104 protein-coding genes, 1 tRNA gene and 1 pseudogene (1 of these 106 running past the window's edge) are annotated in these 115,343 nt (G+C 31.4%); 49 read left to right on the top strand and 57 right to left on the bottom strand.

All coding sequences use genetic code 11. The annotated features are described in order from the left end of the window. The 4 genes from ACKTSW_RS14180 to ACKTSW_RS14165 all read right to left on the bottom strand — a co-directional run. Window positions 1–382: the beginning of a DUF3108 domain-containing protein gene (locus ACKTSW_RS14180; protein WP_408025906.1), read on the bottom strand. Its footprint begins 392 nt before the window's first position; 382 of the gene's 774 nt are visible here — the first part of the coding sequence; the start codon lies at window positions 380–382; the stop codon falls past the left edge of the window. A 102-nt stretch (window positions 383–484) separates the two neighbouring features. Beyond that, entirely contained in the window at window positions 485–1,402 is a 918-nt protein-coding gene (locus ACKTSW_RS14175; protein ID WP_408025905.1) for a tryptophan 2,3-dioxygenase family protein, read from the bottom strand. A gap of 188 nt (window positions 1,403–1,590) precedes the next feature. After that, window positions 1,591–2,751 carry a 4-hydroxyphenylpyruvate dioxygenase gene (gene hppD / locus ACKTSW_RS14170; RefSeq protein WP_408025904.1) on the bottom strand — a complete coding sequence of 387 codons (1,161 nt, stop codon included), beginning with the start codon at window positions 2,749–2,751 and terminating at the stop codon, window positions 1,591–1,593. A gap of 20 nt (window positions 2,752–2,771) precedes the next feature. Further along, a complete protein-coding gene (locus ACKTSW_RS14165; protein WP_408025903.1) occupies window positions 2,772–3,929 on the bottom strand; it encodes a homogentisate 1,2-dioxygenase in 1,158 nt (385 codons plus the stop codon). A gap of 365 nt (window positions 3,930–4,294) precedes the next feature. Between ACKTSW_RS14165 and ACKTSW_RS14160 the strand changes: the two genes are divergently transcribed. Next, window positions 4,295–6,703, top strand: a complete 2,409-nt coding sequence (locus ACKTSW_RS14160; protein WP_408025902.1) for a TonB-dependent siderophore receptor — start codon at window positions 4,295–4,297, stop codon at window positions 6,701–6,703. A gap of 192 nt (window positions 6,704–6,895) precedes the next feature. On the opposite strand, the gene ACKTSW_RS14155 is transcribed toward ACKTSW_RS14160, so the two are convergent. Continuing rightward, window positions 6,896–7,036 (bottom strand): hypothetical protein, encoded by a 141-nt coding sequence (locus ACKTSW_RS14155; RefSeq protein ID WP_408025901.1) that lies wholly within the window; start codon window positions 7,034–7,036, stop codon window positions 6,896–6,898. Window positions 7,037–7,122: 86 nt separating this feature from the next. Here ACKTSW_RS14155 and ACKTSW_RS14150 point away from each other — a divergent pair, with 86 nt between their 5' ends. From ACKTSW_RS14150 to ACKTSW_RS14140, 3 genes are read left to right on the top strand one after another with little or no spacing between them, the layout of a single operon-like run. Further along, window positions 7,123–7,425 carry a hypothetical protein gene (locus ACKTSW_RS14150; RefSeq protein ID WP_408025900.1) on the top strand — a complete coding sequence of 101 codons (303 nt, stop codon included), beginning with the start codon at window positions 7,123–7,125 and terminating at the stop codon, window positions 7,423–7,425. After that, window positions 7,425–9,503 (top strand): PepSY-associated TM helix domain-containing protein, encoded by a 2,079-nt coding sequence (locus ACKTSW_RS14145; protein ID WP_408025899.1) that lies wholly within the window; start codon window positions 7,425–7,427, stop codon window positions 9,501–9,503. The genes ACKTSW_RS14150 and ACKTSW_RS14145 overlap by 1 nt, the downstream gene beginning before the upstream one ends. 40 nt (window positions 9,504–9,543) lie before the next feature. Continuing rightward, window positions 9,544–10,584 carry a helix-turn-helix domain-containing protein gene (locus ACKTSW_RS14140; RefSeq protein WP_408025898.1) on the top strand — a complete coding sequence of 347 codons (1,041 nt, stop codon included), beginning with the start codon at window positions 9,544–9,546 and terminating at the stop codon, window positions 10,582–10,584. A gap of 15 nt (window positions 10,585–10,599) precedes the next feature. Here the strand turns inward: ACKTSW_RS14140 and ACKTSW_RS14135 are convergent, their stop codons facing one another. From ACKTSW_RS14135 to ACKTSW_RS14055, 17 genes are all read right to left on the bottom strand, one after another. Next, the gene (locus ACKTSW_RS14135) at window positions 10,600–11,484 is read right to left on the bottom strand and encodes a sterol desaturase family protein (protein ID WP_408025897.1); all 885 of its coding nucleotides are present in this window, start codon (window positions 11,482–11,484) and stop codon (window positions 10,600–10,602) included. A gap of 47 nt (window positions 11,485–11,531) precedes the next feature. Next, window positions 11,532–12,560, bottom strand: a complete 1,029-nt coding sequence (locus ACKTSW_RS14130; RefSeq protein ID WP_408025896.1) for an alpha/beta hydrolase — start codon at window positions 12,558–12,560, stop codon at window positions 11,532–11,534. Between the two features lie 2 nt (window positions 12,561–12,562). Beyond that, window positions 12,563–13,663, bottom strand: a complete 1,101-nt coding sequence (locus ACKTSW_RS14125) for a heparan-alpha-glucosaminide N-acetyltransferase domain-containing protein (RefSeq protein WP_408025895.1) — start codon at window positions 13,661–13,663, stop codon at window positions 12,563–12,565. A gap of 16 nt (window positions 13,664–13,679) precedes the next feature. Further along, the gene (locus tag ACKTSW_RS14120; protein ID WP_408025894.1) at window positions 13,680–15,503 is read right to left on the bottom strand and encodes an IucA/IucC family protein; all 1,824 of its coding nucleotides are present in this window, start codon (window positions 15,501–15,503) and stop codon (window positions 13,680–13,682) included. A gap of 105 nt (window positions 15,504–15,608) precedes the next feature. Further along, on the bottom strand, window positions 15,609–16,184 hold the full coding sequence (locus ACKTSW_RS14115; RefSeq protein ID WP_408025893.1) for a GNAT family N-acetyltransferase: 576 nt from the start codon (window positions 16,182–16,184) through the stop codon (window positions 15,609–15,611). 2 nt (window positions 16,185–16,186) lie between these two features. Beyond that, window positions 16,187–18,604, bottom strand: coding sequence for a GNAT family N-acetyltransferase (locus ACKTSW_RS14110; protein ID WP_408025892.1), 2,418 nt, complete (start codon window positions 18,602–18,604; stop codon window positions 16,187–16,189). Between the two features lie 3 nt (window positions 18,605–18,607). Then, the gene (locus ACKTSW_RS14105) at window positions 18,608–19,756 is read right to left on the bottom strand and encodes an MFS transporter (RefSeq protein ID WP_408025891.1); all 1,149 of its coding nucleotides are present in this window, start codon (window positions 19,754–19,756) and stop codon (window positions 18,608–18,610) included. Between the two features lie 31 nt (window positions 19,757–19,787). Next, window positions 19,788–21,110: a lysine N(6)-hydroxylase/L-ornithine N(5)-oxygenase family protein gene (locus ACKTSW_RS14100; protein ID WP_408025890.1), complete on the bottom strand. Its 1,323-nt coding sequence runs from the start codon at window positions 21,108–21,110 to the stop codon at window positions 19,788–19,790. 5 nt (window positions 21,111–21,115) lie between these two features. Continuing rightward, window positions 21,116–22,624 (bottom strand): pyridoxal phosphate-dependent decarboxylase family protein, encoded by a 1,509-nt coding sequence (locus ACKTSW_RS14095; protein ID WP_408025889.1) that lies wholly within the window; start codon window positions 22,622–22,624, stop codon window positions 21,116–21,118. A gap of 169 nt (window positions 22,625–22,793) precedes the next feature. Next, window positions 22,794–23,126 carry a 2Fe-2S iron-sulfur cluster-binding family protein gene (locus ACKTSW_RS14090; RefSeq protein ID WP_133535310.1) on the bottom strand — a complete coding sequence of 111 codons (333 nt, stop codon included), beginning with the start codon at window positions 23,124–23,126 and terminating at the stop codon, window positions 22,794–22,796. A 2-nt stretch (window positions 23,127–23,128) separates the two neighbouring features. Further along, window positions 23,129–24,025, bottom strand: coding sequence for a sterol desaturase family protein (locus tag ACKTSW_RS14085; RefSeq protein WP_408025888.1), 897 nt, complete (start codon window positions 24,023–24,025; stop codon window positions 23,129–23,131). A 2-nt stretch (window positions 24,026–24,027) separates the two neighbouring features. Next, complete coding sequence (locus ACKTSW_RS14080) at window positions 24,028–25,083, bottom strand: NAD(P)/FAD-dependent oxidoreductase (protein WP_408025887.1); 1,056 nt, start codon at window positions 25,081–25,083, stop codon at window positions 24,028–24,030. 192 nt (window positions 25,084–25,275) lie between these two features. Beyond that, window positions 25,276–25,512 carry a NifU family protein gene (locus ACKTSW_RS14075; protein ID WP_408025886.1) on the bottom strand — a complete coding sequence of 79 codons (237 nt, stop codon included), beginning with the start codon at window positions 25,510–25,512 and terminating at the stop codon, window positions 25,276–25,278. Window positions 25,513–25,518: 6 nt separating this feature from the next. Continuing rightward, window positions 25,519–26,649 (bottom strand): Mrp/NBP35 family ATP-binding protein, encoded by a 1,131-nt coding sequence (locus ACKTSW_RS14070; RefSeq protein WP_408025885.1) that lies wholly within the window; start codon window positions 26,647–26,649, stop codon window positions 25,519–25,521. A gap of 229 nt (window positions 26,650–26,878) precedes the next feature. Continuing rightward, window positions 26,879–27,205 (bottom strand): MGMT family protein, encoded by a 327-nt coding sequence (locus tag ACKTSW_RS14065; RefSeq protein ID WP_408025884.1) that lies wholly within the window; start codon window positions 27,203–27,205, stop codon window positions 26,879–26,881. A gap of 181 nt (window positions 27,206–27,386) precedes the next feature. Next, window positions 27,387–28,058, bottom strand: coding sequence for a tRNA (guanosine(46)-N7)-methyltransferase TrmB (gene trmB, locus ACKTSW_RS14060; protein WP_408025883.1), 672 nt, complete (start codon window positions 28,056–28,058; stop codon window positions 27,387–27,389). A gap of 12 nt (window positions 28,059–28,070) precedes the next feature. Further along, the gene (locus ACKTSW_RS14055) at window positions 28,071–28,292 is read right to left on the bottom strand and encodes a DUF6341 family protein (protein ID WP_408025882.1); all 222 of its coding nucleotides are present in this window, start codon (window positions 28,290–28,292) and stop codon (window positions 28,071–28,073) included. Between the two features lie 42 nt (window positions 28,293–28,334). Here ACKTSW_RS14055 and ACKTSW_RS14050 point away from each other — a divergent pair, with 42 nt between their 5' ends. Then, entirely contained in the window at window positions 28,335–29,240 is a 906-nt protein-coding gene (locus ACKTSW_RS14050; RefSeq protein ID WP_408025881.1) for a DUF6427 family protein, read from the top strand. A gap of 2 nt (window positions 29,241–29,242) precedes the next feature. Here ACKTSW_RS14050 and upp read toward each other — a convergent pair whose 3' ends face one another. Then, a complete protein-coding gene (upp, locus tag ACKTSW_RS14045) occupies window positions 29,243–29,896 on the bottom strand; it encodes a uracil phosphoribosyltransferase (RefSeq protein ID WP_408025880.1) in 654 nt (217 codons plus the stop codon). A 40-nt stretch (window positions 29,897–29,936) separates the two neighbouring features. After that, on the bottom strand, window positions 29,937–30,716 hold the full coding sequence (locus ACKTSW_RS14040) for an alpha/beta fold hydrolase (protein ID WP_408025879.1): 780 nt from the start codon (window positions 30,714–30,716) through the stop codon (window positions 29,937–29,939). Between the two features lie 571 nt (window positions 30,717–31,287). On the opposite strand from ACKTSW_RS14040, the gene brnQ reads away from it, so the two are divergent. Further along, window positions 31,288–32,574 carry a branched-chain amino acid transport system II carrier protein gene (brnQ, locus tag ACKTSW_RS14035; RefSeq protein WP_408025878.1) on the top strand — a complete coding sequence of 429 codons (1,287 nt, stop codon included), beginning with the start codon at window positions 31,288–31,290 and terminating at the stop codon, window positions 32,572–32,574. Window positions 32,575–32,688: 114 nt separating this feature from the next. Here brnQ and ACKTSW_RS14030 read toward each other — a convergent pair whose 3' ends face one another. The 3 genes from ACKTSW_RS14030 to ACKTSW_RS14020 all read right to left on the bottom strand — a co-directional run bounded on the left by ACKTSW_RS14030 (window position 32,689) and on the right by ACKTSW_RS14020 (window position 35,726). Then, a complete protein-coding gene (locus ACKTSW_RS14030; RefSeq protein ID WP_408025877.1) occupies window positions 32,689–33,189 on the bottom strand; it encodes a DUF3575 domain-containing protein in 501 nt (166 codons plus the stop codon). A gap of 203 nt (window positions 33,190–33,392) precedes the next feature. Further along, window positions 33,393–35,498: a ferrous iron transport protein B gene (feoB, locus tag ACKTSW_RS14025; protein ID WP_408025876.1), complete on the bottom strand. Its 2,106-nt coding sequence runs from the start codon at window positions 35,496–35,498 to the stop codon at window positions 33,393–33,395. A 3-nt stretch (window positions 35,499–35,501) separates the two neighbouring features. Further along, window positions 35,502–35,726, bottom strand: coding sequence for a FeoA family protein (locus ACKTSW_RS14020; RefSeq protein WP_408025875.1), 225 nt, complete (start codon window positions 35,724–35,726; stop codon window positions 35,502–35,504). A gap of 122 nt (window positions 35,727–35,848) precedes the next feature. Between ACKTSW_RS14020 and ACKTSW_RS14015 the strand changes: the two genes are divergently transcribed. From ACKTSW_RS14015 to ACKTSW_RS14000, 4 genes are read left to right on the top strand one after another with little or no spacing between them, the layout of a single operon-like run. Then, on the top strand, window positions 35,849–36,994 hold the full coding sequence (locus ACKTSW_RS14015) for a DNA polymerase III subunit (protein ID WP_408025874.1): 1,146 nt from the start codon (window positions 35,849–35,851) through the stop codon (window positions 36,992–36,994). A 5-nt stretch (window positions 36,995–36,999) separates the two neighbouring features. Further along, window positions 37,000–37,491: a hypothetical protein gene (locus ACKTSW_RS14010; RefSeq protein WP_408025873.1), complete on the top strand. Its 492-nt coding sequence runs from the start codon at window positions 37,000–37,002 to the stop codon at window positions 37,489–37,491. Window positions 37,492–37,541: 50 nt separating this feature from the next. Then, the gene (locus tag ACKTSW_RS14005; RefSeq protein ID WP_408025872.1) at window positions 37,542–38,954 is read left to right on the top strand and encodes a sensor histidine kinase; all 1,413 of its coding nucleotides are present in this window, start codon (window positions 37,542–37,544) and stop codon (window positions 38,952–38,954) included. A gap of 7 nt (window positions 38,955–38,961) precedes the next feature. Beyond that, window positions 38,962–39,744 (top strand): enoyl-CoA hydratase/isomerase family protein, encoded by a 783-nt coding sequence (locus ACKTSW_RS14000; RefSeq protein ID WP_408025871.1) that lies wholly within the window; start codon window positions 38,962–38,964, stop codon window positions 39,742–39,744. A gap of 197 nt (window positions 39,745–39,941) precedes the next feature. On the opposite strand, the gene ACKTSW_RS13995 is transcribed toward ACKTSW_RS14000, so the two are convergent. Together ACKTSW_RS13995 and ACKTSW_RS13990 are read right to left on the bottom strand one after the other, a co-directional pair. Further along, a complete protein-coding gene (locus tag ACKTSW_RS13995; RefSeq protein ID WP_408025870.1) occupies window positions 39,942–40,595 on the bottom strand; it encodes an HD domain-containing protein in 654 nt (217 codons plus the stop codon). A 64-nt stretch (window positions 40,596–40,659) separates the two neighbouring features. Next, the gene (locus ACKTSW_RS13990; protein ID WP_408025869.1) at window positions 40,660–41,667 is read right to left on the bottom strand and encodes an aspartate-semialdehyde dehydrogenase; all 1,008 of its coding nucleotides are present in this window, start codon (window positions 41,665–41,667) and stop codon (window positions 40,660–40,662) included. 225 nt (window positions 41,668–41,892) lie between these two features. On the opposite strand from ACKTSW_RS13990, the gene trhO reads away from it, so the two are divergent. From trhO to dinB, 4 genes are all read left to right on the top strand, one after another. Then, complete coding sequence (trhO, locus tag ACKTSW_RS13985) at window positions 41,893–42,924, top strand: oxygen-dependent tRNA uridine(34) hydroxylase TrhO (protein ID WP_408025868.1); 1,032 nt, start codon at window positions 41,893–41,895, stop codon at window positions 42,922–42,924. After that, window positions 42,924–44,171, top strand: coding sequence for a peptidase U32 family protein (locus tag ACKTSW_RS13980; protein WP_408025867.1), 1,248 nt, complete (start codon window positions 42,924–42,926; stop codon window positions 44,169–44,171). The genes trhO and ACKTSW_RS13980 overlap by 1 nt, the downstream gene beginning before the upstream one ends. Beyond that, entirely contained in the window at window positions 44,171–44,401 is a 231-nt protein-coding gene (locus tag ACKTSW_RS13975; RefSeq protein WP_408025866.1) for a ferredoxin, read from the top strand. The genes ACKTSW_RS13980 and ACKTSW_RS13975 overlap by 1 nt, the downstream gene beginning before the upstream one ends. Before the next feature lie 62 nt (window positions 44,402–44,463). Beyond that, entirely contained in the window at window positions 44,464–45,546 is a 1,083-nt protein-coding gene (dinB, locus tag ACKTSW_RS13970) for a DNA polymerase IV (protein WP_408025865.1), read from the top strand. On the opposite strand, the gene ACKTSW_RS13965 is transcribed toward dinB, so the two are convergent. The 4 genes from ACKTSW_RS13965 to rplU all read right to left on the bottom strand — a co-directional run bounded on the left by ACKTSW_RS13965 (window position 45,543) and on the right by rplU (window position 49,345). Next, window positions 45,543–47,462 (bottom strand): tetratricopeptide repeat-containing sensor histidine kinase, encoded by a 1,920-nt coding sequence (locus ACKTSW_RS13965; protein WP_408025864.1) that lies wholly within the window; start codon window positions 47,460–47,462, stop codon window positions 45,543–45,545. The two genes, dinB and ACKTSW_RS13965, sit on opposite strands and share 4 nt — an antisense overlap. Then, window positions 47,463–48,200 carry a LytR/AlgR family response regulator transcription factor gene (locus tag ACKTSW_RS13960; RefSeq protein WP_408025863.1) on the bottom strand — a complete coding sequence of 246 codons (738 nt, stop codon included), beginning with the start codon at window positions 48,198–48,200 and terminating at the stop codon, window positions 47,463–47,465. Between the two features lie 375 nt (window positions 48,201–48,575). Continuing rightward, entirely contained in the window at window positions 48,576–48,836 is a 261-nt protein-coding gene (rpmA, locus tag ACKTSW_RS13955) for a 50S ribosomal protein L27 (RefSeq protein WP_408025862.1), read from the bottom strand. Window positions 48,837–48,859: 23 nt separating this feature from the next. Then, window positions 48,860–49,345 (bottom strand): 50S ribosomal protein L21, encoded by a 486-nt coding sequence (gene rplU / locus ACKTSW_RS13950; protein ID WP_408025861.1) that lies wholly within the window; start codon window positions 49,343–49,345, stop codon window positions 48,860–48,862. A gap of 207 nt (window positions 49,346–49,552) precedes the next feature. Here rplU and ACKTSW_RS13945 point away from each other — a divergent pair, with 207 nt between their 5' ends. Continuing rightward, on the top strand, window positions 49,553–50,869 hold the full coding sequence (locus ACKTSW_RS13945; RefSeq protein ID WP_408025860.1) for a M16 family metallopeptidase: 1,317 nt from the start codon (window positions 49,553–49,555) through the stop codon (window positions 50,867–50,869). 19 nt (window positions 50,870–50,888) lie between these two features. Beyond that, window positions 50,889–52,937, top strand: coding sequence for a M16 family metallopeptidase (locus tag ACKTSW_RS13940; RefSeq protein ID WP_408025859.1), 2,049 nt, complete (start codon window positions 50,889–50,891; stop codon window positions 52,935–52,937). Between the two features lie 81 nt (window positions 52,938–53,018). Here ACKTSW_RS13940 and ACKTSW_RS13935 read toward each other — a convergent pair whose 3' ends face one another. Next, window positions 53,019–53,891 carry a DMT family transporter gene (locus ACKTSW_RS13935; RefSeq protein WP_408025858.1) on the bottom strand — a complete coding sequence of 291 codons (873 nt, stop codon included), beginning with the start codon at window positions 53,889–53,891 and terminating at the stop codon, window positions 53,019–53,021. A 92-nt stretch (window positions 53,892–53,983) separates the two neighbouring features. On the opposite strand from ACKTSW_RS13935, the gene ACKTSW_RS13930 reads away from it, so the two are divergent. Further along, entirely contained in the window at window positions 53,984–54,541 is a 558-nt protein-coding gene (locus ACKTSW_RS13930; RefSeq protein WP_408025857.1) for a cation transporter, read from the top strand. An 87-nt stretch (window positions 54,542–54,628) separates the two neighbouring features. Beyond that, a complete protein-coding gene (locus ACKTSW_RS13925) occupies window positions 54,629–55,663 on the top strand; it encodes a COX15/CtaA family protein (RefSeq protein WP_408025856.1) in 1,035 nt (344 codons plus the stop codon). On the opposite strand, the gene ACKTSW_RS13920 is transcribed toward ACKTSW_RS13925, so the two are convergent. From ACKTSW_RS13920 to mutY, 5 genes are read right to left on the bottom strand one after another with little or no spacing between them, the layout of a single operon-like run. Further along, on the bottom strand, window positions 55,649–56,161 hold the full coding sequence (locus ACKTSW_RS13920) for a hypothetical protein (protein WP_408025855.1): 513 nt from the start codon (window positions 56,159–56,161) through the stop codon (window positions 55,649–55,651). The genes ACKTSW_RS13925 and ACKTSW_RS13920 overlap by 15 nt on opposite strands. 16 nt (window positions 56,162–56,177) lie before the next feature. Next, entirely contained in the window at window positions 56,178–56,732 is a 555-nt protein-coding gene (gene gldD, locus ACKTSW_RS13915) for a gliding motility lipoprotein GldD (protein ID WP_408025854.1), read from the bottom strand. Continuing rightward, window positions 56,725–58,053, bottom strand: a complete 1,329-nt coding sequence (gene gldE, locus ACKTSW_RS13910; protein ID WP_408025853.1) for a gliding motility-associated protein GldE — start codon at window positions 58,051–58,053, stop codon at window positions 56,725–56,727. Before gldE ends, gldD begins: the two co-directional genes overlap by 8 nt. 19 nt (window positions 58,054–58,072) lie before the next feature. Continuing rightward, window positions 58,073–58,504 (bottom strand): single-stranded DNA-binding protein, encoded by a 432-nt coding sequence (locus ACKTSW_RS13905; RefSeq protein WP_408025852.1) that lies wholly within the window; start codon window positions 58,502–58,504, stop codon window positions 58,073–58,075. A 41-nt stretch (window positions 58,505–58,545) separates the two neighbouring features. Further along, on the bottom strand, window positions 58,546–59,592 hold the full coding sequence (gene mutY, locus ACKTSW_RS13900; RefSeq protein WP_408025851.1) for an A/G-specific adenine glycosylase: 1,047 nt from the start codon (window positions 59,590–59,592) through the stop codon (window positions 58,546–58,548). A gap of 133 nt (window positions 59,593–59,725) precedes the next feature. Here mutY and ACKTSW_RS13895 point away from each other — a divergent pair, with 133 nt between their 5' ends. Both ACKTSW_RS13895 and ACKTSW_RS13890 read left to right on the top strand, forming a co-directional pair. Then, entirely contained in the window at window positions 59,726–60,016 is a 291-nt protein-coding gene (locus ACKTSW_RS13895; protein ID WP_028891679.1) for an HU family DNA-binding protein, read from the top strand. A 289-nt stretch (window positions 60,017–60,305) separates the two neighbouring features. Further along, complete coding sequence (locus tag ACKTSW_RS13890) at window positions 60,306–61,841, top strand: Rne/Rng family ribonuclease (protein WP_408025850.1); 1,536 nt, start codon at window positions 60,306–60,308, stop codon at window positions 61,839–61,841. Window positions 61,842–61,900: 59 nt separating this feature from the next. On the opposite strand, the gene ACKTSW_RS13885 is transcribed toward ACKTSW_RS13890, so the two are convergent. Then, on the bottom strand, window positions 61,901–64,090 hold the full coding sequence (locus ACKTSW_RS13885; protein WP_408025849.1) for a patatin-like phospholipase family protein: 2,190 nt from the start codon (window positions 64,088–64,090) through the stop codon (window positions 61,901–61,903). Window positions 64,091–64,092: 2 nt separating this feature from the next. Next, complete coding sequence (uvrC, locus tag ACKTSW_RS13880) at window positions 64,093–65,883, bottom strand: excinuclease ABC subunit UvrC (protein ID WP_408025848.1); 1,791 nt, start codon at window positions 65,881–65,883, stop codon at window positions 64,093–64,095. 71 nt (window positions 65,884–65,954) lie between these two features. Here uvrC and ACKTSW_RS13875 point away from each other — a divergent pair, with 71 nt between their 5' ends. The 6 genes from ACKTSW_RS13875 to ACKTSW_RS13850 all read left to right on the top strand — a co-directional run bounded on the left by ACKTSW_RS13875 (window position 65,955) and on the right by ACKTSW_RS13850 (window position 71,868). Next, window positions 65,955–67,724 (top strand): MutS-related protein, encoded by a 1,770-nt coding sequence (locus ACKTSW_RS13875; RefSeq protein ID WP_408025847.1) that lies wholly within the window; start codon window positions 65,955–65,957, stop codon window positions 67,722–67,724. Window positions 67,725–67,791: 67 nt separating this feature from the next. After that, the gene (gene moaA, locus ACKTSW_RS13870) at window positions 67,792–68,781 is read left to right on the top strand and encodes a GTP 3',8-cyclase MoaA (RefSeq protein WP_408025846.1); all 990 of its coding nucleotides are present in this window, start codon (window positions 67,792–67,794) and stop codon (window positions 68,779–68,781) included. A gap of 76 nt (window positions 68,782–68,857) precedes the next feature. After that, window positions 68,858–70,054 carry a molybdopterin molybdotransferase MoeA gene (locus ACKTSW_RS13865; RefSeq protein WP_408025845.1) on the top strand — a complete coding sequence of 399 codons (1,197 nt, stop codon included), beginning with the start codon at window positions 68,858–68,860 and terminating at the stop codon, window positions 70,052–70,054. Between the two features lie 23 nt (window positions 70,055–70,077). Next, entirely contained in the window at window positions 70,078–70,218 is a 141-nt protein-coding gene (locus ACKTSW_RS13860) for a four helix bundle protein (RefSeq protein ID WP_408025844.1), read from the top strand. A 65-nt stretch (window positions 70,219–70,283) separates the two neighbouring features. Beyond that, a complete protein-coding gene (gene moaC, locus ACKTSW_RS13855) occupies window positions 70,284–70,760 on the top strand; it encodes a cyclic pyranopterin monophosphate synthase MoaC (protein ID WP_408025843.1) in 477 nt (158 codons plus the stop codon). After that, entirely contained in the window at window positions 70,753–71,868 is a 1,116-nt protein-coding gene (locus tag ACKTSW_RS13850; RefSeq protein ID WP_408025842.1) for an NTP transferase domain-containing protein, read from the top strand. The genes moaC and ACKTSW_RS13850 overlap by 8 nt, the downstream gene beginning before the upstream one ends. Before the next feature lie 67 nt (window positions 71,869–71,935). On the opposite strand, the gene katG is transcribed toward ACKTSW_RS13850, so the two are convergent. Continuing rightward, on the bottom strand, window positions 71,936–74,218 hold the full coding sequence (katG, locus tag ACKTSW_RS13845; protein WP_408025841.1) for a catalase/peroxidase HPI: 2,283 nt from the start codon (window positions 74,216–74,218) through the stop codon (window positions 71,936–71,938). Window positions 74,219–74,644: 426 nt separating this feature from the next. On the opposite strand from katG, the gene ACKTSW_RS13840 reads away from it, so the two are divergent. Continuing rightward, window positions 74,645–75,349: a CPBP family intramembrane glutamic endopeptidase gene (locus ACKTSW_RS13840; RefSeq protein ID WP_408025840.1), complete on the top strand. Its 705-nt coding sequence runs from the start codon at window positions 74,645–74,647 to the stop codon at window positions 75,347–75,349. Window positions 75,350–75,614: 265 nt separating this feature from the next. Beyond that, window positions 75,615–76,961: a hypothetical protein gene (locus tag ACKTSW_RS13835; RefSeq protein WP_408025839.1), complete on the top strand. Its 1,347-nt coding sequence runs from the start codon at window positions 75,615–75,617 to the stop codon at window positions 76,959–76,961. A gap of 513 nt (window positions 76,962–77,474) precedes the next feature. Here ACKTSW_RS13835 and ACKTSW_RS13830 read toward each other — a convergent pair. Beyond that, window positions 77,475–77,558: transfer RNA gene (locus ACKTSW_RS13830), tRNA-Leu, on the bottom strand. 110 nt (window positions 77,559–77,668) lie between these two features. On the opposite strand from ACKTSW_RS13830, the gene ACKTSW_RS13825 reads away from it, so the two are divergent. The 4 genes from ACKTSW_RS13825 to ACKTSW_RS13810 all read left to right on the top strand — a co-directional run bounded on the left by ACKTSW_RS13825 (window position 77,669) and on the right by ACKTSW_RS13810 (window position 80,869). Beyond that, a complete protein-coding gene (locus ACKTSW_RS13825) occupies window positions 77,669–78,610 on the top strand; it encodes a ribose-phosphate pyrophosphokinase (RefSeq protein ID WP_408025838.1) in 942 nt (313 codons plus the stop codon). Between the two features lie 21 nt (window positions 78,611–78,631). Further along, window positions 78,632–79,207 (top strand): 50S ribosomal protein L25/general stress protein Ctc, encoded by a 576-nt coding sequence (locus tag ACKTSW_RS13820; protein ID WP_408025837.1) that lies wholly within the window; start codon window positions 78,632–78,634, stop codon window positions 79,205–79,207. Between the two features lie 139 nt (window positions 79,208–79,346). Continuing rightward, window positions 79,347–79,913 carry an aminoacyl-tRNA hydrolase gene (gene pth / locus ACKTSW_RS13815; protein WP_408025836.1) on the top strand — a complete coding sequence of 189 codons (567 nt, stop codon included), beginning with the start codon at window positions 79,347–79,349 and terminating at the stop codon, window positions 79,911–79,913. Between the two features lie 452 nt (window positions 79,914–80,365). Continuing rightward, window positions 80,366–80,869: a hypothetical protein gene (locus tag ACKTSW_RS13810; RefSeq protein ID WP_408025835.1), complete on the top strand. Its 504-nt coding sequence runs from the start codon at window positions 80,366–80,368 to the stop codon at window positions 80,867–80,869. Window positions 80,870–80,941: 72 nt separating this feature from the next. Here the strand turns inward: ACKTSW_RS13810 and ACKTSW_RS13805 are convergent, their stop codons facing one another. From ACKTSW_RS13805 to ACKTSW_RS13795, 3 genes are all read right to left on the bottom strand, one after another. Beyond that, a complete protein-coding gene (locus ACKTSW_RS13805; RefSeq protein WP_408025834.1) occupies window positions 80,942–81,394 on the bottom strand; it encodes a 6-pyruvoyl trahydropterin synthase family protein in 453 nt (150 codons plus the stop codon). 251 nt (window positions 81,395–81,645) lie between these two features. Beyond that, window positions 81,646–82,194, bottom strand: coding sequence for a hypothetical protein (locus tag ACKTSW_RS13800; RefSeq protein ID WP_408025833.1), 549 nt, complete (start codon window positions 82,192–82,194; stop codon window positions 81,646–81,648). Window positions 82,195–82,196: 2 nt separating this feature from the next. After that, window positions 82,197–82,571, bottom strand: a complete 375-nt coding sequence (locus ACKTSW_RS13795; RefSeq protein WP_408025832.1) for a lipocalin family protein — start codon at window positions 82,569–82,571, stop codon at window positions 82,197–82,199. A 154-nt stretch (window positions 82,572–82,725) separates the two neighbouring features. On the opposite strand from ACKTSW_RS13795, the gene ACKTSW_RS13790 reads away from it, so the two are divergent. The 3 genes from ACKTSW_RS13790 (at window position 82,726) to ACKTSW_RS13780 (ending at window position 84,791) form a co-directional block, all read left to right on the top strand. After that, the gene (locus tag ACKTSW_RS13790) at window positions 82,726–83,595 is read left to right on the top strand and encodes an AraC family transcriptional regulator (protein ID WP_408025831.1); all 870 of its coding nucleotides are present in this window, start codon (window positions 82,726–82,728) and stop codon (window positions 83,593–83,595) included. A 132-nt stretch (window positions 83,596–83,727) separates the two neighbouring features. Beyond that, window positions 83,728–83,913: a hypothetical protein gene (locus tag ACKTSW_RS13785; RefSeq protein WP_408025830.1), complete on the top strand. Its 186-nt coding sequence runs from the start codon at window positions 83,728–83,730 to the stop codon at window positions 83,911–83,913. 2 nt (window positions 83,914–83,915) lie between these two features. Then, the gene (locus ACKTSW_RS13780; RefSeq protein WP_408025829.1) at window positions 83,916–84,791 is read left to right on the top strand and encodes a sterol desaturase family protein; all 876 of its coding nucleotides are present in this window, start codon (window positions 83,916–83,918) and stop codon (window positions 84,789–84,791) included. Between the two features lie 4 nt (window positions 84,792–84,795). Here the strand turns inward: ACKTSW_RS13780 and ACKTSW_RS13775 are convergent, their stop codons facing one another. Next, a complete protein-coding gene (locus tag ACKTSW_RS13775) occupies window positions 84,796–85,566 on the bottom strand; it encodes an enoyl-CoA hydratase/isomerase family protein (RefSeq protein WP_408025828.1) in 771 nt (256 codons plus the stop codon). A 24-nt stretch (window positions 85,567–85,590) separates the two neighbouring features. Beyond that, window positions 85,591–86,925 carry an MATE family efflux transporter gene (locus tag ACKTSW_RS13770; protein WP_408025827.1) on the bottom strand — a complete coding sequence of 445 codons (1,335 nt, stop codon included), beginning with the start codon at window positions 86,923–86,925 and terminating at the stop codon, window positions 85,591–85,593. Between the two features lie 83 nt (window positions 86,926–87,008). Here ACKTSW_RS13770 and ACKTSW_RS13765 point away from each other — a divergent pair, with 83 nt between their 5' ends. Next, window positions 87,009–87,464: a hypothetical protein gene (locus tag ACKTSW_RS13765; protein WP_408025826.1), complete on the top strand. Its 456-nt coding sequence runs from the start codon at window positions 87,009–87,011 to the stop codon at window positions 87,462–87,464. Window positions 87,465–87,466: 2 nt separating this feature from the next. Here the strand turns inward: ACKTSW_RS13765 and mutS are convergent, their stop codons facing one another. Continuing rightward, window positions 87,467–90,076 carry a DNA mismatch repair protein MutS gene (mutS, locus tag ACKTSW_RS13760; protein WP_408025825.1) on the bottom strand — a complete coding sequence of 870 codons (2,610 nt, stop codon included), beginning with the start codon at window positions 90,074–90,076 and terminating at the stop codon, window positions 87,467–87,469. A 236-nt stretch (window positions 90,077–90,312) separates the two neighbouring features. Between mutS and ACKTSW_RS13755 the strand changes: the two genes are divergently transcribed. The 6 genes from ACKTSW_RS13755 (at window position 90,313) to ACKTSW_RS13730 (ending at window position 96,820) form a co-directional block, all read left to right on the top strand. Then, window positions 90,313–90,843, top strand: a complete 531-nt coding sequence (locus ACKTSW_RS13755) for an RNA methyltransferase (RefSeq protein WP_408025824.1) — start codon at window positions 90,313–90,315, stop codon at window positions 90,841–90,843. Between the two features lie 237 nt (window positions 90,844–91,080). Continuing rightward, window positions 91,081–91,266: a hypothetical protein gene (locus tag ACKTSW_RS13750; protein WP_408025823.1), complete on the top strand. Its 186-nt coding sequence runs from the start codon at window positions 91,081–91,083 to the stop codon at window positions 91,264–91,266. Window positions 91,267–91,436: 170 nt separating this feature from the next. After that, window positions 91,437–93,203 (top strand): tetratricopeptide repeat-containing sensor histidine kinase, encoded by a 1,767-nt coding sequence (locus tag ACKTSW_RS13745; protein ID WP_408025822.1) that lies wholly within the window; start codon window positions 91,437–91,439, stop codon window positions 93,201–93,203. Continuing rightward, entirely contained in the window at window positions 93,172–93,849 is a 678-nt protein-coding gene (locus tag ACKTSW_RS13740; RefSeq protein WP_408025821.1) for a response regulator, read from the top strand. The genes ACKTSW_RS13745 and ACKTSW_RS13740 overlap by 32 nt, the downstream gene beginning before the upstream one ends. A gap of 923 nt (window positions 93,850–94,772) precedes the next feature. After that, entirely contained in the window at window positions 94,773–96,257 is a 1,485-nt protein-coding gene (glpK, locus tag ACKTSW_RS13735) for a glycerol kinase GlpK (protein WP_408025820.1), read from the top strand. An 11-nt stretch (window positions 96,258–96,268) separates the two neighbouring features. Then, window positions 96,269–96,820 (top strand): pyridoxamine 5'-phosphate oxidase family protein, encoded by a 552-nt coding sequence (locus tag ACKTSW_RS13730; protein ID WP_408025819.1) that lies wholly within the window; start codon window positions 96,269–96,271, stop codon window positions 96,818–96,820. Between the two features lie 308 nt (window positions 96,821–97,128). Here the strand turns inward: ACKTSW_RS13730 and ACKTSW_RS13725 are convergent, their stop codons facing one another. Then, window positions 97,129–98,307 carry an acyl-CoA dehydrogenase family protein gene (locus ACKTSW_RS13725; RefSeq protein WP_408025818.1) on the bottom strand — a complete coding sequence of 393 codons (1,179 nt, stop codon included), beginning with the start codon at window positions 98,305–98,307 and terminating at the stop codon, window positions 97,129–97,131. A gap of 145 nt (window positions 98,308–98,452) precedes the next feature. Between ACKTSW_RS13725 and rnpA the strand changes: the two genes are divergently transcribed. The 4 genes from rnpA (at window position 98,453) to purD (ending at window position 103,612) form a co-directional block, all read left to right on the top strand. Then, a complete protein-coding gene (rnpA, locus tag ACKTSW_RS13720; protein WP_408025817.1) occupies window positions 98,453–98,836 on the top strand; it encodes a ribonuclease P protein component in 384 nt (127 codons plus the stop codon). Continuing rightward, on the top strand, window positions 98,826–100,451 hold the full coding sequence (locus ACKTSW_RS13715) for a S41 family peptidase (protein ID WP_408025816.1): 1,626 nt from the start codon (window positions 98,826–98,828) through the stop codon (window positions 100,449–100,451). Before rnpA ends, ACKTSW_RS13715 begins: the two co-directional genes overlap by 11 nt. A gap of 40 nt (window positions 100,452–100,491) precedes the next feature. After that, window positions 100,492–102,171, top strand: coding sequence for a DUF6909 family protein (locus tag ACKTSW_RS13710; protein WP_408025815.1), 1,680 nt, complete (start codon window positions 100,492–100,494; stop codon window positions 102,169–102,171). Window positions 102,172–102,337: 166 nt separating this feature from the next. Next, complete coding sequence (gene purD, locus ACKTSW_RS13705; RefSeq protein WP_408025814.1) at window positions 102,338–103,612, top strand: phosphoribosylamine--glycine ligase; 1,275 nt, start codon at window positions 102,338–102,340, stop codon at window positions 103,610–103,612. A 37-nt stretch (window positions 103,613–103,649) separates the two neighbouring features. On the opposite strand, the gene ACKTSW_RS13700 is transcribed toward purD, so the two are convergent. Both ACKTSW_RS13700 and ACKTSW_RS13695 read right to left on the bottom strand, forming a co-directional pair. Then, a complete protein-coding gene (locus ACKTSW_RS13700; protein ID WP_408025813.1) occupies window positions 103,650–104,696 on the bottom strand; it encodes a sensor histidine kinase in 1,047 nt (348 codons plus the stop codon). Window positions 104,697–104,841: 145 nt separating this feature from the next. After that, on the bottom strand, window positions 104,842–105,540 hold the full coding sequence (locus ACKTSW_RS13695; RefSeq protein WP_408025926.1) for a response regulator transcription factor: 699 nt from the start codon (window positions 105,538–105,540) through the stop codon (window positions 104,842–104,844). A gap of 174 nt (window positions 105,541–105,714) precedes the next feature. Here ACKTSW_RS13695 and ACKTSW_RS13690 point away from each other — a divergent pair, with 174 nt between their 5' ends. Continuing rightward, window positions 105,715–107,493: a DUF4153 domain-containing protein gene (locus ACKTSW_RS13690; protein ID WP_408025812.1), complete on the top strand. Its 1,779-nt coding sequence runs from the start codon at window positions 105,715–105,717 to the stop codon at window positions 107,491–107,493. Continuing rightward, entirely contained in the window at window positions 107,483–108,199 is a 717-nt protein-coding gene (locus ACKTSW_RS13685; protein ID WP_408025811.1) for a 3'-5' exonuclease, read from the top strand. The genes ACKTSW_RS13690 and ACKTSW_RS13685 overlap by 11 nt, the downstream gene beginning before the upstream one ends. 8 nt (window positions 108,200–108,207) lie before the next feature. Here the strand turns inward: ACKTSW_RS13685 and ACKTSW_RS13680 are convergent, their stop codons facing one another. The 4 genes from ACKTSW_RS13680 to ACKTSW_RS13665 all read right to left on the bottom strand — a co-directional run bounded on the left by ACKTSW_RS13680 (window position 108,208) and on the right by ACKTSW_RS13665 (window position 114,023). Then, window positions 108,208–110,070 (bottom strand): ABC-F family ATP-binding cassette domain-containing protein, encoded by a 1,863-nt coding sequence (locus tag ACKTSW_RS13680; RefSeq protein WP_408025810.1) that lies wholly within the window; start codon window positions 110,068–110,070, stop codon window positions 108,208–108,210. A 75-nt stretch (window positions 110,071–110,145) separates the two neighbouring features. Beyond that, window positions 110,146–113,118 (bottom strand): GEVED domain-containing protein, encoded by a 2,973-nt coding sequence (locus tag ACKTSW_RS13675; RefSeq protein WP_408025809.1) that lies wholly within the window; start codon window positions 113,116–113,118, stop codon window positions 110,146–110,148. A gap of 49 nt (window positions 113,119–113,167) precedes the next feature. Continuing rightward, on the bottom strand, window positions 113,168–113,665 hold the full coding sequence (locus ACKTSW_RS13670; RefSeq protein ID WP_408025808.1) for a hypothetical protein: 498 nt from the start codon (window positions 113,663–113,665) through the stop codon (window positions 113,168–113,170). A 199-nt stretch (window positions 113,666–113,864) separates the two neighbouring features. Next, window positions 113,865–114,023: a T9SS type A sorting domain-containing protein gene (locus ACKTSW_RS13665; RefSeq protein WP_408025807.1), complete on the bottom strand. Its 159-nt coding sequence runs from the start codon at window positions 114,021–114,023 to the stop codon at window positions 113,865–113,867. A gap of 415 nt (window positions 114,024–114,438) precedes the next feature. On the opposite strand from ACKTSW_RS13665, the pseudogene ACKTSW_RS13660 reads away from it, so the two are divergent. Next, window positions 114,439–114,665 (top strand): annotated as a pseudogene (locus tag ACKTSW_RS13660) (transposase); the annotation flags it as partial. A 187-nt stretch (window positions 114,666–114,852) separates the two neighbouring features. On the opposite strand, the gene ACKTSW_RS13655 reads toward ACKTSW_RS13660, so the two are convergent. Beyond that, the coding region (locus tag ACKTSW_RS13655; protein ID WP_408025806.1) for a GEVED domain-containing protein at window positions 114,853–115,343 on the bottom strand (491 nt) is incomplete at its 5' end.

The raw sequence follows: 115,343 nt of genomic DNA, 5'->3' as shown, positions 1-115,343 counted from the left end.
TTCTAAAATCTTGAACATATGCGGTATTCTTCTGATGATTAAAAGTAATATGACGGTTTTTTTTATACCCACCTTCATTAATTTTTCTTTTGAAAAGATAGGGTTCTACTCTATCAATTCCAAAATAACTTTCGTACTTGTCTTCAACTTTAAAAAACCAACTGATTACCCCCGTTGTTTTACCTTTTCCTATAGCATGCAACACTTTTTTATCATCTAGCTTTTTTTCTTTAAGCTCTAAAACGGCTGTTCCTGCTTTTAAAAAGCCGCTATAACTCATATCAAATCGTAGCCATTCACCACTTTTGTAAGCTGTTTTACAACATTGAGCAAAAAAGCTTTGCGAGATTACTAAAAATATAAAAAACAATATTTTTCTCATAATATTCAAACTTATGAAAATTCATAGACAATTACCATTCCAAAAATTAAAAAAAGCTGTTTAACAGAACATTAAACAGCTTTTACCTTATTGTTATTGTAGTTAAAAAGTTCCCCAGGTTTTTAATTCTTCTTCACTCCATAAATATGGGAAGAAGATTCTTCTCTGATACTTTGGATGCAAATATTTACGCCAGTTACTTCCTCCTGTTGCTTCCAAATCTCCATCACTACCTCCAAGATATTTCCCAGCAGCATTATAGTGAGCCATTACCCATTTTACATTTACTGTATAATCATAATGACGCATTGCTTTAATTAGCTCTTCTTCTTCTTGAACTTCTTTTGGTAATTGTTTAAATTTTCTAGAAAGATTACAATCATTATAATCTTCCATAAAATCTATAAAATCACCCATATATTTTTTTTCAAACAAATTTAATAAAGTTGTTTTTTGACCTGTGGTATAATTTTTCCCTGCTGCTTGCCAGTATAAATGATCGTAGGCATTTTTAAATGATGAATTTCTATCAATTGTATCTCGATAACGTGCATCTATCAAATTAATAAGGTCTGTTGATGCAAATTCTATCTTACGATATTGTGCGCTCTGAAAACCACTTGCAGGGGTAAGTGTATTTCTAAATTTTAAATATTGGTCTACATCCATTCCATCTCCCATTACTGTAAACGAACTGCATAGCATATCGAAATAACGACTAATACGCATTAAGTGTTTTGAGAATTTTTCAGCTGAAATTTCTATTGCTTTTGCTACTTGCTCTATTTCCCATAATATCATTTTAAACAGTAATTCATTTACTTGATGATACATGATAAACACCATTTCATCTGGCAGGGTTGTTCTTGGAATTTGTAATCCTAAAAGCGCATCTGTTTGTATATAATCCCAATAGGTTATAGGTTCGCTCCAAAGTAGCCCTTCTAGCATTGCTTCAACAGGAACTCCTAATTTATCATATTTTTCTTCTATTGCTTTTAATATTTCTTCTTTGCTCATTTGTTTGTTCTTTTATAATTACTCTAAATTCTTACTCTTAACATAAAGTAAGATTTATGAGAAAGGAGATTTTATATTCAAATACCTATTTTGATCCATTATATAAATAATAAAGAAACCAAGAAACAAGACAATTATACTGTCTTGAATCTTGGTGTTTTAGTTGCTTTATCTTATAAAATAAGTTTTTACAGAGTTCCTCTTAATTCTTGTTCTCTTTCAATTGACTCGAACAAGGCTTTAAAGTTTCCTGCTCCAAATCCACGAGCTCCCATACGTTGAATGATTTCAAAGAATAATGTAGGACGATCTTCTACTGGTTTTGTAAAGATTTGTAATAAATATCCTTCTTCATCAGCATCAATCATAATTCCTAAAGATTTTAGCTTTTCAATATCTTCTCTTAACTCGTGGCTAAATTCTTCTAATCTTCCTGGAACTGCTTTGTAATATTCTTCTGGTGGAGTTGATAAAAACTCTACTCCTTGAGATCTTAATTGACTTACTGTTTTTATAATATCATCAGTAGCTACAGCAATATGTTGTACTCCTGCTCCTTCATAAAAATCTAAATATTCTTCAATTTGAGAACGTTTTTTTCCTTCAGCTGGCTCATTAATTGGAAATTTAATTCTTCCGTTTCCGTTAGACATTACCTTACTCATTAAAGCGGAATATTCTGTATGAATTTGTTTATCATCGAATGACAAGAAGTTCTCAAACCCCATTACATCTTCATACCATTTTACCCAAACATCCATCTGATTCCAACCAACATTACCAACCATGTGATCGATATATTTTAATCCTGCTGTTGGTGGGTTATAATCTGATTCCCATTTTTGGAAACCTGGTAAAAATGTTCCATTGTAATTTTTACGCTCTACAAACACATGAACTGTTTCTCCGTATGTGTAAATCCCTGCTCTTACAACCTCTCCGTGCTCATCTGTTTCAACAGTTGGTTCCATATATGACTTCGCTCCTCTTGAAGTTGTTTCTTCATATGCTTTTCTTGCATCTTCTACCCAAAGCGCTACCACTTTAACTCCATCACCATGTTTTACAATATGATCATTAATTGGAGATTTACTATTTAATGGTGTTGTTAAAACTAATTTGATTTTATCTTGCTTTAACACATAACTCACTTCTTCTGTAGAACCTGTTTCTAAACCTTTATATGCATGTGATTGGAAACCAAAAGCTGTTTTATAAAAGTGAGCTGCTTGTTTTGCATTACCTACATAAAACTCTACATAATCTGTTCCTAAAAGTGGTAAGAAGTCTTGTGCTCCTTCAAATATTTTTTCTAAACCGTAGTTTACTGATTTTATCTCTTTACTCATGATGTTGTTTGTTTATGTTGTTATTCTAACCAAGATTTGTAATAATCTTCATCTGCTATTTTCATAGCCTCTTCAGTTACTTTTAATGGTTTAAAAGTATCTACCATTACCGCTAATTCTTCGGTTACTGTTTCTCCAATACTTCTTTCCGCTGCCCCCGGATGTGGTCCATGAGGAATTCCCGCTGGGTGCAATGATATATGCCCAGGAGCAATATCATTTCTGCTCATGAAATCTCCATCAACATAATACAACACCTCATCAGAATCTATATTACTATGATTGTATGGTGCTGGAATAGCTTCTGGATGATAGTCGTATAAACGAGGTACAAAACTACAGATTACAAATGCATCTGTTTCAAATGTTTGATGTACTGGTGGTGGCTGATGAATACGCCCTGTTATTGGCTCGAAATCGTGAATTGAAAAAGCATACGGATAGTTATACCCATCATAACCAACAACATCAAATGGATGTGTTGCGTAGACCATTTCAATAATTTCGTCTTGTTTTTTTACATTGATAATGAAATCTCCTTTTTCGTTATGAGTTTCTAACTCTTCAGGTCTTCGAATATCACGCTCACAAAATGGTGAATGTTCTAATAATTGACCAAACCAGTTTCGGTATCTTTTTGGAGTATACACTGGACGATACGATTCTACAATAAACAACCTGTTATCTTCCGTATCGAAATCTAATTTGTATATAATTCCACGAGGGATTACTAAATAATCACCATACTTGAAATCTAAATTACCAAGCATGGTACGTAATTTTCCTGTTCCTTTATGGATAAAAATTACCTCATCTGCATCAGTATTCTTGTAAAAATATTCTTTGGTTGATTCTTTTGGAGCTGCTAAAATAATATTACAATCGGAATTGGTAAGTACTACTTTTCTACTTTGTAAATAATCATTTTCTGGTGCTACTTGAAATCCTCTAAAACGATACGATTTAATATTGTTTTCTTTTGCCACCTTAGGCGCTATCGAGTATTGTTTACGAATTTCTTTGACCATTGTTGGTCTATATTCATGGTAACTGTTGGTAGACATTCCGTCAAAACCAATCGTACCAAATAATTGTTCGTAATATAAACTTCCGTCTTCTTTACGAAACTGAATATGTCGCTTGTGTGGAATTTTTCCTAATTTATGATAAAAAGGCATCTTTAATTAATTTGATAGTTCAACAATGTGTTAATTATGCAATTAACTCTCTTTCTCTATTTAGTCAAATATTTCTACTTATTTATAAATAGTGACTAAATCTCAAAATCAATCAATAATAGCTACTCCGGATTCCGTTTTATCATGAATTTTAAATGCGCTAAAAGATCTTTCCAATGCATTTTAATAGATTTTAGTTGTGTTTTACAAATATACCAAAATAAAAAAGATGTTGATATCTCATTAAATTTCAAATTTTTAGTTTTTTTTATTTAAAATTAATCTAAATAAATTTTGATACTTAAACCCTCTGAGATACATTTGCGCAATTAAAACAATATTTATTTAATCTAAATAAAACAAAAATGAAAAGAATAATTACAACTTTTCTAATTCTATTCACAATAAATTTAATCGCTCAAAAAAAGCAGTTAACAGGTGTTGTACAAGACAATAATGGGCTTCCTTTAGTTGGAGTCACTGTTGTATTCAAAAACACAAACAAAGGAACTCAAACAAATATTGATGGTTATTTTGAGGTTACCAAACCTTCAAAAGTAGCTCAACAAACTTTAGTTTTTTCTTATGTTGGTTATAAAACCAAAACAATTACTATTAATGAAACTTCAAGCAATTTAAAAATTATCCTTTTCGAAGGAAATGAACTTCTTAGTGAAGTAATTGTTGACACAAACAGGAAGAATAAATTTTCTAGAAAAGAAAGTGCTTATGTAGCTAAGTTGCCTCTAAAAAACATTGAAAATGCGCAAGTATATAGCACAGTAACCAATCAGTTACTAGTTTCACAGTCTGTTACTAGCTTTGAGGAAGCCTTAAAAAATACAACTGGAGTTGAAAAGTTATGGTCATCAACTGGTAGAAGTGGAGATGGAGCTGGCTACTATTCTATTCGTGGTTTTTCTGTTCAACCTCAATTGGTAAATGGTGTTCCTGGAATTACAAATGGTTTTATAAACCCTGATAATGTAGAAAGAATTGAGGTTATAAAAGGACCTTCTGCTACTTTATACGGAAGCACCGTAACATCATATGGAGGTTTAATTAATATTGTTACTAAGAAACCATATAAAGGAACTGGTGGAAACATTACTGTTGGCGGCGGTTCTTTTGGTTTTAAAAAATTAACTGTTGACCTTAATACTAACCTTGAAGAAAATGAAAACATCTCATTACGATTAAACGCAGGTTATCAAATACAAGATAGTTTTCAAGATGCTGGTTTTAGAAAGGCTTTATTCTTAGCTCCTGCTATTTCTTATAAAGTAAATAATAGATTGACATTAAATTTTAATTATGAATTATCATCTACAGATCAAACAAATCAAACTTTTCTGTTTTTAAATAGAGGTGCTCCTCTTACTTTTAAAAACTTAGAAGAACTAAATTACGACAGAAATAAATCGTTAACAAACGACGATATTTCTATTAAAAACCCTAACCAAAACTATAGAGGTGAGATTTCTTATAAAATTACCGATAACTGGTCTTCTCAAACAATTGTAGCTGGTAGTAACACAAAATCAAAAGGGTATTATACTTACTTATATAATGTTCAAAATAATTTATTTGGATTATATGCTCAAAAAACAGACGCTTCAACTAACACCCTAAGTTTACAACAAAACTTTATAGGGGATTTTAAACTAGGTTCAGTTAGAAACAGAGTAGTGGTTGGTATCGACTATTTAGATTCACAAATTATAGATAATGGTTCTGGTTATCGTGGAATTAATGTTGTGAATCCACAAGGACAACTAATCCCAGTGCCTCCAGCATTGGGTTTTGCTAATTTACCTACAACAAGAGCAAGTCTTGATAGCGTTTTAGCTAATGTTGATAGATCAAATTCTGATATAAATCAAAATGTTCTTAGTGGTTATATTTCTGATGTTGTAAACATCTTGCCTCAACTATCTGTAATGGCAGGAGTTCGTTATGATAGATTTAATTATAAAGGTGATACAAACGACCCAAGTGATGACGATAAAGAATATACAAAATCTACCTTCTCTCCTAAGTTTGGAATTGTTTACCAACCAATTGTAGACCAACTATCTGTTTTTGCTAATTATCAAAATGGATTTTCTTACGTAAACCCTGAAAGAGTTCCTGTTGACATTTCAAACCCTAATGGAGCTACTAAAATCCAATCATATGACCTAGAACAAGCAAACCAACTAGAGTTTGGTATAAAAACCAATCTATTCAACAATAAACTAGAAACTTCTTTAAGCTATTATAGTATAACTGTAGAAGATAAAGTTATGGGCTTTGGAGCCAGTAAACAACAAGATGCTACAGTAAAAAGTAAAGGTTTTGAGTTAGAAGTAAACGCAAATCCTATTAACGGACTAAACTTACGTGGTGGTATTAGTTATAATGACGCTAAAGTAACACAATCAAAATCTAGACCTGATTTCGTTAATGAACGTTTAGCTGAAGCAGGGCCTGAAACTTCTTATAATTTCTGGGCCGATTATAAGTTTCAAGATGGTATTGTTAAAAACCTAGGGTTAGGTTTTGGACTTAATGGTGCTAGTAAATACAACACTATGGTAGGGTACCCATCAGTAGGAGATTTTTACTTACCTGCCTATACTATTTTTAACGCTTCAATTTATTATGAAGTTGATAAATTTAGAATTAGTGTAAAAGGAAACAACTTAACAGACAAAGAATACTATACAGGGTGGAGTACGATAACACCTCAAGCTCCAAGAGCCTTTTTAGGTACTGTTAGTTATAAGTTTTAAATATGAATAGCTATTTGAATTATTAAATGTTGCAAACACAAAACTCTGAATTTTTGTGTTCAGAGTTTTGCTATTTCAATAAACCACTATGAAAACAATCACCTTTCTTTTTATTTTTATCGGATGTTATGCCTTATATAACACCTCCGAAAAATCTTATTTATCTGATAGTTTTTCCTTGCAAAAATGGTTTCAATCTAATAAGTTTTTCACCAAAATAACTGGAGTAATCTTCTTACTTATAGGTTTATTCTTATCCATCGCATTTTTTGGACTTTCTGCAGGAATTATTGCATGGTTTGTGGCTACTTCACTTTTTTTAAGTTTTATCATTCTCATTACTCCTTTAAGAGTGATAAACTACGTCTCTTTAACTGTCTTATCTATGTTAACCTTTTTAATAGAATTCTTTTTTTAATATGCCTGCTAACTCTAAATATTTAAACCAATCACCTTGGCAACGGTTTGCAAAAATATCTGCTGGTCTTATTGGTGGATATATCATAAGTGCCTTGCTACATTTATGTTTAGTCTTATGGTTACCCAACCCTAAAGAAGTACTCATTACTTCTATCTACACCATTTTTATTATATGGGGAGCTTTGTTAATTGTTCCTTACTTGTTTAAAAATGGGTGGAAAGCTTGGATTCTATATATTATAATTTCAATAATCCTATATATAATCTACTACTTAGGAAGCCAACAAAATCCGTTTGTATAATGAGTAACAGAAATTACAATGTTTTTTTCAATACACATACAGTTAGTGGTATTGTTATAAGTGTAGCCTTGTATGTGATTTTTTTCACGGGTGCTTTTGCGCTTTTTAAAGACGAAATTGAAACATGGGAAGATGGTAAGCATTCACAAAACATTGCCAGAGAAAACATTGATTATGATTTTTTATTAGAAAAGCTCTCAGAAAATCATCATCTAACGAGTAGAGATATTCGTTTTTACTTAGGGCATAAAAGTGACAACATCTATGTTTTAACCTCAGCTGCAAAAGACACAGTAAATATTCCTGATGAAGCTAAATATCAAAACTATCAGGCAATAAATATTCATACTGGTGAAACAGCATCTTATGTAGAAAAATATGGTTTAGGCGAATTTTTATACCGTTTACATTTCTTTACACAAATCCCTACTATTGGGATTTACCTTGCTGGTTTTGTATCCTTATTCTTTTTGTTTGCCATTGTTACTGGTGTGATTGTACATTGGAAAAAAATCGTCTCAAATTTTTATCAATTCAACCCAAAAGTTTCTTTAAAAAGAGTGTGGACAGATGCTCATACTGCATTAGGGATTATTGGACTTCCTTTTCAGTTTATGTACGCAGTTACGGCAGCTTATTTCTGTTTAAGCTTGTTTGTTTTACTTCCTGCTAATTTTTTATACGGTGGTGACCAAGATAAACTAATGGACGATTTACGTCCAGACCGTACATCATATGAGTGGATTGCTAAAACAGATAAAGAAATTCCTAGTGTAAACCAGTTTGTAAAAGAAAACGCCAACCGTTGGTCTCATTTTAATTCAAACTATGTTTTAATTAAAAACTATGGCGGTACCAACATGAAATATTGCTTAATTGGTGAACTAGATTATAAAGAACGTTTTTTAAGTTCTGGAATGGTGTTTTATAATTTTGAAACTGATAAAACCTCAATTGTAAGAAATCCTAATGAAAGTAAGTATACAGATGATATTCAACTTTCTGTAAGCCGCTTACATTATGGTAATTTTGGAGGTATTGCTATAAAAGTTATTTACTTTATTCTCGCGCTTATCACTTGTTTTGTAATTATAACAGGAGTATTGATATGGATAGAAGCTCGTAACAAGAAAAGTATGAGTTTAAAACAACGTTTATACACAGCTAAAGTAGGACACATTTATCTTGCTATTTGCTTTTCTTTGTATCCTGTTATTGCTTTATTTTTCTTAGTAGTAAAACTTCTACCTGAAAACTATCAAACTCAAAAAATGAGTATTTTATATACTTGGTTTTTTGTTATTTGGTTATTAGCTACCATTTACTTTAGGTTCAAGAGAAATAATTACTTCACTAACAAAACCACTCTTCTAACAGGAGCTATTCTAGGTTTTTTAATTCCAATTGCTAGTGGTATAGTTTCCAACAACTGGATTTGGAATACTTACAAGGCTAGACAATTTGATATCCTTACAATCGATTTATTATGGATAGGCATTTCAATTACTGCACTATTCGTATACTTTAAAATTAAACCAGAAGCAAAAGCCAAAAGTGCTTTTACAAAACATCCTATAGATTACAAAAATAGTAAGCAGTTGTTAACCGAAGAAACTCAAAAAACAACTCAAGTTTTAACCACTGAAAAAAACAATCAATTATTAAAAAATAAAAACCACATACCTATGAGAACAAAAATTATAATTCTTTGGATATTTTTAGCAATTGGTTGGATAGTTCACCACATTTACGGACTGTTCAATATATACTACAATGAAACCTTAGTAATGGAGGGTGCAACAGGTGAAGCTCCTTTTTCACATCATATATACCGTATACTTTTTGAAGGAATGTGCTTACTTTTTGGTTTGCTAACCATTGAGATTTCTAAAAAATGGTTTAAGATAACCTCACTAATTTGGGCAAGTATTGCTGGGTTATACAACCTATATCATTTATTTGAAGCTATAATGCATGAAGCGAGTAACATCTCTGAGATATTTATGCTTCTTTTAGTAGCTATAGCAAGTATCTTTTTAATTATTAATATTTATAAATGGATAAAGACCACTAACTAACTCATTAAAACCTTTTAAACACCGTGACACAAGTGACAAGATGTTCAAAATAACCTTGTCACTTGTTCCATCGGCTTATCCTTTATTTCCTAGTCCCCTATATTTCATGGAAATTGCTATTGCCAACAACAAAACACCACAGTTTAAAAAAATACTGCAACTACAAACTGAAAGTTTAGATTGCGGTATAAAGACCTCTATATTTACAATTAATCCCGCCTATGGCAAGGGGTTTGTTACTAGTTATTATTTTGATGGTTTATTAATTAATGTTATTAATGCTAGATTTAAAGAGGATTTTCTTTTTATGTCAAATGATAACCTAAGTATTTTAGAATTTTCTGTTTTAATTGAAGGGGAAAAAATTATCCGTGCTTCTAATTTCAAAAATGACCTCATCCTCGAAAAAAATGAAAGCTGTCTCTTATATAATAGCAATATAGACAATAGAACATTTTTTTATAGAGATAAGCCTATAAACGAGATTAAAATTAGAATGTATGATTATTTCATACAGAAACACCAAATGCAAGCTCTTTTGTCCAATGATAAAGCTCTTGGCTTAAAAAAAAAGGGGAACTTTACTCAACAGTTAACTTCTAATATGGAGAAAATTGTCGCCGAAATACTCCTTAATTCACAAAAAGGGTTGCTTAAACGTCTTTTTTTAGAATCAAAAACTTTAGAATTGCTACACCTACAGTTGGCTGTTCGTACAGAAAAATCAAGTAATTCTAATGAAAATATTCTTAAGAAAATATATAAGGTAGAAGCTATACTTCAAACAAATCTACATGAACAAATATCCATACAGCAACTTGCTCGCAAAGTTTTATTGAATCAAAATGTTTTAAAAAACGAGTTTAAAAAATTGTTTGATGAAACTATTTTTAATTACGCTAAAAAGTTAAGAATGAATAAGGCTAAGAACTTATTAATCCATACTCAAAAACCCATTTACGAAATTGCTGATATGGTAGGGTATAAAAATCCAACTCATTTTACTGCTGCTTTTAAAAAGTACGAAAAAATGACTCCAAAAGAATTTCGAAAAAATTATAATTACACACCAAGTAGCTAATTTATATTACTTTTTTTAAGACGCTTTTAATAAATTTTTATCAGTCCTATTTAACCAAGCTTCATTTCTGTACTCTTTTGCTTTTTTCCCACCATCAATATGATTCCAACCTGGAGGCATAAAAATATACTTTATCTTATCTATCAATCTTGGTGCATTTTTAACATCAAACCATAATTCTTTCCATAATAAAAACTGTACATGCCATATATTTTCGCTATTCAACTTGTTATGCATAATTCCATATTGAATTTTTTCATTCTCTAACTCTTTTTGAAACGTTTTAAATAAACGATCCCAAATACTAAAGGTTTCGCCATAATTTCTATCTAAATAAATATGATTTTTAGCATGATGTACCCTGTGAACTGATGGAGTAATTAATATCTTACCTAACCATTTTTGCTTTCCAATAACTTTTTCATTTATATGTGTTAAAGTAGCATATAATCTTGCTATGGGCTCAATTATAAAAATCATTAATGGGTGAAATCCTATTATTGGGAGCCATATAAAATTAAACGGAGTAAAAAATACATCAAAAATTGATCCTCTTGCAACTACAGTTAAATTCATTTCTTCTGCAGTATGATGTACACCATGAATACACCATAAAACTCGAACTTTATGTCCTAATAAATGAATAAAAAACACGGTAAAATCGTACAACAAGTAAGCTGCTATCCACACATACCATTGAAAACCCAAGTTGAACAACTTATTTTCATATAACAAAAACATGGTGCCTACAATCAATACTTTTGATAATAGAAAATACGGAATGCTTTGTACTAAATAAGATACAATGCTAACCACACCTTCTTTATTTTTTTCTACATAACTTGTTACAATAAGAATTCCCCATTCAACTAGCATTAAAACAAGTACTATTATACTCATATGTTCTAGTTGACCCACAAGTGTTTTTATAAATGATAAATCCATTTTTAATTATTCTTATAAAAATTGTTTTTTAAAAAAGTACACACTTCTACTACTGCTGCTTTTGATGTTTCGGTTTCTCTCAAAGCATTTAGTACTATAAAATCATGTATTGTTCCTCCATATCTTGTTGAAATAACTGGTACTTTAGCTGTTCTTAACTTTTTAGCATATGCTTCTCCTTCATCTCTTAGCACATCATATTCTGCCGTTATTAAAAGAGTTTTAGGTAAATCTTTAAGTTCTTCTAAACTAGCTTTTAAAGGAGCTACTGTTGTTAGTGATTGTGTACTTTTATCAGGAGCGTATACTTCCCAGAACCATTTCATAGTAGCTCTAGTTAAATAATGTCCTTTTGAAAATTGTTCGTATGATTTGGTGTTTAAATTAGTATCGGTTACAGGATACAACAACACTTGTCCAAGAATTTTAGGAACCCCTTCCTCTTTTGCCTTCATTGCTACAATTGTTGCCATATTTCCTCCTACACTGTCACCACCAACTATAATTCTGTTAGAATCTAACCCATATCTTTTTCCATATTTCGATATAAATAAAGCTGCTGTATATCCTTCTTCATTTGCTACAGGATACTTTACTTCTGGAGCTCTTGAATATTCTACAAAAACCACTCCTACGTTTGCTTTTAAAGCAATGTCTCGCATTAAACGTTTGTGTGTTTCAAAGCTATTGAACACCCAACCCCCTCCATGAAAGTATATTAATGTAGGGAGTAATTTTTCTGCCTTTTTTGGCTTTATTATTACTGCGTTTATTTTCCGATTCCCTTCCTTAAAAATAGTTTTGGTAAAAGTAACTTTGTCATACGTTAAGGTTGAATCTTTTTGCATATTCTCCATCGCCAACCTTCCTACATCTAACGGTAGGTTTTGCAATGGTGGACCTTGATAAGAATGGATAACTTCTAAAAATTCTTGAACTGTGTGTTCTAATCCATAGCTCCCTGCTAGTTTTGTTTGTGCTACGGATTTAAACTGTAATAAAACAACAATAATAACTAATAACTTCCTCATACTTATGCCATTTGTTGTGCTACTCTTGTTTTTTTATTTCTCTTAGCAACCTTGTATTTGTTAAACAGATACAATAAGCTAAAAGTTCCTAAATTTACAGCTAGCATAATGGCTAAAACCATGGGCTCACTATAAGCTGAGAATTCTGCAAATGCTAACAACCAATAAATTAACACCCATTGTATCATGTAAAAAGGGGTAACATTTTTACTACAGTAAAAGAACAACCTACTTACATAATTGTTCTTAGGAAGGTTTTTTTCTATTAAATAATACACCCAGAAAAGAACTAAGATACATCCCATTAACCCCATACTTCCTCCTGGACCTAAATGATAATAATCTCCAAAATGATACTCATAATTATAATCACATAGTAACTTTCCTATTACCAGAAAAACGATTCCGATGTACAACATTGGTCTGAACAAAGATGTATCAGCATTTTCAGGTGCTTCCTGATACCTTAATCCTAGATATAACCCCATCAGAATAAAGGAAATCCACGGAAATAAAGGAAAATATACATCAAAGTTATTACCCCAAATAAGATTTAAAACATAATCTACCCCAGGAATTCCTAATTGAATACCACTTACTATTTTTGAAAGCCACATAACGACCAGTGCTATAAGTATGAGTATGTTTTTATTCTTAATTAAGAACTTGAACGACATACCTATTAAAAACAATGATATCCCTATTAGTTGAAACATATCTCCTTTTAAGAAATAGTTTAACATGCTATACGGATTACTTACCTGAAGCCCGCTTACCTCTACAAAACTTTCTGGGAAACCTCCAAAAAACAAAAGTGGTACTATAAATCTTAAGAAGTTTAAAATGTATCCTAAAGTAATAATGAATAACGCTTTTTTAAGAATTCCTTTTTTATTGGAATTTTTTGAGAATGCAAATGAAATTCCCATTACAATAAGGAAAACCGGTGATCCTCTTTCTAATATCTGAGCTATATTTCCAGTTATCGAGTTTTCCCAAGTATCCATACTTGAAAAAATCATCATCACATGCACTGGAATCATAACAAGAACACTAAACCCTCTTACAAAGTCTACAGCTCTTACTCTTTGTGTTTTTTGCATTTGTAATGTGTTTATTTTATGTATTTTGAATTATTATCTCAGTTTCTATTCCCTCTTCTTTTTTAAATTTAGCAAGCGGATTTTCTAAGGTTCCTTCCAATTGTAAGCTCTCGATTGGGTCGGCTAAACTCAACATTTGTTTTGTATTGCTTAACTGCAACCTGTTTAAACAACAGCGATCAAACTCATCAACAAACAAATCATATCTCTTGTATTTCTCTGAAAACTCAGGATGCTCTTCCTGATACTCATACACACATTCTGCCACCAATTCCCAGAAGTTTTCTTCTGAAAAGTTTGCGTAACGGTCTAATTGTTGTGCCATAAAACGGAAAAAACAATCGAAAACATCTGTAAAAATGGTTAGTACTTTCATTTTATCAGAAGTTTTAGTAAACAATCTTTCAGCGTGTTCTGGTAAGTGTATTTCTTCATTAAAAACAATTACTTCTTCGGTAATGTCTTTCATTAAAACATATACAGGAGTACTTTCTTCTAATACTAGAATAAGATTTTCTCCGTGTGGCATAAACACAAATTCGTACTTATAGAAACAATGCAATAAAGGAGCTAGATAAGCTTTTAAATAACGTTGAACCCAAGTAGTAGTAGTATAAGGTGATGCATCTATTAAAGCAGCCAACAATAATTTTTCTTGATAATCTGCATGTAATAAAGCAGCCATGGTAAGCACACGTTGATTGGAGCTAATTTTTGTAAACGGACTCTCACGCCACAAGGTCGATAACATTTTATTATGTGGATTTGTTTTTCCTAATACCTCATAATAATGGTTGTGGTATCCTACCGTTGCTACTTCACCTAACATGGTAAAACCATTATTTTGCAAATACGTATCGTCTACCAACAAATCTGTTATCCATTTTGTGATGTGTGGGGTGCTTTGCATATAATACGGAGATAATCCACGCATAAAGCCCATATTTAAAATAGACAAGGCTGTTTTAGTGTATAACTTTTCTGGATGTGATACGTTAAATAATGTTCTGACGGATTGCTGTGCTGAAAATTCATCATCGCTTTCCCCAACTAAAATGATATTCTTCTGAGCAATATCTGCCCCAAAAACGGCTACTATTTTATTTTTCCATTGCCAAGGATGTACGGGCATAAAAATGTAATTTTCTAAGGCTACATTTTGTTTCTTTACAACTTCTTTAAATGAGATTAGTTTTTCTTTTCCTAATTCACTTTCTAAAAGTTTTTCATATTCATATCCTTTAACAGCTGTGTAGGTCGCATATTTCTTATGTACCGCGATCCACACTAGTTTAAATGGATAATTGCTTTCTGGTGCATATACATGGTAATCATCAATATTGAATCCTATTCTACCATTATTTGCTACAAAACAGGGGTGACCTTCAGTCATCGCATGTTCTATTTCTTGAAAACTTTTCTCTGCTAATTCATGGGCTGAAAATTTCTCCTTTACATATTTATATGCTGCTCCTGAAAGTGTACTTGTTATTTCTTCTAAATAGGTTGCTAAAAACTCATTAGGAATACCTAATGTGTTCTGAAATTCTGTTATAAAATGCAATGCATCTAGATAAACTTCTTCTGAAGTACTGTTCTTTTTAATGATACTTTTTGCATCTACCAACCAGTGATCAAGCAAATATTTTTTTGCTTTAAATCGATAGATAAACTTATTATCATCAGAAGTTATTTGGTATGTGCATCCATCCTCTTGTTCTGAAATGAATTCGGGAGTTAAAATAAGTTCGTGTGAAAACTCACTGATGGCTTTTTTTATTAATTGACGATTTACAAACTTCCATACATCAGGTTGTAAATGTGCTATACTTTTTTTCATTATTTATTTTTCAAGGATATGTCATCTCGAGTGAAATGAAGTAATCTTTTCTTAAACTAAAGATTCTTTAGTCATCTTCTTACTCCTTCAGAATGACGGTAGTTTTTATACTTTATTTATGGCTTTTATATAGGTTTCTCTTGTACAAAAAGCTAGCGCAGCTTTTTTATGAGGTAACTCAATTTCTTTTTGGTATTCAAAGCCTGCTTTTTTATTTAGCACATGTATTTTTTCGTTGTTCACATCAGGCTCAACGACAATTCTTTCTACTTGTGGTACACTGAAAAAATAATCGATAATGGTTGAAAATACATGCCAAGTAAACTGTGGCACTCTTTTTTTCACTGGGGCTACTAAAACGTGCATTCCGTAATCGTTTTCCTGTACATCATAGTAGTTTGCTATGATATCCTTTGATGCTTTGTACTGTTCCATCAAAAACACAGGAGTATCATTTAACATCCCTATATAACTATAATGATGTGGGCTGTTTTCAATTTCTTGATATTCGGCACGTACTTCTTCTACAGATTTTTCCAACATTCCCCAATATTTTGCATACGGTTTTGTTACCCAGCTATGCAACATTGGTGTATCTGTTTCCAATTGAAACGGACGAATACTTATTACTCCCAATCCAGTTATTTCTTTGCTAAATACTTTTTGAAATGTTTGAACCATAATTATACTTCCTGAGTTTTAAATACAGCTATTGGATTGTCTAGTTTTCCCGCAAATTGTAGTAAAGCAACGGGGTCGTCTAAATCAATCATTTGCTTGTGATTGTTCAATTGCAATCTATTTAAACACGACAGTTTAAAGTCTTCAGCAAACAAATCATATTGTTCAAACTTCTTCAACAATTCTGGAAACTGCTCTTGATATTCTTGAATATTTTCTGCTACTAACTTCCAAAAACGGTTCTCGCTATAACTTGCATGTTCTTCTAAAATTGGAGCTAAAAAACGGAAGAAACCATCAAACATATCTGTAAATATGGATAGTAATTTTACGTCTTCCGGAACGGGTGCGTACATTCTTTTTAAGTCTTCTGGCAATTCAACTTCTGGATTTAAAATACATGCTTCTTCGGTAATATCTTTTAGTAAAGCATATGCTGGAATGTTATTTTCTAATACCAAAATAATGTTTTCACCATGTGGCATAAACACCAAATCGTACTCATAAAAACAGTGCAATAAAGGACTTAAGTATGCTTTTAAATAACTACGTAACCAGTCATCTATTGAAATTCCAGAGTCTTTAATAATTTCTGGCAACAATGCTTTTCCGTGATGGTCTATATGTAATAATGCTGCCATCGTTAGTGGCTTTTGATTTTGTTTAACCACTGAATATGGGCTTTCTCTCCATAACGATGCTAACATTTTATTGTAATCGTTGTGCGGACCAAATTCTTCAAAATATGGATTCACATAGCTAACCGAACCAATTTCGCTCAACATTCTAAATCCGTTTTCCTTTATATACGCATCATTATACAACAGGTTTTCTAACCAAACTGCCATTTTAGGAGCAGTTCCTAAATAATACAATGGCAATCCTCTCATAAAGCCCATGTTTAGGATAGACAATGCCGATTTTGTATAAAATTTCTGTGGATTGGTTATATTAAATAGGGTTCTTATTGATTGTTGCGCTAAGTATTGGTCTGGTCCATATCCTAAACAGATTAAATCTCCCTTGGCAACTTCTGAAGCAAAAACTGTAGCTAGTTTGTTAAACCATTGCCATGGGTGAACAGGAAGAAATAAGTACTCTTTTGGACTAAAGCCTTTTTCTTCAATTATTTTATTGAATTGTGCTATAGTATCGGCATCTAACTCCTGATGTATTAAGGTTTCATAGGGCAATGCTTCTATCGCTGAAAAAACTGCTTTTGATGTATGCCCTGCCAACCATAATAACGAAAAAGAATTTCCTGCTTCTGGTGCATACGAACGATAATCGCTACTATCAAAACCTATTCTTCCATTATTTGCTACAAACCCTGGATGTCCTTCCGTCATAGATTGCTCTACGGTTTGAAAATCAGCTACCGCTAATGCTGCTGCTGTTGGATTTCCTTTAGTCATTTTAAATGCGCTTCCGTATAATGTGTTTATAATTTCTTCTAAATACACGGGCATTTTTTCATCAGCAATTCCTAATGCTTTTCTAAATTCTTTTATAAAAGCAATCGCATCGATTTCTTCTTCAACTTCTTTTGCATATTTTTTTATAGAGTTTTCATCAATCATAAAATGATTTAAAGCCATTGGTTTTGCTTCAAACTCATATTGGATTTCAATATCATCTGCATAAACTTTATACTGATTGTATCCATCACTTAACTCTTGAATTATTTCTGGTTGAATTAATAGTTCATGAGAAAACTCGCTCAGTGCTTTTTTCACTAATAATAGGTTCGCTTTTTGCCAAACCTCTGGTTGTATATGTTGGGTTGATTGTTGTGGAGAAACCACATTATCTAGGGTGTTCATGGCACTTCTTTTTGATGGTATAAAAGATTGTATTTGTTGTTGGTAATTGGTTTTGGTTAAAAATGCTAGTTGTGCTGTTTTGTTAGGTAATTCTATTACGCTTCCTAGTTGAAAACCTATGCGTTGACATAGTGCAAACATTTTTTTGTTTCGGATATCGGGTTCTACTACTATTCTATTGATGATAGGGTTCGTAAAAACAAAATCCATAATAGACCGAAACATAAACCACGTAAAATTTGGTGTTTTACTGGTTTTTGGTGGTGCTACAATAATATGCACGCCACAGTCAGCCGTTTTAGCTTTATAAAAATTATGAATAATGTCTAGTTGCGGATTGTAACGCTCTAATACAAATGCAGGTTCATTATTAAACATTCCTACAAAAACATCATAATGTTCTGGAGCTATAAGTTGGGTATATTCTTCTTCAACTTCTTTTACCGTTGCCTTTTGCATTCCCCAAAAAACAGCATACTCTTGTGTTACCCATTTTTGTAAAAAAACACTGTCTCTTTTTACTTGAAAAGGGCGAATAGTAATTCTTCCAAAATCTTTGTATTTTTTTGAAAAAGCTATGGTTTCTGTTGTTCTCATAATTTAAGCTTTGGCTAGTTGTTTGTGTACTTTCCTTACCGATTTAAACACGATAAAATACAAGACTAGTGTGAGTATAAATCCGCCTAAAGCAATAATGAAAGGCATACGTAAACCAAAGCTGTCGACTATAATCCCTACGTTTAGCGAAGCTAATAACACACCTAGGTTTTGAAAGAAATGTATTTTACTGTAATCTAGTGAGTATGATTCTGGAGAACTCAACTCGAATAATAAAATATCGAATTTCACGACTCCTTGAAAAATTGCCCATCCGTAAATAATTCTTCCTAAAACAACAGCTGCTTCATTAGGTATTCCTTGTAACACCAATCCTATCAAACCTATACATAAAGCATTTATAATTCCTTCGTGTCCTTTTGATTTTCGTTTGTTATTAATCCATAATGCTATTAAGGCAACAAAACCTGGAATGGCATAGATAGTACCTGAAACCAATTTGCTTTTATACATTGAAAAACTTTCCCAATACAATGAAAAGAAAGGTCTGATTAAAAAATCACTGAAATACAATATCAATGTAATCAAGCCTAATTTCAAAATAAATCCTTTTGGAATATTTTTTTTATCAGTTACGGCTGACTCTTCTGAAATAATTAAATCAGTAGCATACTTTTTACTTTTTAATAAATAACCACTCATAGCCATTTGAATAAAATCGCCTGCTGCCATGATTAAAAAAATACTACTCGGGTTTATATAATCTACTGTTAAACCTCCCAACACCGCTCCTAAGATTCCTCCTAAATGCACCACTACTGAAAGTAATCCGATTATACTTGGATGTTCTTCTTTTGTTATTATTTTTAAAATGTACGGATATACCAGTAAATAGCTTCCTTTAAACAGTACCATTACAAGTGATACTATCCAGAAATTAATATATGATGTGGTATAATAACAATACAATGCTAACATACCTGCAACAGCTTGAGTGTAAACTAAAATGTTTAATTCTGAAACTTTTTTAGAAACATACGCCCAAAAAGGAAATGCAATCATTACCATAAAGCAGATGGCTGCAAAATAGTATCCGACATTTTTAGGATTCTTCATTCCAAAACGAAGCTCAAAAAACTGTGGATAAAATGGATGCAATAAATAATCGCTTACTACTGCAACCAGTGTCATTAGTATTAAAAATGTTTTTAACTTCATACCTCTATGCAAAGACATTGAGTTCTATTTCCTCTTCTTGTGTAACCTCAAATTGTTGAAACGCTATTTTTTGCTCAATAGGGTAGTGCTCAACTCCTGTTATTTCTTTAATAATGTATGAGTTTTTATATGCAGCCATCCCTAAATCAGGGGTTACAAAACCATGTGTATGTAGCTCTACATTCTGAACAAAAATTTCGCTGTGATTTTTATCTATGGTATAATTACGTTGTACATCAAAACGATCTTGATAATCCCATAAAATTCGATCTGCAATTCCTTCTATAAAATCAGGTAATTGATATTCATATCCTGTGGCAAGCACCAATCCGTCAGTTTCATGTTTAAAATATTTGTCTTGTTCTACTTGATGAAGTTCAAGTTTAATACCGGTATCTGATACTTTCGTGGTTTTCAATTCCGAATTGGTACGCAGTGAAACTTTTAAAGGTTCTTTTGATAGGATTCGTTTCGCATATAATGTATCGTGAATAGCTCCTATTAAATCTTGATTGATCCCTTTGTATAAATGCTTTTGATTTTTAATTAATGCATCTCTTTTGGATGCTGGTAAATTGTAAAAATAGTCTACGTATTCTGGAGACGTCATTTCCAGTGTTAACTTAGCATATTCTAGCGGGAAAAAGCGAGGTGAACGGGTTATCCAATTCAATTCATATCCTTTAGTATCTATTTCTTGTAATAAATCAGAAAATATTTCAGCAGCACTTTGCCCACTTCCTAATACAGTTATTCTTTTTTTATTCTGTAATTGTTCTTTATTAGGTAAATATTCTGATGAATGAACAGCAACATCTTTCAACTTTTTACAACAAGCAGGAATGTAAGGTTGTGTTCCTGTTCCTAACACTAACTTCTTCGCTTTATAAATTTTAACTTCCTGTGTTTTTGTACAAATACTTGTAACTACATAAATTTCGTCTTTTTGATCGTAGTCTACGTTCGTAACTTCTGTATTAAAATATACGTTGGATAGCTTGCTAATTACCCACTGACAATAGTGATTGTACTCATTTCTAAGCAACAAGAAATTTTCTCGTATATAAAAAGAATAAATTCTTCCTTGTTCTTTTATATAATTAAGAAAACTAAAAGGGCTTGTGGGGTCGGCTAGGGTTACCAAATCTGCCATAAAAGGTACTTGTAAAGTAGTATCTTCTAATAACATTCCTGGATGCCAATCAAATTTCTCTTTTTTATCAAGAAATACTCCATGTAAGTTTTCAATTGGTTCTGATAAACAGGCCAATCCTAAGTTAAAAGGACCTACACCTATGGCTATAAAATCTAATATAGTATTCTTCATCTTTTTTAGTTTGTAGTTTTGTATTGTTCTCCTGTAGTTTTAATCATTTCTATAATGTTTAGGAGATTGTTAATTGTGTTTTTAGGATTTAGTAGTGTAAATTTTAGATAGATGTTACCGTTTAATTTTGTACTTGCTATTGATGCTTTTCCAGCTTTGTATAAGGTGTTTTTGATATATAAATTAATTGTGTCATGAATTATATCTTCTGTTATACCTTTTGCTTTATATCGAAATACTAGGGTACTTAGTTCTGGTACATGAGCAATTTCAAAACACTCCTGATCTTTTATACCATGATATACTGCTTTTGTTAAAGAATGTACCTCTTCTAAATAATTCGCTATAGTTTTTGTCCCCATTGTTTTTAAGGTCAACCAAACTTTTAAGGCATCAAATCGACGTGTTGTTTGGATTGATTTTTCTATAAGGTTAGGGCGTTGTGGATCTTTATCTTCAACAGGATTTAAGTAATCTGCATAATACGATACATATTGAAAATGCTGTTTATTATTAACTAAAAACGCACTACAGCTTACGGGTTGAAACAACGTTTTATGAAAATCGATGGTAATAGAATCGGCTAACTCAATCCCTGTAAAATACTCTTTATGGGTATTTGTAAGTGCATAAGCTCCTCCATAAGCTCCATCTGCATGCAACCACATATTGTGTTCTCTAGTAATTTTCCCTATGGTTTGTATCGGGTCAAAACTACCATAATCGGTAGTTCCTAATGTTGCTACCACTGCAATTGGAATGTTTCCTTTCTGTTTTGTTCTTTCTATAGCCAACACCAATTCATTAACATCCATTCGCATTCTCTTATCTACTTTTACAGGAATAACTGCATCATAGCCCATCCCTAACAAAGCGGCACTTTTTTGAATACTAAAATGTGCCTTTTCAGAGCAAAAAACTCTAAACTTACTTATTTCACCACTCCAACCATGTTGCTTAATGTTAATCCCAAAATTTTTAAAGGCATAATTATCTCGAGCCATTAATAGCCCCATAAAATTAGATTGTGTACCTCCGCTTGTAAAAACACCATCTGAATTATTTGAAAGATTAAATACGCTAGTTATCCATTGAATAACTTCTTGTTCTATAAAAGTTGCTGAGGTACTTTGATCCCAGGTTTCAACTGCAGTATTTATTGTTGTTGTAATCATTTCTGCAATGACCGAAGGCAATGTAATTGGGCAATTTAAATGCGCTACATATGTTGGGTTATGAAAAGCGATTGCATTTTTTATGTACAAATCATTTAATTCTTCTAAAACACTATCAATTGTGTGTGTTTCTTCAATGTTTAGCAATTTTGCTTGTTCTTTATTTTTTAGAATTTCCTCAAGATTATCTCCTTGATAAAAAGTTCTATTGGATAAAAATTGCTGAATATAGGAGGTTGTTTTCTGAATATACTCTTCGTATAAATTTACCGATTCATCACTAAATAAATAGTTGTTTAACGATAACTCCTTTAAAGAAGGGTGTGATTTAAGAATCATTTATTTTTATTTAGTCTTAATAGTTTTAAGCAAAAATATATTCACTTCAGCCAAACTAAATGACGTAAATGGAAATTAAAATGACGCAATTAGCATTTCATTATAAAAAAGCGTAGGACCTTAAGTTAAACTTAAGGTCCTACGCTTTTTAAATTTTATTCTTGTTTTTTTAACTCTCTGGAGCTAATTCAACTTCTAAACCTTCTAAATCTGGTGTCATTTGTATTTGGCAACCTAATCGGCTATTATCTTCTACATAAAAAGCTTCTGCTAACATTGCTTCTTCATCGTCTCCCATTTCTGGTAATTCGTGATCTGATTTAACATAGCATTGACAAGAAGCACACATTGCCATTCCTCCGCAAATACCAATGGTTCCTTCTGGAGCTAGCTCATACGAGCGTACCACTTCCATTAAGTTCATTGCCATATCTGTAGGCGCTTGTACTTCGTGAGTAACTCCGTCACGGTCGGTAATTTTTATCGTAATATCTTGTTCCATTATTACAAATTCATTTTTTTTCGAAGTGTTTTCGCTCTTTTATCTTCTCCGTCATGTGTCCACCCTGGTGAATTGAATATATAATTCAGTTTATCACTCCATTTATCAGCTCTCTTTACATCATTCCAAATAGCAGTATATTCATGAGTCGCTACTTTTACGGGATTAAAAGTTTCAATATTCACCGTAAGTCCATAAACAGGCTTATCGACATCTTTTAATTCTTCAGAAAAGGTACCAAATATACGATCCCAAATAATTAAAATTCCCGCATGGTTACAATCTAAATATCGAATATTTGATGCGTGATGCACTCGGTGATGCGATGGTGTATTGAAAATTAATTCGATTGGTTTTGGCAGTTTATCAACTAGCTCTGTATGTACAAAAAACTGATAGATTAAACTAATTCCCATCATAGTAAACATCATTAACGGATCAAAACCTAACAACGGAATCCACATCCAAAAGAAAAATTTATGAATACGTTCACCAACTCCTTGACGCAATGCCGTTCCTAAATTCATATGTACTGACGAGTGATGTGGTACATGACCTGCCCAAAACAAACGCACCTCATGATTTAAACGGTGGAACCAGTAATAAGCAAAATCATCAGCTAATAATAATAGAATCCATGCCCACCATTGACGTTTCACTATGCCTTTTAACGAACTCATTTCATACAAATAGAAAAAAGCTACAAAGGCTAAAATCTTCGGAATAAATTCAATAATCGTAGAAAACACCATCATTAACATTGATACTCCTGTGTCTTTACCGTGATATTTTTCTTTGGCAAATTGGTATTCTACCAACATGGAAATGAAAAATACTGGCAAGGCGAAGTACAATAGTTTGTCTTCTGATAATTGCTGTATGTATTCGGTTAATGTCACGCTTAATTAATCGCTTTAATCACAGCTTTCGGTGCTTCTTTTCTTGTTCCATCAAATCCATCAACACCACCAACTGTTGTGTATTTCATCACATATTTCTTGCCTGGATGAATACGTTTATAAGCACTCTGGCACATTAACGTTGCTTCGTGAAATCCACATAAAATTAACTTTAACTTACCGGGATAAGTATTTACATCTCCTATTGCGTAAATTCCTTCAACATTAGTTTGATAGTCTAAAGCGTTATTTACTTTTATGGCATTTTTCTCTATTTCTAATCCCCAATTTGCAATAGGTCCTAATTTTGGAGACAGTCCAAACAACGGAATAAAATGCTCACAAGGTAACGTAAATGGTTCTTTATCTTTTTGCTCTACTAGTACACCTTCAACTTTATCATCACCAACAATTCCTTTTACTTCAGCTGGTGTAATTAACATTAACCTTCCTTCGTCTTTTAACTCTTGTACTTTATCAACAGAATCTAGGGCTCCTCTAAACTCATTTCTTCTATGAATTAAGGTTACTGATTTTGCTACTTCAGTTAAGAAAATAGACCAATCTAGAGCAGAGTCTCCACCTCCTGCAATTACTACATCTTTACCACGATAAATATCTGGTTCTTTAATCATGTATTCCACTCCCTTATCTTCAAAGTTTGCGATATTAGGGATAAGTGGTTTGCGTGGTTCGAAGCTCCCCAATCCTCCTGCTATAGCAACTACAGGTGCTTGATGTTTTGTTCCTTTGTTAGTTGTTACAATAAACGTTCCGTCCTCTTGTTTTTCAATAGTATCGGCACGTTCTCCTAAGGTAAACCCTGGCTCAAATTGTTTAATTTGTTCTAGTAATTTATCGGTTAAATCACCTGCTAAAATCTCTGGGTAAGCTGGGATATCGTAAATTGGTTTCTTTGGATAAATTTCTGAACACTGCCCACCTGGTTGTGGTAAGGCATCAATTAAATGACAACGTAATTTTAATAATCCTGCTTCAAAAACCGTAAATAATCCTGTAGGGCCTGCTCCAATAATTAATATATCTGTTTGTATCATTTTATAACAAAATTCTCTTATTTATACTGAGATTCCTGCCTTATTTTAAAAGGCAGGAATATGTATGCGTTAGTGATTGAGTGGCTTGTTTGAGCTCTCCCAATTTTTTCAATTGGGAAGCGAGTAACGAAAGCACGCCCGAACGCCCAAAATTAAGGCATAAACTTTTTTTAAAAGCTAGTTTTTGTCAGCTTATGCTACATTAATTACTTCTGTAATTTCTGGTGCGTATTTTTTAATCGTTGCTTCTACTCCATTTTTCAAGGTCATTTGATTGACTGAACAACCACTACAAGCTCCTTCTAGTTGTACTTTTACTGTACTGTCTTCTATAGATAATAGTTTAATATTACCTCCATCACTTACTAAAAAAGGTCGGATTTCTTCCAACGCTTTTTCTACGTTATTTCTTATGTCTACTGTTGCCATAACTGCTTATTTTGAGCTACAACCACTCATCGTAGTAATTCGTACTACTTCTGTGGGTGGTAAGTTTGCATTTCTTTTTAATAGTTGCGAAACCATTTCTTTGGTTACCTCTGTAAAAGCTTTTGCTAGTGGTGTATTTTCTTGTAACGCTACTGGATGACCAACGTCTCCTGCTTCACGTATGCTTTGTACTAGAGGGATTTCTCCCAAGAAACTTGTTTCAATATCTTCTGCTAAGTTTTTAGCACCCCCTTCTCCAAAAATGTAATATTTATTATTAGGGAGTTCTGCTGGTGTAAAATACGCCATATTTTCAATGATACCTAATACTGGTACGTTAATACTTTCTTGTTTAAACATTGCTACTCCTTTTTTGGCATCTGCTAAAGCAATGTTTTGTGGCGTACTTACTACTACTGCTCCATTAATTGGCACCGCTTGTACTATTGATAAATGTACGTCTCCTGTTCCTGGAGGTAAGTCTATTAACAAGAAGTCTAATTCTCCCCAATCTGCATCAAAGATTAATTGATTTAATGCTTTTGAGGCCATTGGTCCACGCCAAATTACTGCTTGATTTGGATCGGTAAAAAAACCTAGTGATAATAATTTTACCCCGTAACTTTCAATCGGTTTCATTTTCGAACGCCCATTTACATTTACAGCTAATGGTTTTTCTTTTTCTACATCAAACATTAAGTGTTGTGATGGCCCATACACATCTGCATCTAACACCCCTACTTTAAAGCCCATTTTTGCTAATGAAACTGCCATATTTGAGGTAATTGTAGATTTTCCTACACCTCCTTTACCCGAAGCAATAGCTATGATGTTTTGAATATTAGGTATTTCTTTTCCTCTAATTTGATTCGGATTTTCTTTTTGTTGAACTTCTACTTTTACATTCACCTTTACATCAATTTTTTGATTAACATGTTGGTGAATTGCTTTCATTATTTCAACTTCTACTTTCTTCTTAGCCTGAAGTGACGGGTTTGCAATAGTAACATCTACGATTACTTCATCTCCAAAAGTAACTACATTGGTTATATTCTCATTTTCAATCAAACTTTTACCTTCACCTGGTGCTGTTATCGTTTCTAATGCCTCGTATATATCTTGTTTCTTAAAACTCATGCTTTATGCTTTAAACAACAAGCGGTAAACTCGTTGCTTATTTTTATTTAATCTTAACTGCAAAGATACATTTTAGACCCAAGAAAATAAAGTCTTTAGATTGGTAATATTTATAGGTTGATAAGTTGGTTTTATAGATAGGTTCTCGATACGATTTTCTTTCAGAAAATCACTCGAACTGACAACTAGGGCTTGATATTTTTTATACGTTTTTAAAAATCAGGAAATATTAGAGTAATTCTTCGCTCGGATTCCAGAATACCTTTTTAAAGTCTTGAATTTGATTATCGACCACCTTTATTCCTTCGCTCTCTAGCAATTGTTGCATAAGGTTGGTTCCATCAAAATGATGTTTTCCTGTTAGCAATCCTTTTCTATTAACTACACGATGCGCTGGTACTTCTTTTTCTGAAGAGTTATTCATCGCCCAACCTACCATTCTTGCCGAACGAGCTGCTCCTAAATAGGTGGCAATGGCTCCGTAACTGGTTACTCTTCCGTAAGGAATTAGCCGTGCTACTTCGTATACTTTTTCGAAGAAGTTTTTATCTGTCATACAGTGTAAATATAAGAATTTACCCATACTAGAAAAGACTTAAAAAAAGAGATTTCTCGTTTCACTCGAAATGAAATTTGCTAAATATTAACTGTGTTAGCGATTGCAGCTAGTTACATTATAAAGCGTAAAGAGTAACCCGAAGGGGAAAGCTAAAAAAAAATCCTGCAAAAGAGCAGGATTAATAATTGAGTTTGAATTTTATATAGGTAATCGGCTTACCGATTTCTAAGTATTGTTTTTCGTAGAAGGTTTGTGTACTTGTAACTTCTTTTGGACTGTATACGTTTTTATATACATCATGATTTGCATGTAAAATTTCATGCCCCTCTCCATGCAATAAGCCTAAGGTATACCCATGCATAAATTCACTATCCGTCTTTAAATTAACTGTTCCTTCAGAATTTAAAATACTGTCGTATTTTTTTAGGAACTCTGTATTAGTCATACGGTGTTTAGTACGTTTGTATTTAATTTGTGGATCTGGAAAAGTTATCCAAATTTCAGAAACTTCATTTTCAGCAAAAATATAATCTACCAATTCTATTTGGGTTCTAATAAAGGCAACATTATTCATGTTATTTTCAAGTGCTGTTTTAGCTCCTCGCCAAAAACGCGCTCCTTTAATATCGATTCCAATAAAGTTTTTGTCAGGGTTTTTTTCTGCTAGAGCAATTGTATATTCACCTTTACCGCAACCCAGTTCTAAAACTATTGGGTTGTTGTTTTTAAAAAAAGTATTCCATTTTCCTTTGTAAGAAAAATTATTGGTTACTTCTTCTCGAGTTGGCTGAATAACATTAGCAAACGTTTCATTTTCTTTGAAACGTTTTAGTTTGTTTTTACTTCCCAAGGTATATAGAAATTAAACTCTATCTTCTGTTCCTTCTCTTTGAAAACGAGCAGCTTCTTTCATCCAATAAGCAAATAATACTAATAGGATTACTAAAAAGAACCAGTTTACAGCGTTTGAAGTCCACCAACCTGCATCTGATTTAGCTACTGTTAAACGTAACCAATTGAATGGTGCAAATAAAAAGTCGGTAAATAAACTACCAATCCATCTAAAAATATTGCCTGCTATCATATCTTAAGTATCTTTACAGTTGCAAAAATATAAAAAGAAACAATGTTAGCCAATTTTTTCGGTAAATCTAAACCTATTAATTTTATTGTACTGTTTGTGCTTTTTTTAGGGTATTTTGTTTTAGGTGTTTTTTCTAAGGATTTTTCTTTCAATCTTATTAAAGAACTAGGGTGGTTTTTGGTGGTTTTTTCTATTTACAATTTTATTATTACCAAGAATTTATTGACTTACGATAGTTCTTTTGCTTTTTTGTTTTTTGTAATTTTAATTGGCTTTTTTCCTGACGTTATTAGTATAAATAAAATATTTTTTTCTAATCTAACTATACTTCTTTTTTTACGAAAAGTATACAGTTTACAGTCACCTAAAAACATTTATCATAAGTTATTTGATGGTGGCTTGTGGTTAGGTATCTCATTTTTAATAGAACCTTACAGCGTCTTATTTGCTTTACTCCTATACTTGTCTATCTTTTTAAACCAGCGTTTTACTTATCAAACATTATTAATTCCAATAATAGGAGTTTTTGGTCCAGTTTTTTTATATTTTACCTATTATTTTTGGTATGATAAGACAGAAATATTTTTATCACTTTTTAATTGGAACCTTTATCCTGATTTAAGTTTTTACACTCTTCAAGAATTTTTGTTTCCTATTCTTTTTATAAGTTTTTTTATTATCATTTCTATTCTTTTAAAAACTCCAAGAGTGTTTTCTGTTAAGAATAAATTTAGAATAAATTGGATTTTAATTCTTACACATTTAGTAATTGGAACTACTATTTTACTTTTAGTTGAAGATGGTTCTGGAAGTGAATTTTTATATGTTCTCTTTCCACTTTCTGTTATTCTTGCTAACGGAATTGAGATTTTTCAAAAAAAATGGTATGCTGATGTTATTATTATACTATTTTTAATAGCCTCTTTTACAGTAAGTATTGTTGTGTAAAATTATAATTTTACTCCATATGCTAAATCTCCAGCGTCTCCTAAACCTGGTACGATATAACCCTTATTATTTAGTTTTTTATCTATATCTCCAATCCATAAAGTAGTGCTTTCTGGAAAATATTTGGCTATATATTCTACCCCTTCTTCTGAGCCAATAACTGAAGCTATTATTATTTCTTTTGGAGTTCCATATTTTTTTATTCCTTCATATACCTCAACCATTGAGCGCCCTGTTGCTAACATTGGGTCTACTAACAATAACGTCTTCCCATCAATAGATGGTGACGCAAAATACTCTACCACTATTTCAAATTCATCATCATTATTAGGGTGGTGACGATATGCTGAAATAAATGCATTTTCTACGTCATCAAAATAATTCAACATTCCGTTATGTAGAGGTAGACCTGCTCTTAGAATAGAGCATAATACTATATTATTTGTTGGTAAATTTACCTTTTTTACTCCTAAGGGTGTTGTTATTTCTTTGACTTCATAATTTAACTCTTTACTTAGTTCATATGCAAGAATTTCGCCAATTCGTTCTATATTTCTACGGAAACGCATTGAATCTTTTTGAATTAAGGTATCTCTAAGTTCGGCTAAAAATTTATTAAGAATAGAGTTTTGTTTGGCTAAATGATGAACTTTCATGAAATACTTTTTTGTGTTCTACAAAAGTAACAGAAATTTATTAGGGTTTTACAAATTCGATTAATGCCTTTAAAAGTTCATCTTTAGCTTCTATATGACTCATATGTCCGTTAGGCAGTTTAATTAGCGAAGTATTTGTTCTCTTTGCTTCATTTTCAACAATCTTATAATTCAATATTGGGTCTTGCTTTCCTACAATCATTAATCGTTTGTCTATTGTTTGTAAAACCGCTTCTCTATTTTTACGTAAGCGCATTCCTTCACTCGCTGCTATATAACCTCTTACTTGTATTTTTAGAGCTTCATTTCTTACTTTTTCGATTTCATTGAAAAGTTGCACTCGCATATTTTCAGCAAATAAATTACCTATCGACATTTTTATTAATGTTTCAAAGTTTTCTTTTGCCATCTCATTCGCTCTGATTCGTAGTTGCTTTCGTTCTTCACTATCTGCTTGGGCTGTAGAGTTCATCAAACATATTCCTTTTACATTTTTCGGATATTTTTCTACAAATGCTAAAGAAACGTAGCCTCCCATAGAATGTCCTATAAAAATGGCTCTTCGAATTCTTAGTTCTTTTAGTACTGCTTTTACAGCATCTGCCATTTCCTCCATAGAATGTATATATCCAATACATCCTGTTTTTCCGTGCCCTAACAAGTCGATAGAAACTACTCTGTGCTTTTTGGATAATTCTCTACCTATGCTATTCCACATCGTAAAATTCTCTAAAAACCCGTGAAGTAATACAATAACACTTCCTTTTCCTTCAGTAGTAAAGTGTATTTTGGTATTTTTAAATTCTATACTGTTTTGCATTCAACAAAAATATGTATCTTTCATTAGTAAACTTATCAAATAATTGCTAAAAATGTTGATTTCTCCTTTTCATAATCTTTCTAAAAAAAAGAGCAAAAGCTTACGGTTTTTCTTGTAGTTTCTACATCAATTCTTATAATTTGTATGCTTTATTTGGATAGTTTTTTAAAATTGATGTCTGCAAAAATGGCATTATAAGCTTTGGGTTAGCAAAAGATATTGCAACATCTAAGGAATATATTGATTCTTGGAACGTGGTTTCTAAAATAGCTTGCGGCATTAGTTTAGGACTCGTTTTTCTTTTTTTAATTTCTTATTCTTCCTTAATAACTATTTTTATTCATAAGCTGAATAAGATACTTTGAAGTTATACTTACATTTTCTTTGTTTTTTGCTGGTTTTTGTGATGCTATCGAAAACTTTGGTTTAATTAAGTTGCTGCTGGGAAGCATATAACAACAATGGAGTTCTATTGCTTATTTTTTGCTATACCTAAGTTTGTTTTTATTACTGTTGGAATACTTTATATTCTTTTCAATTTTGTTTATTTGTTATTTATAAAACAAAACAGATGAAATTATCAAAAGAAACTTTAATTACAGGATTTGCTTTATTTTCTATGTTTTTCGGGGCTGGAAATTTGATTTTACCTCCTTTTTTAGGAAAAAGCGCTGGCAATTTATGGTATTGGGTAGCTATTGGTTTTTTTGTTACAGCAGTTTTTATTCCTTTATTAGGAATTTTAGCACATGCTAAATTACAAGGTACTATGTACGATTTTGGGAAAAAAGTATCTCCTTCTTTTAGCCTTATATATTGTTTTGTTATTTACGCTATTAGTATTGCTCTACCTGCTCCTAGAACTGCATCGGTAACACATGAAATGGCTATTGCACCTTACTTTAGTAATAGTAGCTCATTGATTACTAGTTCAATTTATTTCGGTCTTGTTTTTATTTTTACCATGAACCGATCAAAAATTCTAAACATATTGGGCAAGTTTTTAACCCCTCTTATTATATGTATTCTATTGACTATTATTTTTGTTGGTATTTTCTCTGCTCCTGATACAATAGCGTCCACTACCCTTAAAGCTCCTTTTGTTGATGGTTTACTAGAGGGGTACCAAACTTTTGATGCAATTGCATCTATAGTTGTTGGTGGTGTTTTAGTTATTTCCATGAATTTTAACCCTAACACAACTTTTGAAGAGAAAAAAGAGCTAATTACAAAAGCGGGGTTTATTGCTGGTTTGGGATTATTAATTATTTATGCAGGTCTTATTTATAATGGTGTTTTGTTTAGTTCTACTTTTTCTGAAAGTGCTAACAGAACAGAGGTTTTAAGCTCTTTGAGCAATCAAACTTTAGGTAATATTGGAAGTGCTTTTCTTAGTGTTTTAGTTGCTTTAGCTTGTTTTACAACGGCTGTTGGAATTATTACTGGTACAGCCGATTATTTTAAAGGCATTAACAATAATTCACAAAAAGTTTTTACAGTTACTGCAATTATTGGGTGTTTTTTTGGGGTTATAGTAGGTCAATTTGATGTAAAATACATCATTAATATTGCGTTACCCTCCTTAATGTTTATTTACCCTATTACCATTGTATTAATTATCTTAAATGTTCTTTCTAAAAAATATACCTCAGCAATAGTTTTTAAAGTTGTGGTAGGAGTCACTTTTTTATTTAGTATTCCTGATTTTTTGGGTTACATTATAAATCCTGAATATTTATCTGAAATAAAAAACAATATTCCTTTTGCAAACCAAAATTTAGGGTGGGTATTACCCGCTGCTTTTAGTTTTATAACAGCCAATTTAATTCAATTGAAAAAACCTGTTTTAACTGAGTAAATAATCTACTTAAATAGGTTATTTTCTTTATCTATACATCTAGTTATCATTTTTACTATAATCTAAAAAAGCTCGCGGTTGCGAGCTTTTTTAGATTATTTAAGTTGAACTTCGTTAAAAACGATATCCTAGATTTATTCCTACTCTTGGTACAATTGAATGAGATTCAGGTGTAAATAAATTTCTACCTAACCCTCCATAAATATCTATTACAAAACCTCCAGAAGAAATATATTTTGAACCCACAGCAATACCTAAAGCACCATCAGTATACTTCTTAAAAGTATTGGGTAAACCATCAAGATCTATTTCTTTTTCTCCTATATTTATACCCATAAAAACTTCTCCAAAATAATTCCAAGTACTACTGTTGGTAAAATAATGACGAAAAAAAGGAGTAAACATTTGTTTTTCATTGTATTTGAAGTCTGCAGATCTTTTTTCAAAATTAAACAAGGCAGAAATACCTACCGATGAGCGTTCTGTTGTATAATATTCGTACGACACCTCTAAAGTTTTAAATGCCAAAGCATCTAATAAATCTACTTTAACTTCTTGTTGTGCGTGAGCAAAAGAACTGATAAAAACTACAGTTGCTAAAAGTATTTTTCTCATATAAATTTTTTATAAGTTATAATTTATTTATCATTATCAAGTTATGATACCACAAACATACAACTTTTCCTAAATAATATGAAAAAGGTATTATGAGCAATTACAATTTGTATCACAGTTACTTTTTTTAGCGTTAAATAAAAACTTCTTCACTAAAAAAGCAACAGCTCCACAAACAATTAAGTATGTTATAATTTCTTGCATTAGCTTAAAATTTGATAGGCTGTAAAAGCTGATAAATATGCTAAAACCCCCATGCTCATTAATTGAATTACTGGCCATTTCCAGCTTTTTGTTTCTCGTTTAACAATTGCCAACGTTGCCATACACTGCATTGCAAACGCATAAAATAACAGTAATGATATCCCTGTAGCAAAATTAAAACGCTTCTCTCCAGTATCTGGATTTATTTCTGATGCCATTTTTTGCTTTATCGTTGATGTATTTTCATCATCTGCTTCCACACTATAAATAGTTGCTAGTGTACCTATAAAAACTTCTCTGGCTGCAAAAGAACTAATCAACCCAATACCTATTTTCCAATCATAACCTAAAGGTTTAACTATTGGCTCTATTGTTTTACCTGCTATCCCAATGTAAGAGTTTTCTAGTTTAGCTGAAGCTATTTTTTTTGCTAATTCTGTTTCTGATAATTGTTGATTTGCTACATTTTCAAGCTCCTTTTTTTCAGTATCATTAAACGATGATGGCCCGTGAGATGCTAAGAACCATAATACAATAGATATTGCTAATATGATTTTCCCTGCTCCAAAAACAAACGCTTTTGTTTTTTCTATTACATCGTACAATACATTTTTTACTGATGGTAGCTTATAGTTAGGCATTTCAACCACAAAAAACGAGGTATTATTAATTTTTAAAGTTTTGTGTAATACATATGCTGCAATTATTGCTGCTGCAAAACCAAGAGCGTATAACACCAATAAAGTGAACCCCTGTAAACTTAATATACCAAACAGTTTTGTATCGGGTATAATAAGTGCTATTAGTATTGCGTAAACAGGTAATCGTGCTGAACAGGTTGTAAAGGGCGTTACTAAAATAGTTATTAAACGTTCTTTCCAACTCGATATAGTTCGAGTTGCCATAATTGCGGGAATAGCACAAGCAGTACCTGAAATTAAAGGAATTACACTCTTACCACTCATACCAAATCGACGCATGATTTTATCCATTAAAAACACAACTCTACTCATATATCCTGTTTCTTCGAGTATTGCAATAAACAGAAACAAAATAGCAATTTGTGGAATAAAAATCACAACTCCTCCAATTCCAGGGATAACTCCATCTGTTAATAAATCGGTAAACATTCCTGCAGGTAATTGCTCTTTGGTAAACTCAGTAATATCAGCAAACAAACCATCTATAAAATCCATTGGTGTAGATGCCCAGTCGAAGATAGATTGAAAAATCAGCAATAATAATCCGAAGAAAATGACATAGCCAAAAACCTTATGAGTAAAAACCCTGTCGAGTCTACTACGTAAATCACTAGCTTTAGAGGTGTCTACACTATATGTTTGCTTTAAAACTGCGTTTATTTTCTGATATCTATATATCGTTTCTTTATGTTGATATTTTTTCTGTTTTCCTTCTTCCCCTTCAAACAACTTCATTCGTTCTTTTTCTTCAGAAGAAAGCAGTATAGTATGTCTTTTTGTAAGCATCATCCACAAACCATAGGTTGTGAAATTTTCACCTACTTTAGATAATTTATGAAAATAATCTTTGTCTATTTTTTGTGTTAATTCGTTAAAATTTGAATGTACTTGTAACGACTCATAATCAGCTATTACACTTTTTAAGTCATCAACTCCTTCATTATTTCTTGCCGACACTAACACCACCTTTGTGTGTAACTCTTTTTCTAAAGCAGATATATCTATTGAAATACCTTTACGTTGTAATTGATCCGCCATATTCAAAGCTAAAACCGTAGGAATTTCTAAATCTTGAATTTGAGAAAACAATAATAAGTTTCGTTTTAAATTCTCAATATCGGCAACAACCACAATTACATCTGGAGTCTCTTCTCTGTGCGCTGCCATTAAAGTTTTTAAAACAATACTTTCATCTAAAGATGTAGGGTTTATACTATAGGTGCCTGGTAAGTCTATAATTGTAGCTCTTTTACCATTAGCTAGTTTTGAGACTCCTTGTTTTTTATCAACAGTTACTCCTGGATAATTCCCTACTTTTTGATTTAAGCCTGTTAACTGATTAAACAGTGAAGTTTTTCCTGTATTAGGGTTCCCAATTAACGCTACTTTAATACGATTACTCATCAGTTATAGTTTAAGAATAGAAATTTGACAAGCTGTTTCTTTTCGAATTGCTAAATGGCTACCATTTACACAAATATACATAGGGTCTTTTAACGGAGCTATTTGAAGCAACTCGACCTCTGTTCCTGGCAAACACCCCATTTCTAATAATTTTAATGGAATCTTATCTAAACAGTCTTCAGATATAATTCCTTTTTCTCCTATATGTAATGATGCAATCGTACTCAAAAAACACGTATTTTTAGCTAGCAAATATACTAAAATAGAATCGTTCTAAACAACATATCAAAGTAATATATCATTTATTTACAATCGGTTGTTCTCTTTGTTTGATGTCTTATATTTGTGGTATGACTTTCAATGAAATTATTGGGCAAGAAAACATAAAAAAACATTTACAGCAATCGGCTAAAAACAACAGGGTTCCGCATGCGCAACTTTTTGTTGGTAAGGAAGGAAGCGGTACTTTACCTATGGCTATTGCCTATGCTCAATTCTTGTTGTGTAATTTTTCTGATAATGTAGCGGCCTGTAATGTAAAATGTGATAAACTACAACATCCTGATTTACATTTTGCTTTTCCAGTAACTACAAATGATTCGGTAAAAAAGCACCCTGTTAGTAATTTGTTTTTAGAGGACTGGCGTTCTTTTATTAGAGAACAGCCTTACGGAAGTTTGTTTAATTGGTTACAACATATTGGTGTTGATAATAAACAAGGACAAATTGGTGTAGATGAAGCAGAAGATATTGTAAAAAAACTACAACTAAAATCGTATGAAGGTGGTTTTAAAGTAATGGTAATTTGGATGGCTGAGAAAATGAATATTGCTGCCTCTAACAAACTATTAAAACTGATTGAAGAACCTCCAAGTAAAACAATTTTTATTCTTGTTGCTGAAGATGAAGAACAAATTATAAACACGATAAAATCTCGATGTCAAGCCTTACATTTTCCTGTATTGAGTGAAAATGATATTGCCAATACATTAATACAACAAAAAAATATTTCAGAAAATGAAGCGATTAATATCGCCCATCAATCTGAAGGAAATTACAACAAGGCTTTACATATTTTAAATAACAATTCAAACGATATAATTTTTGAACAATGGTTTATTACTTGGATTCGTGCTGCTTTTAGAGCTAAAGGAAATGCTGCTGTTATTCAAGACTTAATTAGTTGGTCAGAAGAAATTGCTAAATCTGGTAGAGAAACTCAAAAGCAGTTTTTACAATATTGTTTACAATTTTTCAGACAAGCTTTGCTTCTTAACTACGGAACTCCCAACTTGGTGTTTTTAGAAACTAAATCTGCAAACTTTGAACTCGCTAAATTTGCTCCATTTGTTCATAGTACTAACATCTTAACTATTGAAAAAGAAGTAAGTGATGCACAGTACCATATTGAAAGAAATGGGAATGCTAAAATTATTTTATTAGATTTATCTATTAAGCTAACACGTCTTCTGCATACCAAAGAAGAAAAAATATAATTGTAATGATGAAAATAAAAAATATAATTACCATACTCGTTTTCGGAATATTTTTTGCTACTTGTAAACAAGAAAAAAAAGAAGAAGTGACCTCAACTAAACCTGTTTTAAAAAATTACTTGATTGGAACCTGGGAAACAACCTATTTAAAAATTGAATATCTAACTGCTAATGAAACCGATAGCACTTCAATTTTTGAGGACGATTTTAGTAAACCTAACTCTGGAAAAGCACAGTCTATTTATAAAAATGATGGTACTTTCAAAGCATGGTTTGTGAAAGCTGATGGAAAAAAAGTTAGTGAAACAGACGGAAAATGGAAAACTAGTGGTGATAGTTTATTTGTAGATTATCCGTATTTAGGAAAACAGGTGCAAGCTTGGTACACAATTACACAAACTAAAAAAGGTTTTAATGCTACTTCTATTTACGACTGGGACAGTGATGGAGAAAGTGATGATACTTTATTGATGAAAACTAAAAAAATTGAATTATAGAATTGCGCATCTTTAACAACATATCGCTACGAATTAGAATTTTCTTATCAATGATACTGTTAGTATTATTGGCTTCAATCTTAATAGTACTGGTTACAATTTATCAGTACGACGAACAAACTAAAGATTATAACATTTCTCGTTTTGAACGTAAAGAAGCTTCTACCAAACAAGACATTGAAATAGAACTAAAACGTAGAACTACTTACCCAGTAACTACAGATAACTTAGCTAAGATTTTTCAAGATAGAATTTATGATATTGCATATGTTCACAAGCTTACCATCTCAATGTACGACATGAAAGGAAAGCTTTTAAAGTCTTCCATTCCTTATAATTTCGACAAAAAAGAAGGTGAAAACCTTGCTAATGAAACCATACGAGATTTAGCTAATAACTCTAATCATAAAATTTTAAAAAGCAGAACCCAAAAAGGAGTAATATACCAATCTTCTTTTACCTATATAAACGATCCTCGTTTCAAACGAATAGGTATTTTAGAGTTACAAATTGCTCAAGATAATGAAGAACAGAAAGATGAACTACGAGAGTTTATCTCACGTTTGTCTTTAGTATATTTATTAATGCTTATTCTAGCTATCGTTTTAGCTTACTTTTTATCAAGTTATATTACACGTTCAATTCAAACAATTTCACAAAAAATAAATGAGACTCGCTTAAATAAACGTAATGAAAAAATTACATTAAATTCAGCAAGCTCAGAAATTAACTCTTTAGTTGCAGCATACAACAACATGATAGACCAATTAGAGGAAAGCGCAGTGAAATTAGCTCAAAGTGAACGTGAACAAGCTTGGAGGGAAATGGCAAAACAAGTTGCCCATGAGATTAAAAATCCGTTAACACCTATGCGCTTATCGGTACAAAGCTTTGACAGAAAATTTAATCCTAAAGATCCTAATATAAAAGAAAAAATGTCTGAATATAGCGAAACTCTTATTCAACAAATTGATGTAATGAGCTCTATTGCCTCTGCTTTTTCTGATTTTGCCAAAATGCCTACACAGCGCCGTGAGAAACTAAACGTTGTTGATGTAGTTAAACACTCTCTAGATATTTTCACAGAAGACTACATACATTATCTTCCTTTAGAAAAAGAGTTGTTTGCTAACTTAGACAAAACACAACTCATACGAATTGTTACCAACTTAATTAAAAACTCTATTCAAGCAATAAAAGATACTGACAAAAATCCAAAAATTGAAGTCAAAGTTGCTTCTGAAGGTAATAGTGTAAAAATTATGGTTTCTGATAATGGAAAAGGTATTAGCGATGAAAATAAAGAATTAATATTCGAACCTAAATTTACTACAAAAACAAGTGGAATGGGCTTAGGCTTATCTATGATAAAAAATATAATTGAAGCATATGACGGAACTATCTCTTTTACTTCAACTAAAGGAGTAGGAACTGTTTTTACTGTAATTTTACCTAAAACATAAACATAGTATGAATTTTGAAAATATTTTAGTTGAACAAGTTAATGCTTTGGCAACTATTACAATTAACCGACCAAAAAAATTAAACGCTTTAAACAAAGCTACTATCGAAGAGCTACACCATGCTTTTAAAACTTTAGAAAAAGACGCTTCTGTTAAAGTAATTATTATAACAGGAAGTGGAGAAAAAGCATTTGTTGCTGGTGCAGATATCTCAGAATTTGCACATTTCTCTTCTGAAGAAGGAAGAATGTTAGCTAAAAAAGGGCAAGAAATTTTGTTTGATTTCGTTGAAAACTTATCAACTCCAGTTATTGCAGTAGTGAATGGTTTTGCTTTAGGTGGAGGTTTAGAATTAGCAATGGCATGTCATTTTAGAGTCGCTTCTGAAAATGCAAAAATGGGATTACCTGAAGTATCTTTAGGAGTTATTCCTGGTTATGGTGGCACACAACGTTTACCACAATTAGTTGGCAAGGGTAAAGCCATGGAATTAATTATGACAGCAGGTATGATCTCTGCAGAGGAAGCCAAAGAGGCAGGATTAGTAAATCATATAACATCACAAGAAGAATTACTTCCACTTGCCGAAAAGATAGCTTCTAAAATTATTCGTAATTCTTCTATAGCTATTAGCGCAGCTATTAAAGCTGTAAACGATAATTTCAAAGATGGTGTAAATGGTTTCGAAAGTGAAATTACAGAATTTGGAAATTGTTTTAGTACTGAAGATTTTAAAGAAGGAACTACTGCTTTTTTAGAAAAACGTAAACCTAAATTTCCAGGAAAGTAGTTTTTCACAAAGTAATATCTATAAAAAAAATAGCATCTAAATAAAAATTTAGATGCTATTTTACAACAAAGGGATTATATTAATAAAATGGGGATTACTAACTTATACGAATATACGTTAAATTCAATGAAATTTAAGTTTTAATGTAAACTTTTTATTAAAAAAATTAAAAACTTACATTATTAACATAATAAATGCTAAATTATTCCATTCCATTCATTATAAAACTGATTTAAAAAACCTTTCATATAAGCATGTCTTTGCTCTGCAATTATTTTTCCTGTTTGCGTATTCATTTTCTCTTTTAACAATAATAGTTTTTCATAAAAATGATTAATTGTTGGTGCGGTAGACTTTTTATACTCCTCTTTAGACATCTTTAAATTTGGAGGAATCTTCGGATTGTACAACTCTCTATTTTTAAATCCTCCGTAATTAAAACAACGAGCAATTCCAATAGCTCCAATAGCATCTAATCGATCAGCATCTTGAACAACATCTAACTCAGGAGATTTAAAGTTTTGTTCAAAATTTCCTCCTTTGAAAGAAATATTAGTAATGATATTTTCAACATGAATAATAATCTCTTCAGAAACTTGCTTACTCTGGAGGAAGGCTCTCGCTTTTTTTGGTCCAATCGTTTCATCTCCATTATAAAATTTGCTGTCAGCAATATCATGAAGTAACGCTCCTAACGAAACTACAAACTCATCAACATCTTCATCTTTTGCTATGAGTAAAGCATTCTTATATACTCTTTCAATATGAAAAAAATCATGTCCTCCTTCTGCTCCTTGTAAAGTTTCTTTTACAAACTTAATAGTGTTTTGTATTATTTGTTCTTTGTTCATATTTCAAAAATAAAAAACCCTGTACTTGTAAGCACAGGGTTTTTAAAAGTATTATTATTATTTTTTATGCAGTAACCGACGGTTCGACTAAATTATTAGCTACTAAATATTCTGCTATTTGAACGGTATTTGTAGCCGCTCCTTTACGAAGGTTATCTGCTACAATCCACATATTTAAGGTATTTGGCTGAGATTCATCTCTTCGAATTCTACCTACAAAAACCTCATCTTTGTCATTAGCTAAAACAGGCATTGGGTATACATTATTTTGTACATCGTCTTGTACAACAACTCCATCAGTTTTACTTAACAACTCACGAACCTTTTCTAGCTCAAAGTCATTTTCAAACTGTACATTAACAGCTTCAGAATGCCCTCCTGCTGTAGGTATTCTAACTGCCGTGGCAGTTACTGTAAAAGAATCATCTCGTAAAATCTTCTTAGGTTCTTTTACTAACTTCATTTCTTCTTTTGTGTATCCATTCTCTAAAAACACATCGCAATGTGGTAATGCATTTCTTCCTATTGGGTGTGGGTATGCCATTTCTCCTTTAACTCCTGCCTCTTCATTATCTAATTGCTTAACCGCTTTAACACCTGTTCCTGAGACAGACTGGTATGTTGAAATTACCACACGCTTCATTGTATATTCTTTATGTAACGGAGCCAACGCCATTACTAATTGAATCGTAGAACAGTTTGGGTTTGCTATAATTTTATCTTCACTAGTTAACACATCACCGTTAATTTCTGGAACTACAAGTTTTTTTGTTGGATCCATTCTCCATGCCGAAGAGTTATCAATTACCGTTGTACCAACAGCTGCAAACTTCGGTGCCCACTCTAACGAAGTATCTCCACCTGCTGAAAACAATGCAATGTCTGGTTGCATGGCCACCGCAGTTTCTAAACCAACTACTGTATAATTTGTGCCTTTAAATTCTATTTGATTTCCTACTGAACGTTCTGATGCAACAGGAATTAACTCTGCTACTGGAAAATTACGTTCTGCTAATACTTGTAACATTACATTACCTACCATACCGGTAGCGCCTACTACTGCTACTCTCATCTTTTTTTTTTTGAGTATAAAAATTTATTGTTTTTCAGTTACAAAGGTTTAAAAAAAACAAATTGGTTGTATCTCATTTGTGTAAAAAAAACAGTTAAAGTTTAAAAATATACCACTTTAACTTAAAAAGTATTGTTTTAAACAGTAAAACGCAAAAAATCAGTACATTTGCATCGATTTTTTGTTAAAATCACAACATATTTGTTTAACTTAAAAAAGTATAGCATGCAACTGTACAACAAGTTAAGCGCAGAAGAACGCGCTAAGTTAATAGACGACGCTGGTAAAGACCGTATTACTATTTCATTCTATCAATATCATAAGATAGAAAACCCAACCTTATTTAGAAATAAATTATTCCTTGAATGGAATGAATTAGATGTATTAGGAAGAACTTATGTTTCTTACGAGGGAATTAATGCCCAAATATCTGTTCCTTCCGAAAACTTTTTAGCCTTAAAAAATCAATTAGATAGCATCGCTTTTTTAAATGGAATTCGTTTAAACGTAGCTATTGAACATGACAATAAATCTTTTTTAAAACTAAAAGTAAAAGTTCGTAACAAAATTGTTGCTGACGGATTAAATGACGATACTTTTGACGTAACTGACAAAGGTGTTCATTTAAACGCTAAAGAATTTAATGAGATGTTAGCCAATCCTGATACGGTTTGTGTAGATATGCGAAACCACTATGAAAGCGAAATAGGTCATTTCGATGGTGCATTGACTCCAGATGTTGATACGTTTAGAGATTCTTTGGATATTATTGAAGAAGATTTGAAAGACCATAAAGAAGATAAAAACTTATTGATGTATTGTACCGGTGGTATTCGATGTGAAAAAGCATCTGCTTACTACAAGCATAAAGGGTTCAAAAATGTTTTTCAATTAGAAGGTGGTATTATTGAATATACACGCCAAGTAAAAGAAGAAGGCTTAGAAAATAAATTCTTAGGTAAAAACTTCGTATTTGATCATAGAAGAGCTGAAAAAATATCTGATGATATAATTGCCAATTGTCATCAATGTGGCAAGCCTTGCGACACACATACCAACTGTGCTAACGAAGGGTGTCATTTATTATTTATTCAATGTGATGAATGTGCTGAAAAAATGGAAAACACTTGCTCTCCTGAATGTCAAGAAATTATTCATTTAACATACGAAGAGCAAAAAGAATTGCGCAAAGGTAAATACGCAAGTAATAAAATATTTAAAAAAGGACGTTCTGAAGCTTTAAAATTTAAAAAGTAATGCAACAAATTGAATTAATGGCTCCTGCTGGTAATTTCGAATCGTTACAAGCAGCTTTAGACAATGGATGTGATTCGGTATATTTTGGTGTTGAGCAATTAAATATGCGTGCTCGAGCATCTATCAACTTTACCTTAGATGATTTAGAGGAAATTTCTCGCAGATGTGCTGAGAAAAGTGTTCGCACCTACCTAACTTTAAATACCATTATTTACGATCATGATTTATCTATCGTAAAAACCTTAATCAAAAAAGCTAAAGAAGCCAACATTTCTGCGGTAATTGCTATGGATCAAGCTGTAATTGCCATGGCAAGAGCAGAAGGTATGGAAGTACATATTTCAACCCAAATCAACATTACCAATATTGAAACAGTTAAGTTTTACGCGATGTTTGCAGATACAGTAGTGTTGAGTAGAGAATTAAGTTTACGTCAAGTAAAAAAGATTACTGAACAAATTGAAAAAGAAAAAATCAAAGGGCCTTCTGGTCGTTTGTTAGAAATTGAAATTTTTGGTCATGGCGCACTATGTATGGCAGTTTCTGGAAAATGTTATATGAGTTTACATTCTCATAATTCTTCAGCAAACAGAGGTGCATGCAAGCAAAATTGTCGTAAAAAATATACGGTAATTGATCAGGAGTCTGGTTTTGAAATGGAATTAGATAATGAGTACATCATGTCTCCAAAAGATTTATGTACCATCGATTTCTTAGATCAAGTTGCCGATGCTGGAATTAAAGTTTTAAAAATTGAAGGACGTGGTCGTGCTCCTGAATATGTTGCTAAAGTAATTAAATGTTATCGTGATGCCATCGACAGTTTACATAATGGAACGTACGACAAAGAAAAAGTAATTAGCTGGATGCAAGAGCTTGAAAAAGTATACAATCGTGGTTTTTGGAATGGTTATTACTTAGGACAAAAGTTAGGAGAATGGAGTAAAGAACCTGGTTCACATGCCACCCAAAAGAAAGTATACTTAGGAAAAGGCGTACATTATTTTCCAAAAGCAGCAATTGGAGAGTTTAAAATTGAAGCATACGATTTAGCTGTGGGGGACACCATTTTAATTACAGGACCTACCACAGGTGCACAAGAAATGGAATTAAAAAGTATGTTTGTAAACGACAAAGAAGCACAAACCGCCACCAAAGGAGATGAAGTTACTATGAAACTAGATTTCAGAATTCGTCCATCAGATAAGTTATACAAAATTGTAAAAACCGAATTTGCCCAAAACTAATGGTGGTAATTACCTTACAAAGAAACAAATGTATTGGCTGTAACTATTGTGTGGAATTAGCTCCTGCACAATTTCAGATGTCAAAGAAAGATGGTAAATCGGTTTTACTACACTCCACTGAAAAAAAAGGTTTTTTTACCATAAAATCACATGATGATTCTATTTTTGAAGCCTCTTTAGAGGCTAAAAAGGCATGTCCTGTTAAAATCATTGAAGTGAAACAACTATAACTTTTAAATACATATTATAATTAGTAAAGTGCTCATTGGAGCACTTTTTCTATTTTTACATTATGGAACTGCAACCTCCTTTTCGAAAAATTATTCATGTAGATATGGATGCATTTTATGCGTCTGTAGAGCAATTAGACAACCCTGAATTAAGGGGAAAACCTGTTGCTGTTGGAGGGAGTGAAATACGAGGGGTAGTTTCTGCTGCTAGCTATGAAGCGCGTAAATTTGGTGTTCGTTCTGCAATGAGTGGTGTTTTAGCAAAACAAAAATGCCCACATATTATATTCGTTCCTCCAAGGTTTGAGCGCTATAAAGAGATATCCTCTAAAATTAGAAAAATATTTTATGATTATACCGATTTGGTGGAGCCTTTGTCTTTAGATGAGGCCTATTTAGATGTCACTGAAAACAAAAAAGGAAACCCGTCGGCAAGTATGATTGCTCAGGAAATTCGTCAGCGTATTTGGAAGGAATTAGAATTACGAGCATCTGCAGGAATATCTATTAATAAGTTTATTGCGAAAGTAGCTTCTGATATTAATAAGCCAAACGGACAAAAAACTATTAACCCAGAAGAAGTTATCGAGTTTTTAGAGCAATTACCCGTAAACAAATTTTATGGTGTAGGTAAAGTAACTGCTGCTAAAATGCACAACTTAGGAATCTTTACAGGGCTAGATTTAAAGCAAAAATCATTGGAAGAGCTTTCTGGGTTATTTGGTAAATCAGGAGTACATTATTACCATATTGTTAGAGGTATTCATAACTCTATGGTAAAACCCAATCGTACAAGAAAATCAATTGCTGCCGAAACTACTTTTAGAGAAAATTTATCTTCTGAAGTTTATATGTTAGAACGTCTTGATAAAATAGCTGATGAATTAGAGCGTCGCATGAAAAAATCGAATACTAAAGGTAAAACTGTTACATTAAAAATTAAATACAGTGATTTTACGCAACAAACTAGAAGTAAAACAACTGGCCGTTACCTACAGCTAAAAAAAGAGTTCTACCCTGTTGTAAAGGAACTACTGTATCAAAATACACTTAATAATTCAGTTCGGTTATTAGGTATTTCTTTCAGTAATTTAAATACTGAAAAGAAAGACCCTGTTTGGGTACAATTACGCTTTGACTTTTAAACTATTGGAATTTTTAATGACACTTTTGTTCCCTTAGCCTTTCCATCTTCATCAATAATATCAGTATAAACCAACGCATAATTATTCTTATATTCATTTGAAAAATTACGTAACCTTTCTTCTGTTAAATCTATCCCAATAGACTTACGATTTAAGGACTTACTTTTTCTTATTTCCATAGCAGCATCTCTGCCAATTCCGTTATCTATTATGTCTATTTGTATAAACTCATCTGAAATTTTTGTAACTAATAAAGAAACTTTTTTCTCTCCTTTTTTTGAAGAAAGTCCGTGCCATATAGAGTTTTCTAAAAAGGGTTGTAAAATTAAAGGAGGTACTTTAATTCTCTCTACATTTACATTGCTATCTAATTTCTCTATATAATTAACTTCATTAGACAACCGAATATTTTCAATACTCATATATAAATTCATTGTCTTTAACTCTTCACTTAATGTTACTTCTTTTACTGATGATGATTCTAAAATATTCCTAATTAATTTTGAAAACTTATTTAAATAATAAACGGCATTTTTCTGCTCATTATTAATTATATATAATTTAATTGAGTTTAATGCATTGAATACAAAATGAGGGTTCATTTGTATTCGTAGAGCCTCCTGTTCAAGCATTAATATCTTTTTATCATTATTCAATAAACGTTGTCTGTACATAGAGTATAATAATACCCCTAACAATGCTATAGAAACTAACGCAATAATTAATATATTTCTATTTCTTAACAACTTCAATTTTGCTATTTCATTCTCCTTTGCTAAGCTTTTTATTTTATTTCTACTTACCTCATTATCATACTTGTTAATAAGATTGTTTACGTACAGTATATTTTTATCGTTAAATGTTTTACGTTCTCCTTCAATAGCTTTTTTATAAAAATTATAAGATTTTTCATAATTCTTTTTTTTCTCATATAGCTCAGATAAATATAAGTTCGCCTGATTAACTCCTGAAGGAATTTTATGTTTCTCAGCAATTTTTAACCCTTTTTCTAAATATATTTTTGCATTCTCTAAGCTATCTAATTTTAAATGAACGTTACCCAACGTAGTATATACATTTACGGTATAAAATTGGTTCCCTATTTCTTCTGAAAGAGGTACAACTTTTTTTATATAATCATAGGCTTCGTTATGCTTTCCTTGTAACAATAAAACTTCTGAAATACTCTGATGGCAAATAACTCTTCCAACATCAGAATCGTTTTCGATATTATAATCTAACGATTTATGATAATGTTCTAAAGCTGCATCAATATCTCCAATACTTTTAAAAGCATAACCCATGTTTTGATGATTAATTGCTAATCCTCTTTTATCTCCTGTTTTTTCCTGAATTAAAATAGATTTTTTGAATTTTTCTAAAGCTAATTGATATTGCTTAAGCGCTAAGTATATATTACCTATACTGTTGTTTGATATACTTATACTTATTTTGGTATCAGTATCTGGAATCTCTATATTATCAGCAAGTTCAAATGCCATTTGATGGTAATTCAAAGCACTTCTAATCTTATCTTGTCTCCTATATACTACCCCTATTTGGTTAAGAGTAATTATTTCTGCACTAACATTTTTTAACTCTCTCGATAAATCGAGGGCTCGAGTATAATTCTCTATTGATTTATCAAAAAAAGAGTTATTTCTGTAATGTCTACCCAACAAATTATATGCAAATACCTCTCCTAGTTTATACTCTTTTTGTTTGCTTTTTTTTAAAAGGAGATCTATTTCTTCTTTCTTAAATCTACCTCTGCCAAAAAACCGGTACAAATCATGATAATTATCTATTCTGTTTTCTATTGCCAGTTGAATTAAACTGTCTTTACTTTGTTTTACCTGTTGTGCATAACAAGTAAACATTTTAATAAACAAAAAAATAATTATTAATCGCTTCATTTAAAATTTTTCTAAGAAATCTGATTTTCTTTGTCTTGATACTGGGATTTTATGGTTATTTTCTAACACCACATAACCATCAGATTTTAAAAACTCTTTAATTTTATTTAAGTTAATAATGAAAGAATTATGAATTCTAAAAAAGTGTTCTTCAGGTAATAGTAAATTAATTTCTTTTAACTTTTTTGTTACTACTATTTTTTTATTACCTCCTGTGGTATAGATTGTTGAATAATTTCCATCTGATTCTACAAATAGAATTTCATCTTCAGATAAAAAAACCAACTTTCCATCAGTATTAATTCTTATTTTTCTTCTGTTAAATTTCTTATTAAAGCTTGATAAGATTTTTTCAACTTTTTCAGAATTATTCTTCTTCTTATAATGTTGTCTAATTCTTCCAATAGTATCTTCTAAGTCATCTGAATCTATAGGCTTAAGTAGATAGTCTATTGCTTGATTCTTTAATGCTTTTATAGCATACTCATTATACGCTGTTGTTATAATGATAGCAAAATCCTTGTCCTCTAGTTTTTCTAATAATTGAAAACCACCCATCGTTGGCATCTCTATATCTAAAAAAAGACAATCTATATTGTTTTTGTTAATATACTTAATTGCTTTTTCCGCATCTGTGAACGTTTCTATTATTTCTATATCATTATCAAAGCTTGATAATTCCCAAGAGAGTCCTTGTATTGCTTTTGGTTCGTCATCAACTATAACTGCTCTTAACATTTCATATACATTTGTATCAAATGTAACGGATAATATCTTATAAATAAAATGAAAACACTGCGATTTTAGCAATAGATCAAAGCAAAACGATATGATAAAGCAAAGTTTTCACCATTTATACAAAAAAACAAACCATTTATACATATCTCACCAAGCAGAAAGTTTTTTAACCTCATATTTGCAGCGTAATACACAAGGGAAATCATATTGATAAATTGGGGGATTAATCAATGATGATATTAAGTTATAAAAACACCACTCTAGAGTGGTGTTTTTTTATGCTATAAATTTAAACTTTAGTTTGTTTTTAAAAACAAAAAAACCAAACATTAAATTAAATGTTTGGTTTTTAGTTTTATCTAATCAGTTAGTTTTCTATGCCTCAAATGGAGTTATAGAAACGTATGATTTATTATCTCTTTTCTTTTGGAATTTTACAACACCATCAACTTTAGCATGTAAAGTATGATCTTTACCCATGTAAACATTTTCACCTGGGTTGTGTTGAGTTCCTCTTTGGCGAACAATAATGTTACCTGCAATTGCAGCTTGTCCTCCAAAAATCTTTACTCCTAATCGTTTCGATTCTGATTCACGACCGTTCTTCGAACTACCGACACCTTTTTTATGAGCCATCTTTGTAAGTTTTTAAAGTTAAATTATTTACTTAATGCTTCAATTAATTCTGCTTTCTTTAAAGAAGTGTATCCTGTAATACCTTTTTCTTTAGCTAAAGCTTTTAATTCTGCTACAGTCATTGAACTTAAATCCTTCGACTCTTCTTTTACTTCAGTTTTAGGAGCTTCTTTCTTAGTAGCTGCCTTTTTAACACCTGAAGTAACAATTCCTTCGATTTGGATTTCAGTTAAATACTGTCTGTGTCCATTTTTCTTTTTGTAACCTTTTCTTCTTTTCTTCTTGAATACGATTACTTTATCACCTTTTAAGTGACCTAAAATTTTTGCAGTTACTCCTGCACCTTCTATAGCTGGGGCGCCAATAGTTACGTTTCCTTCATCTTCAATAAGCATTACATTATCAAAAGTTACTTTTGATCCTTCTGCCTCTTGTAAACGGTGTACGTATACTTTTTGGTCTTTTGCTACTTTAAATTGCTGCCCTGCTATCTCTACGATTGCGTACATACTATCTGTTTTGCGTTTATACTTTATTCACATTTTTTAATAAAAATGCGGGTGCAAATATACGTTTTTTACATCAAAAAAAAATGTATTACTCAGAAAATTACTCTTTTAACGTAAAAAACATTCTTTTTTAGTATTTCAATTGTAACAATTAGTATAATTTCACGTCCAATACACGAAAATAATTAAAAAATTAAATTTCAATCAATGAGAAAAAGAGTTATCACTCTAGCTTCAGCTTTGTTATTAGGCTTATCAGCTAATGCACAAAAAGTTGAATTTGAAGAGTACGATTTGAACAACGGAATGCACGTTATTTTGCATCAAGACAGTTCTGCTCCTGTAGTTACTATTGGTGTAATGTATCATGTAGGTTCAAAAGATGAAGAAACTGGTAAAACAGGAATGGCACATTTTTATGAGCACTTATTATTCACTGGGACTGAAAATATTGGTCGTGGTGAGTGGAATAAAATTGAAGCTGCCAATGGTGGTGCTGGAAATGCAAATACAAACTGGGACAGAACCTATTATTACGAAACATTTCCTTCAAACAATTTACAACTAGGTTTATGGATGGAATCTGAACGATTATTGCACCCAATCATCGACCAAAAAGCTGTTGATACACAAAATGAAGTTGTAAAAGAAGAAAAACGTCAACGAATGGATAATGCTCCTTATGGAAAAATTATTTATGGTGATGTTTACAACCATATTTTTGACAAGCACAACTATGGAAGACCAATGATTGGTTATATTAAAGATTTGGATGCTGCTACCTTAACAGAGTTTCAAGATTTTTACAAAAAATGGTACATGCCTAATAATGCTGTACTCGTAGTTGCAGGTGATTTTGAAAAGGCTTCAACAAAAAAATTAATTAAAGATTACTTTGAGTCAATCCCTGCAAGAACACTTCCTAAGCGTGAAAAAGTAGCAGAACCAGAAAGAGTTCAAGAAAAACGTGTTAAAGAATACGATGCTAACATTCAGCTGCCTGCTATTTTATTAGCACACAAAACTCCTTCAATGAAAGAAAGAGATTCTAAGGTGTTAGATGTAATTTCTACCATTTTAAGTAATGGGAAAAGTTCTAGATTGTTCAAAAAATTAGTTGACGATAAGAAAAAAGCATTACAGGTTTTCTCTTTCGCACGTAATTTAGAAGATTATAGTGTATACAATATTGGAGCTATTCCTTTAGGAAAAACATCTTTAGATGATTTAATTAAAGAAATGGATGAAGAAATTGAAAAATTACAAACAGAGTTAATTTCAGATAGAGACTTACAAAAAGTTCGTAATAAGTTTGAGAACCAATTTGTTGCTTCAAATTCTAGCGTGCAAGGTATTGCTAACTCGTTAGTAAGAAACTATATGTTAGTTGGAAATACAAACCAAATAAACAAAGAGTTAGAGATTATCAACTCTATTACCAAAGAAGAAATTAGAGACATAGCTAAAAAATACTTAGCTAAAAACCGTCGTGTTATTATTGAATATTTACCAAAAAAGAAATAATCATCTAAACTGAATTTTAATGAAAACGAAAATATTTTCAATTATCACAATATTATTTCTATCATTAACTGTTTCGGCACAGATTGATAGAACCCAACAACCCAAACCAGGTCCAGCTCCTAAAATTAATTTAGGAACTCCTAAAAAATTTGCTTTACCTAACGGATTGCAAGTTTTAGTGGTTGAAAACCATAAATTACCAAGAGTATCTGCTACATTAACTATTGATAACCCACCAATGTCTTATGGAAATAAAAAAGGAGTTGAGGGCTTATTAAGCGGAATGCTTGGAACAGGATCAAAAAATACTCCAAAAGAAAAGTTTGACGAAGAGGTTGACTTTTTAGGAGCTAATATCTCTTTTTGGGATGAAGGAGTAAGAGCTAGTTCATTATCAAAATACTTTCCAAAAGTATTAGGTTTAATGGCCGATGCTGCTTTTAACCCTGTATTTAATCAAGAAGAATTTGATAAACAAATGAAGCAATCTCTTGACGGAATTAAAAACAACGCTAAGAGTGTTAAAGCTATTGCGAGCAGAGTTGAAAGTGCATTAACTTATGGTAAAAATCATCCTTTTGGAGAATTTACTACAGAAGAAACATTGAAAAATGTTACTTTACAAGATGTTAAAGATTTATACAACAAAACGTATAAACCAAACAACTCTTACTTAATTATAATTGGTGATGTAAACTTTAATGAAATTAAAGTACAGGTTAAAAATTTATTTGGAACTTGGAAAAAAGGAGATTTGACTCCTCAAAAATTACCAAAAGTTGAAAACCCTTCAACTACAGAGATTAATTTTATTGACATGCCAAATGCTGTTCAATCTGAATTATCTATCATTAATGCGGTAGATTTAAGGATGAATGACAAAGATTATTATGCAGCTTTATTAGCAAACCAAATTCTTGGTGGAGGCGGTACTGGTAGATTATACAAAAACCTCCGTGAAGACAAAGGGTATACATACGGTGCTTATTCAGGAATTGGATCAAGCAGATACGCTTCTCGTTTTAAAGCTTCTGCATCAGTAAGAAACATGGTTACTGATAGTGCAATGGTTGAAACAATGAAAGAAATCAACAAAATCCGTTATCAAAAAGCAACTCAAGAAGAATTAGATATTGCAAAAGCTAAATACATTGGAAATTTTGTTCGTAATGTTGAAAAGCCTGAAACAGTAGCTTCATATGCTTTAAATATTTTAACGAATGATTTACCTGATGACTACTACAAAAACTACTTAAAAAACATTAATGCTGTGACATTAGACGATGTTCAAAATGCAGCTATTAAATATTTTAAAGGAGATAAAGCTCGTATTATCATTACAGGTAAAGGGATAGATGTTTTAAAGAATTTAGAAAAAACAGCTGACTATAAAATCAACTATTTTGATAAAAACGGAAATTCTACTGAAAAACCTGCAATGAGTTTACCTATTCCTGCTGGTGTAACAGCTACCACTGTTGTAGACAACTATTATAAAGCTATTGGTGGTAAAGATAAAGTAAACAAAGTAAAATCGTTAATAATTACTTCTGAAGCTGAAGTTCAAGGAATGAAATTAAGCGTAGTTAATAAAGTAGCCGCTCCTAATAAATTATCAGTTACAGTTTCTATGATGGGGAATGTGATGCAAAAAATGGTTTTTGATGGTACTAAAGGGTATCAAGAAGCTCGTGGACAAAACAAAGAACTATCAGGTGATGAATTAGAACAGGTAAAAAACAGTACTGCTCCTTTCATTGATGAAGCATACAAAAAAGGAACTTTAGACAGAATTGAACCTCTAGATGGTAAAAATACTTATGTTATTAAGTACCTTAATACTGAAATGTTTTACGATATGACCTCTGGGTTAAGAGTTAAAGAAATTAAAACTGCTAAAGGACCACAGGGTGAAATGAAAACCCCTACTTTATATTCAGATTACAAAGAAGTAAATGGAATTAAATTCCCTCATAAGGTAGTTCAAAAAAATGGCCCTATGGAATTAAATTTCATCGTAAAAGAAATCAAAATAAACGAAGGTGTTTCTGATACTGATTTTAAATAAGGATTAGATTTACGTTTATCAATAAAGCTGAAAGGGTCAAAATACAATATTTTGGCCCTTTTATTTTAAGTAATTTCAAAACTACTTCGCTTTATTTACCAACCAAACTCCAAACAAAATAATTCCACCAGCTAACAACTGTATTAAACTTAATCTTTCTCCATCAACAATACCCCAAGTAACAGCAACAATAGGAATTAAGTACGTTACTGATGCAGCAAAAACAGGAGAAGAAAGATGCACCATTTTATTAAACAATACTTTTGCTATTCCAGTTCCTACAACTGCTAAAACAGCAATATAACCTAATGCCGATGTAGTTTCTGTCGTTACTTCAAAAGTTGAAAAGAATCCTGAAAAAGCCAACACTATAAACGCTGGTATTATTAACAACAAAAAGTTTCCTGTAGTAATAGCCAACGCATCTAAATCATTTAAATATTTTTTAATCATATTTACATTAAACGCATAACCTATTGAAGCTATTAATATTAAAACAGCATACCAATAATTTTGACTCGGGTTTAACTCAGCTCCCTTTAAAATAAGTATCAAAGTACCTACTAAACCTATTAAAACACCAAAGAATTGTTTTCTTTTAAAAGTAAATCCAAACACCAACGCTCCAAATATAAATGTATTAAAAGGAGTTAATGAATTTAATATTGCAGATATCGAACTATCTATACCGTTTATAGCAAAGGCAAATAAAAAGGCAGGAAAAAAAGTACCTAATGCCGCTGTATAAGCAACATATTTCCAATGCTTTTTTTCTATTCTTTTCAAACTTTTAAATCCAACTAACAATAAAAAAACTGCGGTAATTAAGATACGTAAAGCGCCTACTTGAATTGGAGTTAACCCAATTAGTGCTTTTTTCATTAAAATAAAAGAGCTTCCCCAAACCAGTGAAAGCACTATTAAAAACAGCCATTTTTGTTGTTGATTATTCATTATCAGTCTATTTAATAACAAAAATCGTTTTTTTCTATTTATAAAACTGATATTATTAATAAATTTGCAGTATAACCCAATAAATAAAAATAATGAAAATCCAAAAAATATTGTTTGCTTTAACCTTAATAAGTTTTTTAGCTGTAGGATGTAAAACAGAAGCAAAAAAAGAGGAAACTCAAAAAGTTGAAGAAATAGCAGCAAATGTACAAGAAGCTAGTTTTGCTATTTCTGGTATGACTTGTGAAATTGGTTGTGCTAAAAAAATTGCATCTGATTTATCAAAAAAAGAAGGCGTAGTTGATGCGAAAGTTATTTTTGCTGATAGTATTGCAACAGTAAAATTTGATGTTAATAAAACGAATAAGGCTGAATTAATGGCTTTTGTTGAAGGAATTGGTAGCGGTGACATGTACAAAACTTTAGAAGCTTCTAAAAAAGTTTGTGAAAAAGACTGCAAGAAAGAATGTGGAGCAAAGACAGATGCCGAAGCTAAAGCTTGTAAAGAGGATTGTAAAATGGCTTGTTGTACTAACAAAGAGGTTGAGAAAAAAATGTGCAAAATGGAATGCTGTGCTGATAAAACAGACTCAGAAAAAGCAACCTGTGAAAAAGAATGTTGCACAAAAAGTGAGGTAAAAAAAGCTTAATTTATATTTATTTTAAACAAAAGGCTTCTCAAATGAGAAGCCTTTTGTTTTATAGGCTTGTTGTATCTTTGTGAAAATTTTCGTAGCATGAAAAAACATTTTCCTCTCATTGTAAAAATTTCGTTGATTGCGGTATATGTTATTTTTTTAGCTGGTGCTATTGTTCGTATGACAGGTTCTGGTATGGGGTGCCCTGATTGGCCAAAATGTTTTGGATATTACATTCCACCTACTTCCGAAGAACAAATTACTTGGCAACCTAATTCTGAATACAAAGAAGGAATGATTATCATAAAAGATGAAGCATTATTTGTAGCAGGTCATGATATAAAAACTACTGAAGAATTTAATGTAAATAACTGGGGAAAGTATACTAAACACAGCTACGCAAAATTTAACAAGTTTCATACTTGGACAGAGTATATTAACCGATTAAGTTCTGCTTTGGCGGGAATTCCTTTTTTGTTTTTAATTTTTGTTTCTGTTAAGTTTTGGAAAGAAAACAAACAAATAACTCTTTTATCATTCGGTGCTTTCTTTTTGATGTTGTTTGAGGCTTGGCTTGGTAAAACTGTAGTAGATTCTAACTTAAAACCTACAATAATTACCATTCATATGGTAGTCGGTTTGGTAATCGTAGCGTTACTTTTATGGTTGTTATATATTGTTTCTCACCGTAAAAAAACATCCTATAAATATGACTCATTATTTAGTAAACTTGTAATCTTTTCTGCAATATTTTCGTTAATTCAAATTGCTTTGGGAACTCAGGTACGCCAATTCATTGACGAACAAGTAAAACTACATGGATTTGAAAACAAAGAATACAGTTTAATGAATCCAAATATAAAATTCTACATCCATCGTTCATTTACTATAGCTATTGTATTGGTAAACCTTGGGCTATTTTACTTAAATCAGGTGAAAAATTTAGGATACAAACTAGTGAATTGGATTGTTGCTTTAATCTTTTTAGAAACGATTACGGGTATTTTAATGTACTATGCTGAATTCCCATTAGGAACACAAGCGGTACACCTATTATCTGGTGCTATTTTATTCGGGTTACAATTTTATTTATGGTTGCAGAGCAAGAAAGACATTCATCTAACAAGAGTATAAACCAGAAGACTCCAACCATTTTTTTGATTCTAAAACAATCAACTCTTTAATATTTTCAAGTGTAGCTCCTTTATAATACAATTGAGTTCCGTTCATTTCTTGCTTTATAAAATCTGATTCTAAATCTTTCCAAGCATGATGTAAACTAAAAAAAACCGTATAATCTGGATTATCACTTTCTAAATAAATTTTATAAAGCGATTCTAATTGTTTTCTTATTTCATTGCTTTGCAAAATCATTTTAACATGATAATTTACTTTCCTTTTAAAAGCATCTACCATCACCAACTCCTCAACCTTAAAATCACTCAAAACTTCTGTCACATAATCAACAATTTCTTCTTCTAAAACAGGCTTACTCATGGAAGCTATTTTTATCAAGCTTTCATGGTTATAATCATCCAATAGCATATTTACAGCCCAATCTACAACTAAGTCATAATCAAAAGGCTCTATCTGCTTATGAGCTTTCAAAACTTCTAAAAAATTAGTATCCAACTCCACAACGTTTTTTTTACTCCTTCCACTCCAACGTTTCCATCATATGAATCATGTCATTTTTGATATATTCAACTGCTGGTAAGATAGAATCGTAATTAGGTTTGGTATAAAAGAATAAAGACCCTTTTAAAAAGTGTTTAGAGCTATCTGTTGCATGAAACTGAACTTGCGAGGCTGCATTCCCAAGAATTTGATATAAACTTCCGTAGACCTTCTTATTGGGGTTTGCGTATTCTACTGGAGCTGTAATTTGATCTGCTTTTATGGCATGTTCAAATACTAGTCTTTCAGATTCTATTAATAACTCTCTTAAATTTCCTTCAATAGGACGATATGTAATATCTACCGATGCTTTTAACGCTGGATATTCAACTTTCATCCAGTTTTTAGGCAAATTTTTAGACTTGGTTATCTCTGTAATTTGAAACGTATAGGGTTTGTTTAGATTTAGTTTTTTATAGGTTTTATTAGGGTATTCTAGGCTTAAATATCCTTTGGGTTTGGGTAAAGTTTCTTCACCACAACTTATTAAAAGTATTGCTGATACCAGCAAAAAAAATCTACGCATTTCGGGTAACTTTTACTTGTTTTATACGTTTTTTAGCCAACGCTTCTATAGTAAACGTATAATTACTGAAGTTTATTTTTTCACCTTTTTTAGGAAATTTCCCTGAGACTTCTAAAATAAAACCAGCTATAGTTTCACTTTCTCCTTTAGCTTCTTCAAACTTCTCTTCATCTTCGTCTTCTAAGACTCGGCAAAAATCTTTAATGGTTATTTTTCCCTCAAAAATATAATTATTTTCATCAAGTTTTGAATACGTTAAATCTTCATCATCAAATTCATCATTAATATCTCCTACAATTTCTTCTATTACATCTTCTAGGGTTACAATTCCACTAGTACCTCCATACTCATCAACTACTATAGCTAGATGTTTTTTCATTTCTTGAAACTCTACTAATAAATCATCTAGTTTTTTATTTTCTGGAACAAAAAATGGCTCTCTTAATAGCTTTTGCCATTTAAATGTTTTTTTATTTAGATGTTCTAGTAAATCTTTAGCATATAAAACGCCTACTATATTGTCAATATTTTCATGGTATACAGGATTTCTAGAGTATCCATTCTTTAAAATTGTTCGTAATACCTCTTCATAACTAGCATCATCTGTAATGGCACATACGTCAGTTCTTGGTTTCATAATTTGCACCGTTTCGGTATTTCCAAAACTCACAATTCCTTCCAAAATTTTTTGCTCTTCTTTCGTAGTTGCATCGTCGGAAGTTAATTCTAATGCCTGTGACAAACGTTCTACTGAGAGGTTGTTATTTTTGTTTCCTAACCTATTTTCAACAATACTTGTTAATTTGATTAGAGTTAGGCTTAACGGTGTTAATAACGTGTTTAACACCTGCACAGGTTTTGCCATAAACCCTGCAAATTTTAGTGATTTTCTACTAGCATATACTTTTGGCAACACTTCACCAAACAATAAAATTAAAAAAGTGATAAGTACTATTTCAATCAAAAAGAGCACAGACACATTGAAGTAATAAAAATCTAACTCATAATCTAACCCCGCAAATAAAACCTTCCCAATACTTGCAAAAAGTAATACAATAAGAATATTTATAAAGTTATTAGTAATTAGAATAGTTCCTAATAATTTTTTAGGGTCTTCAAGTAATTTTACTATTATATTTTCTTCTTTTGAGTTTGCTGATAGTTCATCTAATTCAGTTTGTGATATAGAAAAGAAAGCTACTTCTGTTCCTGAAATTAGAGCAGAACAGGTTAATAACAACAGTAATAATAAACAGTTGATAGTTGTTAACCAGTCAAAACTTAATAATAGTAAAAATATAGGTTCGGGTTCTAGATCCAATTTTTAAAATTTAATTAAACTAAAATGGTAAGTCATCATCTTCTTCTTCGGCTACAGCTGGTGGTGTAGGGTTTCCTTGCATTGGTGCTTCATTTTGTTGTGTATTATTTGGGTCTTTTTTTGTTGATAGAAACGTCATGTCTTGCACATGAATTTCAGTTGTATATCTTTTTTGTCCATCAACTTCATACTGACGTGTTTTTATACGTCCCTCACAATATACACGATCTCCTTTGGTTAAATATTTCTCACAGATTTCAGCCAACTTATTACGTACCACTATATTATGCCATTCGACATTTGTTATTCTTTCTCCTGTTTGACGGTTCGTGTAGGTTTCGTTAGTTGCTAAGGGAAAACGACCTATTGAGTTTCCTTCTTCAAAGTAGTGCATTTTAACCTCATCTCCTAAATGTCCTATTAAAATAACTTTATTGATTGTTCCTGCCATAGCGCGTTATAGTTTTTAGTGTAAAATCAAATATACAAAATTTAAGATTTCTTATTTAGAAATTCCTCTAAAAACTTATCTATTAACACAGGTACTGGGTATTTTTTGACGGTGCCCCAACTTACCATTTTTTCGCTAACTTCTTTTGTTTTTACTACCCAAAATTTTGTAAATAGATGTTGGTGTGATAGTTTGTGAATAATATCTTTGTTATTAAAAAGGCTAATTGTAGCTTCTTTTGGAAACAGACTCGTAAACTCTTTCTTTTCGATCAACTCTTTTTCATTCATTTCTTTGGGCGTTTCTACCAAAGGAAATTGATAGAGTCCTTGCCAAATCCCTTTGCCTTTTCGCTCTTCTAAAACAGTTTTATTGTTCTCTGTAATAACAACCAAATAGTTAAAGTACCTTTTCTTTACTTTTATTTTTTTTTCTTTTACAGGAAGTTCTTTTATCTGATTCTTTGCCAAAGCTACACAGCCATTGGCTAGCGGGCAATCTGTACACAACGGATTTTGAGGTTTACAACGTATCGCTCCAAAATCCATTATAGCTTGATTGTATACCCCTGGTTGTGATGTATCTATCAAAGTTTGAGCTAATTCTTTAAACTCTTTAATTCCCTTAGTAGAGTTAATTGGAGTAGTTATACCAAAATAACGTGATAAAACCCTGTATACATTACCATCAACCACAGCTACTGGATCTGCGTAACAAATAGAAGCTATTGCAGAGGCGGTATAGTCACCCACACCTTTTAATTTTAGTAATTCTTTATATGTATTAGGAAACACACCATTAAATTCTTTAGCAAGAAACTTTGCTGTAAAATGTAAATTTCTTGCTCGTGAATAATAGCCAAGTCCTTGCCATAATTTTAATACTTCACTTTCATTAGCTTTTGCTAAATCAAATACCGTTGGAAATGCTTCTGTAAACTTTAAAAAGTAAGGTAAGCCTTGTGCCACGCGTGTTTGCTGTAGCATAATTTCGCTTAACCAAACTCGATAAGGATCTTTAGTTTTCCTCCAAGGCAAATCTCTTTTATTTTGTAAATACCAGTATACTAATTGCTTAGCTAAAATCATTTATGTAAATTGTGGCTACAAAATTAGCATATTTAATTTAGATATTTTTATTCTTATTTTTTTCGGAATAGATTAATTATCATATATTTGCACCCTCAATTTTTTAAAGAAAACAAACAAAAATATATTTATAATGACAAAAGCAGATATCGTATCTAAGATTTCAGATAAGAGTGGAATTGAAAAAGCGGATGTTTTGGCGACTGTTGAAGCATTTATGGACGAAGTAAAAGATGCATTAGAGAATGGGGATAATGTATATTTAAGAGGTTTTGGTAGCTTCATCATTAAAACGAGAGCAGAAAAAACTGGTAGAAACATTTCTAAGAATACAACTATCAAGATTCCTGCACACAACATACCTGCTTTTAAGCCTTCAAAAGTATTTACTGAGGGAGTAAAGACTAAAGTAGCTGTTAAGTAATTAAAAAAGTATTAACCCAAAACCTTTTTCAAGGTTTTACAAAACATTTTAACTATGCCAAGTGGTAAAAAAAGAAAGAGAGCTAAGATCTCTACACACAAAAGAAAGAAAAGAGCAAGAGCAAACCGTCATAAGAAAAAGTAAGCTATAGCTTACTTTTTCGTTGCTTTTATAAGCTACGTTCATTGACATTGAGGTTTTAACACCTTAAAATGGTATAACATAGTATACCTGTTTAAAAATTTTAATCCGTCTGCGTAATTTACGTTGGCACAAAACCATATTCAGAATGAAAACAGAATTAATAATTCGTTCCAATTCTTCTGATATTGATTTCGCCTTACTAAGAGATGGTAAACTTATTGAATTAAACAAAGAAACAAGCGACAATAACTTCTCAGTTGGAGATATTTTTCTAGCTAAAATAGGAAAAGTTATGACTGGTTTAAATGCCGCTTTTGTAAATGTTGGGTACCCTAAAGATGGTTTTTTACACTATCATGATTTAGGCCCACAAGTACAATCTTTGAATAAATTTATTAAGAAAGTAAGCACAGGTAATTATAAAGAATTCACTTTAAAAAACTTTCGCTTTGAAGAAGACATCAACAAAGATGGGAGTATTAATGATGTACTAAAATCAGGTCAAAATTTATTAGTACAAATTGTAAAAGAACCTATATCTACCAAAGGTCCACGTATTAGTTCGGAACTTTCTATTGCAGGTAGGTTTTTAGTTTTAGTTCCTTTTTCTAACCGTATATCTGTATCACAAAAAATAGCAGATCCAAAAGAAAAGGAGCGTTTAAAAAAATTAGCAAAAAGTATCAAACCTAAAGGATTTGGTCTTATTTTACGTACTGTTACTGAAGGTAAAAAAGTAGCAGAACTTGACAAAGATTTACAAAACTCACTTGATCGTTGGAAAACAATGTGTAAACGCATTGCAAATAACAACACACCAACAAAAATATTAAGTGAATTAAACAGAGCATCTTCTATCTTAAGAGATGTTATGAATGATTCTTTTACAAGTATAGTAACCAACGATGAAACCTTAAAGGTTGAAATTAAAGAATACTTACAAGAAATATATCCTGAAAAGGAGAATATCGTAAGACTCCACCGTTCTGATGTACCTATTTTTGAAAAGTATGGTATTGAAAGACAAATTAAAACATCGTTTGGTAAAACAGTTTCAATGAGCAAAGGAGCTTATTTAGTTATAGAACATACCGAAGCTTTACACGTTATTGATGTAAATAGTGGTAATCGCTCTAACAAGTCCTTAAATCAAGAAGAAACTGCATTAGAAGTTAATTTAATTGCAGCCAGTGAAATAGCTCGTCAATTACAGCTACGAGATATGGGTGGAATTATTGTTATTGACTTCATTGATATGAAATCTGCCGAAAACAGACAGAAACTATATCAACATTTAAAAGAAGCGATGTCTTTAGACCGTACTAAACATAAAATTTTACCTCCAAGTAAGTTTGGTTTAGTTCAAATTACAAGACAACGTGTACGACCTGAATTAGAGATAAAAACACGTGAACCAAACCCAAACAAAAATGGAGAGGTTGAAGCTCCTATTGTGTTATTAGACAAAATAGAAGCTGAATTAGAACGCATATTAAACAGCGGTAAAAACTATAAAGAAATCACATTGAATGTGCATCCATTTATAGCTGCTTATTTAACAAAAGGCGTTAACTCAATCCGTTTTAAATGGTTTGTACAGCACAAAAAGTGGATTAAAATATTACCTAGAGATGCTTACCAATACTTACAATATAAATTCTATTTAAAAAAAAGTAAGTAAGGCACAATCTTATTATGAAACAAAAATCCCGTATCAGTTGATACGGGATTTTTTTATACTTAAAACCAAAAACCAAGGTTAAATAGCCAATACTTTTCTGAGTGGTCTGGTGTCCACGTATATTTTAACTCAATAGGTCCTAAAAATGTTTCTACACTATAACCAAAGGCATAACCAGATTTAGTGTTTTTAAATAAACCTACACCTTCAAAGATATCTTCTTCTATACGTGCATAATTTGCCACAAAGACTGCATAATGTTTTTTATAAACCTCATAACGTAAGTTGAATTCTGATTTTAAATATGATTGATTGTTTAACTCTCCCGTATTATAACCATACATTGGAATAAAATTGTTAATGTAATTTTGATTATAACCTCCTAAACGATAATCAAATATTTCAAATGATTTTTTTCCTAATGTATATCCTGCTTGTGAGGTGTATTGAAAAGTTAATTTGTTATAAAAAGTAGTTGCGAAGCCCAAAGTTCCTGCCAATTGAGAAAACTGATGAAAAGGAGCGCTATTTTCTATTAACTGATTTAACCTATTATTTCTATCAGACCATAAGAACCATTTAAAACCTACATCTGCATAAAAGCCTTTTGTAGGAAGCTCTTCTTTGTTGTAAGTGTCTAATTTTAAGAAGGCGTATGTATTAATATAATTACTATTATCAAAAAAATCTTCTTTACCATCAGTTGAAATATTTTGTGTTTTTGTATTTATATTTTTATGTTCTGTGCCAACACCTAAAGCAAACTTTTTATCAATTGTTGTTTGTAGGTAAAATGAAGTTGAAAAATCTCTATACCGCCCATTTATTAACCCCGTATTATAAATAAAATCGCTATTAAAAGTATTATACCTTGTTCTAAAACCATAGCTAGGTAACAAACCATTATCAATAAAATATTCCAAATTATACCTTACTTTATCTCCTACGCCAATATCTAGTGAAAACTCATCATTTTGAAAAAGCATTTTTTTATGGTTATAATTTAATAACACTGCAGATTTATAGAGTAGGTCATAGTGTAAACCTAATCGTAAATATGATTGTAGTTTTTCTTCTTTAACGGCTAATTCTAACTTTTTTCCTTGGAAGGATTTTTCAAAATGATAGTCAATTCTTCCAAAATTTTTTGATGCTGTTAACGTATTAATTTTCTTAGAAATCTCTTTATATGAAACACTATCTCCTTCTCGTAATTGTAATTTTCCTAGTATGTAATTATTAGTATAATTTTTATTTCCTTTAATAATAATTCTATCAACAATAAATTTATTTTCCTTTGGAGTTACTTTTGGTAACTTTTTATTCTTAGGTTGCATTTTGGCAATGCTATCAAAAACAGCTCTATAAGTTTTTGCTGTTTTTTCTCCTTCTGCTAAAATTTCATCTTTTTTATCAAAAGAAATCACGCTGTAATCAATTACATTAGGTCTTAAGTAAACATCTAAAAGTTCAACTTGTTTGTCTGACTTCTTATACATTTGAAAGTTCACTATTTGTAACAAAAGTGATGCTACAGATGCCAATTCATCTCTTTTTAGCAATTCTCCTTGTACACTCACCCCAATAATAATATCTACTCCTTTCGTTTTCATTACATCTACAGGAAAGTTGTTTACAACCCCACCGTCTACCAATAAATCACCCTCAATATCTACTGGATTTAATAAAGAAGGAAATGCTGCACTTGCTCTTAAAGCAAGAGGTAACGAACCTTTTTCTAAAACCTTTTCTTCTCCTGTTTCAATATTTGTTGCTATACAATAAAAAGGAATTGGAAGTTTTGAAAAATCAGTAATCTCATCAACAGGTGCTAAGAGTTCCGTTAAAAAATTCAACATATTTTGTCCTTTTGAAAGCCCCAAAGGCAACCCTAAACTCCCTTCTTTGATAGGTAATGAAATTGCATACTTTTCTCCATGTTCTTTACTAAAAAAAGGTTTTTCTCTTCTAGAAACTTTATCTTGTAACAAACTCATAAAGTCTGTTTTAATAACAGCATTTTCTATTTGTTCAGCTGTATACCCTGCTGCATACAATCCTCCGACAATAGCTCCCATACTTGTTCCTCCAATATAATCTACCTGAACTCCTGCTTTTTCTAGTTCTTTTAATATTCCTATGTGAGCAACTCCTTTTGCTCCTCCTCCGCTAAGAACCAATCCTATCTTAGGTTGATTTTGTGCCTGTACTATAATTGGAAATAGTATTAAAATTAGCAGTTTTTTCATTTTTATTTTTTTTGGTAATATTGATATATTTTCTGAGCTCTAGAGTACCCTACAACTTCCTTTAACTCCTCTAGGCTAGCATCTTTAACTCTTTTTGCTGATTTAAATTTACGTAATAAGTTGGTGATGGTTTGTTTGCCTATATCTGGAATTTGTTCTAATTCAGATTGTATCGCACTTTTGCTTCGTTTGTTTCTATGGAAAGTAATACCAAAACGGTGTGCTTCATTACGTAGGTACTGAATTATTTTGAGTGTTTCAGATTTTTTATCTAAATATAACGGAACAGAATCTCCTGGATAATAAATTTCCTCAAGTCGTTTTGCAATACCTATTATTGCTATTTTGCCCCTTAATTCTAAAGCATCTAAACTTTTTAACGCCGATGATAATTGTCCTTTTCCTCCATCAATAACTATTAACTGAGGTAAGGGTTGTTCTTCATCTAATAACCTTTTATATCGTCGATATACTACTTCTTCCATTGAAGCGAAATCATCAGGACCTTCGACTGTTTTTATATTGAAATGGCGATAATCTTTTTTACTCGGCTTACCATCTTTAAAAACTACACATGCTGCAACTGGGTTTGTTCCTTGTATATTTGAGTTATCAAAACATTCTATATGACGGGGTTCTTTTCCTAATCTTAAATCTTTTTGCATTTGCGCCATGATTCTTTTCACATGACGATCAGGGTCTACAATCTTTATCTGTTTAAACTGTTCTTGACGATAAAATTTTGCATTTCGTTCAGACAATTCCACAATGCGTTTTTTATCTCCTAACTTTGGTATCGTAACTTTAATATTCTTACCTACATTAACTTTAAAAGGCACAAATATTTCTCTAGATAAAGAGTTAAAGCGTTGACGGGTTTCAATAATAAATAGCTCTAAAAGTTCTTTATCGGTTTCTTCTAGTTTTTTCTTGATTTCTGTGGTATACGACTGCACTATTGCACCATTCATAACTTTAAAAAAATTGGCATACCCATGTGATTCATCAGAAATGATAGAAAATACATCTACATTATTTATCGATGGATTTACAATCGTTGACTTTGCTTGATAATTTTGTAAAGAAGCTAATTTTTCTTTAATTTTTTGTGCTTCTTCAAACCTCATATCTGCAGCAAAATCAAGCATTATTTTTTCAAACTGATGTAAACTCTCTTTAAAATTTCCTTTAATAATATTTCGAATTGCTCTAATATCTTCTAAATAATCTTCTTCCGTTTGATTTGCTTCACATGGTCCTTTACAGTTTCCTAAATGGTACTCTAAACAAACTTTGTATTTATCTGCATCAATCTTTTCTTGACTTAAATCGTAATTACAAGTTCGCAGTGGGTACAACTCTTTAATCAGATCCAACAATGCATGTACCGTTCGTACATTGGTATAAGGGCCAAAATACTCAGACCCATCTTTAATAACTCTACGAGTAGAAAATATACGCGGAAATCGTTCTTTTTTAATACAAATCCACGGATAAGATTTATCATCCTTCAACAACACATTGTATCGTGGTTTATACTTTTTTATCAGATTGTTTTCTAACAGTAATGCATCGGTCTCAGTGTCAACGACAATATGCTCTATCCGAACAATTTTTTTTACTAAAACACGTGTTTTGCCGTTCTCATGATTTTTGGTAAAATAAGATGAAACACGTTTTTTTAAGTTTTTAGCCTTACCTACATAAATAATAACATTCTCCTTATCAAAATATTGATAAACTCCTGGTAAATTTGGTAGTGTTTTTATTTGAAGTTCGAGTAGTGTTGACATACAACGAAAATACGATTTTTATAAAAATATATTAGATGCAATGTTGTACATTTATTCTTATTTAATTTACAATGCAAAAACCTATACTCTTTTATAAAAAACAACTTGTTGAGCTTAAAGAAAATTCTTCAGAAATCATCAAAAAAATTATACGTATTCGTGTGTTTCGTTTTATTGTTTTTCTAGCTACTGTAATAAGTATTTATTATACTTTTCAACTTTCTAACATTCCTTTAATACTAGGTTTTTTAGGCTTATTGAGCTTTGTTTTTTTAGTAATAAAGCACCAAAAACTAAAAGAAGAACAAAAAATTATAAATTATAAAATAGCTATAAACACAACCGAAATTAATGTGTTAAACGGAAACTATTTTAATTTAGTTACTGGTGAAGAATTTATAAATTCTACTCATTATTTTAGTAATGATATTGATTTATTTGGTAAAGGATCTTTCTTTCAATTTATTAATAGAACAGTAACCAACGACGGTAAAATACTACTAGCTTCAACATTGGTAAGCAATACTATTTCTACTATCATAAAAAAACAAGAAGCACTACAAGAACTTTCATTAAAAGTTAAATGGCGTCAACACTTTTCAGCATTAGAAAGTTTAGTTTCTTCTAAAAAACCAACAAATACCATTACCAACTGGATTACTAATTATACCTCAAAACTACCTAAGTTTTTAGCGTTGTTTTCTAAAGTTTTTTCAATAATTTCTATAACTCTTATAATTTTATTAACTTTTAAAGTTATTACATTTTCAATAGTTTTATTTTGGTTTTTTATAGGATTAAGCATTACCAGTTTTACCTTAAAAACAACACAAAAATTATATACAGAAGCAAGTAATACTAAAGATATTTTTAAACAATATTATTTGTTATTAGAACAAATAGAAAATGAACATTTTACTACTGCTATTTTAAAAGAAAAACAAGATGAAATTGCTACAAAAAACGAAAAAGCCTCTATTATTTTTAAAAAATTCTCTAAAATTTTAGATGCTTTTGACCAGCGAAATAACATCTTGATTGCCGTAGTAGGTAACGGGCTTTTTTTATGGGACATTCAAAACGCAACTAAAACAGAGCAATGGATTGATCAATATAAAAACATTATAGAACAATGGTTTAAAACAGTAAGTTTTTTCGATGCACAAAACTCACTTGCTAATTTTGTATACAACCATCCTACCTATTCATTTCCAAATATTCAACAAGAAAAAACAAGTATTCATGCTAAAAACCTAGCACATCCATTACTAAATACTACTAAAAGAGTTGCTAATAATTTTATAATAAATAACGAACAGTTTTTTATTATTACAGGGGCTAATATGGCTGGTAAAAGTACTTTTTTGCGTACTATTTCTTTATCTATTGTTATGGCAAATTGTGGCTTGCCTGTATGTGCTGAAAACTATACGTATACACCTATAAAATTGATTACAAGTATGCGAACATCTGATTCATTAACAGACGACGAATCCTATTTTTATTCAGAATTAAAGCGTCTGAAATTTATTGTCGATAAAATAAAAACCGACAACTATTTTATTATTCTTGATGAAATTTTAAAAGGCACCAATAGTAAAGACAAAGCAATAGGTTCAAAAAAGTTTGTTGAAAAATTAAACGGTTCAAAATCTACAGGAGTTATTGCCACACACGATGTTAGTTTATGTGAATTAGCAAATGAATATTCACAAATAGAAAATTATTATTTCGATGCCGAAATTGTTAATAACGAACTTTATTTTGATTATAAAATAAAAAATGGTGTGTGTAAAAACATGAACGCTTCTTTTTTATTACAAAAAATGGAAATTATATAACTCCTTTTCAATAAAACTATGAAAAACGACGAGAAATAATTGATTCATTAATCCGTACCTTTGTTGTATGCACAAACTTGTTGATAGTTTCGGACGACAAATTAACTATGTTCGATTGGCAGTAACCGATCGTTGTAACTTACGTTGCCAATACTGTATGCCTGCACATGGTATTGATATTGTACCAAGAAAAGAACTACTTACTTATAAAGAAATGTACCGAATAATTCGAGTACTTACCGAGTTAGGTGTAAACAAAGTCCGCTTAACGGGTGGCGAACCTTTTGTAAGAAAAGATTTTATCTCTTTTTTAGAAATGTTGTCTTACAATGATTTATTGGATGATATAAACATTACTACCAACGGAGCGCTCATTTCTAAACATATCTACACAATAGAAAACCTTAAAAAAGTTAAAAACATCAATTTAAGTATTGATAGTTTGCAAGAAGAAAAATTTAAAACAATAACTAGGCGTGATGTTTTTCCTAAAGTTTATAAAACATTTGAACTGTTAGAAAAAAGTTCGTTGAGTTTAAAATTGAATGTAGTTGTACAATCTGGTTTTAACACCGATGAAATTAACGATTTTGTACAGCTTACTAAAGATAAAAACATCGCGGTTCGTTTTATTGAAGAAATGCCTTTTAATGGTAAAGGGCAACGAAACGCAAAAGAAGTTTGGAACTACAACAAAATCTTAAATGAAGTACAATCTAAGTTTACTGTTACTGAACTTCCCTCAAAAAAATCATCAACTTCTAGAAACTTTTCTATAGAGAATCATAAGGGAACTATAGGGATAATACCTGCATTCACTCGTACTATCTGTAATGATTGTAACCGAATTAGGATTACCTCAACAGGAACTTTTAAAAATTGCCTGTTTGATGATGGTGTTTTTAACCTACGTGACTTTATTAGAAATGGTGCAAGCAATGAAGACTTAAAAGCCTTGTTTTTATCGCTGATAAAAGAAAAGCCAGAAAATGGTTTTGTGGCTGAAGCAAATAGAAAAGGAAATGTAACTGAAAGTATGAGTACCATTGGAGGATAATTTCAATGTATTAAATAGATAATTTGAAAATGTAACAATTAAGTTTTTTAACGATTTAACAGTTACACTTTAACATATGATAACAGTAGAAGAAGCTAAACATATAATTTTAGAAAACACACAAGATTTCGGAATTGAAGAAATTCCATTTTTACAAGCTGTCGGAAGAGTTTTAAAGGAAGATATTGTTGCTGATAGAGATTTTCCTCCCTTCAATAGAATAGCCATGGATGGTATTGCTATTAATTATCGTTTTTTTGAACAAGGATTTCGTGATTTTAACATAGAAGGAATCCAAGCTGCTGGAAGTCCACAAAAAACACTGGATAATGCAGCCAACTGTTATGAAGTAATGACAGGAGCTGTATTACCTAATAACTGTGATACCGTAATTCGTTATGAAGATGTTGATATTAACACATTAGTAGCCACTATTACTATTGATGAAATTAAAGAAGGGCAAAACATCCACACACAGGGTTCTGATAAAAGTAAAGGTACAGTTCTAATAAAAAAGAACACGATTGTTTCCGCTGCTGAAATTGGTGTGTTAGCTACTGTAGGTAAAGCCACTGTAAAAGTTGTCAAACAACCAAAAGTAATGATTGTTTCTACTGGTGATGAATTAGTTGATGTTAATGAAAATCCGTTAGATCATCAAATTCGTAGAAGCAATGTATATACTTTAGTTTCCTTATTGAACGATTTAAAAATTCCAGCAGAAACAGCCCATATTACTGATGAAAAATCAGTTTTAAGAGAGAAAATAGAATCTTACCTAAAAAAATATGATATACTCTTATTCAGTGGGGCTGTAAGTAAGGGAAAGTTTGATTTTTTACCTGAGGTTTTAAGTGAGTTAGGCGTTCAAAAACTATTTCATAGGGTTTCGCAACGACCTGGTAAACCTTTTTGGTTTGGCACTACAGATAACTGCAACGTATTCGCTTTTCCAGGAAATCCAGTTTCAACCTTTGTAAATTGTATGGTATATTTTTACCCTTGGTATTTAAAATCGGCAGGATTACCTTCAGAAGAAAAAACAGCAATTTTAGCAGAAAATATTACTTTTAAACCTAATTTAACTTGCTTTTTACAAGTAAAACTAGAAAGTAAATTTGGGCATTTAGTCGCCTACCCAATGAAAAGAAATGGCTCAGGTGATTTAGCTAGTTTGGTAGAAGCAGATGGTTTTATCGAACTCCCAAAAACTGAAGAAACAGATTTTAAGAAAGGAAGTGTTTTTCCTATACTAACGTATCGGAGTTTTTAGTTTTAAATTCTTAATTTTAAGTTATGAAAAAGAGCCTTGTACAAGAAAAAAGTTTTCAGTTTTCACTTAAAATAATTACACTTTATAAAAAATTGTCTTCTGAAAACGAATACATAATCTCTAAGCAACTTTTAAGAAGTGGCACTTCAATAGGAGCTAATTAGGCTATTAACAGCAATTGTAAAAACATTACAGCGGAGTTTAACTAAAAATTAAAAACTTATATAAAGTGAGCAACTTTTCCCACATAAACGAACAAAACCAACCTAAAATGGTAAATGTTTCTGATAAAAAAATCACGAAACGTACCGCTATTGCTAAAGCAACTATGTTTTTAGGTTCAGAAATTGTGAGTCATTTTACCAATGATGAACTCATCACTAAAAAAGGACCTGTTTTTCAAACAGCTATCATTGCTGGAATTCAAGCAGTGAAAAAAACTTCAGATATCATCCCAATGTGTCATCCTTTGTTAATAAACGGAGTTGATATTGACATTAATATTGTAGACAATGAGCAGGTAGAGGTTTTTTGTAAAGTAACCATCGAAGGTAAAACAGGAGTAGAAATGGAAGCGCTTACGGGAGCTTCGGCAACTTGCTTAACTATTTATGATATGTGTAAAGCTATCAGTCAAAAAATGGTAATTAGAGAAGTAAAGTTAATAGAAAAAACAGGTGGAAAATCAGATATAAAAAATGGATAAGAAACACACCAAACATACAAACCTAGTTAAAAAACATACAGATAATTTTGCTCCTAATGAAATTGCAATCTTAGGAACCAAATGTGGCGTTATTGCTAATTTAGTTCATGAAGTTTCCAAAAGATTACCGAACTATAACTTAGGTTATTTTGATGCTTCACATGCTAAAGATGTTGAGCAAAATACCGTATCTGAATACACCTTTCATCATGAAGGAAACCTTCAAATAAACACAACTTCTTCTATAAATAAATACGAACAACGCTTACAGTTTTACAATCACGATTTTCTATTTATTAACGGAAATCATTATCAGGGAGCAAAACAAATTTTAATTTTAGATGATGAAAAAGAAGCATCTGTAAAGAAACGTTTAGAGCAACTAACCAACATCCAGTTTATAATTAAGTTGAATGAAGACTCAAAGTATTTTGATTGTTTAACAGAGAAGTTTTCAAACATTAAAAACATAACTTCATACACGATTAATCAGGTTGATAAAATCACAAATCATATTCAAAATTTAATTCAAGAACATATTACTCCTATAAAAGGTTTGGTATTAGTTGGGGGGAAAAGCTCTCGAATGGGTACAGATAAATCAGAACTAAATTATTTTGGAAAACCTCAAAAAGAACACCTTAAAGAGTTATTAGAAAACTGTTCTTTAGAAACCTTTTTTTCTGTTCAAAAACCTTCAAAAAAAGATAATGAAATTCACGATACCTTTTTAAACTTGGGCCCTTTTGGTGGTATTTGTTCTGCTTTTCAAAAGAACCCAAATGCAGCTTGGTTAGTATTGGCTACCGACATTCCTTTTGTAAACAAAGAGCTTATTACTTTACTTTTACAAAAAAGAAATCCTAGTAAAGTTGCTACGGCTATCAAAGGGAAAAGCAAAGAGTTCCCCGAGCCTTTAATCACTATTTACGAGCCGAAAGCTTACGGAAAACTGTTGCAATATTTAGCTCAAGGGTATTCATGCCCTCGTAAAATGTTAATCAATTCTGAAATTGAAATTATTGAAGTTGATGACCACCTTATTAGAAACATTAACACTCCTGAAGAGTTTAAAGAAGCTAAAAAAGATATTGAAAATTTGATATAACTAAAGAAACCTATGCCAAGGTTTTGGCATAGGTTTGCAAATATTCTTGCTTACTCTATATTATTATTTAAGACTTTAAATCAAACCTGTCTAAGTTCATTACCTTAACCCAAGCAGCGATAAAATCTTTTACAAACTTTTCTTTAGCATCATTACTCGCGTATACCTCAGCTAAAGCTCGTAATTCAGAATTAGACCCAAAGATTAAATCTGCTCTAGACGCTGTCCATTTTACTTCATTAGTTGCCCTATCTTTCCCTTCAAATACCAATTGTTCTTCAGAAGTAGGTTCCCAATATGTACTCATATCTAACAGGTTAACAAAGAAATCATTCGTTAATTCCCCTGGATTATTGGTTAACACTCCATTTTTTGAATTATTATAATTTGCATTTAAAGCTCTCATACCACCAACTAAAACGGTCATTTCAGGAGTAGTTAAGGTTAATAGCTGCGCTTTATCAACTAACAATTCTTCTGGTTTTAGTGTATATTTCTTTTTTTCATAGTTTCTAAAGCCATCAGCCATTGGTTCTAAAACAGCAAAAGAATTTACGTCTGTTTGCTCTTGTGTAGCATCAGTTCTACCAGGGTTAAAAGGAACTTTAATTGGAAAACCTGCTTTTTTTGCCGCCTCTTCAACCGCAGCTGAACCTCCTAAAACAATTAAGTCTGCCATAGAAACTTTTCTACTGTTAGAATCATTATTAAATTTAGACTGTATTTCCTCATAAATAGTCAAAACTTTCTTTAATTGCCCAGGATTATTACTTTCCCAATTAACTTGTGGCTCTAAACGAACACGTGCTCCATTTGCACCTCCTCTTCTATCAGAACCTCTAAAAGAAGAAGCTGATGCCCAAGCTGTTTCTATCAATTGGTTATGTGGAATCCCTGAATTTATAATTTCCTTTTTTAAAGAATTAATATCTACCTCAGTTATCAGCTTGTAAGTACGTGTAGGAATAGGATCTTGCCAAATAAACTCTTCTTCAGGAACTTCTGGTCCTAAATAGGTAGTTTTAGGACCCATATCTCTATGTGTAAGCTTAAACCAAGCCTTCGCAAAAGCTTTATCAAAAGCTAAAGGGTCTTCTAAAAACTTCTCACAAACTTTCTTATATTCTGGGTCAAACTTTAAAGCTAAATCTGAAGTTAACATCGTAGGTCTGTGTCTCTTATTTTTATCAAAAGCATCAGGAAAAACCTCTCCAACATCTTTAGCTGCCCATTGGTGTGCTCCTGCAGGGCTTTTAGTTAATTCCCATTCATTATCAAATAACGTATTTAGAAAAGCATGACTCCATCGTGTTGGTGTTGGTGTCCAAATAACCTCTAAACCAGAAGTAATGGCATCTTTTCCTTTACCCGATTTATAACTACTTCTCCATCCTAAGCCTTGTTCTTCAATACCTGCTGCTTCAGGTGAAGGTCCAACATTATCTGCTGGTCCTGCTCCATGAGTTTTTCCAAAAGTATGTCCACCTGCTATTAAAGCAACCGTTTCTTCATCATTCATTCCCATTCTACCAAATGAAATACGTATATTTTTAGCTGATGCTACTGGGTCTGGGTTTCCGTCTGGCCCTTCAGGATTTACATAAATTAATCCCATTTGCACAGCTGCTAAAGGGTTTTCAACCTCTAAATCTAACTCTCCATTTTCATTCAATCTTCTACTTTCTAACCAACCAGATTCAGACCCCCAATACACATCTTCTTGTGGTACCCAAACATCTTCTCTACCTCCAGCAAAACCAATAGTTTTTAACCCCATAGACTCTATGGCTACATTCCCTGTTAAAATCATTAAATCTGCCCAAGAAATTTTCTTCCCGTACTTTTGTTTAATAGGCCATAACAATCTTCTCGCTTTGTCTAAGTTAGCATTATCTGGCCAACTATTTTGTGGGGCAAAACGTTGAATTCCCATACGAGTGCCTCCTCTACCATCTCCCGTACGATATGTTCCTGCACTATGCCATGCCATCCGAATAAATAAAGGTCCATAGTGTCCATAATCTGCAGGCCACCAATCTTGAGAATCTGTCATTAGTTTAGTTAGGTCTGCCTTTAACGCTGCATAATCTAGCTTATTAAATTCATCAGCATAATTAAAACTTTCTCCCATCGGGTTAGATAATTCCGAGTTTTGTGCAAGTACATCTAAATCTAACTTATTGGGCCACCAATCTTTGTTTGACTTAGTTTCTGTTAACTGTTCTTTTTTATGCCCTTTGTCAAAGCCAAAAGGACAACCTCCCTTTTCTTTTTCTTCTCCATGGTTTTGTTTACCACTACAAGAAAAAAGTAAAGAAGCTGTGACTACGCTTAAAATTATTTTTTTCATTTTTAATTATTAATTGATTTTTAACAAATCTATATTTGAAATAGTTATATTTTTTAAATAATTAATAGATATAATTTATAGCGATGTAGCTTGGATTTATTCTATATTCTGAATAAAATGATAAAGCCTGCTTTTTGAGTAAACTAATTTTTAAAAAAACACCCTCTAATTATTTTTTTCATCTACTTATATATATTATTTGTATTCATTATAAAATAAACCAACATAAAATTTTATATATCAATAACTTACGATGAATATAAAAATTATATTAAAAAATGATTAGTTTTATAAAAAAATGCTGATTTGTAAAAATGAAAAAAGAAATTGTAAAACAAAATTTAAATGCATTTGAAAAACCACCCGAAAATTAGGATTGTAACATTTTCAAAAAAAATCGTCCAATCCTAAAACTAAATAACCAAAATGAACTTCAACATCCTAAACTCTGCTTCAAAACCTTCTAATTACAAAGGATTTCTTTTTGACTTAATTATTTACATTTCTGTAATGTTTTTGATTAGAGAAATATACATCCCGAAAATAGGTTTTCTTGCGAATGGACTTTTTTGGTCATTTATAACTTTGATAGTTGCAACTTGGAGAATGAAAGCAAGAAATGTTACTTGGAAAGAGTTAGGTTTACGCAAACCAAACAATGTTCTTAAAGCTCTCGGAATTTCGATTTTAATTCTTATCGCTGTAATTATTTCAATGATAATATTTGAGATTGTCAAAGACAGTTTGCCAATTTCAATTGCACCAGATACTTCATCTGAAACTGCAACTTCAAAATTTGGAAATCTAAAAGGGAATTGGTTGCTTTTTTTATCCATTATGCCTATGGTTTTATTAGAATCAATGTTGGAGGAATTATTAGATAGAGGATTTTTAATGAATTGGATTGAACGTCTTTTTTCATCAACTGCTTTTGCTACAATAATTGCAGTGGTATTACAAGCCGCAATTTTTGGATTTAGACATTCTTATGATTTTTCAGCAAGGTCACTGACTGCTGGAATTATAGGTTTGATTATGGGAATCGCTTATGTGAAATTTGGACGGAATTTATGGCCTTTAATTATTGCTCATTGTTTACTTAACACAATGTCGATGATTGATAGAATATAATTACTCGAATAAAAATGACACGCTAACAAAGAACTGAGCTAAAAAATAAATAAATTCTTCATTAAATTTGAACATTGTTGTTTTAATAGAAGAGAGAGAGGGGATTATTAATGTTGACGAAATCTAAGTTTCAACGTATATCGTAACTTTACTCTACGTTTTTTCTTTCTGATTTAAAATACTAAAATTAATGAATTGCTAACTTAACACACCTTTACAACCATTAGCAACAATCAATAAAAATATACGTAATTAAAAAACATCTATGAAACCTCTAATAAAACTCATTACATTTTTACTATTATCCTTGTCTTTATTTTTGATATCATGTTTAAAGGAAGATAAAATAGATTTGGAGCCTATTGATGAAGAGTTTAGGATCTATTCAGATAAAAACTACCCTTCAATTCCCTCTCATGAGATTGCTATTTCAAATCAAAGGTTTTTAGGAGGAGCTAATGCTAATGATGATAACAATGGTTCAAAAGATGCTCCTTGGGCAACTTTTGATAAAGCATTACAAGAATTAGCTGCTTCAAGTACTTGGTACTGTTTAAATATAGCATCTGATATTACTGTTAATTCTTTTATTGATACTAAATTTTATGGACCTGGTCCAGGAAAACCTTCTCAATTCGCTTATATAAGAAGCGCTCCTTCACTATCAACTCCTGCTAAATTAACATTGAATGCCAGAGTAGAAATAGACGGACAGGAAAATTGGCTTTGGTACGGCTTTGAAATGACTGGTTCTGAGGGAATCAATTTAGGAGAAGATACACCAACCAATCATCATACTATAAGAAACGTTGTGGGGAAAATGACTGGCTCTGGTGGAGATAATCATGGCTTTTTTCAGGCTCTAAATTATAATTCAGACTATTTTGGAATATTTAATTGTAATTTTACAGGACCAGGTGTAATTAGCGATGGTGTTCATGGTAATACAGCTGCTATCATTGCTTTTCGTGTAACACATATGCGAATAGAAAACAATGTAATCACAAATGCACCTAGACCTCTTTACTATAAGCATTCTAATCAGTCAATCAACGGCCCTGCTGATATTCATATTAAGTATAATTATCAACCTGAAACATCTACTGGTGAGTCTTGTTTTTTTGCAGGAAAAGCTGAAGGAGGTGTTTTTGAAATTACTAACAACATATTTAGCAGTGATGTAGAAATATCTAACGGAGGTGGCTCTGAACAACCTGACGGACACTTTATCTCTCATAATACTTTTTTGTCAGATTTGAAAATACAAAATGGAAACGACCCTGTTATTAATGCTACTATAGAAAATAATGTGATATTAGGTAACCTTGAGTTACTTAGGTATAAAACAAACACTAATACCAATACTTCTAATTATCAACTCCTTGGAGGTAATATTTATTATCAGTCTGAAGAATACACGTTGGCGCAATGGAAAGTAAATTCTGTTCCAGATAATCAAGACCTTAATTCAATAGCTGGTTTCCCAAGATTTTTAGACCCCATTATCAATCCTAAAAGTTATGAGTTACAAATGAATTCACCGGGAAAAGGAGCTGCTAGTAATGGTCAGGATATAGGAGCTAGAACTGATTATGTAGGAAATAAATTTTAAAACATAAGAACCTTAAGACTGGCAGCTTGCATTGTATAAAGTTAATTGCTTGTTCTCGTCTACTTCTGAAAATCCTCGAAGACTTTCAACTTTGAACAAACCTTTCGAATTAAAAATTTTAGCCAAACTTACAATCAGAAAACATATAAATCCTTAAAAGAAAAAGGATAGCTATTAGTATAACAGAAGAAAATACCTTGCAGAAAGTGTAAACGGTATTCTAAAAGATGAATTTTACTCGACCAGACCTTTGATAATGTAGCGCACGCAAAAACAGCTTCAAAAAATGCAGTTAATTTATACAACCAAATAAGATTACATGTGCCTTTCAGATTTTAAAACACCCAATATGGTATATAAATTCAATTTTAAACTGTAGCCATATTTTAGGAACGCGATTTCTGAAACGCTTAAATTCTTCCTTTTGCAGGAACTTAAAAATGACTCAATTTTGACACAGCTTTTTAATTTTTGAATAAAAAAACTGGTTCTGTGCTTATTGCACAGCTTTTGTACCAAAGGTGGGACTCGAACCCACACGCCCTTGCGAGCATCGGATTTTGAATCCGACGTGTCTACCAATTCCACCACTTTGGCTTTGATGAGTGCAAATCTATAAAATATTTCATTTAAAATATCTTTTAAACTCTTAAAATAGTTTTATTTTTGCCTCAACAACAACACTAACTATAAATATCTTTTTGTAAATGGCTACAAACCAATTAAGCCCAAAAATTTTTGCCTGTTCACAAAGTATTGAATTAGCAGAAGAAATTGCCCATGCTTACGGAACCAAACTAGGAAATGTAATTACTACACATTTTAGCGATGGTGAATTTCAACCTGCTTTTGAAGAGTCTATACGAGGAAGAAGGGTTTTCATTGTAGGGTCAACGTTTCCTTCAGCTGACAATTTAATGGAAATGTTATTAATGTGTGATGGTGCTAAACGAGCTTCTGCAAGACATATTACTGCCGTAATGCCTTATTTTGGTTGGGCTCGCCAAGACAGAAAAGACAAGCCTCGTGTGGCAATTGGTGCAAAGTTAGTTGCTAAACTATTAGAAACGGCAGGAGCAACAAGAATTATGACCATGGATTTACATGCTGATCAAATTCAAGGGTTCTTTGAAAAACCTGTAGATCATTTATTTGCGTCGACTATCTTTTTACCATATGTTAAAAGCTTAAAATTAGATAACTTAAGTATTGCTTCCCCAGATATGGGAGGTTCTAAAAGAGCATATGCGTATTCTAAATACTTAGAAAGTGATGTTGTTATTTGTTATAAACAGCGTCAAAAAGCCAATGTGATTTCACATATGGAACTTATTGGTCAAGTTGAAGGGAAGAATGTAATTCTTGTAGATGATATGATTGATACTGGAGGAACGCTTACGAAAGCAGCTGATTTAATGATGGAACGTGGTGCTAAAAGTGTACGTGCTATTTGTACACACCCAATTCTTTCTGGTAATGCATATGAAAGAATTCAAGATTCAAAACTAACAGAGCTAATCGTTTCAGATACAATTCCTTTAAAAAAGAATACCTCTAAAATAAAAGTTGTATCTTGCGCCGCTTTGTTCGCTGATGTGATGCATAAAGTTCAAGACAATACATCAATTAGCGATCAATTTTTAATGTAAATAAATTTAATAAACAAAGTAATGAAATCAATTACAATCAAAGGATCTCAAAGAGAAAGCGTAGGTAAAAAAGCAACCAAAGCCTTACGTAATGCTGGAAAGGTTCCTTGCGTATTATACGGAGGAGACAAACCAGTACATTTTTCAGCTGATGAAAAATCGTTCAAGTCATTAGTATATACTCCAGATGTATTTACTGCTACGATTGAATTAGACGGTGTAGCATACAATGCTGTATTACAAGATATACAGTTTCACCCAGTACACGATAGTATTTTACACGTAGATTTCTACCAATTATTTGATGATAGAGATGTAACAATGGATATTCCTGTACGTTTAGTAGGAGTTTCTAAAGGTGTTATGGTAGGTGGTGCTTTACGTCACAACTTACGTAAGTTAAAAGTAAAAGCGTTACCAGCTAATTTACCAGATTATATCGAAGCTGATATTACTGAGTTAGAAATTGGTAATAAGTTATATGTTACTACTTTAAAGAACGATAACTATACAATTTTACACCCAGACAACACAGTAGTTGCTCAAGTTCGTATGTCTCGTAACGCGGCAAAAGCAGCAGCTGATGTAGAAAAATAAAACTTACTTAGTTAAGTTTACAAAAAGCGTTACCATGTGTAGCGCTTTTTTTTATTTTTGCCTCATGATTTTTAGTTCCTTTTTTAAAAAAATATTTGGCTTTTCGAAAAAACAATCAACAGCTATAGAAGACAATCCGATGAAGAAATTTTTAATCGTAGGTTTAGGTAATATTGGTGAAAAATATCACAACACACGTCATAATATTGGTTTTAAAATCGCTGATGCTTTTGTAAAAGAGCACGGAGGTTCTTTTGAAACCGATAAGCTAGGTGATATTGCTAAACTTAAAATTAAAGGAAAAACAGTTATTGTTTTAAAACCTAACACTTATATGAATTTAAGTGGAAAAGCAGTTAAATACTGGATGCAAAAAGAAAATATTCAGGTAGAAAACTTACTGATTATTACTGATGATTTGAATATCGACTTCGGAAAGCTTCGTATTAAAGGAAAAGGAAGTTCTGGTGGGCACAACGGACTAAAAGATATTCAAGATAAATTTAACACAGGTGCTTATCCTCGTTTTCGCTTTGGGGTTGGTTCAGATTATTCTAAAGGACGACAAGTTGATTATGTATTAGGAGAATGGTCTACTGAAGAAGAAAGTGCTATGATTGAACGCATACCAACATCTGTTAATGCAGTTACCTCATTTATAAATGCAGGGTTAGCCAATACAATGAATGAGTTTAACGGAAAATAACTTTAAATTTTCCTAAAAAAATCAGTGTTTTTAAAGTTGTAGAATAAGTTTATTTATTCTTCCTTTGCCATTAAAAGAAAGAAAAGTATCAAAAAGAACTAAGAGATTACAGAAAGCATATCTCTTACTTTAACAACAATATTAAAGACATTGTTCCTGAATATTGGAAATTAAATTCTGTTGAAAATATTCAATACCTTACAAATAAACAATTAGAAGATTTAGTTAAAAATAAAACCAACACTTATGCTGTTTTAGATTTAACTATTTTAACCACCCAAACTCTTGGAAATGTTAAAATTAACAAATTCTATAACTTAGAATCTACTCATATTTATGCTATTACCTATGGTGCTTCGGAAAAAAATAGGAAAAAGGCTATTTATCAAAACCATATTACTAATGTAAACTATAATCTTCCTGGTTATGCCGATAAAGAGCTTAAAAAAGCTATGGGATTTTTAGAGAAAGAAAAAGAAAATGGTCCAACATATTTATCTAAAGAAAATATGATGGCATCTATTGTTTTATCTCAAAAATATATCAAGAAAGCTATAGAGGTTAATGATAAAATTACTTTTGAAGACTTTGCTGAAGAAGAAATGAAAAACAATTGCGCCAAACTTGAAGGAAGCACTATTTTATTTCAGAAAGCGATTGTACACGGTAAAATAAAAAACGATTTACAAGCACTTCTTCCAAAAGCTACTGTAAAATTAGTTTCTGCTAATAGAATTTCAGAAGCTTTTGAAAACAAAGAAGATGTTTTAGTTGCTTTTCCAATAATAAAAAAACTTGTCAAGGCGAAAAGTAGTTTTGGGGCTATTAGTGCCAGTTCAGTATTACCGGTAACTCATAAAATGATAATGAATGCCAAAACTAAAGACATTATTGGTTTTATTCCCCATTCTGGAATTGCTAGCTACTCATATTTTAAGAAGAAATATTTTAAATAGTTAAACGAACAGTGCAACTAATAAAATAAAGAGGGAGGTTAGTTAACTAACCTCCCTCTTTATTTTGTATTACTATTTATTATCAGAAGCATACCACTCTGCAAAACTGGTATCTGTTTCTTGTAGTTTAATCGCGTGTAGTTTGATGTTTTCAGGAAGTCTACCTTTTATTTTCTTAGCAAAATCAATCACCATCATTTCACTTGTTGGTTGGTAATCTACTAAGATTACATGATGTCCTCGATCTTTTAACTCTTTAGCTAACTCAACATGAGGAGTGTTTTTATTGAATACCGTAGCGTGATCAAATACATCAACAATTTCTTCTTTTACTATCTTCTTTAGGTCTCCAAAATCAATCACCATTCCATACTTAACATTACTTGCCTCTGTAATTGGAGAACCAATTACGGTAACCGAAAGCTTGTAACTATGTCCGTGAACATTTTTACACTTTCCATCATAACCATACAATGCATGTCCAGTTTCAAATGTAAACTGTTTGGTAATTCTAATCTTACTCATAAATTATCTATATCTAAAGAAGCTATAAAATAACCTTTAAAAAAGGTTACTTCTCTACTTTTTGTAGTGGTTCTTATTTTCTTTTAAACCTTTTGTTTGCTCTATATTTATTAAAAAAATAAATAACTGCAACACCTGCTGCTAAAATAGCAAAGAAAGAATTTCCCATTTTAATGCTTGTTTTATTCGCCAAAATTACGAATTTGATTTCAAATGTTATAATTTTTAGCTCTCTAGAAAATGAAAAAACTTTAAAAATTAATACCTAATTCCAATTCAAAGTTTAATTCTCTATTTAGCACATTAGAATTGATAAACTGCTGTTTGTAGTTTACTCCTAAAACTATACCTAAATCTTCCCAAGGAATCAACCTTATTCCTTGCTTAGATTCAAATCCAATTAAGAATTTTGATTTTTTTTCGTTATTAAAACCCCTAGCTGTTTCATGCCCAAAAGGAACATTTACACCAACACCTATATAAATACCTTTGTAAAATTTAATAAACCCATCTAAACCAACTCCTAATAAAAATTGATTAAAATTTTTGTAGCCCTTACTTTTTAAAACATTTGACTTTAGTTGATAGTTATTGAATGAAAATGCAACAGGAATTATAAAGTCCTCCTTAATATCTAAAAACTCAGAGTATTTAATTTTAAACCCTTTGTAATGTTTACTAAAAATAGTATTGTAAGAAAGTATATGAATAGTTCTTGGAGTTTCTTTCTTACTTATATTAGGATTTTGAGCGTGAACGAAACTAGCTAAAAAAAGAGTTAGCCAAAATAAACAACGCATATTTATTGTTTTCTATAGTGAAAAATAATGTAGTCTAATTCTTTAGTGTTATACTTTATAGTTAAAAAAACCGAAGTTATTTTTAATAAAGTAACTTCTAAACTTTGATTTTCATCTGTTATCAATGATATTTTGGTTTCCTTGTTTAATTTCCATGTTCCTTTGTCTTGATTTCCTTCAGAGGAAGCTTCAAAAAGCATGTTTGTTTTAAATAAGATATAATCATTGCTCTCTTTTAAAGAAGGCTGATACACTTCACCAAGTACTTCATAATTTTGAATATGCCATTTTCCAATTAATTTAGATTTTAGACTTTTTTGAGAAAAAAGAGATAGAGATGCTAAAAACAAGGTGATAAGTAAAGTAATTCGATACATACTATAAGTGGTTGTTAAATTCTAAACAAAAGTATAATGCAGATAAAATGTGAGTTTGTTCATTTAAGACAATATTTATTTTTTACCTTTTGTCCTAAACAAACAAACCATAAAGTGAGAACCTGTTGTAATTTTGAGAGGTAAAATACCATATATGAAAAACTCAACACAAATAGAACGTTTTAATAAGTTGTTAGATTTTTTAGAAGAGCGTTTTAAAACATCAATAGATATACATGAAATTGAAGATATTTCTTTTTATTCCTATCGAAATATTAATAGAATATTTTTAGCGTTACAGCATGAAACTATTGGTCAGTTTCTTAAAAGAAGAAAACTAGAAAAAGCTGCACAGTATTTAAAGTTTTCAGATAATGAAATTTCAGATATTGCTCTAGAAATTGGATATAGTGATGTAGCAGCTTTTAGTAAAGCTTTTAAAAAGTATTTTCGCTGTACACCATCTAGATTTAGAAGCTCTTATACATTGCAACAAAAAATTACAAATCAAATTTTAGAAGAATATAATGAAAAAAATGATTCTTTATTAAAGTTTGAAATTGAAACTCTACCAACATTTCAAATGCTTTATATACAATATCAAGGAGCTTACGAAAATGTAAAAGGTATTGAGAAAACCTGGAAACAGCTTTTAAAATATGCTCATAAGTGTAAATTATTAACTGATAAAACTATTGTTGTTGGTGAAGTTTTGGATGACGATGAAATAACGGAATCTATTAATTGTAGGTATAATGCAGGAATTATACTTACAGAAGCACAAAAAATTGAAGTTGAAGGAATGTTTAAAGTTAAAGAAGTTGCTTCTCAAAAATATGCAAAATTTGTTCATAAAGGAAGTCATGAAAGCTGTTTTGAAACATACAATACAATTTATGCGCATTGGATGTATGAGGTTCAATTAGAGTTTGCTGACGCACCAATCTTAGAGTTTTATTTAAATGATGAGGAAAATACTTCTCAAGAAGAATTAATTACAGAAATCTACATTCCTGTAATATAATCGAAGACCAATAAACAGAAATTAACGCTCTTTCTTTGATTCTTATACTAAGGTAATTTTTGTCCTAAATAGACAAACACTCCTACATTACCCAAACTATTTTTGTTTTGTTAATTAAATAAATATAAGCACATGAAAGATTACAAATTACACAAGTATTGGTATTTAGGCTTTTTAGGTTTTTTAGGTACGTATTACATTCCTTACATAATTGACTTTTTTCAAGGAAACAATTCTCCTTGGGTATTAACAAACCTATTGTGGTTTTTATGGTTCTCTTATTTTATTCCTGAATATGTAACTAAAAAAGAAAGATAGAAATGAGTTTTGCCAAATTAATATCATTATTTGAAGAGTCTAATGTTATGTTGTATATAGGTTATTTTTTTCTATTTAATACAAGCTTAATTATCATTGAATTGTTAGTCGATTTTATTATTAGAAAAAGAAGGCGTTGGAAAGACACCTTTGCAAATATTAGTATCTTTTTCTTAAATCAACTTATTGAAAAAACAATTATAGGATCTATTGGTGTAATCTTTTTAATGCCTTTTCATTGGATAACACCTTTATCAATACCTATGAATACTTTTACTTGGATACTTGCTTTTTTCGTTGCTGATTTTACCTATTACTGGATGCATCGTTTAGAACATGAGCATCGAATATTATGGGCTAGTCATAGTGTTCATCATTCATCTGAAGATTATAATCTTACCATTTCAATGCGTTTGAGTATTGTAGAGGGTTTATTTGAATGGGCTTTCTTAATTCCAATGGTTTTAGTTGGTTTTTCTCCATTTCAAGCTATTGTCGGATTGATTCTAGTAGCTCAATTTCAAACATGGATTCATACAGAATATATTGGTAAATTAAGTTGGTTAGATGAAGTGTTTAATACTCCTTCAGTGCATAGAGTACACCATGGTTCTAATAACAAGTATTTAGATAAAAATTATGGTGGTTTTTTAATTATTTGGGATAAAGTATTCGGTACCTTTCAAAGGGAGGAAGAAAAAGTAATTTATGGACTAACTAAAAACATTAAAACCAACAATCCTATTAAAATAAATTTTATTGAATATAAAAACATATGGAAAGATGTTAAAAAGTGTAAAACCTTAAACCATAAACTGAAAATTATTTTTGGAAATCTAATATGGAAGCCAGATTATTTTTATGAAAAAAAGAGGTAATTTCTTACCTCTTGAATTTTTCTAATGCTTTTTTGGTAAAATCTGATAATACAAGCTTACCAGAGGTTTCAGCTCTTTCAATTAGTAACTCTTCCCAATGTTCAGTTCCTATCCATAAAGCCTTTTTCATTTCTGCTAACGCTTCTGGATTATAAGAAGCTAGTTTTTCTGATAAAATGGCAACTTCTTTATCCAATTCACTTTGTGTTTCAAAAACACGTGCATACAAACCTTTTTCTTTAGCCCAATACGCACTTTTCCAACTGGTAGCATCTAAGGTTAATTCTGCTAAACCGCTTACGTTTATTTTACGTTCTACAACAGGCGCAATTACAAACGGACCAATACCTATCGTAAATTCAGAAAGTTTAATAGAAGCATGCTCTGTAGCTAACACATAATCACAAGCAGCTGCTAATCCAACTCCACCACCAACAGTTTTTCCTTGTACGCTACCAACAATTAGTTTCGAACAACGGCGCATCGCATTAATAACATTGGCAAACCCTGAAAAAAATGCTTTTCCGTCCGTCAAATTATCAATCGCTACCAATTCATCAAAAGAGGCACCAGCACAGAAGGCTCTTTCTCCTTCCGATTTTAATACAATTACTGAAACCTCATCATTAACAGAAAGTTTATCAAATTCATTTGCTAAACGCTCTAATAATGCACTCGGAAAAGAATTGCTTGCTGGATGCCCAAACTCAACCGTTGCAATATTGTTTTCAATATTTGTATATAAACTTCCATTTTCTCTAGTTGTTGTAGTCATTTGTTTATCGTTGTTTGTTCAAAATTACGTTTTTTGGGCAAGTGGTAAAAACTTTCTTCTAAACTTTACAATTAATGGGGTTCCTCTAGCAATCATCCATAAGAAAAAAGCAATCCAAATAGCATATAATTTATAATCTAACGAGTCAAAAAACAACAAGGTAGGTATAAACACGAAACCTGTTGCTAGTAATAAAACGTTTCGTAAGTATTTCATTTCTCCCATCCCTTTGAACATTCCGTCATAAATAAAAGCAATAGAACAGATAGGTTGCATAATTAAAATGATCCAAAAGGTATTATAAAACTGCTCTAAAACCTCAGGTTCTTTAGTGAACACTTTTCCTATAAATTGATATAAAACAAAACCAACAACCGCAAGCAACAATCCAAAGAGAAACCCATAAGTAATTAATCGGTTTCCTAGGGTAACTAAGGCTTTATACGCTTTTGCTCCCAATAATTTACCTGATAAAATATTTCCTGCGGAAGAATAACCATCAATCATGAAAGCGCCTGTGAGCCATAAATTAAATCCGATGGTATAGGCTGCAATATAAGCATCACCATAATTGGTAGCGTAGGAAGTTCCAAAATACAAAGCAACATTTAAAGCGATAGTTCGTACAAATAAGTTAAGTACCATGTTGATAAACTTTGGTATTTCAGGGTTAAATGGCAAACGGAATGTTAATGGAATATCTGTCTTTTTTAATAATAGTACCCCCGAAATTATTGCCATAGTAACTTGTGCAACTACACTTGCATACGCAGCTCCCTGAATATGCATAGCAGGTATCAACCCCTCTATTCCATACACCAACACAATATCTAACCCAATATTAATAAACGTACCAACTATGGCAATAAGCATTGGGTAATAAGTGTTTTGCAAACCTCTAAATGTACCAAAAACAGCAATCGTAAAAAGTGTAAATGGAAATCCGAAAACACGGATTTTGTAATACTCAACAGAGTAGTCTAAAATTGTTCCAGAGGCATTGTAGAACTCAAAAATTTCTTTTGCAAAAGGATAACTCAATCCTAAAATAAGTGCGCTTACTCCTAACACAATAACAATGGCTTGTGCTGGTAAGTTTTTAATTTCGTTAAGTTTATTTGCCCCTAAATATTGTGAAACGATAGATGATATTCCACTACGAGTTTGCCCAAACACCCAAATTAACATCGATAAAAAAGCCCCTACTATACCTATCGCAGCAATACTTTCGGTAGCATTCTCTTGAATATTACCTACTATGGCTAAATCTGTGGTAGAAAGTAGTGGTTCTGCGACTCCTGCAATTAGAGCAGGCATTGCTAGTTTGTTAATCTGTTTAAAACTAATGTCGTGGTTCATCATACAAAGATCAAAAATAATACTATTCAGTATTGATTTTATAACTTTGATAATACTTATTTTTGATTAATGAATAGTATTTTATGATTGACTTTATTGGTTGTATTTCTGAAGTTATTTTAGACATTCAGCAATTTTTATTTCTAAAGAAAAGGAGAAAACAGCGCGCTTATGAAAAAGAGCATAATCTTCCACAAAAAAGAATGATTTCTCCTTACCAAAGGATAGGTATAGCTCTTTTAATAACCGCAGTTATAGCTTCAGGTTTACTTGTTCTTTTTATAAGTAGTTTTTCTTTAAAAAATAAAGACTATGAAAAAATACAACAAATTTCCCTTCTACTCGAACAAGAAAAATCTACTTTAGGAACTTATCCTGACAAATTACAAGGAATTATAAGAAAGAACCCTTTATACCAAAACTTGTTAATTGACTCTTGGAACACCCCTTTTTATTATAAAAAAATTGACGAAAGCTCTTTCATTTTAATCTCTTTAGGAAAAGATAAAATATTACATACTGAAGATGATATTAAATAGCTCTATTTCTTCGTCAACATTCGTTTAATTTCATTCAATTTCATTAACGCTTCAATCGGTGTTAACGTATCAATATTTGTAGTTAAAATTTCTTCTCTAATATCTTCTAACAGCGGGTCGTCTAACTGAAAAAAGCTCATTTGCATGTCTTGATGTTGTGCCTCTTTCAAGGTTTCTTTTACCTCTTTATGCGAATGTGAGTTTTCTAGTTCTTTTAGAATTTTGTTTGCTCTGTGTATCACCATACTTGGCATTCCTGCCAGTTTTGCTACGTGAATACCAAAACTATGATCACTTCCTCCTTTCACCAATTTACGTAAGAAAATAATGCTATTATCCAATTCTTTAACCGATACATTAAAGTTCTTGATACGCTCAAAGGTTGTCGTCATTTCGTTCAACTCATGATAGTGTGTTGCAAACAAGGTTTTTGCTTTCGAAGGGTGTTCGTGTAAGTATTCCGAAATAGCCCAAGCAATAGAAATTCCATCATAGGTAGAAGTTCCTCGTCCAATTTCATCTAACAACACCAAACTACGATCGGAAATGTTATTCAATATCGATGCGGTTTCATTCATTTCAACCATGAATGTCGACTCACCCATCGAAATATTATCGCTCGCACCTACTCTGGTAAAAATCTTATCCACCATACCTATTCGAGCATTTTGAGCGGGTACATAACTTCCCATTTGTGCTAACAACACAATCAAGGCTGTTTGACGTAAAATTGCCGATTTACCAGACATGTTAGGACCTGTAATCATAATAATTTGTTGCTGATTACGGTTCAACACTACATCATTTGCTATATATTCTTCGCCTATAGGTAATTGTTTTTCAATAACAGGGTGACGACCATTTTTAATTTCAATATCCGTACTGTCATCCATTAACGGACGCACATAATTATTCTCGGTAGCTAAGGTTGCAAAAGATTGTAAAGCATCAATCTTGGCCACATTCTGTGCATTTTGTTGTACGGGTTTTACAAACCCAATAATGTATTGTACTAATTTGGCAAAAATCTCTGTTTCTAACTGCTGAATTTTCTCTTCTGCTCCTAAAATTTTTGCTTCATATTCTTTTAATTCTTCGGTAATGTAACGTTCAGCGTTCACTAAGGTTTGCTTGCGAATCCAGTCTTCAGGAACTTTATCTTTGTGTGTATTTCTAACTTCAATATAGTATCCGAAAACATTATTAAACGCAATTTTTAAACTCGGAATTCCTGTGCGCTCTGTTTCTCTAGCTAGCATGATATCTATATACTCTTTTCCAGAGTTTGAAATACTGCGTAGTTCATCCAACTCTTCTGAAACTCCATTTGCAATAGCATTTCCTTTATTAATATTTACAGGAGCTTCTTCTAAAACAGTCTCTGTAATTTTATCAATCAATGCCTTACAATCATGCAATTGTTTCCCTATTTCCTTAACCGACTTATTGTTGCTTTTTTCTGCAGATTCTTTTATAGGAAGAATAGCTTTTAACGAGTTTTTCAACAAGATAACTTCTCGTGGTGAAACCTTGCCTGTAGCAACCTTCGAAATGAGTCGTTCGATATCAGAAATTTGTTTTAACTGATAGCTTACCGTTTCAGAAAATGCATTGTCTTCAATTAAAAACTTCACCAATTCGTGTCGCTGTTGTATTTGAGCTAAATCTTTTAACGGAAGTGCTAACCAACGCTTTAATAAGCGTCCTCCCATGGGAGAAATCGTTTTGTCAATCACATCTAATAGTGAAACAGAATTCACTGAATTTCCACCGTATAACTCTAAGTTTTTTACGGTAAAGCGATCCATCCACACATACTTATCTTCAGCAATTCTACTGATAGATTGTATATGTTCTATTTTGTTGTGTTGTGTTTCAGATAAATAGTACATCGCTGCACCACCTGCTACAATTCCGTATGCTAACTCTTCAACACCAAAACCCTTTAGTGTTTTAACCTTAAAATGATTTCGAAGTAATTCATCTCCATAATCTTTCTGAAACACCCAATCATCCAAATAAAATACGTGGAACCGATTGGTGAATACTTCTAAAAATCGTTGTTTGTATTTCTTTTCAACCAAAACTTCACTCGGTGTAAAGTTTTGTAAGAGTTTATCGATGTATTCTTCATTTCCTTGTGCAATGAGAAATTCTCCTGTTGACACGTCTAAAAACGAAACTCCCAATAATTTTTTTCCAAAATGAATTGCTGCTAAGAAGTTATTCGATTTTGATTGTAATACTTCATCGTTTAAAGCAACTCCAGGGGTTACCAATTCTGTAACTCCTCGTTTTACAATCTTTTTAGTCATTTTCGGGTCTTCTAACTGATCGCAAATAGCAACCCGTAACCCTGACTTTACCAACTTTGGCAAGTAGGTATTTAAAGAATGATGCGGAAAACCTGCCAACGCAGTTTCACTCTCGCTACCACTACCTCTTTTAGTTAAAATAATACCTAAAACTTTGGATGCTTTTATAGCATCTTCTCCAAAGGTTTCGTAAAAATCGCCCACTCTAAATAACAACATCGCATCCGGATATTTTGCTTTAATTCCGTTGTACTGTTGCATTAATGGAGTTATCTTTTTTGCCTTTGTTTTTGCCAAGTTTGTGGATTTTTTGGGTTAGTTTTGCGAAGATAGAAAAAAGTCTTTAGGTTTCAGCTTTTAGTCTTTAATCATTAGCTTTTACAACAAGTCAAAAGTTAAATATGAAACACATAAAGACGTCATTACGAGGAGCGGTAGCAACGAAGTAATCTGTTCTGTTATGAACTCTAAATAATAAGGTTGCTTTATTTTACTCCACTTCATTCACAATGACGTTTTAAATGGTAAAACTCATGAGAAAATTAAAAAATAACGAACTCGGTAGAAAAACAGTTGAAGAGTTTAAACAAACAGATAAAACACCAATTATTGTGGTATTGGATAATATTCGTAGTTTAAATAATGTAGGATCCGTATTTAGAACTTCGGATGCTTTTTTAATTGAAAAAATTTATTTGTGTGGTATTACAGCAACTCCGCCTAACAAAGAAATTCATAAAACTGCTTTAGGTGCTACTGAATCGGTAGATTGGGAATATGTTGAAAACACTATAGGTTTGGTTAAAAAACTACAAGCGGAAAACGTAAAAGTTTTAAGTATTGAACAAGCTGAAAACAGTACGATGTTAGATACTTTTATTCCACAAACTAACCAAAAATATGCCGTGGTATTAGGTAACGAAGTTAAAGGAGTACAGCAAGAAGTGGTGTCTGCTTCTGATGCTTGTATTGAAATTCCACAATTAGGAACCAAACACTCCTTAAATATTTCGGTAAGTTGTGGGGTGGTTTTATGGGATCTATTCACAAAAACAAGAAGCTAATGTAGGCTTCCCCAAAAACAGGACAGTTATAAATTCGAATTTATAACTGTCCTGTTTTTGGGGAAGCCTACACTAACAAGATATAAATGAAGTAGTTTTTTCTAAAACTGACAATAAAAAGTTTTAAAAGTAGAATGTTAATTTTTTGTCTTTCTAATTAAAACGCATTACTTTAGACGATAATTTATTCTCCCTATCTATCCCCAAAAATTATTTAGTAATTATAAACCCTATAATATGAAAAACAAATACTTTGAAGAAACAGTTATGAGTTTAAGTCCAGATAGACAAGACGCAAACAGTCAAGGACAAAATTTTAACAATGAAGGAGAAGACAACACTGATGGAACTGATGCGCCTAAAACCGACGGACCTAAAACTGGTGGTGATGGTAGTACAGGTAATGGAGATGACCCTAAATAAAGTCTTCTTATTTTTTTGACTATAAAACATTAAAACCACCACTTTGTGGTGGTTTTGTTACTATGATACGTTGTTTATTTTTTTTTCTATTTTTTTCTATTTCCATGTTTGCTCAAAACAAAACAACAGCTTCAGCTTTTGAGCAGGATTCCATTGTGTTTAAAAAAACGATGGAAAAAGCATTGTCTTTTTTTAGAGAAAAACAACTCGATTCTTTCAAAAAATATACAACACTCTCAACAAATTATAGTAGACAACCAAAAGACCTGCAAGAGGTTCATTTTTATTTGGCTACTTACTATAAATATACTGAAAAACCAGATAGTGCATACTATCACTACCATCAATCTAAAAATTTACTACTACAAGTAAAAGATTCTATTAATGCTGGTAGACGATGGTACAATATTGCTTTGTTATTACTCAATCAAAATAATATTTTAGCAAGCGAAATTGCTTATATTTCTGCTTTAAAAAACCTAGAAAAGACGACTTTACACACAATAAAACACCATATTTACAACAATTTAGGATTAATCTCAAAAGAAAGAAATGAATTAAAAGAAGCCTTGAAATATTTTGATTTGAGTTTACATGAATTAACAAAAGATAGTATAAAAAATATTGCCTTAGAAATAGGTGTAATTAATAATAAAGGACTTTTATATCAACATTTTAATCAACACCAAAAAGCTATCTCTTATTTTAAACAAGGTTTGGCTTTTGATAGTGTGAAGAATAAATATCCTAGACAATATGCTTTACTGTTAGAAAATTTAGCAGCAAGTAATTTTCTATTGCAAAAAAAGGAAAATGTTTTACAACAATATAATGAAGTTCTTGCTATTCGTCAAAGATTAAAAGATTATAGTGGTCTTTGTACCACACATATCAACATTTCTGACTATTACAAAAACCTTAACCAAACTAAAGAAGCTCTATACCATGCTAATGAAGCCCTACAGTATGCCAAACAAACGCATAATAATAAACGTTGGTTAGAGTCTTTAGTAAAACTTTCGGGCTTAACAACTGGTGATAAATCAAAACAGTATTTAGAGGAGTATATTACGTTAAACGATAGTCTCTTCCAAAACGAACGACAATTAAAAAACCAGTTTGCTAAAATTAGATATGAAACTGATAAGAAGGAAAAAGAAAACACCGTTTTAAAAACAGAAAACGAAAAAAAACAAGCGGAAATTGTATACCATAAACAACAGAAAACCATTGGTTGGTTACTTTTTCTACTTAGTTTATTATTGTTTGGTGTAGGTGTGTTATTTTACTTTAGCAGGAGAAGAAAATTACTATATCAAGCACAATTAGAAAGAATACAAGCAAGAGAACATGAACGCAAGCAAATTGCCAAATCGTTACACGATGAAGTTGCTGGCGACCTACGATTGCTACATCGTAAATTAGAAAAATCTAATTTAGTAGAGGAAGCTCAAAAGTTACACGCAGTTAAAGAAAATGTTCGTAACCTATCACACCAATTAAGTAGTGTAAGTTTTGATAAAGTTTCTTTTAAAAATCAAATTATTAATCTAGTAAGCGATTATTTTGATTTCAACTTTAAAATCAAGGTTAACGGACTACAAAAACACGATTGGTCTGTTATTAATAATTCTATAAAACGTTTACTATATTTAAGTACTCGTGAGAGCATACAAAACTGTAAAAAACATGCCAAGGCAAGTAAGATGATTATCGATTTTTCTGTACATAAAAAATACGTACATTTGGGGATTGCTGATGATGGTATTGGTTTTGACACCAACATTAGTAAAAAAGGAATAGGGTTACAAAACCTACAAGAACGTATAGAAGAATTAAACGGAACCTTAACTATTACTAGCGAAATAGGTAAAGGAACCAAAACCGATATTCAAATACCTTTAAATGGCTGGACAAACAAAAATACTTTTAGTTGATGACCATCAGTTAATAATTGAAGGCATTCTTTCATATCTAAAAGATATAGATGGCTTGGAAATTGAAACCGCTAATTCGTGTGACGAAGCTTTTTCTAAAATAAAATCATCTTTACATAAAGATCCATTTCATATTGTTTTTACCGATTTAAGCTTTGACAATCAAGATCAAAATGTTGTCTTAGATGGTGGAGAATCTTTAATAAAAGCCCTTCTTAAAGAAGAAACACCTATTAAAATAGGCGTAATTACTGGGCACTCTGAAACAAACAGAGTTTTTAATGTAATACATAACTTAAATCCTTCAGCATATATATTAAAAGGGAAATGTAGTACTGATGAATTAACTTTTGCCATTCAAAAAATGTTAAAAGGTGAAGTGTATTATACCCATGAAATACACCAAAAACTCTTAAAAAGAGCCTTGGTTGAAATTCAGATGGATGATATTGCCGTTCAAATTTTAAGCGAGCTTCCTAAACATGCTAAAATTTCTAATCTTGAAGGTTTAATTAAAAAAAGTGATGGTTCTTTACTAAAAGTTCGATCTATCGAAAGTAAACTATCAAAATTAAGAACTGACTTACAAGCAAATAACAATACCGATCTCGTACTTAAAGCAAAAGAGTTGGGAATTATAGATTAACATTTTCTGCAGAAAAATACCTTTTTTTTTACGGTTATCCCTTTTTATACTTCAATAGTAAGAAATACCTTTGCTTTGTAATTCAAAATTTTTATCGGGGAAATCTTGAAAAGGAAATAAATAAAGAGGCTTTTAGAAATTTAAAAGCTTTTTTTTTATGAAATAATTTTCTTGCGGAAAAATACCTTTTTTTTTGCGGTAATCCTTTTTCTAAAACTTTTAAATCTAACTACATTTGTAACATCTTCTTTTCAAGATTAATTGAAAAAAGACATTTAAGGGGAATAAAAAACCTTCTAGGATTTCTAGAAGGTTTTTTTATGCTCCTTCGGAAAAAAGCATTTTTATCTTCGGAAAACCCCTTTTATTTACTTAATCATCAATGTACTTTTGTAATGTTCATTATTTAATGACAATTAATTATTAAGGGGAATTAAATTATTTTAAAAATGGGAAAATTACTACTACGCAAGACGAGCAAAAGTTTAAACACTTTACTTTCAGTTTTAGCCGAATTCGGTAAAGGTGCTGGATATGCTCTGAGACACTAAAAGTTAATTAACCAAACTTAAACGTGTAAGCCTTCTAGAAATTCTAGAAGGTTTTTTTATGCTTCTTCGGAAAAAAAGCATTTTTTACTACGGTAACCCCTTTCATATCCGTAACTGTAACTATCAGCTTACTTTTGTAGTGTTCATTATCATAATAAATAATGAAAAATTATTACTACACAAGGTAAGTAAAGGACTAAACACCTTACTTACAACCTTAGCAGAATTTGGTAAAGGGGCCGGATATGCTTTGAGACACTAAAAGTTTTACTAACCAAGCTTAATGTGAAAAAACCTTCTAGGATTTCTAGAAGTTTTTTTCGTTACTAGAGGTAAAGTTGTAAATTAGGCTCTTAATCATTTTACATCTAAATGACTCACAAATATATTATTGCTTTAGATCAAGGAACAACTAGTTGTCGTACAGTAATTCTTAATAAAGAAGAAAAGGTTATTGCAAAAACTCAACAAGAGTTTCAACAAATATTTCCAAAACCAGGATGGGTAGAGCACGATGCCAACGAAATCTTACAAACCCAATTAAATACTTTACAACACACCTTTAAACAAGCCAAAATATCCGCTCATGAAATTGCAGGGATAGGTATTACCAATCAACGTGAAACTACCGTTGTTTGGAACAAAAACACAGGTAAACCAATATATAATGCCATTGTTTGGCAAGATAAAAGAACTGCTAACACCTGCGAATTACTCAAAGAAAAAGGACTCGAAAATTATGTGCGTAAAACTACTGGTTTAGTAATTGACAGCTATTTTTCTGCCACCAAAATTCATTGGATACTAAATAACGTAGAAGGTGCTCAAAAGGAAGCAAAAAAAGGAAATTTATTGTTTGGAACTATTGATACATGGCTCTTATGGAACTTAACTAACGGTAAAGTTCATGCTACTGATTACAGCAATGCATCACGTACCATGTTATACAATATAAAAAACCTGTGCTGGGATGAAACGTTATTAAAAGAATTAAACATTCCTACTTCAATGTTACCTGAAGTAAAACCTTCATCCTTTCATTTTGGAAACTATCAATTAAACGGAGTTCAAATTCCAATTGCAGGAATTGCAGGAGACCAACAATCTGCCTTATTTGGACAAGCATGCTTTAAAAAAGGAGAGGCAAAAAACACTTACGGAACAGGGTGTTTTATGTTAATGAATACAGGTGAAAACTTAGAATATTCTCAAAATGGCTTAATTTCTACTATTGCTTGGGGAATTAACAATAAAGTATATTACGCTCTCGAAGGAAGTGTTTTTGTTGCCGGTTCTGCAATTCAGTGGTTACGTGATGGACTACAAATTATCAATAGCGCAGAAGAAAGTGAGCTTTTTGCTGAAAAAGTTACTGAAGAAAACCCTGTTTATGTCGTGCCTGCCTTTGCTGGGTTGGGTGCTCCATATTGGGATATGTATGCTAGAGGCGCTATTTTTGGTTTAACTCGTGATACTGGAAAAAACCACTTAATCAAAGCTACTTTACAATCATTAGCTTATCAAACCAAAGATATTTTAGACGTTATGCAAAAAGATAGCATGCTACAACTTTCCTCTCTAAAGGTAGATGGTGGTGCCTGTATCAATAATTTATTGATGCAGTTTCAAGCAGATATCTTAAATGTAAATGTAGAACGTCCTGAAGAAATTGAAACTACCATAATGGGAGCAGCGTATTTGGCTGGGTTTTGTGTTGGATTTTGGCAACAAGACGATATTGTAAACAAAAGAAAAATAGATAAGACATTCACTCCTTCTTTCTCTAAAGAAAAAAGAGAAAAGTTATACCACACTTGGCAAAAAGCTGTTGAACGTACTAAAGATTGGATTGACTAAAATAAAAAATTATGGCAAAGTTTTACGATAAAATTACAAATCGAGTTCAGCAATTTATTGAAGCACAAAAGCTGTTTTTTGTGGCTACAGCATCTAAAGAAGGAAGAATTAATCTTTCTCCTAAAGGAATGGATACCTTTAGAGTGATTAACGAAAATACTGTTGCTTGGTTAAGCGTAACAGGTAGTGGAAATGAAACCTCAGCGCATTTGTTGGTTGATAATCGAATAACCATTATGTTTTGTTCTTTTGAAGGCGCTCCAAACATACTTCGACTATATGGAAAAGCAAAAGAGATACTTCCAGCTCATAATAAATGGAGTAACTATGCTGATTCATTTCCTAAGCTTCCAGGTACTCGTCAAATATTTGTTGTTTCTATAGAAAGTGTACAAACCTCTTGCGGAATGTCAATTCCTTTTTACGAATACCAAGGAGAACGTAATCAACTAAATGATTGGGCTGCTAAAAAAAGTAAACAAGAAATTGAACAGTACTGGGAGGATAGAAATCAAGTAAATATCGATGGTTTAGATACTTTATTTAAAAAAGGTAAAGTTTAACTCTAAATATTTGCTTTTTAAACCCTGATAAAAATCATGTTTTAACTTAAACTATCACCATACTTTTGGAGTAGTAAAGAATAAGAAAATACTACAATTAATAAACATTCCAATGGTATCTTGGACAAACGGAACCATTATGGTGATTATTTTCGGTTTAGTTTGTATAAATTTAGTAACTACTCTTTTAATTCTTGTTAATGGTGGCAGAAAGGAAGAGTAGGTAAATTTTAGTTTTAATAGTTGATTGAAGAAGCACTCTTTAATAATTTGTTAGTGGTTTAACGTTTGAGTGCTTCTTCTTTTTTTTATTTAAATGCGTTTAATCCTGTAATATCTAATCCTGTAATTAACAGATGAACATCGTGTGTTCCTTCGTAAGTTATGACACTTTCTAAATTCATTGCATGTCTCATAATTGAGTATTCTCCAGAAATTCCCATTGCTCCTAGTACTTGTCTTGCTTCACGTGCTATTTTCAATGCCATATCTACATTATTTCGTTTCGCCATAGATATTTGAGCAGATGTTGCCCTACCTTCATTTTTCAATACCCCCAATCGCCATGTTAACAACTGCGCTTTGGTAATTTCAGTAATCATTTCAGCTAGCTTTTTTTGTTGCAACTGAAATTGGCCTATTGGTTTGCCAAATTGTGTACGTTCTTTCGCATAACGCAGTGCGGTATCATAACAATCCATAGCTGCTCCAATAGCACCCCAAGCAATACCATAACGCGCAGAGTCAAGGCATAGTAATGGTGCTCCTAACCCTGATTTATTTGGTAATAAGTTTTCCTTCGGAACCTTAACGTTATCAAAAATTAATTCACCTGTAATCGATGCTCTTAACGACCATTTGTTGTGAGTTTCTGGTGTAGAAAAACCTTCCATACCACGTTCAACTAGTAAACCATGAATACGACCTTCTTCATTTTTTGCCCATACAACTGCTACATCACAAATGGGCGCATTTGAAATCCACATTTTAGCTCCATTCAATAAATAATGGTTGCCCATATCTTTAAACTTGGTTTCCATTCCGCTAGGGTTACTCCCATGATTTGGTTCTGTTAACCCAAAACTTCCCATCCATTCACCAGAAGCTAACTTTGGTAAATATTTTTGTCGCTGCACTTCGCTTCCGTAGTTATAAATAGGTCCCATAACAAGAGAAGATTGTACTGAAGCAGTAGATCGAATTCCACTATCACCTCGTTCTAACTCTTGCATAATTAACCCGTAAGAAATTTGATCTAACCCTGCACCTCCATACTTTTCAGGAATATAAGACCCGAAAGCTCCTACTTCTGCCAATCCATTAATTAATTCCTTCGGAAATTCCGCACGTTGTGCATATTCTTCTATAATTGGAGATACGTTTTTCTTAACCCATTCACGAGCAGTATTGCGAACAAGCTTATGCTCATCGGTTAATAAATCATCTACTTGATAATAATCTGGGGCTTGAAATAAATCAGACTTCATAACTATGTTTTAAAATTAATTTTACTAATTGTATAAGAAAAATGTAAAATTAATCGCGATTTGTTTTATGTGCTTTCTTAAAAGAATTGATTCAAAAATACTTAAAAAAATAATTATTCGTGCAGGTTTGCGTATGTTTGTACTAATGAAATTTACTTTAGGAAAAGAGGAGCGTTTAAAAAGCAAAAAGCTGATAGGAAGACTATATGAAGAAGGAAAAGTGGTAAAGGTTTTTCCGCTAAGAATGGTATATATACAAACCGAACACACTTCTAAATTCCCTGCACAAGTTGGAGTTTCTGTTCCTAAACGGAATTTTAAAAAAGCCGTGGACAGAAACCGTATAAAACGGTTACTCAGAGAAACCTACCGTAAAGAGAAACATACTATTTATGATGCTTTAGATAAACCATATGTGTTTATGATTTCTTATCTTGCAAGAGATGAATGGAAATATGCCGATATAGAGCATAAAATGAAGAAATTATTAACACAGTTTATTACAGAAGTTACTCAAGATGAAAAATAGAAAATTCCTTTTTTTTGGTTCACTCATTATCATCTCTCTTTTCTTTTCTTTTCAATCTCGTTTTTTTGAGATTGCTAAACAAATTGAAATTTACAACAACCTTTTTAAAGAGTTGAACATTAACTATATTGATGAAATCAATCCTGGCGATTTAACTGATAAGGCTATAAAAAACACCCTTAAAAATTTAGACCCTTACACCAATTTTTACAATGAACAAGATGTTGAAGATGCTCGTATTCGTCGTGAAGGTGAATATGGGGGTATTGGTATTTCTACATTTTACATCAAAAAAGGAATTGTGGTTTCTGAAATTTACAAAGGTTTTTCAGCCGATAAAGCTGGCTTAAAAGTAGGTGATATTATTACCAATGTAAATGGACAAGAGTTAGCTACTTTGGAGAGAAGTCAATTTTCACAAATGCTAAAAGGAGTTCCAGGAAAAGAACTTTCTTTACAGGTAGAAAGAAACGGTCAAGCAAAAAATGTATCAGTTAAACTTGATAAAATTGTTTTAGATCCTGTTCCTTTTTACGATATGATTGATACTGAAACAGGGTATATAGTTTTAACACGATTTATTAGTCAAAAAGCTACTGAGAGTGTTGTAAATGCATTTGGTGATCTTAAAAAAAGAGGAATGAAAAAGTTAGTCTTTGACTTAAGATATAATCCTGGTGGCTCTTTATTTGATGCTATAAATATTACCAATTTATTTATTCCTAAAGGTTTGAAGGTTGTAGATACTCGTGGAAAAACTCAAAAAAACAGCAGAACCTATAAAACAACCAGAGATCCTTTAGATGCTGAAATTCCTATTGTAGTTTTAATTAATAGCAGATCGGCTTCAGCTTCAGAAATTGTTTCAGGTGCTTTGCAAGATTACGATCGAGCAGTAATTATGGGAGAGCGCTCTTTTGGAAAAGGGTTGGTACAACGTTACTTTGATTTAAGTTATGGAACTCAAATGAAAATCACAATTTCTAAATATTACACCCCAAGCGGACGTTGTATTCAAGAGTTAGATTATGCCAGTAGAGATCCAAAAACAGGTGAGGTGCCTAAATTTTCTGACAATACTCTTAATGAGTTCACAACTCAAAACGGGCGAAAAGTATATGATGGTGGAGGTGTTTCTCCAGATCTAACAAGTGAGTTTTCTAAAAAAACAAAAGAAACTGATGATTTACTAAAATCAAGAGCTATCTTTAATTTTGTAACAGATTTTACATATCAAAATCCTAATCTATCTACTGAAAACTATACTTTTTCATCTACAAGCTTTAATCAGTTTAAAGAGTATTTACTTCGTAAAGACACTGCTTTTGTTTCTAAAGAAGAGAAACTGTTTCAAAAAGCATATGAATCAGTAGAAAACAACAACAAAATTACTTCCGAATACAATACAATTATCCAACAATTAAGAGCTGCTAAAGTTGCTAAAATTAGCGAAAATCAAGATATTTTATCTAAAGAAATTGAAAATGAAATTATTGAGCGTTCTGCATACAAAGAAGGAATGTATAAACATTTATTTAAAAATGATATAACTATAAAAAATGCTGTTAACTTACTAAATGACCCTGAAAAGTATAAGCGTATTTTAAAAAAATAGCTTCTTTAACATAATTTGTATATTTGTACTTTAAAAACATATGTCAAAACCTATCCTAAAAGAACGTACGAGAGCTCAAGAATCTACAAATGCTATTGAGCGTTTATACATTTCAATGCGACACTTATTTAGTCGCGGTTTTTACAAACCAATGGGAGTTTCTGGTGAAACTCTAAGAGAATCTCTCTTGTCTTTACGTCCAGAAATTTATGGTTCAATTGCTGAAAACAAAACTGAATTAAACGGATTAGTGTACGTTATTGAACGTTTACCTGAAGGGGTTGAAGAATGTCAGTTTATTTACTTAACTGCTGACGAAGGATATCGTAATTCAAAATTCAAAGCAATTATTCCTCCTAAAAGAAGAAGAAACTGCTACCGTATTGATAAAAATCAAATGAATATTGAAATTACTAGAGGTCGCTCAGAAATTTATGACATTCTTACTCATTTGACATTTTTATTCATTGAATCTCATAAAATTAAAGATCGTGTAGTTTTTAACAATGGAGAAAGTTTTATTCGTGAATGGTTACACTTAGAAGATATTGTAATACACAATAAAACACTTACTGATGAGGAAAAAGATGTAATTGTTGTACACCTTGGTAATATTTTAGGAAGAACTTACGATGAAATATATGACGCTTACAACACGTTTGCAACAGAAGAAAATCCGAATAGGTTTTTCCATCTAATTTATTGGTTAGGTAAACTCGCTATTAATGAAACTTTATACGACCAAAAACGTTCTGTTAAATTCAGTTCTGTTTTAATTGAAGAAATTGGACACCATTATTATGGAGAAATATGGGCTAACAACATTAAAAAAGTATTGTTAGACAACGAATTAATAGAGCGCCCTATTCATATAATCAGTGCAAATATGCACAGTGTAATGAACAGTATTTATGCTCAAAATGCTTTGCCAAAAGAAGCTAAGAAACATAAAGACTTTCAACTTTTTGAAGTATTAAGTAATGCTAATAGTAGTGCTTTACAATCTGCCGTTAAAAATTATGCTTCAGAAAACGGATTGATATATATCAAAGATACATCAGGTACTAACATCAATGTTCAAGTAATTGACACAGGAAAGATTGATTTTGAAACGAACTTTTTTAACAAAATTAATTCTGTTGGAAAAGACCCTGTAATTATTGTTATGGACTATGCCTTTGGTGAACAGGCTTTTGAAACTATGGATGAATTGTTAAAGCCTTATAAAACAAATGGAAAAAAAATTCATTTAGATGTTCAATCTGTTTCTATCATGGGGAAAGCAGGTATTTTAGAAGGTGGTAAAGGAGATATTATGATTCCTTCTTCACATATTTTTGAAGGTACTGCTGATAATTACCCATTTGAAAACGAACTATCAAAAGAAGACTTAGAAGGTTTTGGAGTTCAGGTTTTCGACGGAGCAATGATTACTGTATTGGGAACTTCTTTACAAAACAAAGATTTATTACGATTCTTCCACGATTCTACTTGGAATGTAATTGGATTAGAGATGGAAGGAGCTCATTATCAAAAAGCAATTCAATCAGCCTCAAAAATTAGAGGAAATATTTCAGAAAATGTAAAAGTAAGTTATGCATACTACGCCTCAGATAACCCACTAGAAACAGGTGCTACACTTGCCTCTGGAGGGCTTGGAATGAGTGGAGTAACACCAACGTATGCTATTACACAAAAAATACTAGAGCAAATTTTCTAGAAAAACTATACGTCATTGCGAACGAAGTAAAGTAATCTGTGTATTAAGAACTCACAACTTAAAAGATTGCCGCGCTCCGCTCACAATGACGAATTTTTAATCTTTTCTAGCCCTCTCCTCTTTTTCTTATTTTATATTTGCACTCACAATACAACAACACACAACAATGAATATTCTAATTTTAGGATCGGGCGGTAGAGAACACGCCTTTGCTAAAAAACTTTCAGAAAGTACGAAAATCAACAATCTTTTTGTTGCTCCTGGTAATGCAGGAACTGATGCTATTGCTACGAATTTAGCTATCAATCCAACTGATTTTGCACAGGTAAAAGAAACTGTTTTACAACACAATATCAATATGGTGGTTGTAGGTCCTGAAGCTCCTTTAGTAGAAGGTGTTCACGATTTTTTCTTAGCCGATGAAGAGTTAAAAAACATTCCTGTAATTGGACCTAAAAAAGATGGTGCTTTATTAGAAGGAAGTAAAGATTTTTCGAAGCAATTTATGAAAAAGCACAACATTCCTACAGCTCGTTATCAATCTTTTACTACTGAAACCTTAACTGAAGGAAAAAAATTCTTAGAAACATTAGATGCTCCGTATGTGTTAAAAGCTGACGGATTGGCTGCTGGAAAAGGAGTTTTAATTTTAAATAATTTAGAAGAAGCAAAAGCTGAATTGGAAGAAATGCTTTCGAATCAAAAATTTGGAAGCGCTTCATCAACAGTAGTTATTGAAGAGTTTTTAAAAGGAATAGAATTATCTGTTTTTGTTTTAACTGACGGGAAGAATTATAAAATTTTACCTTCTGCTAAAGATTACAAACGTATTGGAGAAGGCGACACAGGATTAAATACAGGCGGTATGGGAGCTGTTTCTCCTGTTCCTTTTGCTACAGATGATTTTTTAACGAAAGTGGAAGAGTTGGTTGTTAAGCCAACAATAGACGGTTTACAAAAAGATGGAATAGATTACCGTGGATTCATCTTTATTGGATTAATGAATGATAATGGAAATCCATCAGTAGTTGAATACAACGTTCGTATGGGAGATCCTGAAACAGAAGTGGTATTACCCCGTATTCAATCAGACTTACTAGATTTATTTGAAGGCGTAGCTACACAAACTTTAGGAGAAAAATCGTACGAAGTTACTCCACAAACAGCCACTACGGTAATGTTAGTTTCTGGCGGATATCCTGAGGCATACGAAAAAGGTAAAGAAATTACTGGTTTTGATACTGTGGAAAATTCAATTGTTTTTCATGCAGGAACTACTTTAAAAGACGGTAAGGTAGTTACTAATGGTGGGCGTGTTATGGCAATCACTTCTTTTGGAGATTCTATGGAAGAAGCCTTAGAAAAATCTTACAAGAGCATTGATAAAATTATCTTTGATAAGATGAATTATCGAAGAGATATTGGATTTGATTTAAAATAAATAGCATAAAAAAAGGAGTTGATAATCAACTCCTTTTTTATTTCATTGCTTTTTCTAAAGTAAACGAAAACTCTGAGCCTTCTCCATATTTACTTTTTAAAAGAATGGTTTCATTATGCGCTTCAATAATATGTTTTACGATAGAAAGCCCTAGCCCCGACCCTCCTTGCTCGCGAGATCTACTTTGATCTACGCGATAAAAGCGCTCGAACAAACGTGAAAGATGTTCTTGTTTTATTCCTTCACCATTATCATTTATTTTAATAATAAGTTTATTCTGGTTATATGATTCTACGCTCACTGTGGTAATTCCTCCTACTCTACCATATTTAATAGAATTTACAATAAGATTAATCAATACTTGTTCAATCCTTTCTACATCTCCTTTTACTAAATGAGGAAAATCATATACACGATCAAAACGTAACGTGATGTTTCGTTTTTTTGCCTTCATTTCAAACAAGTCAAATACATTTTGAATGAGCTCAATGATGTTAAAAGTTTGAATGTTCATTTTCATACCTTCTGTTTCTAACTTAGCAATCATGTCTAAGTCTTTCACAATTGACGTTAATCGTTCTACACCTTTGTTAGCTCTTTCTAAATATTTTTCAAGAATTTCCTTGTCTTCAGCAGCTCCTTCAATAAGCGTTAAAATATATCCTTGTACTGTAAAAAGTGGTGTTTTAAGCTCATGAGCCACGTTTCCTAAGAAATCACGACGAAAAGAATCACGTTGCGTTAAATTCGCTATCTCTTCACTCTTCCCTTCAACATATTCTTGTACACTTTTTGTTAAAGCCTCCACATCTGTTGTCACTTTATTTCTTTTTAAATCATTCACATCTAAAATAGAAATGTCTTCATACATCTTTTTTACTCGTTGGTAAATAAAGTGCTCTGCTCTATATTGAATTACAAAAAAAGAGATAATAAACATTACAAAACCAAAAATCGCAATGGTTATTACTCCTAAGCTATTTAATAAAAATAAATACGATAATACTGCTATAACTATAGATAATAGTGTTGAGTATAAAGCCGACCAAAGTGCGTAGTTATATGTTTTTTTTATTTTTTTCATCTGTTTATTTTCTATTGTTTTTAAATATCAGATGTAATTCGCTAATAATTATCTTGGATAATATCAAGAGTTATTATAGCTCATTTCATGATAAAAAAATAGATTGCTAGCTAGCAATCTACTTATTAATTTTTGAGTTTAAAAATTATTTGTCTGTTTCGTCTAGCACAAACTTGTATCCAACTCCTTTTACTGTTTTAAAATAGTGATCTCCTATTTTTTCTCGAAGTTTACGTATATGTACATCTATAGTTCTACCTCCTACAACTACTTCATTTCCCCAAACGCTGTCTAAAATAACTTCTCTTTTAAATACTTTTCCAGGTTTTGAAGTTAGTAAAGAGAATAGTTCAAATTCCTTTCTTGGTAAAGATATTTTTTCTTCTCCTTTAAAAACTACATATTCATCTCTATTGATTACTATATCTCCAATTTTTGTGGTAGTATCTGCTTTTTCTTCTGTCTTTAAACGACGTAATAAAGACTTTACTTTACTTATTAGCACTTTAGGTTTTACAGGTTTGGTTATATAATCATCTGCTCCAGCATCAAACCCTGCCACTTGTGAATAATCTTCTCCTCTTGCCGTTAAAAAAGAAATTAATACATCTTCTAAAGACTTTACATTTCTTATTTTTTCACATGCTTCGATACCGTCCATTTCAGGCATCATAATATCTAATAAAATTAAGTGTGGTATCACTTTTTTTGCAGTCTTAACAGCTTCTAAACCATTATTAGCAGTAAATACCTGATATCCTTCTGATTTTAAATTGTAACCTACAATTTCTAAAATATCTGGTTCATCATCAACTAGTAAAATTTTAATATCGCTAGTATTCATAGTTCTTTTATATTGTGTTATCCAAAAGTAATCATAAAATAATAAAACCTTGATACACATACTTAACTTAACGTTCATTTAATATTTGCTAAACTTTTGCTTAAAAGGAGTACTACTTAAATACAGTTTTTAAGTTTATTTATAGTTTTTGTATATTTATACAAATTGATTTCTATGAAAATTATACCTTCTCTATCTCTAGGAGAGATTTCTTTTAAAGTTAAAGAAACTTTTAAAAGGTTTCCAATAACACTTATTTGGGCTATCGTTAGTACCATGTTTACTTTATTTGCAATAGAAAAAGATGTTTTTGACAGTGTTTTTTATGGTAAAATAATTTTAATTTTTTCATTAGGCTTTAGCTGGTTAATAGCCACACGTTTTTTCGTAGAACAATTTAAAAAAAACTATACATGGGTATTTCTTATAACGTTTAGTTTTTTAACCCTTTTTTATTTGAGTATTGGTGCTAATAATTCAGAAATTCATCAAAACTCTATTATTCGCTTCATCCTTTATTTTATAGCAGGTCATTTACTAGTAATGGTTACTCCTTTTATTTTTACATGGAATAAATCCGCTTATTTTAATTACTTAAAATTTGTTTTAATAGCAATAGTAAGAAGCCTCTTTTTTTCACTCATTTTATATTTAGGGTTTGTTTTAGCACTCTTAGCTATTAAACATTTATTTAATGTAGATTTTAAAGGAGAGCGTTTTCTACAAGTTTTTGTACTTTGTGTTGGTATTGTAAATACTTGGATTTACCTTTCTGGTTTTCCTAAAGATATTCATAACCAACTTACAATTAATTATACAAAAGCTTTAGAGGTATTGGTTAAGTATATCTTAATTCCATTAGTTATTTTATACCTTATCATTTTATATGCTTATAGTTTAAAAATAGTCATCAATTGGAACTTACCAAAAGGATGGGTTTCGTATTTAGTGATAGCACTTTCTTTCTTAGGGTTTATTATTCAAATACTTATTAATCCTATTCAAAAAACAACAGGTTCACGTATTATTAAAAAGTTTTATCCTTGGTTTTACTATTTTTTACTTCCTTTAATTGTATTACTTTTTGTTGCTATCTTTAGGAGAATTAATGAATATGGTGTTACCGAAAATCGTTATTTCGTATTCGTTTTTGCTTGCTGGATCTTAGCCATGTCCTTATACATGCTTTTAAGCAAACGAAAGAAGAATAAGGTCTTTCCTTTAAGTTTGGGAATTATTGCTATATTGATTTCTTTTGGGTTTTGGGGAACTTTTTCGGTGTCAACTAAAAGTCAAGTTAAGCAGTTTGAAAAAGTATACATTGACATTAAAAGTGATAATTTTATAACCTCTTTTGAAAAGAAAAATCAACTACGTTCTATAATTAGGTATTTAAACAACAAACATGAATTACATAAAATAGAAAATGTTTTAGGATTTAACCCCAAAACAACGTTTAAAACCGACAGTCATTGGCAACTTCAAAACAGGCTAATGGATAGTTTAGATATAAAAGTAACCAACAACTCTGACAATATAAACAAACTACTTTATGATGATAGTTATTACAGTATTGATGACCTAAACTTAACTATTAACACTGAAAACTACAATTTTTTAAAAAGGATAGTTCTCAACAATTATAATAAAGAAAACATTATTAAGGAATATCATTTTTATTTAAGTGAAAAAACGAATATTATTAGAGTTTCAAAAGGTAATATTGTAATTGGAGAAATTGACTGCTCTGAAATGATTAAAAAACTTAAAAATCTAGAAACAAATTACAATATATCTCCTAATTTAATGACAGTTAAACATAGCTTTAAAACAGTGAATGTAAAACTTATTTTTCAAAGCATAAACCTATCAAAAATAGATGATGATGCTGTTAAAGAATATTTATCTAATGCTAACATTTATGTTTTAATTAAAGAAAAAGATGCTGAATAAAATTAACTTACAAAACATCTTATTTTTAGATATTGAAACTGTTCCTGAAGTAAAATCGTTTACCGATTTATCTCCTGAAATGCAAGAGTTATATGCCTTGAAAACACAATATCAAAGAAAAGATGATTTCACTGCTGAAGAGTTTTATCATCGAGCTGGCATATGGGCTGAGTTTGGAAAAATAATCTGTATTTCTGTAGGCTATTTTGTAGAACGTGATGGTAAAAACCAACTACGTATTACCTCTTTTTATGGTGACGACGAAGCCAAATTGTTAACTGATTTTAAAAACTTGTTAAATACACATTTTAATCAAACCAAACATTTGTTGTGCGCCCATAACGGTAAAGAATTCGACTTTCCATACATAGCAAGACGAATGATTATCAATCGAATAGACTTACCTAACAAACTCAATTTATTTGGTAAAAAACCATGGGAAGTTCCGCATTTGGACACCTTAGATTTATGGAAGTTTGGCGATTACAAACATTATACTTCTTTAAAGTTACTCACTGCTATTTTAGGAATCCCATCTCCAAAACAAGATATTGATGGTAGTGAAGTTGCGAACGTATATTACCAAGAAAAAAACCTAACTCGTATTGTTGACTATTGTGAGCGTGATACGGTTGCTGTTGCACAACTTTTATTACGTTTTTTAAATAAGCCTTTAATTGATGAAGTTGACATTATAAGGGTGTAATATCACACCTATTCTCCTTCCAACTTCATCGAAAGCTCAAACCAACGCTCTTCCTTTTCTTCCAAACTATCAATAACCTGTTGTAACTCTAACGATTTTTCATTGATTTCTTCAGGTGAAACTTCGTTATTTGCAAACTGTGCTTCAATTACTCCTTTTTTCTTTTGAAGTTTTTCAATATCTTTTTCAAGCAATCCATATTCTCTGTTTTCGTTATAACTTAACTTTCCTTTTTGAGCTGTTTTTTCTTGTTTTTCAATTACTTTATTTTCTTCTTTAGGTTCTGATAGCTGTGAGCCCTCATACGCTCTGTAATCAGAGTAATTTCCAGGGAAGTTCTCTACCACTCCATTTCCTCTAAACACAAATAAACCATCTACAATTTTATCCATAAAATAACGGTCGTGCGATACCACCATTAGATTTCCAGGATAATCAAGTAAAAAACTTTCTAACACGTTTAAGGTTACTACGTCTAAATCGTTCGTGGGCTCATCTAGAATTAAGAAGTTGGGATTTTGAATTAAAACAGCACACAAGTACAAACGTTTTTGTTCTCCTCCACTTAATTTTTCAACAAAATCGTATTGTTTTTTTCTATCAAATAAAAAACGTTCTAATAACTGGGATGCAGAAATTCTTCTTCCTTTAGTTAACGGAATTTCTTCTCCAAATTCTTTAATAACTTCTATTACTTTCTGCCCTTCTTTTATTTGGATTCCTTTTTGGGTATAGTAGCCAAATTTTACTGTTTCACCAACAATTACTTTACCTCCATCAACAGGCAACTTACCTACTAGTATGTTTAAAAAAGATGATTTTCCTGTTCCATTTTTTCCGATGATTCCTATACGTTCACCTCGCTTAAAAACATAGTCAAACCCATCTAAAATAATTTTATCTCCAAAGTTCTTTTTTAGTTTATGAAGCTCTACAATTTTACTTCCTAAACGTTCCATATTTATTTCTAACTGAACTTCGTGTTCCTTTCTTCGTTGATGCGCTTTTTCTTTAATTTGAAAAAAATCATCAATACGCGATTTAGATTTGGTTGTACGTGCTTTTGGTTGGCGACGCATCCAATCTAATTCTTTTTTAAACAAACTTTTCGCTTTACTTAAATTAGTAGCTTCTAGAGCCATTCGTTCCTCTTTGTTTTGAAGGTAATACGAATAGTTTCCTTTGTACTTGTATAGTTTTCCGTTATCTAATTCAATAATCTCATTACATACTCGCTCTAGAAAGTAACGATCATGCGTAACCATAAACAAGGTAATTTTTTCTTTAGCGAAAAAAGCTTCTAACCACTCAATCATTTCCAAATCTAAATGGTTGGTTGGCTCATCGAGTATTAATAAATCAGGTTTATTAATTATAATAATAGCTAATGATAATCGTTTTTTTTGTCCTCCTGAAAGCTTTCCTACTTTTTGTGATAAATCATCAAGCTTTAATTTAAATAAGATTTGTTTGTATTGTGTTTCAAAATCCCATGCATTGTGCTGCTCCATCAGTTCAAATGCTTTTTGATACGATTCTGTATCATCAAGATTTTGTAAGGCTTTCTCATACTGCTGAATAATTGGAAGAATGGTATTTTCAGTAGAAAAAAAAGTTTCTTCAATAGTTAAATCAGGATTCAAATCATCCTCTTGTGCCAAATAAGCAATATTGATTCCTTTTCTACTAATAACTTGACCTTCATCTGGTGTGTCTTTTCCAGCAATAATATTTAAAATAGAGGTTTTACCACTACCGTTTTTAGCAACAAAGGCTATTTTTTGATCTTTGTTTATTCCGAAAGAAATATCTTCAAATAAGACCTTTTCGCCATACGATTTTGCTATGTTTTCTATTGATAGGTAATTCATTCTCTAAAATTTTATGCAAAGAAACAAAAAACCCGAGCAATTGCTCGGGTTTTGTTATAATTAAAAGAAATATGTTTATTTCTTCATTAATTTAATGGTTTGTGATTTTTTACCATCGTTAGCTTCTAACAAATAAATACCTGTTTTTAAACTAGAAACATTTACAGTACCATTAACTGTTTTACCTCTTATCACAACTTTACCAATTATATTTGTTATTTTATAACTTACATTTTCGTTGCTTCCAAATTTTACAGTAACATTATTTGTTGCTGGGTTTGGATATGTTATTAAGCTTGATTTTGCTTCTTTGTCTAATGGTCTAGCAAACTCACCACTTGTATTTGATAACGCTGAAGATGTTGAACTAACAATATTAACAGTATAATCTTCTACTTCACCATAAGAAAATGTTTGGCATGCAGTTGATGCTGAATCATAATTCATAGATACACGCATTCTTGTTTGACCTACCAATGCATTTGATGGAACCGAAATATTTGCTGATCTGTTTCCAGCTGTACTAGATGAACCTAAAGAAGTTTGTTCACTGCTTTCAAAAATTCCGTTGCGATTATAATCAATCCAAACCATGAAGTACTCAGTATATGAAGAAGTACCGAACCCTACACTTACAATAATTTGATTTGTTGTTCCTCGGGCAACTGTTGCTACTTTTGAAGTAAAATCTCCATAACCTCCATTTGCTCCTGTATTATTGGTCATACCTCCAAAAGCTACATAATCTATCCATTCATAAGAAGAATTATTCCCTTTTGAATCACAATATGATACTGAATTTGATAAGGTGGTTACATTTACTGTATTACTTGATGATGAAGCATTTCCTGCTGCATCTTTTGCTTTTACGGTAAAGGTATACGCTGTACTTGCTGCTAATCCTCTTACATTATATGAAGTTGTTGTTACAGTAGTTAATTTAGTGGCTCCTTTATATACATCATACCCTGTTACTCCTACATTATCTGTAGATGCTGACCAGTTTAAGGTTAATGTCGTTTGTGTTACATTAGATGCTGCTAAACTACTTGGCCTTGTTGGTGCTTGTGTATCTGCTTGTGAAGCTACTATTACTACTGTATAATCTTCTACTTCACCATAAGAGAATGATTCTTTACAAGCTGTTGGTGTTTTGTCATATTCCATAACAACTCTCATTCTTGTAGCACCTTCTAAAGCTGAATTTGGCACTGTAAATGATGTACCTACAGGACTATTTTTAGATTTTGCTTTGGTCCAAACAGTTTCTCCTGCATCAGAAAAATCTCCATCTTGGTTATAGTCAATCCAAACTCCATAACCTTCGTCATATTTTGTTCCTGTCCAAGTAGGTGTAATGGTAATTGTATTTGATTTTCCTTTTTGTAAGTCTGTTGAAATTCCTGTATGATTAGAGTACCCATTTCCTCCTCCTGAAGGATTATTAATACTTCCTAATTGAACTCTTGAAATATATTCATCTGTAACATTATTTCCTTTAGAATTACAGTAAGTAATTGTTGCCGAAGTAGTAGTTGCGTTGACAGGATTACTTGCTACGGAAACATTTCCTGCTGCATCTTTTGCTTTTACGGTAAAAGTATACGCTGTACTTGCTGTTAATCCTGTTACATTATATGAAGTTGTTGTTGAGCTTCCTATTTTAGTTGCTCCTTTATATACATCATATCCAATTACTCCAATATTACTCGTTGATGCGGTCCATTTTAAGGTTAATGTTGTTTGAGCAATATTAGAAGCTGTTAAACTACTAGGTGCTGAAGGAGGTTGTATCGCTAAAGTAGTTGCGTTGACAGGATTACTTGCTACAGAAACATTTCCTACTGCATCTTTTGCTTTTACGGTAAAAGTATACGCTGTACTTGCTGTTAATCCTGTTACATTATATGAAGTTGTTGTTGAGCTTCCTATTTTAGTTGCTCCTTTATATACATCATATCCAATTACTCCAATATTACTCGTTGATGCGGTCCATTTTAAGGTTAATGTTGTTTGAGCAACATTAGAAGCTGTTAAACTACTAGGTGCTGAAGGAGCTTGTGTATCTTCTAAAACTCCAACTGAATTCAAATTCTCTTCTGACCACATATATTTTCGGGTAGGTGAATTATTTAAAACATATAACATTCTATCTACCTGACCTTTTGTAAACATTGCATAACAATCATACGAATACCCCATAAAATTCTGGATATTCACTTTTCCACCACAATCTGTTGCTCCTTCATTGCAACTACTTACAGAGTAACTTGATTTTGATTGTGGAGGGGTATCATCTATACCATCACCTGTACCAGTACACGAGTTTCCATTAAAAGTATGAGGTAAAGATAACCAATGTCCAAATTCATGGGTAAATAAAGTATCTCTATTACCCTCAGTTTGCAAATAACCTGCTCGTATTGTTGCTCTTTCTAAATTATTATTTGCTAAGTTTTCTGAAGGATAATATGCATACCCACCAAAATTATCATAAACGTTCTTAGTTAAAATAACATTCATGTACTTATAATTATCCCAATTATTTTCACTTAGTATTTGGTTAACTTCTGGCTCATTTTTTCCTAACTGAAGGTTTACTTCTGGATGAAAAACAACTCCTTCCGTTGCTACACCATTAGGGTCTTTTTGAGCTAAAACAAAACGAATATTCATTTTTGATTTAATTGGATTAAAGTATGGATCAACTGAACTATAATAATTTGACAAACCTTGAAAATTCAAATTTACATTTAATAGTGTCCTTTTAATATCGTCAATTATAGTAGCTTTCCTATTATCATAACCGTATACATGAAAAACTACAGGAATAACATATGTATTTCCATTCTTCTCCTGTAATTTACTAAACATTTCTGTTTTTTTTATCTTATTGTAAATCTCTATTTCTTTTTCAAACTTTGGGTCGATGTACATTGATTTTGAATCAGTTCCACATCCTTCTTGTGAGTAACTTTTCGTAAGGAATACAAAACAACAAACAATAAAGTATATTATTCTTGTATTTTGGGGGCTTAATGAATTCATTTTTAATAAAATTTAATTAGTTATTTTTAAAATTATCTTTGACAAGTAATTAATTACTTGTGCTTTTAGTTGATTTAGTAATCAATGATTTTTTACCATCATTAGCTTCTAATAAATAAATGCCTGTTTTTAAACTAGAAGTATTTATAGTACTATTAACTGTTGTACCTGCATACCATCTATCTACTGTAATAGAAGTGACTGATAGATTTCCTGGTACATTTTGTTTTCTTGTCCATTGAGAGTTAGCATTACCAATCTCAATGTTTTTCCATAAACTTCCACTTACTCCACCAGTATATATGGTATTATTTGTTGCAGCATTTTGATTAAAATACCTATTAAGGGGTAGTTCTATTTGCTTTCTTTCTTTTTTACTCCATTTTAACGATTCTTTTAAAGGGGTTTCTTTTAAAAAAGTAGTGTGTACTTTCCGTTGTTCTGCTAACTCCTCAGCAGCACTCTGCTTCTTAAGGTAGTCTGAGCCAATAATTGAGACTGCTGCGATAGGCAGGTCTCTAATTAAGATTTTAAACTTTTTGTTCATTTTGAATTAATTTAATTAAATAATTTATTGTTGATTTCATAGCTCTTTTGTAAATAAATATTTCTTAATCATTTTGCTATCTCTTTTTAATCTAATTTTTTATAAAAAAGGTTTCGATAATTTAAAGGTTCTATTAAATCTAGCTCAAGTAAAAAACTGAGTAAACTAACCCAGTTTTTGCTTTTATATTTTAAAAGATTTATTTTTTAAATACTTTAGTTGTAAGTAATTTTTGTACGTCGTTAACTTCTAAAATATACATGCCTGTATGTAGACCTGAAATATTTAAGTTAGAAGAATTAAAACGTCCTTCTTTTACTACTTTACCAAATTTGAAGTAAAATCTCCCGTTTACCACTGTATTATTAATACCTCCAAAAGCTACATAATCTATCCACTGATATGTAACATTGTTCTATTTGGAATAACAACATAATACTAAATAAAAACGTGGTTATATTTACTTTATTGCCTGATAATAAAGTTTTTACTACTTCTTCTTTGGCCTTTACTAAAAAGAATTAGTAACAGGTGCCTATAGTAAAAAAATCATGGAGCGCTATTTAAGTAATAACATGAATAGTGAAAACGTAGTAAAAGCTCTAAAATAACAGTAAAATACAATTATACATATTCTGATAGAGGGTTACAGTACTGTTTTAAAACCTATTAATCAGAATTGAATAAACACAATATGAAACACAATATCACAACTGGTTATGATTGTTATTAAAATGATTTGGTTGAACGAATTAATGAAATTTAAAACAGGAATTATTAGCTTATATACTAAAGGAATGAGTAATTCTAATATAGAAGAACAAGCTCGAGAAGTTTATATTTTTAATGTTTCTACATCAACCATATCACGTATCACAAACAGAGTTACTAATGATATTGTTACTTTGATGGACGGTATTATTTCAAAGTTTGAGAGAATTCTAAAGTTATAAACAAAACTATCTATATAGCTGTAGGCTTACGTAGGGATGATAAAAAAGGGTGTAAACTTTAAAAAAGTTTACACCCTTTTTGGGATAGTGTCATACCATAAGACCACACTTGAGTCTTAATATGAAACCACCTAATTTTGTATGCAACAAAAAACCAGTGAACTTTAATTCACTGGTTTAATATTTTTTAAAAATCCGTCAGCTTATTTTAAAACGACTTATTTTTAAAAGGTATTATTTTTTAAATACTTTAGTTGTTAATAGCTTTTGGCCATCATTAACTTCTAAAATATATATACCTGTATTTAGTTTTGAAACATCTATACTTGAAGTGTCTAAACGACCTGACTTCATTACTCTACCAATAGTGTTTACAACTTTATAGGTCATATTATCTGCTTTTGATGCAAACTTAACTTGTATAAAATCTAATGCTGGATTAGGGTATGCCATTAAATCAATAACATTCTCATCTCTTAACGGGTTTGTTTCAACATTAGCAAATGTAGTATTGAAACTAGAAGAACTTGCTCCTGTTATATTAACCGTATAATCTTCAACTTCTCCGTAAGAAAAAGCTTCACATGCTGTTTGAGATCCATTCCATTTCATCGATACTCTCATTCTTGTTAATCCTAATCTTGCACTTGACGGTACACTTACATTGTACGATAAATTACCTGCGCTTGTTGAGTTTCCTGAAGCTACTTTTTCACTTGACTCAA

The sequence above is a fragment of the Tenacibaculum sediminilitoris genome (assembly GCF_964513795.1).
In the GTDB taxonomy this organism is placed as follows: domain Bacteria; phylum Bacteroidota; class Bacteroidia; order Flavobacteriales; family Flavobacteriaceae; genus Polaribacter; species Polaribacter sediminilitoris.
The sequence above is the reverse complement of the archived record's forward strand: the minus strand, read 5'-3'. Positions and strand labels throughout refer to the sequence as shown.

What these genes read in the sequence shown, in the direction of transcription:
- ACKTSW_RS14000 (WP_408025871.1), top strand. Translation starts at nt 38,962, where the DNA reads ATGAATTTTGAAAATATTTTAGTTGAACAAGTTAATGCTTTGGCAACT.
- ACKTSW_RS13740 (WP_408025821.1), top strand. Translation starts at nt 93,172, where the DNA reads ATGGCTGGACAAACAAAAATACTTTTAGTTGATGACCATCAGTTAATA.
- pth (WP_408025836.1), top strand. Translation starts at nt 79,347, where the DNA reads ATGAAGAAATTTTTAATCGTAGGTTTAGGTAATATTGGTGAAAAATAT.
- ACKTSW_RS13790 (WP_408025831.1), top strand. Translation starts at nt 82,726, where the DNA reads ATGAAAAACTCAACACAAATAGAACGTTTTAATAAGTTGTTAGATTTT.
- ACKTSW_RS13755 (WP_408025824.1), top strand. Translation starts at nt 90,313, where the DNA reads ATGAGAAAATTAAAAAATAACGAACTCGGTAGAAAAACAGTTGAAGAG.
- ACKTSW_RS13895 (WP_028891679.1), top strand. Translation starts at nt 59,726, where the DNA reads ATGACAAAAGCAGATATCGTATCTAAGATTTCAGATAAGAGTGGAATT.
- ACKTSW_RS13925 (WP_408025856.1), top strand. Translation starts at nt 54,629, where the DNA reads ATGAAAAAACATTTTCCTCTCATTGTAAAAATTTCGTTGATTGCGGTA.
- ACKTSW_RS13765 (WP_408025826.1), top strand. Translation starts at nt 87,009, where the DNA reads ATGATTGACTTTATTGGTTGTATTTCTGAAGTTATTTTAGACATTCAG.
- ACKTSW_RS13775 (WP_408025828.1), bottom strand. Translation starts at nt 85,566, where the DNA reads ATGACTACAACAACTAGAGAAAATGGAAGTTTATATACAAATATTGAA.
- ACKTSW_RS14105 (WP_408025891.1), bottom strand. Translation starts at nt 19,756, where the DNA reads ATGACACTGGTTGCAGTAGTAAGCGATTATTTATTGCATCCATTTTAT.
- ACKTSW_RS13865 (WP_408025845.1), top strand. Translation starts at nt 68,858, where the DNA reads ATGATAACAGTAGAAGAAGCTAAACATATAATTTTAGAAAACACACAA.
- ACKTSW_RS13835 (WP_408025839.1), top strand. Translation starts at nt 75,615, where the DNA reads ATGAAACCTCTAATAAAACTCATTACATTTTTACTATTATCCTTGTCT.
- ACKTSW_RS13690 (WP_408025812.1), top strand. Translation starts at nt 105,715, where the DNA reads ATGAAAATTATACCTTCTCTATCTCTAGGAGAGATTTCTTTTAAAGTT.
- ACKTSW_RS14160 (WP_408025902.1), top strand. Translation starts at nt 4,295, where the DNA reads ATGAAAAGAATAATTACAACTTTTCTAATTCTATTCACAATAAATTTA.
- rpmA (WP_408025862.1), bottom strand. Translation starts at nt 48,836, where the DNA reads ATGGCTCATAAAAAAGGTGTCGGTAGTTCGAAGAACGGTCGTGAATCA.
- ACKTSW_RS14030 (WP_408025877.1), bottom strand. Translation starts at nt 33,189, where the DNA reads ATGAGAAAAATACTTTTAGCAACTGTAGTTTTTATCAGTTCTTTTGCT.
- hppD (WP_408025904.1), bottom strand. Translation starts at nt 2,751, where the DNA reads ATGAGTAAAGAGATAAAATCAGTAAACTACGGTTTAGAAAAAATATTT.
- ACKTSW_RS13875 (WP_408025847.1), top strand. Translation starts at nt 65,955, where the DNA reads ATGCAAAAACCTATACTCTTTTATAAAAAACAACTTGTTGAGCTTAAA.
- ACKTSW_RS13980 (WP_408025867.1), top strand. Translation starts at nt 42,924, where the DNA reads ATGCAACAAATTGAATTAATGGCTCCTGCTGGTAATTTCGAATCGTTA.
- ACKTSW_RS13685 (WP_408025811.1), top strand. Translation starts at nt 107,483, where the DNA reads ATGCTGAATAAAATTAACTTACAAAACATCTTATTTTTAGATATTGAA.
- ACKTSW_RS14100 (WP_408025890.1), bottom strand. Translation starts at nt 21,110, where the DNA reads ATGAAGAATACTATATTAGATTTTATAGCCATAGGTGTAGGTCCTTTT.
- ACKTSW_RS13930 (WP_408025857.1), top strand. Translation starts at nt 53,984, where the DNA reads ATGAAAATCCAAAAAATATTGTTTGCTTTAACCTTAATAAGTTTTTTA.
- gldD (WP_408025854.1), bottom strand. Translation starts at nt 56,732, where the DNA reads ATGCGTAGATTTTTTTTGCTGGTATCAGCAATACTTTTAATAAGTTGT.
- moaA (WP_408025846.1), top strand. Translation starts at nt 67,792, where the DNA reads ATGCACAAACTTGTTGATAGTTTCGGACGACAAATTAACTATGTTCGA.
- trhO (WP_408025868.1), top strand. Translation starts at nt 41,893, where the DNA reads ATGCAACTGTACAACAAGTTAAGCGCAGAAGAACGCGCTAAGTTAATA.
- ACKTSW_RS13975 (WP_408025866.1), top strand. Translation starts at nt 44,171, where the DNA reads ATGGTGGTAATTACCTTACAAAGAAACAAATGTATTGGCTGTAACTAT.
- ACKTSW_RS14055 (WP_408025882.1), bottom strand. Translation starts at nt 28,292, where the DNA reads ATGATAGCAGGCAATATTTTTAGATGGATTGGTAGTTTATTTACCGAC.
- purD (WP_408025814.1), top strand. Translation starts at nt 102,338, where the DNA reads ATGAATATTCTAATTTTAGGATCGGGCGGTAGAGAACACGCCTTTGCT.
- ACKTSW_RS14115 (WP_408025893.1), bottom strand. Translation starts at nt 16,184, where the DNA reads ATGGTTCAAACATTTCAAAAAGTATTTAGCAAAGAAATAACTGGATTG.
- brnQ (WP_408025878.1), top strand. Translation starts at nt 31,288, where the DNA reads ATGAAATTATCAAAAGAAACTTTAATTACAGGATTTGCTTTATTTTCT.
- ACKTSW_RS13800 (WP_408025833.1), bottom strand. Translation starts at nt 82,194, where the DNA reads ATGCGTTGTTTATTTTGGCTAACTCTTTTTTTAGCTAGTTTCGTTCAC.
- ACKTSW_RS14015 (WP_408025874.1), top strand. Translation starts at nt 35,849, where the DNA reads ATGACTTTCAATGAAATTATTGGGCAAGAAAACATAAAAAAACATTTA.
- ACKTSW_RS13960 (WP_408025863.1), bottom strand. Translation starts at nt 48,200, where the DNA reads ATGTTAAGAGCAGTTATAGTTGATGACGAACCAAAAGCAATACAAGGA.
- ACKTSW_RS14065 (WP_408025884.1), bottom strand. Translation starts at nt 27,205, where the DNA reads ATGACAGATAAAAACTTCTTCGAAAAAGTATACGAAGTAGCACGGCTA.
- ACKTSW_RS13770 (WP_408025827.1), bottom strand. Translation starts at nt 86,925, where the DNA reads ATGAACCACGACATTAGTTTTAAACAGATTAACAAACTAGCAATGCCT.
- ACKTSW_RS13840 (WP_408025840.1), top strand. Translation starts at nt 74,645, where the DNA reads ATGAACTTCAACATCCTAAACTCTGCTTCAAAACCTTCTAATTACAAA.
- ACKTSW_RS14075 (WP_408025886.1), bottom strand. Translation starts at nt 25,512, where the DNA reads ATGGCAACAGTAGACATAAGAAATAACGTAGAAAAAGCGTTGGAAGAA.
- mutY (WP_408025851.1), bottom strand. Translation starts at nt 59,592, where the DNA reads ATGATTTTAGCTAAGCAATTAGTATACTGGTATTTACAAAATAAAAGA.
- ACKTSW_RS13905 (WP_408025852.1), bottom strand. Translation starts at nt 58,504, where the DNA reads ATGGCAGGAACAATCAATAAAGTTATTTTAATAGGACATTTAGGAGAT.
- ACKTSW_RS14140 (WP_408025898.1), top strand. Translation starts at nt 9,544, where the DNA reads ATGTTCAAAATAACCTTGTCACTTGTTCCATCGGCTTATCCTTTATTT.
- ACKTSW_RS14135 (WP_408025897.1), bottom strand. Translation starts at nt 11,484, where the DNA reads ATGAGTATAATAGTACTTGTTTTAATGCTAGTTGAATGGGGAATTCTT.
- ACKTSW_RS14150 (WP_408025900.1), top strand. Translation starts at nt 7,123, where the DNA reads ATGCCTGCTAACTCTAAATATTTAAACCAATCACCTTGGCAACGGTTT.
- ACKTSW_RS13885 (WP_408025849.1), bottom strand. Translation starts at nt 64,090, where the DNA reads ATGAAAAAACTGCTAATTTTAATACTATTTCCAATTATAGTACAGGCA.
- ACKTSW_RS13700 (WP_408025813.1), bottom strand. Translation starts at nt 104,696, where the DNA reads ATGAAAAAAATAAAAAAAACATATAACTACGCACTTTGGTCGGCTTTA.
- ACKTSW_RS13695 (WP_408025926.1), bottom strand. Translation starts at nt 105,540, where the DNA reads ATGAATACTAGCGATATTAAAATTTTACTAGTTGATGATGAACCAGAT.
- ACKTSW_RS13890 (WP_408025850.1), top strand. Translation starts at nt 60,306, where the DNA reads ATGAAAACAGAATTAATAATTCGTTCCAATTCTTCTGATATTGATTTC.
- dinB (WP_408025865.1), top strand. Translation starts at nt 44,464, where the DNA reads ATGGAACTGCAACCTCCTTTTCGAAAAATTATTCATGTAGATATGGAT.
- ACKTSW_RS13805 (WP_408025834.1), bottom strand. Translation starts at nt 81,394, where the DNA reads ATGAGTAAGATTAGAATTACCAAACAGTTTACATTTGAAACTGGACAT.
- ACKTSW_RS13995 (WP_408025870.1), bottom strand. Translation starts at nt 40,595, where the DNA reads ATGAACAAAGAACAAATAATACAAAACACTATTAAGTTTGTAAAAGAA.
- ACKTSW_RS13810 (WP_408025835.1), top strand. Translation starts at nt 80,366, where the DNA reads ATGGGATTTTTAGAGAAAGAAAAAGAAAATGGTCCAACATATTTATCT.
- ACKTSW_RS13795 (WP_408025832.1), bottom strand. Translation starts at nt 82,571, where the DNA reads ATGTATCGAATTACTTTACTTATCACCTTGTTTTTAGCATCTCTATCT.
- uvrC (WP_408025848.1), bottom strand. Translation starts at nt 65,883, where the DNA reads ATGTCAACACTACTCGAACTTCAAATAAAAACACTACCAAATTTACCA.
- ACKTSW_RS14120 (WP_408025894.1), bottom strand. Translation starts at nt 15,503, where the DNA reads ATGAAAAAAAGTATAGCACATTTACAACCTGATGTATGGAAGTTTGTA.
- rnpA (WP_408025817.1), top strand. Translation starts at nt 98,453, where the DNA reads ATGAAATTTACTTTAGGAAAAGAGGAGCGTTTAAAAAGCAAAAAGCTG.
- ACKTSW_RS14145 (WP_408025899.1), top strand. Translation starts at nt 7,425, where the DNA reads ATGAGTAACAGAAATTACAATGTTTTTTTCAATACACATACAGTTAGT.
- ACKTSW_RS13860 (WP_408025844.1), top strand. Translation starts at nt 70,078, where the DNA reads ATGAAAAAGAGCCTTGTACAAGAAAAAAGTTTTCAGTTTTCACTTAAA.
- ACKTSW_RS13825 (WP_408025838.1), top strand. Translation starts at nt 77,669, where the DNA reads ATGGCTACAAACCAATTAAGCCCAAAAATTTTTGCCTGTTCACAAAGT.
- ACKTSW_RS14070 (WP_408025885.1), bottom strand. Translation starts at nt 26,649, where the DNA reads ATGAGTTTTAAGAAACAAGATATATACGAGGCATTAGAAACGATAACA.
- ACKTSW_RS13780 (WP_408025829.1), top strand. Translation starts at nt 83,916, where the DNA reads ATGAGTTTTGCCAAATTAATATCATTATTTGAAGAGTCTAATGTTATG.
- ACKTSW_RS13820 (WP_408025837.1), top strand. Translation starts at nt 78,632, where the DNA reads ATGAAATCAATTACAATCAAAGGATCTCAAAGAGAAAGCGTAGGTAAA.
- ACKTSW_RS14155 (WP_408025901.1), bottom strand. Translation starts at nt 7,036, where the DNA reads ATGATAAAACTTAAAAAAAGTGAAGTAGCCACAAACCATGCAATAATT.
- ACKTSW_RS13745 (WP_408025822.1), top strand. Translation starts at nt 91,437, where the DNA reads ATGGAAAAAGCATTGTCTTTTTTTAGAGAAAAACAACTCGATTCTTTC.
- feoB (WP_408025876.1), bottom strand. Translation starts at nt 35,498, where the DNA reads ATGAGTAATCGTATTAAAGTAGCGTTAATTGGGAACCCTAATACAGGA.
- ACKTSW_RS14010 (WP_408025873.1), top strand. Translation starts at nt 37,000, where the DNA reads ATGATGAAAATAAAAAATATAATTACCATACTCGTTTTCGGAATATTT.
- ACKTSW_RS14040 (WP_408025879.1), bottom strand. Translation starts at nt 30,716, where the DNA reads ATGCAAAACAGTATAGAATTTAAAAATACCAAAATACACTTTACTACT.
- ACKTSW_RS13940 (WP_408025859.1), top strand. Translation starts at nt 50,889, where the DNA reads ATGAAAACGAAAATATTTTCAATTATCACAATATTATTTCTATCATTA.
- ACKTSW_RS13730 (WP_408025819.1), top strand. Translation starts at nt 96,269, where the DNA reads ATGGCAAAGTTTTACGATAAAATTACAAATCGAGTTCAGCAATTTATT.
- ACKTSW_RS14165 (WP_408025903.1), bottom strand. Translation starts at nt 3,929, where the DNA reads ATGCCTTTTTATCATAAATTAGGAAAAATTCCACACAAGCGACATATT.
- glpK (WP_408025820.1), top strand. Translation starts at nt 94,773, where the DNA reads ATGACTCACAAATATATTATTGCTTTAGATCAAGGAACAACTAGTTGT.
- ACKTSW_RS14080 (WP_408025887.1), bottom strand. Translation starts at nt 25,083, where the DNA reads ATGATACAAACAGATATATTAATTATTGGAGCAGGCCCTACAGGATTA.
- ACKTSW_RS13935 (WP_408025858.1), bottom strand. Translation starts at nt 53,891, where the DNA reads ATGAATAATCAACAACAAAAATGGCTGTTTTTAATAGTGCTTTCACTG.
- katG (WP_408025841.1), bottom strand. Translation starts at nt 74,218, where the DNA reads ATGAAAAAAATAATTTTAAGCGTAGTCACAGCTTCTTTACTTTTTTCT.
- ACKTSW_RS14050 (WP_408025881.1), top strand. Translation starts at nt 28,335, where the DNA reads ATGTTAGCCAATTTTTTCGGTAAATCTAAACCTATTAATTTTATTGTA.
- ACKTSW_RS14110 (WP_408025892.1), bottom strand. Translation starts at nt 18,604, where the DNA reads ATGAGAACAACAGAAACCATAGCTTTTTCAAAAAAATACAAAGATTTT.
- ACKTSW_RS14090 (WP_133535310.1), bottom strand. Translation starts at nt 23,126, where the DNA reads ATGGAACAAGATATTACGATAAAAATTACCGACCGTGACGGAGTTACT.
- ACKTSW_RS13725 (WP_408025818.1), bottom strand. Translation starts at nt 98,307, where the DNA reads ATGAAGTCTGATTTATTTCAAGCCCCAGATTATTATCAAGTAGATGAT.
- ACKTSW_RS13785 (WP_408025830.1), top strand. Translation starts at nt 83,728, where the DNA reads ATGAAAGATTACAAATTACACAAGTATTGGTATTTAGGCTTTTTAGGT.
- ACKTSW_RS13710 (WP_408025815.1), top strand. Translation starts at nt 100,492, where the DNA reads ATGTCAAAACCTATCCTAAAAGAACGTACGAGAGCTCAAGAATCTACA.
- ACKTSW_RS14130 (WP_408025896.1), bottom strand. Translation starts at nt 12,560, where the DNA reads ATGAGGAAGTTATTAGTTATTATTGTTGTTTTATTACAGTTTAAATCC.
- rplU (WP_408025861.1), bottom strand. Translation starts at nt 49,345, where the DNA reads ATGTACGCAATCGTAGAGATAGCAGGGCAGCAATTTAAAGTAGCAAAA.
- ACKTSW_RS14175 (WP_408025905.1), bottom strand. Translation starts at nt 1,402, where the DNA reads ATGAGCAAAGAAGAAATATTAAAAGCAATAGAAGAAAAATATGATAAA.
- upp (WP_408025880.1), bottom strand. Translation starts at nt 29,896, where the DNA reads ATGAAAGTTCATCATTTAGCCAAACAAAACTCTATTCTTAATAAATTT.
- ACKTSW_RS14125 (WP_408025895.1), bottom strand. Translation starts at nt 13,663, where the DNA reads ATGCAAAAAACACAAAGAGTAAGAGCTGTAGACTTTGTAAGAGGGTTT.
- ACKTSW_RS13675 (WP_408025809.1), bottom strand. Translation starts at nt 113,118, where the DNA reads ATGAATTCATTAAGCCCCCAAAATACAAGAATAATATACTTTATTGTT.
- ACKTSW_RS14005 (WP_408025872.1), top strand. Translation starts at nt 37,542, where the DNA reads ATGATACTGTTAGTATTATTGGCTTCAATCTTAATAGTACTGGTTACA.
- ACKTSW_RS13680 (WP_408025810.1), bottom strand. Translation starts at nt 110,070, where the DNA reads ATGAATTACCTATCAATAGAAAACATAGCAAAATCGTATGGCGAAAAG.
- ACKTSW_RS13750 (WP_408025823.1), top strand. Translation starts at nt 91,081, where the DNA reads ATGAAAAACAAATACTTTGAAGAAACAGTTATGAGTTTAAGTCCAGAT.
- ACKTSW_RS13990 (WP_408025869.1), bottom strand. Translation starts at nt 41,667, where the DNA reads ATGAGAGTAGCAGTAGTAGGCGCTACCGGTATGGTAGGTAATGTAATG.
- ACKTSW_RS14095 (WP_408025889.1), bottom strand. Translation starts at nt 22,624, where the DNA reads ATGATTCTTAAATCACACCCTTCTTTAAAGGAGTTATCGTTAAACAAC.
- ACKTSW_RS13945 (WP_408025860.1), top strand. Translation starts at nt 49,553, where the DNA reads ATGAGAAAAAGAGTTATCACTCTAGCTTCAGCTTTGTTATTAGGCTTA.
- ACKTSW_RS13670 (WP_408025808.1), bottom strand. Translation starts at nt 113,665, where the DNA reads ATGAACAAAAAGTTTAAAATCTTAATTAGAGACCTGCCTATCGCAGCA.
- ACKTSW_RS13850 (WP_408025842.1), top strand. Translation starts at nt 70,753, where the DNA reads ATGGATAAGAAACACACCAAACATACAAACCTAGTTAAAAAACATACA.
- ACKTSW_RS13715 (WP_408025816.1), top strand. Translation starts at nt 98,826, where the DNA reads ATGAAAAATAGAAAATTCCTTTTTTTTGGTTCACTCATTATCATCTCT.
- ACKTSW_RS13965 (WP_408025864.1), bottom strand. Translation starts at nt 47,462, where the DNA reads ATGAAGCGATTAATAATTATTTTTTTGTTTATTAAAATGTTTACTTGT.